Below are 115,343 nucleotides of genomic sequence, written 5' to 3' on the forward strand. Positions count from 1 at the left end.
ATCCAGCGTCTGCTGCGCCTCCTCGATCAGGGGAAGGTCGATCCGACGAAGATGACCACCCACGAGTTCGAGTTCGACGAGATCCAGACGGCCTTCGAGATGATGGAGACCAAAGACGACGGGATGATCAAGCCCCTGATCCACTTCTGAGGTGGGTCAGGACATGACGTGTCGCAGAGAGTAACACAGCCGTCTCTTATTCTCTGATCAGTCGAGACAGCATTCGGGGAACGTCGTCGCTGAAGGGGTGAATCGCCGTGTTTTTATGTCGGATCTCGAAGTGTCTGATGCATGCCCTCCACCAAACGGCCCGCCAGAACCGCCCTCGTCGTTGGATTGCTCGTCCTCGTCGCGCTGTCCGGCTGTGTGGGCTTGTCGGATACCGACTCACCGACACCGACACCAGCCGAACCCACCACTCCGTCGCCGTCAGTGACACAGACGCCAACGCCGACCGCCGCCTCGCCAACGGCGACAGCGACGCCAACGCCGACTACGACCGCCTCCGATCGATTCTCCCCAGGACTGACCGACACTGGCGTTCGTAACGTCACACAGCTACTCCGCACACACCAGGCACGGGCGATCGACACACCGGGTGTCCTGACCCATACGACGAACATGACACTCCGGAATATCTCCCTGGTCACACCGGTGCGAGTGACAGCCGACGCGAACCTCACGCGGGTGCTGTACGCCTCACAGAGCCGGCGGACGACCGAAAACACGACCCACAACAGCACGACGGTCCTTGCCGCCAACGGGACGGCTGTCAGGCAGTACACCGTCACCGATGGCAACGTTACGCTGGACAACAGACGGAACCGAACCCAGCTGTTCGACCGGTCGCTCCGTGGTCTCTCGACGGCGACGAGTCCGCTCCGAGGGGCGCTCCGGCGCGGGAACTTCAGTATCGCTACTGTCGACGATGGCGAGGATCCCAATACCGTGATACTTCGTGCCGACCGGTACGCAGGCGGGCAACTGTTCGACGCCCGGAACGTCGTGGCGTACAACGCAACGGTTCGAATCGGGGCCGACGGACTGATTCGCTCTGCCACCGAGCGTATCGTCGCCCAGCGGAACGGCACTGCAAACCGATACGAGTTCAGCTACGCGTTCGAACCACGGGCGGTCGATCTCCCAGCAGTGCCAGAGGTCCCTGCGGACATTCGTAGCGACTCAGAGCAGTCCGGGAGCGAGTGACGCCAGAGATTGGTGTCCTCGCTGGCAGTATCTCGACGGCGTGGCGCTTCGTGGCTCTGGATCTCTGGCCTGTAACTGCCGATATCGATGCCCTAAATCGCGAGTAAATCGAGCCGCTGCTCTCTGTCAGGCTTCTGTCTCGCCGGTCTTAGCCCGCAAGTGCGACGTTTACGATCAGCGCGACCGCAAGCAGCGCTGAGACCGCGACTGTCACCAGAACGACCTTGGTTGCCGTGCTCATGTCCAACAGGCCGACCGGCGGCCGCATAAACGTTCCCCGCGTGAAGGCGCTCGTCCCCTTTCGGAGTGCTGTCGGCCCGGCGGACGGTCGCCGCCACGATTCTGTCTCGGATCGGTCCGAACCCGCCCGAGCCGGCCCTTCTCGGGCTTTGTGGTCGCCCGCTCACTCGTCGGCCTATCCGGCGCCCATTGAAACCACCCGTGTGTCTGACACTCGAACGCCAGCATCGCTCCCCCTCGAACCCCTTCGTTTCGGATCGAACGGTGGGCGTTACCATGCCAAAATATATCATTGGACCTGGAAACGACCGCCATACCGGCGACTACGCCCCAATTCACGCTCGACCGGTGTCGAACTTGCCAGAGCCAGTCACTTCGACTTCCAGTGGAACTCCTGTTCCACTGGATCCACTCGAAACAGGGGTTGCGGATCGGCGCTGTCAATCGGATCTACAGGCGACATCCAGCCTCTCGTTCGAGATAGTAATCTATAGCGGGCGGGCGAGCCGAGATCCATCGGATGATCCACACTGACGACATGGACACGGACGCCGTACTCGACGAGGCACTCGACTACGCCCAGAGCGAGCCGATCGACGCGGTTTGTGTCGCCTCTACTTCTGGCCAGACGGGCACAAAGGCGGCCGAACGCTTCGGTGGGGATCTCGTCGTCGTCGGCCACTCGTATGGGTACGATGTGGCCAACGAGCAGGAACTGGCCGCCGACCACGTCGAGACGATCGAGGACGCTGGCGGCGAGGTCTTCACCGGGCCGATGGTGTTCAGCAACCTCGGGTCGGCCATCGCCCAAAAAGAGGGCTTCTCGTCACACGAACTCGTCGCCGACGTCCTGCGGCTGTTCGGTCAGGGAACGAAAGTCGCCGTCGAGTGCCCGCTGATGGCCTGTGACGCCGGCCTCGTCGATGCCGGCGATCGGGTACTCTCGATCGCGGGGACCGGCGAAGGTGCCGACACGATTCTGGTCGTCGAAGCGGTAAACAGCCGGGAGTTCTTCGACTCGCGCGTGCTCGAAGTGGTTGCCAAGCCCGCCGACGCCGAGAACCTCGTCTGGTGGTAACCACTCGCTCGCCGGCACTCGCCTCCGAGTCGATACCCTTTCGGCCGTTCCTGCCGAGGCCCACACATGGGCGAGATGGCGGAAGATCGGATCTACGCCGACCGACGCGGAAAAAGTGACGTCTACGTCGGGGCTGGACTCGGCGTGACGCTCGTTGCGATCTCGGACGATCGCGTCGGCCGCTTCCGGTTGCTCCGACGGGGCCACGTACACGGCGTTGCTGCTGGCGACTCACAGGTGACGATCGCCACTGACGAGGGGGTCTTTCGAGCCAGTCACGGCGAGGACACCTTCGAGGATCTCGGCTTCGGTCCGGCGGTCGCGGTGGGTCTCGACGATGGCCCGATCGCGGCCAGCCCCGATGGCGACTTGGCGCGTTACGACGGCCAGGACTGGGAGACGCTCGGCCAGATCGCCGACGTCCAGGCGATCGACGGTGCGTGGGTCGGGGCTCCCGACGGTGCGTATCGACTGACCGAATCGAGCGTCGAGCAGACAGGTCTCTCGGGCGTTCGGGACGTTGCGGCCGGTGACATCCCGCTGGCTGCGACCGACAACGGTCTCTACGCCTACGCAGACGGCAACTGGGCTCGCGAGCACGACGGTGCGTTCACCGCTGTCGCCACTGACGGCACTCGGGCACACGCTGTCGGCGAGACGGGCCTGGTCGAGCGTCGCGACGGCGCGTGGCACGGCCGATCGCTCCCGGTCGATGAGTCTCTCGTCGACGTGGAGTACGCCCAGGGACCAGTCGTCGTCACCGCTGCCGGAACGATGCTGGTCGATCCGCCGGCCGCCAAAGACGGCGCGACGGGGTGGCGATCGCGATCGTTGGGTCTGGCTGACGTCACTGGTCTGGCGGTCGCTGGATCGACGGCCTGAAAACCGAAAACGGGTTTACCAGCCGCCGCTACCGAACGTATATGATCCTCAGCGGGTCGGCTTCCCAGACGCTGGCGGCCAGAATCGCCGCGGCAACCGGCGAACCGCTCGGCGCTGCCGAGGTGAAGTATTTCCCCGATGGCGAACTGAACGTACAGGTTACCGAATCGATCGACGGTCGGGCGATCGTCGTCATTTCGACGGTCTCGAACGATGCCCATATCGAGGCGCTTCTCTTACAGGACGCCGCCCGTCAGGCCGGCGCTGAGGAAGTCATCACAGTTGTCCCCTACCCGGGCTATGCCCGTCAAAACCGGAAGTATCGGCCGGGCGATATCGTCTCGCTGTCGACCGTCGCGGGGGCGCTCTCGCCCGGGACGGACCGAGTTATCACTGTCAACCCCCACGAGAAAAACGCCACGTCGATGTTCGACGTGCCGGCGACGGCTATCGACGCCTCCGGCCGGCTGGCCGAACCGCTGCCTTCTGGGCTCGTCGACCCACTTTTCGTTGGGACCGACGAGCAAGCGTTCCCACTGGCCGAGGCCGTCAGGGACGGCCACGGCACCGGTGTGGCTGACTACCTGGACCCGGCCGCCGGGACTGGGACGCCTGCGACGATCGCACCTGCCGAAACGAGTGTCGACGGACGGGACGTCGTTCTCGTCGACGACTTCGTTGCGACTGGCGCAACGATGGCAACCGCCGCGGCGGCGGTCGACGACCGCGGTGCCCAACGCATCTTCGCGACCTGTGTCCACCCACTACTTGCCAGTGGAGCCTGGAGTAAACTCCTCCGGGCGGGCGTCGACGAGATGTACGCCACGGACACCTTAGAGCGGATCGTCAGTGACGTCAGCGTCGCGCCCGTTATCGCCGACGCGTTGTGATTACTGGACGGGATAGCCCACTCCACTGACCGCTTCATAGTGATCGTTGCCGGGTGGGTAGCCCGCTGATCGCGGGCGATCGTAGCGAACACGGTCGCTGTTGGGCTACTGATAACGAATGCCAATCGCTCGCTGCCAGTCTCCTTCGGAGTCGTCGTGCCCACTGTCACACTGTCATCTAGCCGGTGTTCAGAGAAGGGCCGAAACGTGAGGCGCGCCGTTTTCGACGTGTCTATGCCAACCGTTAATATCGGACGGCCGTGCCTTTGCTTATGCCCATCGTCAGTGTCTCGATGCCCGAAACCCTGGTCGAGCGTCTCGATCAGTTCGCCGAGGAACACGGCTACAGCGGTCGCAGCGAAGTCATCCGGGACGCCGGCCGGGACTTACTCGACGAATTCGACGACGAATCTCTGGAGGGTCGACGACTCCTGGCAACGGTGACTGTCCTGTTCGAGTATCAGGCCGGCAGCGTCGAGTCCGAAATGATGGAAATACGTCACGCATTCGACGATGTCGTCGAATCGAACTTTCACACCCACGTCGGTGATAACTTCTGTCTCGAACTGTTCGTTCTCGATGGCTCGCTCGACGCGATCTCGACGGTCGTCGGTTCGATCCGGGCGACACAAGACATCCAGACGGTCAGTTACTCCGTGCTGCCAATGGACGACGGCCAAGTCCGCGCCGAGTAACGGCGACGGGTCCCGGGGGACTCTTCTCTACGTCGTCACTCCACGATGGTGCCTCGCCCCGTCCTCACCGTCGCCTCGGTCTTCTCGACGGGGTGTGGGGCCAGCGACGACACTCTGTGACGCCATCGAACGGTGGCCACACTGTCGCTCTCTGGGACGTCGAGTGGACGGGTTTCCGGCAGTACGGTCGGTGTGACTGTCGCACTCGCGCTCGGTGACTGGCGGTCAGTGGTGCCGTCTCTGTTCTCGGGGCAGTGCTATGGCCCTCCTTTCGCGTAGCGTCTCTGTCAGCGACGTTGGTAGCCGGTTCCGACGTTCGAGACGTCAAAGAACTCGGAACGCGCGGATCGTGTCTCGGTTGGTCGGTTCACAGAACAACTGCACAGCGCCCAGGTCGGTAAAGACAGCCTTCCAGTCGCGGTGATAGAGCGGAAACTCGTCGTGGACAGCCGACACTTCCGCCCCGGATCGGCCCCGGTCGGGCGCGTTACCCTCGTTTTCGGCCGTGAGCAGCAAATCGTCGGTCACTCGCAGCACTTCCTCGAAGACGGCCGTCTCCTCGGGTGGACGTGCTGGAGTGTCTCGACGGAGTAGACCACTTCGAAGGCACCCGTCTCGAACTCGGGGAGGAGGTCTTCGATCGCGCCGATGTGGAAGGTCCCCGTCTCAGCGGTCCGGGGAAAGTACTCGGCCATCACGTCCAGTGCGTCGGCGTTGAGGTCGACCCCAGTCAGGTTCTCATAGCCGGCCTGCCGGAGGGCTTCGAGATGTCGGCCCGAGCTACACCCCAGTTCCAGAATCCGGGCGTCCGCTGTGGCGTAATACGACAGCGCGTCGACGAGTGTCTCGCTGACCTCGTTGGGGCCGATCTCGGCGTAGTACTCCGGGGAGAACGCCCCCTCCCGCTCGGCCCACTGACGGCGGTTTGCATCCGGGTTCCAGTCGCCGTCTCTTCCGGTCATAGACCGGCGTTGGCCGGGCGTGTCCAAAAGGCCAGCGACCCGCGACGATCGACGGAATCTCCACGCCCCGAAACGACGATTACCAGGGCTGTCTGGAGAACTCACAGGACGGCAACGCCAGGTAGATCCCTGCTGCGCCACCGGTCAGGCCGGCCAGCAGGAGGATCGCGCCGTCGAACAGGCCGATGTCAGCCAGCAAGCCGACGACCGTCGAGGCGACGGAACTCACCACGAACAAGGCGGTCCTGACTGCTCCCCAAGCCGTGCCTTCGACGTCGGCCGGAAGGTGGTCGATGATGAACGCGTTCGAAACCGGTGCAAAGCCCATCCGAACGCCGATCAGGAGTGTACTCGCTGCCACGAGGAGTCGGTGTTCGAAGACGACCAGTCCGACCAGCGGGAGGACACTCACCGCGGCGATGGCCGCGAGGACGCGGGCCGACCGCCGCCGCTGGGCGACTCTCCCGGCCAGCCACTGAGACAGTGCGCCGACGACGAACAGGCCCCCGAACAGTACGCCCGCACTGGACTGGGCGAATCCCTTCTCCGTGATGAGGTAGGTCGTCGCCAGGGCGGTGACGCCCTGATAGCCAAAGTACATGATGATCGCCGCGAGGACCGCGAGCCCAGTCCGATAGCGACAGACTGACTGTCCCGCGATTTTGATCGCACTCAGGACCGACGGGCCGTCTTCGGCGGCGCTCGAACCGCCGTCCGCTCGTTTCTCGTCGGGCTTGCTGTCGAGTCTGTGCGTGCTCCGATAGACGAGCAGTGCAGCGACGACGAATCCGGGTATGGTGAGTCCAAGCATCGTCCGCCAGCCTAGCCCTTCGACGAGTAACGCCGCCAGCGCCGGGAGGACAGCTGCACCCAGGCTCCCGGCGGCCAGCGTTGCACCGAGTGCCCGATCGGCCCGTTCGTCGAACACTCGCGTGAGTAAGGTTCCCCGCGGCGGGCCGTACAGACCGGTCGCGGCCCCGAACAGTCCCATCGCGAGCACGAACAGCGAATAGGTCGGTGTCACGGAGAACGCGAGCACGCTAACAGCCGAAAGCAGCAGGCTCGCTGTCAGGACCCGTCCTTCACCGATCCGATCGGCGGTGATCCCCGCTGGGAACTGCAAGACGCCGTAAGCGGCCCACAGGACCGTAACTGCGATCCCAGCTTGGGTCTCGGTCGTCGCCGGGAACGACGCCGTTATCGTCGGCAAGATGGCCTGGAGGACGAATCGCAACCCAAGTGCGAGAAACCAGCCCGCGGCGACACTCACCAGTAGCGTCCCGCTGTTCCCCGATACCACCCCCTCTCGATCGGCCTCCCGGTTGCTCGTCACCTGTATCGGTATTCCTCTCAGAGAGGCGGTAAAGTCTTCCGACACTCGCTTTAGCCTGTCTTTTGTCCCGCCGTCGTCGCACCCAATTACTTTGGGGGTGGTTGCGTAAGTCAGGCTATGCCAACCGGTGGTGCGTGGACCGTTTTCTCGGGCGACACTGACGAGTCTGCCTCTCGCGACGACAGTCCTCCCTCGCGACGGCCAGACGAGGCTGGGAGCGATCGGGGCATGACGCCCGTCGTGGCCAACGTCCTGTTGGTCGCGATTGCCATCGTCCTCGGGGTCACGGTCACTATTTTTGCCCTCGGTCTCGCCGAGCCGTTCGAAGCCGAGCCACCGACAGCGTCCTTCGAGACGGACTATACTGCCGCTAATGGACTCTTCGTCCGCCACCAGCACGGCGATGGTATCGACGCCGATCGACTGTCCGTCCGACTCGACGGCCGGTCGTACCCGGTCTCGGCGTTCGTCGACGACCAGCGCCTCACTGCCGGGACCCAGATCGGTCCGCTGTATCCGGCCGCGTCCCGGGAGGCCCACCTCGTCTGGGAGCAGGGTGATACGTCTTCGATCGTGTACACAGCCACGCCGCCCCGAGAGGGGACCGTCCCCGCCTATCTTCGATTCGACGAGCGGTCCCTCAGATCGTACGGCGGCGGGCAGGACGCCGATGCCGAGTTCACGTCCACGACGGGGGCCAGAGCGGTGACCCTCGAGAACAACACCTGGAAGCTGCTCGATTTCGAGTACAACGTCACTGCCCAAACGGTCCTGGAATTTGACTTTCGCGCGACGAACGCCGGGGAAATCCACGGGATCGGCTTCGAGACCGACGACAGCATCTCCAGTGACCGGATTTTCAAGCTGCTTGGCTCACAGCCTTGGGGCATCGAGTACGGCGAGTACGAGACCGGTGATGGCTGGGTCCACTACGAGATCCCTGTCGGGGAACTCTACGGGTCATCACTGCACGGCCAGACCTCCTCTCTCGCCCTCGTCAACGACGTCGACAACGACACCAAGCGGCCGAGTGACTCTCAGTTCCGGAACATCCGCGCGTATGAATCACCACCGGAGGATTCGTCGATACAGTTCGAATTCAGCGCCGACGGGGCCACTGTCACCGAACCCGTTCAAAGCTACGGCAGCCAGGACAAGGACTTTGGCGTGGCGGTCAGCGACGACAACGCGATGCTGACTCTCTCGGAGAACACCTGGGCGTACGTGCCGATCGACGAATCTGTCACCGACGACACCGTGCTTGTGGTCGAATTCAACGCATCGAGCCAGGGTGAGATCCACGGTGTCGGCCTGGAAACCGACAACTCGGAGACAGAATCACGGTTCGTCCGTTTTAACGGCACTCAGTCCTGGGCCACGAAAGTCACCCCCGTCTCTTCGGGCGACGACGGCTGGGAGCGCTACGAGATCGACGTCACCTCACTGCTTGCGTCCAGTGGTGAAACTGTCTCCCGTCTCGTGTTCGTCAACGACGACGACACCGGTGGAAACGGTGTCTCACAGTTCCGGAACGTGACGATATACGACGAATAGATAGCCTCGGGCTTCCCGACACAGTGGACGGCTATTAGACTTTCTTGACCGCGATCTCGGCCTCGATACCCTCGATCCCGCCACCACCTTTTTGTTCGTCGGGTGTGCTCGCGACGCTCACGGCTACACCGCTCGCGTTCGAGGTTCGTCACTGCGTTCGAACCTCGCGACGCTCGCACACCGCTCTCACGGCGTCGCCGTTCGAGCGCTCGGCGGCCTCGTCCCACTCGGCCGCCCACTCCTCGAAAAAGCTGGACCAAAAAGGCGGAGTCTCGCGTCTTCGCTGCTCGACTCCGTTGAAACGCGGCCGCCGGCCGCGTATGCTCTTCAGCCGTCGGAATCAGACTTCTTCGACCGCGATCTCGGCCTCGATACCCTCGATCTCCCAGGTCTTGCGGTAGCCCTCTTCAACCGACCCGAACGCGTCGGCCCGCACTTCCTCGGCGATGAGTTCCTCGTGGTCGGCGACGAGATCGGCCACGCGATCGTCGTCGATCTCGTACTCGACGCGAATGCGAGCGTCCATCTCTAGGTCGAGATCCTTGCGCATCTCCTGGACGCGGCGGACGACCTCGCGGGCGTAGCCCTCGCTCTCGATGTCCTCGGTCAACGTGGTGTCGACGTAGACGACGCCACCGCCATCTACGGCCTCGAACTCGGTGCTGGCGATCCCTTCGGGGGTGTTGCGGACGAACTCGACCATCTCTGCCTCAAGATCGACGGCGCGGTCGAGATCGCTCGTGACCGCCGACTCCAGGGCCGCGACCGACGGTTCGGCGACGCTGGCGTCGTTGAGCGCGTTCATGATCTGCCCAGCGTCGTCGCCAAAGGCGGGGCCGAGTTTGCTCATGTCGGCCTCGGCGCTGTAGGTGAGTTCGCCCCACGCCTCGTCGGGACCGACGACCTCGATCGCACGGGCGTTCAATCGGTCGGCAAGCAGATCCGCCTGGAGTTCGACCGAACCGCCGACCGCCTGATCGTCGACGTCGACGACGACGCGCTTGACTGGCCAGCGGAGCTTGCGTTCGGCCTGCTGGCGGGCGTTCGAGCCCGCTTCCTCGACAGCGCGGACGACGCTGATCTCGTCTTCGAGGCCGACGTCACGCAGGTCGTCGTCGGGTTCGGGCCAGTCGCACATGTGTACGGTGTCGTGACCAGCGTCGCCGGTGAGATACTGATAGATTTCTTCGGCGACGAAGGGGGTAAAGGGCGCCAGCAGCGCGACGGTCTCCTCCAGGACGCGGTACAGCGTCGCGTAGGCGGCGTCCTTCGAGGCGCTCTCGCCCTCCTCCCAGACGCGATCCCGGACGGCCTGGACGTAGAACCGGGAGACGTCCTCGACGATAAAGTCCATCAGCGTCTCGATGGCCCGGTCTTGACGGCGATCCTCGAAGGCCGCGCCCATCTCGGCTTCGACGGTCTGGAGCCGCGAGAGCACCCACTCGTCGACTTCTTCGAGGGAGACGTTCTCGACGGTCGTTTCCCCGGGGCTGAAACCATCCATCCGCATATACGGCAGCGGGAACCGGAAGACGTTCCAGAGGATGTTGAGGTTGCGGCCCATCGAGTCCATCCCGTCCCAGGAAAAGCGCATGTCCTCGCCCTGGGGGTTTTGAGAGAGCAGGAACGCCCGCATCGGGTCCGCGCCACCTTCCTCGATGGCTTCCTGGGGCTCGACGGTGATGCCTTTGGATTTGGACATCCCGCGGCCATCTGGCATCAGCGCGTAGCCGTGCATCAACACCTCGTCGTAGGGGATCTCCCCGACAGCGGCCGTCCCCATCCCGAGCTGAGACCAGAACCAGCCGCGGGTCTGGTCGTGGGCTTCCATGATGAGATCGGCGGGCCATAGGTCCTCGAAGTCCTCGGTCTGTTCGGGATAATCGAGCGTGCCCCAGGAGGCGACCGAGGAGTCGAGCCACACGTCGAAAACGTCCGGGACGCGCTTGTAGGTCCGGCCGTCCTCGGTGATCGTCAACTCGTCGACGGTCCCTTTGTGGAGGTCGACGGCCTCGGGATCGATGTCCTGATCGACGCGTGCGGCGAGTTCCTCGCGGTCGCCGACGACGATAGCCTCGTCCATCGAGCCGTTCCAGCCGTCGGCGGCGTTGCCGCCTCCGTTCGCCGACGAGTCCGCGCTACCTTCAGGAAGCCAAATCGGCAGGGGATTCCCCAGTAGCGTTGCCGGGAGACGTTCCAGTCTGGGGCCTCCTCGACGAAGTCCCGGAAACGATTGTCCCGTGCCCACTCGGGGTGCCACTGGCTGTCCTCGATGTTCTCGAGCATCTCCTCTTTGATGTCCGTGACCGTGATGAACCACTGATCGGTGACGATCTGGATGATCCCCGTGTCACAGCGCCAGCAGTGGCCGTAGCTGTGGTGGGTCGTCCCTCGCGAGAGGAGGTTGCCGTTGGCCGCCAGATCGTCCATGATCGCCTCGTCGGCGTCCTTGACGAACTCGCCGGCGTATTTGCCTGCGGTGTCCTCGTAGACACCGTCGCCACCGACCGGACAGAACACGTCAAGACCCAATTCCTGGCCGCGCTCGAAGTCTTCCTCACCGTGGCCCGGCGCGGAGTGGACCAGTCCCGTCCGATCGGCCTCGACGTACTCGGCGGTATAGACCTGGAGTGCGTCCTCGCCCTCGGGTGCGTCGGGGACCGCCTCGCGCAGTGGGTGCTCGTAGCTCCAGCCGACCATCTCCTCGCCCGTGGCTTCGTCGACGACTTCGTAGTCGCCGTACCGTCCCTTCGAGAGAACGTCCTCGACGCAGGATTCGGCGATCCACAGCACCTCTGTCTGGCCGTCCTTTTCGGCCTCGACGGCCTGGTAGGTCAGATCGTCGTCGACGGCGACGAAGGTGTTGGCGGGGATCGTCCAGGGCGTGGTCGTCCAGATGACGAGGCTGCCTTCCCGATCTGCAAGGGAGAACTTCACGTAGATCGATGGGTCGGAGACGTCCTCGTACTCGACTTCGTTGTTGGCGATAGCGGTCTCACACCGCGGGCACTGTGAGATCGATCGCTTGCCCTGCTCGACCAATCCCTTCTCGTGGGCCTGGGAAAAGCCCCACCAGGCGGCCTCCATGTACTCCGGGGAGACCGTCTTGTAGGGGTTGTCCCAGTCCATCCAGACGCCAAAGGACTCGAAGTCCTCCTGGAGGCCACGGAGTTGCTCCTCGGCGAAGTCCTTACACTCCTCGATGAACGCCTGCTCGCCGAACTCTTCGATGTCTTTCTTGTTCTGAAAGTCGAGTTTTTCCTCGACTTTGGTCTCGATGGGCAGGCCGTGCATGTCGTAGCCCGGCCGGTCGGTGACGTTGTACCCCTGCATGCGGAGCTGGCGGATGTAGGCGTCTTTCAGGGTCTTGTTCCAGGTCGTCCCCATGTGAGCCGCTCCGGAGGTGTAGGGCGGGCCGTCGACGAAGAAGAAGTCCTCGCCGTCGGCTCGGTGGGCTTTGGTCTGCTCGTAGGCATCGACGGCGTCCCAGTAGGTGAACACCCGCTGCCGGACGCTGTCGGGGTCGTACTGCTCGGCCACGTCGCCGAACCGGTCGTACGTCGGCGGATCGCGGTCCTCGGCGTCGGTCATACCCGTTTCCACTATCGCCGGCATTAAATGAGAATCGATCCCACGCGCCCCCGGCCGTCCCAGTGTGCTGTCCAAAACGACCCCGGCTTTTTCGCGTCGGCCCCCGACCGTCCACGCATGGAGTATCGCACACTCGGTTCGACCCACCGCGACGTCTCGGCGATCGGGCTGGGCACGTGGAACGTCGGCCCTTCCTGGGCATCGGTTAGTGACGAACAGGCCAGCGAGGCGATCCGGACCGCCCTCGATGCGGGTGTCAACCTGATCGACACGGCTGAAGTGTACGGCGACGGCCGCGCCGAACGCCTCATCGGCGAGGTACTGGACGAGCGCGGCCGGGAGGACGTTTTCGTCCCGACGAAGGCCGCCCCCGACCCGGACGGCGGTCACTCGGAAGACGGGCTTCGGGACTCGATCGCCGGCTCGAAAGAGCGCCTGGGCGTCGAGACACTCGATCTCGTCCAGTTGCACTGCCCGGAGACGCAGGCGTTCTACGACCCCAGTACGTTCGAGACGCTGGAGCAACTCCGCGAGGAGGATGAGATCGCCCACGCCGGGGTCAGTGTCGAAAAAGTCGAACAGGCGGACAAGGCCATCGAGTACCCCGTCGTCGAGACGGTCCAGCTCATCTTCAACCCGTTCCGCCATCGCCCCGCAGAACGGTTCTTCGAGCGGGCTGCCGCCCAAGACGTCGGTATCATCGTGCGCGTCCCGCTGGCCTCTGGACTGCTCGCAGACGCTTTCGAGGGCGTCCAAGACTTCGGCGAGGACGACCATCGTCGAACGGCTGCCGAGGACGGTGTCGATGCGGGGATCGGTCGCGCTGGCGGTGAGACCTTCGCCGGCGTCCCCTTCCAAGCGGGACTGGACGCCGTCGAAGCACTGCGCCCGTCCGTCCCCGAGGGAATGACGATGGCTCAGTTCACGCTCCGATGGATTCTCGACTTCGACGCCGTCTCGACGGTGATCCCCGGCTCGACGACGCCCGCACACGTCGAGCAAAACGCCGCGGCAGCGGACTTCGAGCCACTCTCACACGAAACCCACGGCACAGTCAGGGACGTCTACGAGGCCCACCTCTACGATCACGTCCACCATCGCTGGTAACCCAGGAGTCACGAAAACGACCCGTCCAGTGTTGCAGCCACACGCTCGATTCAGACGTCAGAAAACTCGACCAGCACCTTCTCACGGATCAGTTTCACGCCGGCGACGAGCAACAGGACCCCGACGACTGCTTCCCAGGCGCCCAGGGCACTTTGCCCGGCCATGAGCGTGTCGATACCCGCAGATTCGACCAGAAAGCCGCCGACGCTCAGGAGACCGGCGATGACTGCGTAGACGATCGTCGAAAGCTGTTCGAGTACCATGTCGATCATAGGTACGCTCTCGTAGGGACTGCTATGATCTTTTCTGTTCGCCGCTGTGACGAAACGCTTTTTACCAGCGTTATAAAAACTGAAACGATGTCACCGACACGGAATCTGAATTATCCTTCCCTGGCACGACGCGGCTTCATTCTGGGGGCAGCGCTGTTCCTGATCGGCGGTCTCGGCCACGTTGTCGGCCCGGCCATCGTCGGTTCTCTGCCCGGCTGGGAAGCGGCACTGTTGCTCGACTTGGAAATCGCGGGTATCTTGATCGGCTTGTTCGCGCCGCTAATTTTCGGGATCGTGCTCCCGTTGACGGAGTGAGTGGCGATCGAGGCGCGTTCTTGAACCTTAGAGGAATTCGGCGGCCGCTGGTGCGTACTGTTCGGGCGGGACGTCCACGACGCTCTCGTCGTGGAGTGTGACGAAGAACGGCGAGTCCGACCAGTAGTACTGCTCGAACACCGAGCGGGCAACCAGATCGACGACGGGTGGGTTGGCGGGGTCGTCGTCTTGTAGCGTTACTGCGAGGTTGAAGCTATTGTGGCCGGCCGAGGCGTAGTACTCGAGTATCGAGACGATCCCCGCTGCCAGATCCTCGACGACGGAATCGCCCGGATCGGGAACGGTCGCCTCCGGGGCGACGCCACGAACGTGGCGGTGGTGTTTTGGTGCGTAGGGCGCGATCCACTCGACCCCTCCTGTCGCTCCGATATGGCGATCGCCGTCCGCCGTCTCCGCGAGGAGGGTCTCCCAGTAAGACTCGCCGTGTTCGTCCCGGTAGGCACGGGCCGCCTCGGCGCGTTCGGCCTGGCGGTTCGTCCCGCACTCATCGACCAAGGTCTGCATGTGCGGGTGGATGATACTGCTGCCGGCCGGCCGGAGGAAGTTCATGTTGATCGATGCGTACTCGTCGGCGGCGTCTGATTCGAAGGCGACGTCGACGAACTCCAGGGCGGCCGCCAGCCCGTCGGCGAACTGCCCGACCGTGAACTCATCGATTGGCACGTAGTGGTCCTCGGTGAGGACGACGACGTTCGAGTGATCGCCATAGGGGTTGAGATTCGGGAACGACGTGGCTTCACCCCACGATCCACGCTCGAAGCCCACCCAGTCTGGATAGGTCGGGGTCGCGTCGGTCACCATCTCGGGGCAGAAGAAACAGCCCTCGTCGTCGTTGAGGACAGTCTCGATCTCCGGTTCGCCCTCCGGGCGGACGAAGTTCTCCGAGACGATTCGACTCTGTCGGCCGGTGAGTGGATCCCGGCGGACTTCCGTCTCGACAGATACCTCCTCGAAGTCCTCTAAGGGACTGTGAAACCACGTCGCCTGGACCTCGGGATCGAACTGGAACGACATGCTGGGTCAACCTTCACAGAGGCCGCTAAAAAACCTAGGCGGGACCCGGCGGTTTTTGGGCCACCACCTCTACCCCCCTACCATGACCGACTGCGTGTTCTGTGCAATCGTCGCCGAGGAGCTGCCCAGTCACACTGTCTTCGAAACCGAGGACGCCCTGGCGTTTCTGGATACGAATCCGCTCGCCGAGGGCCATACGCTCGTCGTCCCCAAGACACACTACGAACAACTCGACGACGTTCCCGCCGAAACGGCGACGGAATTCTACGCGGCCCTCCACGATGTCGTTCCGGCTGTCGAAGCGGCCGTGGATGCACCGGCCACGACCGTCGCTGTCAACAACGGCGAGGCCGCTGGCCAGGAAGTACCACACGTCCACGCCCACGTCGTCCCACGGTTCGAAGACGACGCTGCTGGGCCGGTCCACGCGCTGTTTCGTGGCCGCCCGACTGTCACCGAGGACGCGCAAACGGAACTGGCCGATGCGATCGCCGCCCGTCTCTAAACATTCGTTTGGGGAAATAATATCAATAGATTAATTACCTTCAGTTTACTCTTCTCGCCCACTGTGCGCCCTCCACGCTCGACCGGGCAGTGCCCGGAATGTGACGGTGGACTGTTGCGTCGCGACCGCGAAACGATCTGTACCGACTGCGGACTGGTCGTCGACGAGTCACGCATCGACCCCGGTCCCGAATGGCGAACCTTCGAGGCAGACGACGGCCAGCAGCGTCGCCGAACCGGTCCCCCGCTCACGCGTGCCAGACACGATCGGGGCTTCTCGACTCGCATTGGTCGGGATAGCGCCGGCCCACCGCGACGACGACGCCGCATGGCTCGCCTTCGCCGCCAGCACCGTCGCTCTCGGACAGCTTCGAAGGCCGATCGCAACCGCATGTACGGCATGATGGAGATTCGGCGGATCGTCGACCGGCTGTCTCTCACTGAGAGCTTTCGGGACGATGCCTGTGTCCTCTTCGAGGCCGGGCAGGACGCCGGACTGTTGCACGGTCGGACGATCGAAGGCATGGCGGCCGCGGCTGTTTATGCTGTCTGTCGGACTGCGGATGTCTCGCGGATGGTCGAGGAAGTGACGGCCGTCGCCCAGGCCAGCAGCGACGAGTTGACGGTCGCCTACGCCGCGCTCAATCAGGAACTCGGCCTCGAAACGGGGCCGATCGACCCGCGTGAGTACCTGCCCCGCTTTGCCGACCAGTTGGATCTCACTCCGGCGATCGAACGCCGCGCGACCGAGTTCGCGGCGATCGTCGTAGACCGAACCCTCGCTGGTGGCCGCGCACCGAGTGGCGTCGCTGCCGCCTGTCTGTACACTGCTGGCCGCGAACACGGGGCCGACGTGACCCAGCAACAAGCCGCCGCTGTCGCCGGTGTCGCACCAGCGACGCTCCGCTCGACGTATCAGGATATCCGCGACGCAGCCATCGGACAGGCCGACACCACTACCGCAAACGCGGGCGCCGATTGACCGTCACGGGCCGCTTCCGATCACGTCGTCCGCAGGTGGTCGGTCCGGGGTTCGTAGACTTCCCCTTGCTGTTTGAGTTTCTCGATCTCGTGTTCGGCCTTGCTGGCCTCCATGCCGACTTCCTCGGCGCGTTCGATCACGACGTCGACAGGTGCCCCTTCGTCGTACTCTTCTTCGATGTCCGAAATGATCCCACGGATGTTCTTGATCCGATCGCGCTGGGATTTGGAGGTCCCTGTCTCGACGACGTCGGCGTCGAGTTCACCCGTCTCGGGATCGATCCCGATATCTTCCAGTGAGGACCGGACGATCCCGATAACCCGCTCTGCGTCTTCCGCCTCGACGGTATCCGAGAGTCGCACGCGGGCGCTCGCCTCGGCGAGACGCACCAGCGCCTCCAGTTTTCGTGCCGTGACGGGAACTGGCGCGTCCTCGCCTGACCCCTTCGTCCGCAACTCGACGTAGAAGTCCCGGATGGCCGCCTTGGCCTCCTCGGTCATCGTCGGGAAGCAACTCCGCTTTGCGTAGGCGACGTATTTCCGGAGGAGTTCGGGGTCGATCTCCGGGGCGACCGTTTCGGTGACGTTGTCGACTTCCTCGGCACTGTAATCGGGCGTACTGTTCTGCTGGCGGTGGGTGTTGAGTTCGCCCGCGTAGTTGGTCCGCAGGATGTGTTCGGCCAGTTTGGCGTCTTCCTCCTCGTCTGGCTGATCGGTGACGGTGAAGATGAGGTCGAAGCGCGAGATCAGCGCGGGCTCGAGGTCGATCTGCTCGCCGATGGGCTCGTACTGATCGAAGCGGCCGTACTTGGGGTTTGCCGCGCCAAGGAGTGAGCAGCGGGACTTGAGGGTCGCATTTATTCCAGCCTTAGATATGCTGATCGAATTGTGCAGGATGACACCCTGACTCACGAAGGTGTTGGTCGGTTCGACCGTCACGTCGTAGACCCAGTCGGTGGCGTGCTCGCCTTCGTTGGGGAGCGTTTCGACGTCGGTTATCGTTTCCGTCCCGATCCCGGTCGCGGAACCGGGACTTTGCGCAACTGCACCGCCGTCGACGGCGACCGGAACCGGAACGGGAGTGCCGGCCGATGTTTCACTGGCAGGGACCGTATCCCACTCGTCATCGCTCTCGACAAACATCGGGTGTTCCGGCGTGACGACGACCTCTCGTCCGTTCGAGAACGAAACACGGACGAACTCCTCGGGAGCCTCGTGGCGACTGACCCGATCCACAGAGAGCTTCTGTACGTCGTTGTCGTCCAGATCAGCGGAATGAACCCGCACGTCCTCAACAGGCAGGATTTCACAATCGACGCCGTCGATCACATCATCGGAACGTTCAGCCATCCGCTCATCAACAAAGTCACCGATCTCGACGCGTCGGCCGTCTGCGAGGAGGAGTTCAGAATCGGGATGGTAGGACTGCTGCTCGAGCGCTTCGTGCATGGCCGAGCGATCTTCGGAGTTATGGACGACCATCCCGTTGGCAAGGAAATTGTGGGTGCCTTCGACAGTCAGATCGTACACCTTCGACTTTTGGGCCGTTTCGACCTCAGCCAGCAACCGCTCAGCTTCGTCGCGTATGGCTTCGATCCTCGTTCGTGCGACCGTGCAGACCTCGTCGAAGCTGTCAGTTTCAACCGTGCCGTTGAACCACCGGGAGACTGTCGACTGGTCGACGCCGAGGTCGCGAGCCAGTTCGGAATGGGAGACGCCGGATCGGTCCAGTTCCTCCTGCAGTTGGCTCCAGTTCTCGGTGGACAGTTTCGTGGCGAGCAGATCGTGGGCACGGTCGACAGCGTCCCTCGGCGGACAGTTCAAGAGATCGGCAAGCTCTCCACGATAGAGATTGACCGTATCGGACGGCACTCCAGGCACGTCGGACTCGACCGCGTCGACCCGCCGCCACCGAACGTCGCCGCGAACCAGTGTCCGGAATGGTTCTATCTGAGTATCTTCGACAGCGCGTACCATCTCGAAAAGACGGTTGGCGACTATCCTACGAAGCTCGTCGCTTTCGCCCCACTCGCGCGATATCCGCTGTTGTGTGTATCGTGTCCCGTCAGCGATTTCGGCCTGTGAGACGTGATAGCGTGCCTTGATCTCAGTCAAGCGTTCCCAAGTGGGGTCCGACGCCAAGGTTTCGCTGTCCGTAGCCGCACGTTCCGTTCGCTCCTCGAAGGCGGCCAGAATTTGCTTGCTCAGGCGAATGGAAACGTTCGCGTCGCCGTTCTCGAAGTTGCAGTAAGTCGCGTCGTCGATCCCACACTCCGATTGGTGGAGTCGAAGTGATTCTCGGATGTCGGCCAGCAGATCGCCACACTCCGGAATCACGTCGAGAATCGTTCTCTCTCCCGAAACCTCCTCACAGACCTCGTCCAGAGCGGCCCGTTTCCTGTCGAGCGTGAAGCCGACATGGCGGGCAAAGGCCGCAAGCGAGTCCGCCGCCGTGATAGCCAAAATGTAGAGATCACGCTTTCCCGCCCGCTCACGAGTCTGGATCTGACTCGACACACCGAACTCCTGGAGGAGCTGCTTTGTTCCGAGAAGGAGTTCATAGCTTGCAGAGAAGATCCTCACGTTTCCGGTCGACGTGTCGACGTTCCCCTCGCTATCGGCCAGGGCCCGGACGAATGCAGCTTTCGCATCAGCCGACCCCTCGGTCACGCCGTCGGGGAACGCCTTCTCGTCGTACGTTTCCAGATTCATCCCGGCATCAACGACGGCGTCGGCATACTCCTGCCCCGGCACCCGGACAGTCTCGACTCCGTCGTCCCGCTGTTCGCTCGGGGGCCGCGTCGGTTCGACGTCGAACGCTTCTCGACAGTTCCGTTCGAAATCAGCAAGGAGTTGTTCTTCCTTGTTCGTAAACCGGATCCCGTAGACGCCTGCCTGTCGGTCGTAGTAGACGTTCCCGTCGCCGGAGAGGTATCCGAGTACCGCGGCTAACGCCGGTGAAGGCGTTCCCGTATCGCGTTCCGTCGAAACTGGACTCGCAGCAACACCCCCGTCAGTCACCGATGTCGGAATCGACCGAGGGACGTACACCCAATCGCCGGGTTCGAGATCTGCTGCTGGCTTCTCGATCCGTTCACCGTTTTCGAACGCGAAGAACGGATGATCGCGTGTCGCGGTCAGTTCCTCGCCTGATTCGAGTGTCACGGTCGCGAGGTCGTCAGGAGCCTCGTATTCGTGGATGGCCGTCACTGGACGTTTCGCGAGCCGTCCATCGTCCGTCATCGTCCAGGCTTCGAAGTCCACGTCCCGAATCGTCCGGCCATTTGCGTGTGGTTCGATTTCGCCGTCGATCGCGGCTTCGCGCGCAAGTTCCCGAATGCGAGAAATCCGGCCATTGCCAAGGCGGACGAGGGTATTGCCCGTCACGCAACGCATCTTGTCGAGTTCGTCGACAGCGGCGATCCCGCGATCGGCAAGCACCAGCGCACCCGCTTCCAGCGTCCACTGCTGGCCGTCGCCGAAGTCATCCCTCACAGCCGCAGCGGTGTTGTGCGTGACCAGCCCGTTGCCGAGGAAGTTGTGCGTCCCCGGGACGGTCAGGTCGAAGACTTCCTTCTCGCCGGTATCGACGGCAGCGACGACCTCCTCCCACCGGAGATCGGCCTCGACGGCCTCCTCGACGAGCGGTTCGACCGGCCCGAGGTCGATGTCCGCGAGCATCGACCTGGCGCGAGCACGCCCCGGATCGTCGCCGCGATTGACGTTCTGATAGTAGTCGCCGGCGACGCCCTCGACGGCGGCGAGCGCCGACCCGACCGGGATCTTCTCGCGCTGGCGTCGCTCCTCACGAACGATCTCCTCGAGGGCGGTCGCCTTCTCGACGCTCTCGAAACCGATCGCCTCGGCGTAGCGGTCGATCTCGGCTCCGTACATCTCCACGTAGTACTGGACGTGGCTGGATTCGATCTCGTGGCCGTTGGCCAACTCGAATGTCCCGCGCCGATCGCGCTCCCGGAGTCGGGCTTTCACGCCGTAGGACTCCAACATGAGTTGGACCTGCTCGCCCAGCGTCTCGCTGATCGTCGACAGCAGGACGCTCGACCCGCCTTTCTCTCCACGGACCGAAACCGAGCCATCGGCGTCCATCAGTCCGCGGAGGAAGGCATCCCCGTGTTCGGCGACGGTGAGTTCGGGGGCGAGCGCGAGGCCCTCTTTCGGACTCTCCATGCCAGCGTTTTCGAACAGCCGGGCGATGGTGACGCTGTTGACCCGAATGCACGGCACGCGATCGTCCTGGCGTTCGATCTCCGGGCGCTTGTCGAACTTCGCTTCGAAGATGTCGGCGGCCCGTTCGAGCAACCGTTCGTTCCCGTTGGAGATCCGGACCATCCCACGATTGCCGTCGCGGCGGTCCAGCGAGATGTCGCCGTCGCCGAAGACGAGCCCAAGTAGGTACATGAGATCCGCGTCGAACGTCTCCGGGACCGTGATGCTGTCGCCGTGACGCACCATCAGGCGCTCGAAGTCGACATCCGAACGCGTCGCGTCGATGGCCTCGAGCATTCGATCGAGTTTCTCCAGCGGGACGTGTCGGTTCTTCAGGTGTGCGTAGATGAAGTCCTCCGAGAGGTCGAGTGTAGCGGCCGCGTCCCGGAGGGTGCCGAATTCCTCAGTGAGTTCCGTCCGGAGGAACTCGATGGACTCCTCCGTGAGTTTCACTTTCTCCGTCGAAAGCGTCAGAAACTCCCTGACGTCGACTTCAGACCGGTCGAGATCTCCAAAGCGCGGCGCTGCGATGTAATCGCCAGCCTCGATCTCCGAGATTTCGGTCCACTCGATGCCCTCGTCCCCGCAGGTCAACACCGGCGTGTTCACCGAGGCCTCGAGTTCTTTGCCGTACTCGGTCTCGATCCGGCGAGTCGGCTTCTCGGGCATCCGCCAGACGTGACTCGACGCCCGGGCATCTATCTCGCCGTCCTCCCGATCGAAGGTCTGGACGTCGATCGCTCGCTCGGCTGCCGTTTCGGTGGCGACTGGTTCCGGGAGTTCTTCCGTCACGAGATCCCGAATCTGTCTGAATCCGTCTTCGGTCTGAATCCGCGTGTCTCCAGTGACGCACAACCCCGCCGAACTGGATCCCTTCCCCGACGTGAACACTGATCGCGGTGCGATGTGGCGAATGTACTGGAGAATCTGGGAGTTATGGGAGACGACGCCGTTGGAAACGTAGCTGTGGGTTCCCTCGACTTCGAGGTCGTACACCCACTCGTCGTCAGGCTCGACCATTTCGATCGACGCAATGCGATCCCAGCGAACATCGTTCGTAGCCAGGTCGCCCAATCGGTCGACAGTCGATTCGACGGCGAGCGCTTCCTCGAGTCGGTCACGAACGACCGCGCTGGCGGCGACCGTCTCACCGCCGTCGGGTGCGACCTCGTTGCGCTCGTAGTAGCTGACCGCCGTCTGGGTAACGTCCATCCCGTCGGCGAGCGATTGCTGTGAAATGCCGAGTTCGTCCCGCAGTTCGACGATCGTCTCCCAGTCCTCGCCAGCCAGCCCTTCCCGCTGGTCTTTCAGCCACGCCAGTCGCTCCTCGAATGCATCGACGACGGCTCGAAGGGACTCGCGACTCGGGTTTCGGTCGCCGCGCTCGTAATGCTGGTAGGTGGTTCTGGGGACATTGCAGTCCGTTTGTGTGAGCGCGAGCGATTCCCGCACCTCACGCAACGTATCGCCGGAGATGGGGACGACATCACGGTTCGTATTCCCGGTCGTCCCTTCGTAGGACTCCGCGGCGAGTTGTTTCCGGTCGGTGACGAAGCCTACTTCTGAGATATAATCGCCGAAGTCGTCTCCACTGATGCGGAGACGGTAGCTCCCATTGACGCGTTCGTGGATGCTTGCGTCGATACCGAACGAGGTGAGAAGCCCACGCACGTCTTCGAGGAGCGCTTCGCTCATCGAGGCGACCGTGAGCTCGCGTTCGGACGCGGCAACGTGGCCTTCCCCTTCGACGTAGGCCCGAAGGAAGGCCCGACGGATGGGGTCGCTCGCTCGTTTGATCTCTTCCGGGACGCGTTGCTGTGCCGAGTTTTCGAGGATCGCTGGCTCGATAGATTCGAGGAAGCTGACGAACTCGCTCGAATGGCAACGAAGACGAGTGACACCGGATTCCTCTCGCACGTCCTCGGAGTGGGGTAAGTCGAGGGCCTCGAAGGCCGCTCGGGCGTCTTCCAGAACTGGGTCGTCCTCGTTCGTGATACGGAGGTCAGCGGTATTGTCCGCCCGGTACTGGACGTGTCCCTCCGCGACGACGTATCCGACGAGTCGAGCAAGTGACGGCGTCCACGTCTCGGGGGCCGAAAACCGCACCGCGTTGGGTGACTGTGACTCGCGATGGTCTACTTCGATTCGATCGTCCCCTGCCGTCGGAACTGATCGGGGGGTCGCGACGAACTGTTCTTCCTCAAGCTTTTCAGCTTCCATCGCCGTCGGCTGCCCGTTCTGCTGGACGAACAACGGATGGGATGGCGTCACATCGAGTTCCCTGCCGCTCTCGGTCCGGATCCGATACAGATGGTCGGGAGCCTCCCGCTTCCAGACTTTGGTCGCTTCGGCCGTCGAGAGCGTCCCGTCAGGCGCGAGCGTCGGGAGCGGGATCGATGCGTGATCCCAGACGCCGTCGTCGACGGGTTTCGGATCGTCGAGGTTCGCCTCCACAAGTTCGCCGATCGCTTTCGTAGTCCCATCGGCGAGTCGAACGTTAGTGTCAAATTTAACACACTTTCCCGTACCAGGGTCCCCGATCAGGAGCACGTGGAGGTCGCCCCGGATCCGGGATTCATCAGGCAAGTGCTTTGTCACACCGGAGAATAGTTGGAGTGCGATCGCGAGCTTCTCTTGGTCGTAGCCGTAGATCGAGGGGGCGATGGAGGCGGTCATCTGCTCGTAGATGTCTTGTTCCTCCGAGAGGGCGACGATCTCCTTTTTGTCGTCCTCGTCGATGTCCATCTCTTCGAACTCCTCGTCCTCGATCTCGACGTCGACGCCGTCCATGTAGACGTCGAACATCGGTGACTGCTCGCGGTCGTTGCCCCGCTGATCGAGCTTCAGGATCCCCGTCACCCGGACGTGATCGCCGGCGGTGACCTCCCCCGTGATGTCGTCCTCGATGTTGACGTCGATGTTCTGTGGCGTCTCGCCGCCGCGGAGTCCCTCAGGTGACTCCTGGACACGGAGCTTCTGGGCGTCGATGAACTCCGATTGATCGAAGTTGATCCGGAAGGGGCCCTGGCGTTCACACCCCTGGCACTCGTGGGGTTCCTGGAAGTCGCCAGTCGACTGTGGGATGCGGGTCAGAGTCCCACACCGCTGGCACTCGAAGGCGGCGTCGGTGATCTTCGGCCGGACCTCGGTTGCCTTCCGAATGATACCCTGGATGCTGACGAGTTGGCCGCGATGGTCGGCCCGGATCTCCCGGATGTCCGTCGATTCGGGCAGGTTGGTCATCCGGACGTGGGCCTGGCCAAGTTTCACGTCGATCGGCAGGTCAAACAGGCGCAGGGCTTCCTCAGCGTACTCCTGGAGCTGTTCGGGTTTGTTGCGGTAGTCCCCAGCCAGGTCGGGGTCGAATCGATAGAGATCCTGGTAGTCGACGAACAGGGACTTACGCTCGTTGGGGTACTTCTGGGCGAGGTCTCCGATCTCGTTGCGGTAGTAGTCCCGGTAAAACTCCTCGAAGAGATCGATGAACTCAGTGTTCTCCGCGCGAGCCATTCTGGTAGCTTCTATTGTGCACACTGCCTCAAGAAGGTTCCCAAACCGGGGTGAACGTGGGGCGAGACCGTGGGCCGCGCGTTCTGCCGATTCGTCGCCGCGACCGCCCGTTCACTCGATCGTTTCGAACCAATCCTCGACGCGTCCGAGGGGGGCTTGGGCGGCGTCGGCGACCGATTCGGCATCGGCCCCGGCCAGGTCGGCGACCGTCTCGATGCCGGCTGCCTGCAGTCGTTCTGCGTAGGTCGGGCCGATGCCATCGACCGTCTCGACGCCCGGCGAGGTCTCGGCCGTTTCAGCTTCGCTCTCGTCTGTCTCGGCCGATTCGTCGGCCTCGTCCGCCTCGACCTGTGACCGTTCACTGAACCACTCGGCGACTTCGGGCCAGACGTCTTCGTGGGTACTCGAAGACACCGAGAGGCCGATGTGGCCGGTCGAATACTCGATGAGGTGGGTGTCCTCGCTCGGGATCACGTCGTTGAACGGCTTGCTCGCCGCCGGGGGCACGAGGTGGTCGTACTCCCCCACAATCTGGATGACGGGCATGTCGATGTTCTCGATGTCGACGTGCTCGCCGTCGAGGTGCAACTCGTTCTCGTAGAGGTTGTTCCCCTGATAGATCTCTTCGAGGAACTGGGTGTAGGTCGTCCCGGCAACGTCGATACCCTCGTCGAGCCACTGCTCCATACGGGCGAAGTTCTTCACGAAGTCCTCGTCGTCGACGTTCTCGGCAAAGCGGACGTACTTCGTGACGTAGTTGTCGATCGGGTCCATCATCGCGAACCCGACATCGAGGAAGTCCGCAGGAACGTTTCCGAAGGCGTCGGTCACGGCCGACGGATCGTAGTACTCCTCTTCGCCCCACATCTCTAAGACGCCGCCCGACTCCTCGAAGTACAGGCCGGCCGCCAGCAGGCCGAGCGTATTGACCTTCTCGGGGTTGAGCGCGCTGTACATCGTACTCATCGTGCCGCCCATACAGTACCCCAGGAGGTTGATCGCGTCCTGGCCCGAGCGCTCACGAACCACGTCGACGCTGTTCTCGATGTACCGGTTGACGTAATCGTCCAGTGTGAGGTGCTGGTCGAGCCGTGAGGGCTCGTTCCAGTCGATCATGTAGACGTCGTGGCCCGCTTCGAGCAGCCGACGCACTACCGACCGGTCTGGCTGTAAGTCCAGAATGTAGGGCTTGTTGATCAGCGCGAACACCAGCAGGATCGGTACCTCTTCCTGTTCGTCTTCGGGCACGTCGATGCCGGCGGCCTCGGCGTCGTAGTGGAGGAGTTCGAGCTTGTTCTCCTCGTAGACGACGTCGGCCGGCGTCTGCCCCACCTCGACGTCGCCCATCGTTTCGAGGCGTTCGTCGAGGACTGCGCCCGTCTCGGTGGCGTCGGTCATCTCTTCGAGGGCCCGACGCTGGATGTCCAGCGCGGCACTCATTGGGTCGGACATACTGATCACTCCTCGACGGCCTCGAGGATCCGGTCGAGTTTTTCCTCGACGTCCTGTTGGCGCCGTTCGAGCTCGATCAGGCGCTCACCGACTTCTTCGACGTCACCTCGCGTCGGGAAGCCGAGTTCGGCAATCGTCTCCTGGGTGACGTCGTCGGCCTGCTGGCGCATCTCCATCATGGACTCGATAAGCTGGCCGTTCGTGGCCGCGAACGCGCTGGTGCCCATAATCTCCTTGAAGGCCTCGTTGGCCGATTGTAGCCAGATATCCCGGAACTCCGTGGGATCGACGTCCTCGCCCTGGGCGGCGTCCGCCGAGCGCTCGAACATCCGCTCGGCTGCGTCCATCCAAACCTCGTAGGCCTGGTTGTATCCTTCGACTCCCTCGGCAAGCTCGTCGTCTTCGGGCACTGAATCCGATAGCGCCTCCGTCCAGGATTCGACGAACGCAGCCTGGGCCTGCATGTTCTGCTCCATGGACTCGGCCACTGCGTCGTTCATCTGTTCGACCATCCCACTCCACTCCTCTTGTACGTCTGTGTTCTTGTCGCTCATGGGTAGAATCGCGCGTGCATGCGAGAAAAAACTACGGGACGATTCAGGCCTCGACCGCTTGGGCGGCCTGTTCCTGGACGTCTTGGACCTGCTCTTGGACTTCTTCGACCTGCTGTTGGAGGTCTTCGACCTGGTTTGCCATGTCTTCGACGACGTCGACCGACTGGGCTTCGACGTCCTCGTGGGCCTCGATCAACATCGAGAGCTGCTCGTCTAAGGCGTCGAGGGAGTCTGCCGACAGCTCGTCGTAGGACTCGACGCCCTCGCTGAGTTCCTCTTCGACTGCATCGAAGGCTTCGGCGTGGTTCTCAAGCAGGAACTCGAACTGCTCGTCGACGGTGCTGCGGAGCTCTTCGACGGCCGGCTCGACGCCGGGCATGCTCGATTCGAGCGTGTCGAGATACGTGTGGATGGCCGTCTGGCTCAGCTCGACACTCCGCCGTTGGACGGATTCCTGGCTCTCCAGGCTGCCCAGCATGGCCTGGCTCATGTGCTGCTGGAACTGGACGCCCTGTTCGAGGGCGGACTGTCCCTGTTCGATCGATGCGCGCTGTAGTTCGAAGGCGGTCGTGATTGGTGCGGTGTAGTCTGCCATAATTTACTCACTCCGGTTGCGTTTGACCGGGAGGACGACGGCCTGGACGATGTCTCCCTCTTCGATGTCCAGCGCCTCGCGCTCGGCATCGGGGATGCTAATCCGGCCGCCACTTTGCACACGGGTCTTGAAATTCGCCAGCTGGCTCATCGTCCCGAGCTGGTTCATATCCAGCCCGGACGCTCCCCCTCCCATCATCTGGCGAAGGAACTCCTGCTGTTGTTCGAGCGCCTGCTCGCTCGCTTCCGTGAACATCGCGGGCGGCCATTGGAAGCCATCGTCCTCGTCTGTCATCGGTCAACTGTACATACACCCTACAAGTACATAAGTTTTCCTCTGAGAACCATTCAGCCCCATCTGATACCATCTTTCACCTATTAGCTGGGTGTTTTGGTTCCCACGAAGGCACTGGGCCGCGTCGTCGGGTGGTTTTCGTTCAGTCCGTGGCCGGTGTGGCTGGACCATCCGGTCACCCTACAGTTTAGTAACCGGCCGCCGAACGATCGACTGCAATGAGCGACAATCCGAAGCCGACAGTCGAGGGCGGGAGCGACCTCCCGGGGTGGGAGTGGGATCGAACCGTCGAGGACAGCGACGCCGTGGCGGTCGGGGATCGCGTCACCTTCAGCAAAGACATCACTGACGAGGACGTCATGCACTTTGCCGAAGCCAGCGGCGACACCAATCCGCTCCACATCGAGGACGACTACGCCGCCGAGACCCGATTCGGTGGTCGCATCGCTCACGGAATGCTCGTCGGCGGGCTCATCAGCGCCGCACTGGCCCGCTTCCCTGGTACTGTCGTCTACCTCTCTCAGGACTTCGAGTTCAAAGGCCCCGTCCGCATCGGCGACCGGGCAACGGCCGCCGTCGAGGTAGCCGATACCCTCGAAGGCGGGCGCTACCAGCTCTCGACGCAGGTTCTCGTCGACGAGGAGGTCGTCATCGACGGCCAAGCGGTTGTCCTGATCGACGAGGAGCCTGCCTGACTGGCAGTCGGCATGTTGACAGCAGCGTCGCTACTTTTCGACGACCAACATCGCGACGCGTTCGAGCACTAGCTCCGAGAGCGTTGCATCGGTTGCGGCTCGCTCGGCGTCTGCAATGTCGAAAAACGCCGCGACCAGATCGGGATCGGCTGCCCCGAGGGTGTCGGCTCGGTCGAGACACTCCATCGCTTCGACGACCTCGCCGGCTGCCCGTTCGCGTTCACTCACGTTTTCGTCACCGTCTCCATTCTGTCGGTCGCCCACTGCGTGACAGACGATGACTGCCGGCTGTTGGCCCTGAGAGACGCCCATCGCCAAGGCGTCCTGGATCTGCCGGCGGCCCGCCGCGTACAGCAGGATCTCGACTTCGGGATCGTGTGCGATCATCTCCTCGCGTGCGTGTGCGCGATCAGCTAGCTTGCAGGCCCGTCGGAGGTGTTCCCGGCCGGTGACGTATCGGGCGTCGAACGCCTGGATTGCCACGTCGTGCTCGGCTCCGATCGCGCCCAGTCGCTCCAAGACGGCATCGAGATCGTCAACTTCGAGGTGGCCCTCAACGACCTCCATCAGAAATCACCCAGACTGGATTGGTCGGCCGACTCGTCGGCCTCCTCGCCAGTGTCTCTACTGGTCTCGTTTGTAGCCGTCTGCTCACTCTCCGTTGCTGCTGGCGCTTCGTCCGGTTCGATCACTGAGACACCATCCATCGATGGATCACGGTGGCCGGCGTTTTCCAGAATATTCTGGGCCGTTTTCTCCCGACCGCGTAAGGCCCCCAACACGACCCCCTTCTCGGCTTCTCGGAGGTCTTCGCGGGATTCGATCCCAGCCGCATAGAGGCGGCGAGCGCGTTTGCGACCCACACCGCCCACGCCCGCCAGATCGACCAGTTCCGAGCGCACCCCGTGTTCGACGCGCACGCGTGCCTCTCGGATGGCTGGCGTCACGTCGAGCCCGACCTCCCCAGCCAGGCGCTCGGCGGCGTTGAGGAGCCAACTCGCCGTTTCCACTTTTCCGCGGATGTCGCCCGGCCCGATATCGTATCGGTCCGTAATCACTCCCTCCTCACACTCGTCCGCCCAGTCTTCGAGTAGCCGGGCTGTCTTCAACGCCGACAGCCAGTCCTCGAAGCGATCGTCCTCGAACTCGCTTGGCATCGCTCCGAGAAACTCGCTTTCACGCTCGTAGGCCTCCATGGAGTACTCCTCTTCGTCACCCGAGCGGAGGTATAGCTCGTACATATCGGGCGTCCGGGAAACGAGGTGGTACAGCCCCATCGCGGTCGGGTCGGGGCTGTCGTCGGTCCCGTCGACTTCGGCCGAGGCCAGTTCGCTGGCAGTCTCGAAGCCCGGCGGCTCGCCATCCGTGGTTGTCTGTCCGTCGTGGGGCGATCGAGTTCTCTGTTGGCTGGCTGTCTGCTCGAACTCTCTCAGCCCGTCGAGCATCTCCGCGGCGCTCATCGGATCCAGATAGAGCCGCGAGACCGTCTGGCCGATCGAGGTGGCACGCAGGTGGTCGTCTCCGTCCGAACGCGTGAGGAAATCGTTCGCTTCTAGATAGGCGATCACTTCGTCGACGACTGTCTCCAGACGGCCACTCCCTGTCGTCTGGCTCGCATACAGTGTCGCTTCGAGAAACTCCAGCAGTCCTGCCCGGGAGTTGGCAAACCCCGAAGCGACCGTCGAGAGGATGTGGGTCCGCAGCGCCGGTTCGGCAGCGAGTTTCGAGCGCACTGGCTCGGGATCAGCCCAGACGTATCGCTCGAACAGTTCGTCGAGTTCGTCGTGGCTGCTGGCGAGCAGGAGTGCCTCGCCATAGGGGTCGAGTCCGGGCCGGCCCGCCCGCCCCATCATCTGGTGGACCTCAAGAACCGAGAGGGGTTGCATGCCGCCGGCGGTCCCGTCGTAGCGTCGCCAGTCCCTGACGACGACGCGCCGTGATGGGGTGTTGACCCCGGCTGCGAGCGTCGGCGTCGCCGAGATAACTTTCACGAGTCGCTCCTGGAAGGCCTCTTCGACGAGCGACCGATGCTCCCGCGAGAGACCCGCGTGATGGAAGGCTGCCCCGTCTTCGACGGCCGCTGCCAGATCGTCGCTGGTCTCCGTATCGCTAACTTCCCGGATCTCGGTCGCGATCTCTCTGAGCCGCTCTCGCTCTTCGTCTCCGAGGTGTGGCTCGGTCGTCGACGCGAGTCGGCGGGCCGCTGCTTCGGCGTTTCGCCGCGAATTCACGAACACGAGCGTCGAGCCGTCGTCTTCGAGCGTGTCCCGGACGATGGCCGCTGTCTGCTTTTCGCTGTCCCTGACTGGCAGTCGGGTCTGGCTCCCGTCTTCGAGATGGAGAGCCTGCCCGTAGTGGACGCCTTTTTTGAGGTCGATTGGCCGCCACGTCGAGTCGACCAGTTCCGCATCGAGCCACGTCGCCAGCGCCTCAGCGTTGCCGATCGTCGCCGACAGCGCCACTGTCTGGAGATCCGAGTTTCGCTTCCGGAGCTTTGCGAGGGTCACTTCCAGCGTCGGGCCACGCTCGCCATCGTCGACGAGGTGGACCTCGTCGGCCACGACACAATCGAGGTTGTCGATCCACGGCGCGTCGTTTCGCACGAGGGAATCGACCTTCTCGCTGGTCGCGACGACGACGTCCTTGTCGCCGAGCCACCCGCCGTCGCTCTCGTAGTTGCCCGTCGAGACGCCCACGTCCAGTCCATAGGCCTCGAACTGTTCGAACTCCGTGCGTTTTTCGCTGGCGAGCGCCCGCAACGGGACGATATACAGCGCCGTCCCGTCGGTTTCGTCACCGTCGTCCCCACTGTCTTTGCCGTCCGTGATCGCCGAGAACATCGCGAGTTCGGCGATCAGGGTCTTCCCGCTGGCTGTGGGCACGCTGGCCACCAGGTTCTCGCCGTCGGTGACCCCGCGCTCGACGGCCTCGGCTTGGGGTGGATAGAGCTCTTCGATGTCCTGCTCGCGGAGGTGTGCTGGTACCCACGACGGGACCCCCGGAATGTCCGCAACGTCCATTGGAGGTAGGTAGGGTCGTCCCCCGGTTTAAGGGTTCGCTCGCGGGCCGAGCCGGTGGGCGGCGTTTATACATCGCCGGGTCGAGAGGAGACGTATGCGAGTCGAATTCGACCGGGATACCTGTATCGGGATGTTCCAGTGTGTCGCCGAGTGGGACGGCTTCGAGCGCGACGAAGCACACGGCAAGGCGGTGCTCGTTGACGGCGACGCAATCGAGGACGGTCTCGTTTCATTGGCTGTCCCCGACGGCGAAGAACTCGACGCGAAGTTCGCTGCCCGCACGTGTCCGGTAGACGCGATTCGAGTGCTCGACGACGACGGCGAGCAACTGGTGCCTTGAGCGGTTCAGTTCGTCGTCACGTCTGGGTCGTGTTCAGCCATCGTCGATCTTTCCGGGCGTTCGGCCGGCGGGAACTGCACTGTGACGGCCATCCTAGCCGACTCAGAACGGAGACGGTGCGAGGGGGCGGATCTGTGGCCCCGCTCAGAAGATCGCAATCGGGTGGTGGGTTGCCGTCCCGGCGACGATGACCCAGGTGACCAACAGCGCGTTCGTGAACGCACCCGTCCAAATGCGGCCCGTCTTGCGGAAGAAGTACGTCGAGACCAGCGGCGCGATCGAGAGCAACACGAGGAACTGGAAGGCGAGGATCGTCAGCAGCTCCACGCCGGCCGTCAGGAAGTTGTCCATCAGGTAGCCAGTCGTCAACAGCGTCCCGTACTGGACGACAAGCAACAAGACGAACGGCCCGCCGACCAGTGCCCAGTTGGTTGCCATCTCCTTTCGGAACGACGTGTAGCCTCCCTGGGGTCGCAATTCACCGTGCAGCAGGACGCCCAGCGCGACGAAGAACACGGTGAAGGGAATCAGGTACCGGAGGAAGATCCAGAACTGGAACGTCTCGAGCGGGCGGATGCCGAACACCCAGAAGCGAAATCCTTGCCCGGTCAGGTACTCCGTGACCGACAACAGGAGGTACAAGCCACCGACGATCCCGATGCTCGTTAGTGCTGCCCGTCCGATCGTCCGGAAGCCGTCGTCGGTCCCGAGGCCGTAGGACGCCCGAAGGTCGGCGAACGACCCCTCGTTTCTGTAGTGGAACGCGGCAAAGCCAACCACGATCACGAGTGCGTTGAACGTCGCCCACACTGCGACGCCGGTCGTAATCTCCTGTGGCAGGAGCGCACTCGCCGCGACGGTGCTCTGGCCCCACTCCTGGAGGTGGTAGTAGGTCACGAGCGGCACGAAGAACGCGATCAGTGCCGTCCCGATCCGAGCCACGCCCGTGAGGCCGAGTGAGTCGGGCCGGTCTCGACGAAATCCGGTCGATCGATCGTATCGCTCGACCAGTAGCGATCCCAGCGGGAACATGAACAGGACTCCCCCGAGCATCGCGAGCAACGTCCCCAGTTCTTTGAAATACCAGGTCTGGTTGCCCGGCGGTAGTGGATCCTCACCGTCTAAAGTTCGCTGGAACCACTCGATCGAGTCGGCGGTCGCGGTCGGTGAGAGGTGCAGGCCCGCGTGGGTTCGACTCGGTGTGTACAGCTGCCGTGCCGTCCCCTCGTCGATCGACCCATAGGTCTCGCCCTCTTGGATCGTCGAGTCCGTCCCGAAGACGTTCTGTAGCTTCGCACTGTCCGGGACGTTCCGGGCTTGCTCGACGGCCCACATGTACCGGAACTCCTCGTACTCGCCGTAGATCACCGCGAGGTTCCGCGGGAACTCGGGTGACCCTGGCGGGGCACCGAACGACCCCGTCGAGGAGCCTGCAAGCACCATCGACTCGTAGCCGTCAGGATAGACAGCCGCCGCGACGACGCTTGCCCAGCCACCCATCGAGTGGCCTTCGAGGCCGACGTTGTCCGTATCGACCATCGATAACGACCGGAGGTACGAAAGCGCAGGCGGACCGCCGAACCCGTTGGCGAACGCCGGTGGGTCTGACCCCCCGTGACCCGCCTGATCGACTGCCAGCGTGACGAACCCTCGTCTGGCGTACTCGATGGCAAACGGCGATTGGGTCTCGTGATAGTTGATATAGCCGTGAGTCGCGAGAATCGCCGGTGCGGGATCGGCCGTCGAGGCACCTGGTGGGATGTACAACTCCCCGCTCATCATGGTCCCGTTGGTCGCTTCGAACTGCACGTCCCGGACTTCCACTGTCTGTCCGTTCGTTTCTACCCAATAGGCTGTTCCACTGCCGACTACCACCAGCACAAGTGCAACAACGAACAGTACCGTTCGCGTATTTATATCCGTAAGCGCCATCCTCACCCTCACTTCACACACCCATTATATAACTATTTTTGTGGTTGTTTTGGGTCCGTTGCCCTCTGAGTCTTTCACTCGGTTGGAATTCGTTGCTTCTGGCGATCGACGATTGTAGATCACTTCGAGATAGGAAGGCATTTTTCGGACGATAAGCTACGACCTACTACTTCGTGTCTGGTCTCCGTTCGGCAGTCAGTCGGGCCGCCCAGTCGCTCAAGCGTGCCGGTGCTCGCGCGAACCCGGTCCGTGGCGTCATTCTCCTGATCGGACTCGGACTCGCTCGCCTCGGAGTGGTCGACCGCGCTCGGGCACGCCGAGCGACGGATCTTTCCTGGCCGCGTGTCGTCACCGGCATCGCTCGCATGTCGAAAAACGCCGCTGACGTTGCCATGGTCGGGGCCGCGTCGGGGCTCGTTGCCAACGACGCCATCTCGGGTGTCGGTCTCGCCGGTCCGTTTTGGGGGCTGGCATTCGCCTTTGGCGGCGGTTTCGCCGCTGGGACGATCGCACTCGTCTCTCAGCGTTTCGGTGCCGAGGAGTTCACTCAACTCGGCCAGGCCGTCCGCGCGAGTTTCGTCGTCGTCGTCGCGGTCACTATCCCCGTCGGCGCGGCGTTCTGGTTCGTTCCCGAGTGGCTCATCGGCCTGCTGAACAGCAACGACCAAGTCGTCGCCTACGGTGCGACCTACCTCAAGATCCTGGGCCTCGGTGTGCCCTTCGCTGGGTTGAACCTCGTTGCGAGTCGCGTCCTCATCGGGGCCGACAACGCACAGATCCCGATGCTCCTTCGGGGCGGTGGTGCCGTCCTGAATATCGTGCTCAACGGCGTGTTCATCTTCGTCTTCGGGATGGGCGTGGCCGGTGCCGCCTGGGGAACGGTCGCGGCAAACGCCCTCGTTACCGGCTTGTTTATCGCTGGGTTGATCGCGGGCCGGCTTCCCGGGATCGGCCAGTTCCCGGTCTCAGTTTCGCCGCGCGGGACGTACTTTCACTGGGGTGATATTACTGACGTCGTCTCGATCGGGACGCCGGTCGTCGGTCGGAACATGACCTGGACGGTCGCGCGATTCCCAATGCTCGTGTTCGTTGGCATGTTCGGGACGGCGACACTTACGGCCTACACTATCACCCGACGGCTCTGGGGGCTGATGAACGTCCCCGGGTGGGGCTTTGGGCTCGCTGCTTCCAGTCTCGTCGGTCAGCACCTCGGCGAGGACGACGAGGAGACGGCCGCCGTTTACGGTCGTGAAATCACCCTCATGGCAGTTGCGACCTACACCGTCTCGGCGGCTATCGTCGCGGTCCTTGCCCACCCTGCTGTCGTTGCTTTCGGTGCCGAGGCCGATGCGGTCCCGATCGCCGTCGGGATGGTGCTGGCGGCGACCATTGCGATCATCCCACAGGGAATCAAAGGGACTGCTGCCGGGGCCCTCGATGCTACCGGCGACACGAACTGGCCGTTCATCTACCAGGTCCTCGGTATGTTTGCCGTTTCGCTCCCGGCTGCCTATCTGGGTGCGACGACGCTCATCGGCGTCTGGGGAATCTATATCGCGTTCCTCGGCGAGACGCTCGTCCCGGCCGTGGGTAACTACTACCGCTTTTCGACGGGTAAGTGGAAGGCGATCAGCCGGGAGTACCGCCCCGAGGCTGCGCTGGACGATTAACTCCCAACGCTTTTCTGTGATGGCTTGACAACCCACGGGTATGTCACTGAACGCCCATCGTCGGTGGATCGCCAGTCAGTCTCGTCTCAGCCGGGCGTTCGCCCTCTTTGATGCGTTCTGACGATCGGTGGACTTCCCGGCCCCAATGCGATCGGGCCGGTAACGAAACTGATCATCTAGGCTCGTTCACCTGCAAGGACGAGTGAGAACCGTTAACTGAGCAACCCCAGTGTATCCGACAACAACTGATGGAACTCCCGAGCAACCAACTCGCGGTCCTCGAAGCCGCGAGCGCCGACGACCGACGCACCGTTGCCCAACTGAGCGAGGACACAGGCCTGGCCACAGCGGCGGTGACCCGTGCCGCCTTCGAACTCGAAGACGAGGGGCTGGTCACTGTCACCGAGACAACCGAGGAATCCGTCTCGCTGACCGACGAGGGACTGTCCTATCTCGACGCTGACTTGCCCGAACACCGCCTCTACCGTGTCGCCGTCGAGCAAGGGGCCGACGAGGCCAGCGCCCCTATGGGCCAAGTCATCGGAGCTGCCGATCTGGACGGTGAGGCCGTCGACATCGCCCTCTCGAATTTCGCCCGGAAAGGGTACGGCACGATTGATGCCGGTGAGATCACCGCCGAACCCGACGTGGATCTCGACGCCGATCCGGAAGCGGCTGCCCTCGAGGCCATCGACGCCGGGGAACCAGTCGCTGACGACGATATTCTCGATCAACTGGACCGACGTGGGCTTCTCGAGCGCGACGAGCGAACTGTCCGCTCGATCGAACTCACCGACGCGGGCGTCACAGAACTGATGGCTGGGATTGAGGAAGCCCAGCGGGTCGACCGACTGACGCCCGACCTGCTCACCAGCGGCGAGTGGGAGCGTGTCGAGTTCGCCGACTACAACGTCGAAGCCGACGCCCCCGCCGTTGACGGCGGGAAAGCGCACCCACTTCGATCAATGGCCGAGCGCGTCACGGAGGTCCTCGTGGGCATGGGTTTCGAGGAGATGGACGGCCCCCACGCCGACGCGGAGTTCTGGATCAACGACGCGCTGTTCATGCCACAGGATCATCCCGCGCGCACGCACTGGGACCAGTTCGCCCTCGACGTGCCCCCGATGGACGATCTCCCTAGTGACGTCCGCGAGGCGGTCGAACGCGCTCATCGCGAGGGCGTTGGCCCGGACGGCGAGGGCTATCACTCACCGTGGGGCGAGGAGATGGCCCGCAAGGTCGATCTTCGGGGTCACACCACGTCGCTGTCGGCCCGCCACCTCGCTGGCGTCGCGAAAGGCGACCTCGAACCGCCCCAGCGCTTTTTCTCCGTCGAGAAGGCCTACCGCAACGACGAGATCGATGCGACTCACTTGCTCGAGTTCTTCCAGATCGAGGGCTGGGTGATGGCCGAAGACCTTTCGGTCCGGGATCTGATGGGGACGTTCACGGAGTTCTACGAACAGTTCGGTATCACCGACTTGGAATTCAAGCCGACGTACAACCCCTACACGGAGCCCAGCTTCGAGCTGTTCGGCGAACACCCGGTTACTGGCGAAGTCGTCGAGATCGGCAACTCCGGGATTTTCCGGCCAGAAATGCTCGACCCGCTCGGCGTCGACTGTGACGTGATGGCCTGGGGGCTGGCCCTGGAACGGCTGATGATGCTCGTTACTGGCGCCGAGGACATCCGTGACGTCCACGGAACGCTGGTCGATCTGGACTACCTGCGCAACGAGGAGGTGCGTTACTGATGCCCACCGTCGATATCGACACTGACGAACTCCGGACGCTAACCGGCCACGACGAAAAGAGCGACGACGACTTGCGGGCCGATCTGTTCGAACTCGGCCTAGAGTACGAGGGTGAAACTGAGGACGGCGAGTTACGTTTCGAGTTCGAACCCGACCGACTCGATCGCCTCTCCGTTGAGGGGGTCGCCCGCTCGCTGCGCTACCAGTACGGCGACGATCGGGGCGTCTACGTTCCCTCGACGAACGATCCTGACTGGACGATCCAGGTCGAAGGCGTGCCCGACGAGCGCCCGTACGTCACTGGCGCCGTCGTCCGTGGCCTCGATCTCGACGAGGCATCGCTGGATTCGCTGATCCAGCTACAGGAGAAACTCCACGCCACGATGGGCCGCAAGCGCGCGAAAGGCGCCATCGGGGTCCACGATCTGACGATGTTGAAAGGCGGGGAAGCCGCCGACGATGGCGAGGGCAAGTCCCTTCGCTACACCGGTATCGAACCCGACGGTGACACGTTCGTGCCCCTGGAGGGCGATGCCGAACTGGCGCCCGAAGAGGTTCTCGAGGAACACCATATCGGCGAGGAGTACGCCGATCTCGTCGCCGCCTACGACACCGTCCCGGCAATCTACGACTCGATTGGTCTGTTCTCGTTCCCGCCGGTGGTCAACGGTCGCCGGACCGAGGTTTCGACCGACTCTCGGGATCTGTTCATCGAGATGACCGGGACCGATCAGTGGACGATCGATCACATGCTCAACGTCGTCTGCTATGCGCTTGACGCCCGCGGTGGGACGATCGAAGAAGTTCGCGTCGAGTACGAGAATCCCCCTCGGAGTACGGTGCCGAGTTGATTCGGCCGGACTTTGCAACCAAGACCAAGACAGTGGCTCACGACCGCATCGAGCGCACGCTTGGGATCGATCTTGCCCAAGAGGACGTGATCGACCTACTCGAACGATCCGGGCTAGACGGTGACGTCACAGCGTTGGACGGCGGGCCGGCTTACGACGTGACGGTCCCGCCGTATCGCGTCGACGTGCTCCACCCGGTCGACGTGATTGACGACGTCGGGCGAGCCTACGGCTTCAACGAACTCGACCCGCGCTATCCCACGGTCGGAACGATCGGCGGGCGTCACGAGCGCGCCCGATTGGCGGCGGCCGTCCGGACGGCCCTGATTGGGCTTGGGTTTCAGGATCTGTTGAACTTCCACCTGACGAGCGCGGACGAACTCCTCGGACGGATGCGCCTCGATACCGAGGCAGATATCCTGGGGCCAGCGAACCCGTCAGCGTCACGAACCCGTACAGTGAGGACTACACAGTCGTCCGGACGTGGCTTCTCCCTTCGATCATGCAGGTTCTCGAGAACAATACCCACCGCCGTTACCCACAGGACCTTGCGGAGGTCGGGTTCGTTGCCCAGCGCGACGACGGAGATCCTACCGGGGTCAGCGAGAAGCGTCACCTCGCGGGCGCGCTCGCGCGCCACGACGTATCCTACGAAGACGCAAAGGCCCGACTTCAGGCTCTCGTCGCGGATTTCAACGTCGATCTTGCGACCCCACCGACTGAGCACCCCTCGTTCATCGAGGGCCGGGTCGCGACTGTGGAGATCGATGGCGATGCCGTCGGCGTGATCGGTGAACTCCATCCGGCAGTCCTCATCGAGCACGAGCTAGAATTACCGGTTGTGGCCTTCGAGTTTGATCTAGCAGCGCTGCAGTAGCGGCTCTCCCGGTTGCCGTGGTCATCTGTCTCTCGCCGAAGCGAGAGTTCCAGTGCGCATCTGAATTTTCTTCCCCGCATTTGGCATTCATACCCTCTATTTTCCTCGAGATTACCATCAATATACACGTATTTATAATAATTATCGGCGGGTTTGGTCAGTATTACCGCTTCGCGTCGGTATATGCCTCTCGCTCACATACAATATGCTAGGAGCGACATTCGATGTCTTCGACCGACGACACGAGTCCGGAATCGACGTTCGAGCTTCCCGCCGTTCAGACGGCCGAGGCAGACCCGTCGTCACGGCTCGATCGAGCGTTCGACGACCGCGAGGACCCCTCGACACTCACTGTCTTCCCGGCTGACGCTGAATGGCCAGAGATCGGTACGACCTGGATTAGCGTCGACGTTGCCCACGCTGTCACCGTAACGGACTGTCGATAATTCTCTTTTCGCCACCCTTGGCACGCTCAGAGATCAACGCCGACTGCGTCTTCGACGCTATCGAATCCGTCCCGTTCGAGCAACGTCACCAAGCCGCGATTGATATCGCGGGCAATGGTCGGCCCGCGATAGACAAAGCCCGTGTAAACCTGCACCATGCTCGCGCCGGCCCTGATCTTCCGGTAGGCGTCGGCAGCCGTAAATACGCCACCGACGCCGACTACTGGGACGTCGGTCCGCTCGGCGACGAATCTGACCAGCTCGGTCGCTTGTCCTTCGAGTGGCTTTCCCGACAGTCCGCCCTCTTCGACGCGATCCGGGCTAGATAGGGTGTCGGGGCGATCCGTCGTCGTATTCGTCGCAACGACCCCATCGAGGTCGTACTCCGCGACCAATTCGAGTGCGTCTTCGATCGCCCCTTCCGAGAGGTCGGGTGATAATTTGACCAAGAGTGGGCTCGCGCCGGCCTCGGTCAACGTCTCGAAGATATCTGCCATCGGCTCCCGGCTCTGTAACTCACGGAACCCTGGCGAGTTCGGACAGGAAACGTTGACGACGAAAAAGTCCCCGCCCGTTGCAACCTGCTCGTAGGTATACCGGTAGTCTTTGGCCGCCTCATCCAGTGGAACACCTTCGGACTTGCCGAGGTTCACACCCACGGGATAGGCGACGTCTGTCTCGGCTAGACGTGGGCCAACGTCGTCCGCACCAGGATTGTTCAGTCCCATCCGGTTGACGATCGCTCTGTCCTCAACAAGTCTGAACACGCGCGGGCGCGCGTTCCCCGCCTGTGCCTGGGCGGTGACGCCTCCCACTTCGACGTGTCCGAATCCCATCGATCGCAACGCGCCAGGAACCTCGGCTGTTTTGTCGAAGCCGGCAGCCACACCGACTGGGTTCGGAAAGTCACAGCCGAACGCCGAGACTGCCAGACGCTCGTCTTCGACGACAAATGATCGCTCAAGTAGTGTGGCAAGCGGTGTTCCCTCTACTACTCCCAGCCCCCTATGGGCGAGACTGTGTGCGGTTTCTGGTGACAGTTTGAACAACAGCGGCTTTGTGATATCGTATACGCTCATTTGTGCTGGTCTCTTCTGCCTATTCTCCGGGTGTCGCCCTGACGATAGTGCATCAGAATTCGTGCTCGACGTCGTCTGGGTTTGCTTGTTGTATAATGATCTTATTGTCTCGGACTCGGACAAAGACCTCGTCGCCGATTTCCATCCCGGCGACGGCCAACTCGTCTTCGTGGAGATTGATGTGGACGTTGTGATACTCGCCGTCCTCGTCTTTTGCGCCACTCGGGCTAAGCTTCTTCTTTCGCACCATCGCGGTATCTCACCCTGAGCATCGCCGGACCACACACTTAAGCTTACCGTGCCTGGATCTCGGCATGCTGGGATACAGGAACGCTGCGCTCTGTTTAGCGCGCGCGCCAGTATTTCAGCCTATATTGCCTCGATTTGTCCCGCATATCGCAAGGCCTCGGACCTCCACTTATATATTTTGTGCCGTCCCCCCTTCGATCCGGGGGTATTTTTATAATGGGTCATGTGCTGGGTTGGCATGGAGCGTCGAAACCATGGCACGTGATACGGACAAACGAAACTTCGCGCTACGCGAAGACGACGGTACCGAGTCAAGCGTCTTCTCGGGGGGCACCCCTCGACAAGCAGCTCTGAAAGCGGCACGTCGGCTCGAACCGGCACCGAGTGAAGACGAAGCTGACCCGGAGCCACTTCGGCTCCGCGAGAAAGGCACGAAGAAAGTCCACGTCTATGAAGGCTGGGCGTGGGAGGAATCTGCGCCAGACGACAAACCTGACTGGATGCCCGGTGATATCACCAAAGGCAACGTCTCGAAGCAGGGCGTCGAGCACCTCGACGAGATCTAACCTGGTCGGTTCACTTCTAGATTCCTTTCGGTAGTCCCACCACGAAGTCGATAGTCTCTCGGTCGCGCACGTACTAGCCTCCAGTGCGCGGCATCCACTCGGCAGTGACCGACGTGCAATAAGCGCGGCATGAACTGTCGGCCTCCAGCCGCGCAGCATTCCCCCTCGATATTCTGGCCTCCTCCAACACGGTTCTCTCTCTATACCCCATGTCAAGAGAAGACATGCCGAAACGCTTGTAATCGCATGACGTGGCGGGTCTCCTTCGACGGGCTTAAGTATTAACCTCCCATCTGAAGAAATACGCAGCGACGAAGGGCGATCGGCGCCCCTCCGGTCGCGTCGTGCCACTCGCGTGGTGCGATTCGATCCGATGCCCTTAAGTGTAACAGGGCACTTCGGATTGAATACGAACGCGGCTCGGACGGGGCTTGATTTGCCCCGGTCGCGACGGACCATCCGAACGTCGGTTCGGGGCCAACTCGAAGGGTTTATGACCCTTCCTGGCCTACGATCTGGTCCGGAAGACATGAGGATTCCACCCCTGCGGTCCGCCGTATAGATGGGATCTGATGTTAGCCTTGGTAGTTCGGTGACACCCGACTGGGTGTCAGCGAACGTGCTACGATAGCGATCACACCCTTTTGGGTGTGTTCCCGCCTAACCCTCCCCATTATGGGGAGACATTCCGGTTGATCCTGCCGGAGGCCATTGCTATCGGAGTCCGATTTAGCCATGCTAGTCGCACGGGTTTAGACCCGTGGCGGATAGCTCAGTAACACGTGGCCAAACTACCCTGTGGACGGGAATAACCTCGGGAAACTGAGGCTAATACCCGATACGACTCGCACGCTGGAGTGCGGCGAGTCGGAAACGTCCTGGCGCCACAGGATGTGGCTGCGGCCGATTAGGTAGACGGTGGGGTAACGGCCCACCGTGCCAATAATCGGTACGGGTCATGAGAGTGAGAGCCCGGAGACGGTATCTGAGACAAGATACCGGGCCCTACGGGGCGCAGCAGGCGCGAAACCTTTACACTGCACGACAGTGCGATAGGGGGACTCCGAGTGCGAGGGCATATAGTCCTCGCTTTTCTGTACCCTAAGGTGGTACAAGAATAAGGGCTGGGCAAGACCGGTGCCAGCCGCCGCGGTAATACCGGCAGCCCGAGTGATGGCCGCTGTTATTGGGCCTAAAGCGTCCGTAGCCGGCCAGACAAGTCTGTTGGGAAATCGACGCGCTCAACGCGTCGGCGTCCGGCGGAAACTGTTTGGCTTGGGGCCAGAAGACTCGAGGGGTACGTCCGGGGTAGGAGTGAAATCCCGTAATCCTGGACGGACCACCGGTGGCGAAAGCGCCTCGAGAAGATGGACCCGACGGTCAGGGACGAAAGCTAGGGTCTCGAACCGGATTAGATACCCGGGTAGTCCTAGCTGTAAACGATGCTCGCTAGGTGTGCCGCAGGCTACGAGCCTGCGCTGTGCCGTAGGGAAGCCGCGAAGCGAGCCGCCTGGGAAGTACGTCTGCAAGGATGAAACTTAAAGGAATTGGCGGGGGAGCACTACAACCGGAGGAGCCTGCGGTTTAATTGGACTCAACGCCGGACATCTCACCGGCACCGACAGCAGTAATGACGGTCAAGTTGATGACTTTACCCGACGCTGCTGAGAGGAGGTGCATGGCCGCCGTCAGCTCGTACCGTGAGGCGTCCTGTTAAGTCAGGCAACGAGCGAGACCCGCACTCCTAGTTGCCAGCAGCATCTTGCGATGGCTGGGTACACTAGGAGGACTGCCGCTGCCAAAGCGGAGGAAGGAACGGGCAACGGTAGGTCAGTATGCCCCGAATGTGCCGGGCGACACGCGGGCTACAATGGCCGAGACAGTGGGATGCCAGTCCGAGAGGACGCGCTAATCCCCTAAACTCGGTCGTAGTTCGGATTGAGGGCTGAAACTCGCCCTCATGAAGCTGGATTCGGTAGTAATCGCGTGTCAGAAGCGCGCGGTGAATCCGTCCCTGCTCCTTGCACACACCGCCCGTCAAATCACCCGAGTGGGGTCCGGATGAGGCCGTCATGCGACGGTCAAATCTGGGCTCCGCAAGGGGGATTAAGTCGTAACAAGGTAGCCGTAGGGGAATCTGCGGCTGGATCACCTCCTACTGACCGGGATCGGGGCGTTGCCCCGACCCACCTGCACGTTCGCCGACAGCCAGTCGGGCACCTATGAACTACCAAGGCTAACATTGTACGGCGGAAGGGCCCATAGCTCAGCGGTAGAGTGCCTCCTTTGCAAGGAGGATGCCCTGGGTTCAAATCCCAGTGGGTCCATAGCTCGTGTCCGATCGAATCCGTGTCCCTTAAGTGTGGGACGGCGCTTCGATTGGGTACGGACGACCGATGCACCATCCCGCGTCAACGCGGGGATGGGAAGGGTTGATGCACGCACCGCCACCGACGGGCGTGTATATGATACCGTGTGTACGTGCGATCCAGGCGTCCACTGGACGCGTTGCGTCGAGTTCACACTCGGCGCTTGAAGTGAAGTTGGCTGCTATGTCAGCTGGTGGATGGCTCGGCTCGGGCGCCGACGAAGGGCGTGCCAAGCTGCGATAAGCTCAGGGGAGCCGCACGGAGGTGTAGAACCTGAGATTCCCGAATGGGAACTCCTCACCGCAATTGCTTTGCGCAATGGGGAACGCCGAGAACTGAAACATCTCAGTATCGGCAGGAAGAGAAAACGAATGTGATGTCGTCAGTAACCGCGAGTGAACGCGACACAGTCCAAACCGAAGGCCTTACGGCCAATGTGGTGTGTGGACTGGCACTCATCGTCGGAACGTCCTCTTGAAGTCTCTTGGAACAGAGCGCGATACAGGGTGACAGCCCCGTAACGAGGTCAAGTACGACGTGCGCCAGTTCCCGAGTAGCGGGGGTTGGAAATCCCTCGTGAATTTGGCAGGCATCTACTGTCAAGACTAAATACGTCCCGAGACCGATAGTGAACAAGTAGCGTGAGCGAACGCTGAAAAGTACCCTCAGAAGGGAGGCGAAATAGGGCCTAAAATCAGTTGACGATGGAGCGACTGGGCACGAAAGGTCCCTCGACGAACGACCTATCCGCGAGGATACAGTAGGACTCGAGGGAAGCCGCTGTTCAGTCGTACGTTTTGAAAAACGAACCAGGGAGTGTGCTTGTATGGCGAGTCTAACCCGATTATCGGGGAAGGCATAGGGAAACCGACATGGCCGCAGTGCTTTGCACGAGGGTCGCCGTCTTCAAGGGCGGGGAGTCATACGGGCACGACCCGAATCCGGACGATCTACGCATGGACAAGGTGAAGCGTGGCGAAAGCTACGTGGAAGCCTGTTAGAGTTGGTGTCCTACAATACCCTCTCGTGATCTATGTGTAGGGGTGAAAGGCCCATCGAGTCCGGCAACAGCTGGTTCCAACCGAAACATGTCGAAGCATGACCTTCGCTGAGGTAGTCCGTGGGGTAGAGCGACCGATTGCCGTGTCCGCCTCCGAGAGGAGTCGGCGCGGCTGTCAAACTCCGAACCTACGGACGCCATTGATGCGAGGAGTCCGGTATGCGGGGTAAGCCTGTGTACCGTGAGGGAGACAACCCAGAGCTGGGTTAAGGTCCCCAAGTGTGGACTAAGTGCGATCGAAGGTGGTCTCAAGCCCTAGACAGCCGGGAGGTGAGCTTAGAAGCAGCTACCCTCCAAGAAAAGCGTAACAGCTTACCGGCCGAGGTTTGAGGCGCCCAAAATGATCGGGGCTCAAGTCCACCACCGATACCTGGCCACACCTGTTAGAGGGTGGTTGTGTAGGTTGGCGTTCTGCGCGGGTGGAAGCACGGGTGAGAACTCGTGTGGACCGCGTAGAAACGAAAATCCTGGTCTTAGTAGCAGCGAAAGTCGGGTTAGAATCCTGACGGCCTGAAGAGCAAGGGTTCCTCGGCACTGTTCGTCAGCCGAGGGTTAGCCGATCCTAAGATCCGTCGCAACTCGAGCGGATCAAAAGGGAAACTGGTTAATATTCCAGTGCCACCGTACATTCAATGTCGACGCCTCGGGGTAGACCATGCCGGGCATTCGCCCGGTCGAATCGTCAAAGCTCGTGGAAGCCGTAATGGCACGAAGCGGGCGAACGGCGAGATAGAGTAATTTGGTTCAACCTGGGGCCCTTGAAAAGACAGTACGGTGCTCGTACCCAGCACCGACACAGGTGCTCTGGCGGAGAAAGCCAAGGCCTGTCGGGATCAATCGACGTTAGGGAATTCGGCAATTTAGCCCCGTAAGTTCGCGATAAGGGGTACCTGCTCAGGAAATGAGCAGGTCGCAGTGACTTGGAGGCTCGGACTGTCTAGTAACAACATAGGTGACCGCAAATCCGCAAGGACTCGTACGGTCACTGAATCCTGCCCAGTGCGGGTATCTGAACACCTAGTACAATAGGACGAAGGACCCGTCAACGGCGGGGGTAACTATGACCCTCTTAAGGTAGCGTAGTACCTTGCCGCTTCAGTAGCGGCTTGCATGAATGGATTAACCAGAGCCTCGCTGTCCCAACGTTGAGCCCGGTGAACAGTACATTCCAGTGCGGAGTCTGGAGACCCCCAAGGGGAAGCGAAGACCCTATGGAGCTTTACTGCAGGCTGTCGCTGAGACATGGTCGCTAATGTGCAGCATAGGTAGGAGACGTTACACAGGTACGTGCGCCAGCACGCCACCGAGTCAGCATTGAAATACTACCCGTTAGTGACTGTGACTCTCACTCCGGGAGGAGGACACCGATAGCCGGGCAGTTTGACTGGGGCGGTACGCGCTCGAAAGAATATCGAGCGCGCCCTAAGGCCATCTCATCCGGGTCAGAGATCCGGAGAAGAGCGCAAGAGCAAAAGATGGCTTGACAGTGTTCTTCCCAACGAGGAACGCTGACGTGAAAGCGTGGTCTAGCGAACTCATTTGCCCGCTTGATGCGGGCAATGAATGACAGAAAAGCTACCCTAGGGATAACAGAGTCGTCACTCGCAAGAGCACATATCGACCGAGTGGCTTGCTACCTCGATGTCGGTTCCCTCCATCCTGCCCGTGCAGAAGCGGGCAAGGGTGAGGTTGTTCGCCTATTAAAGGAGGTCGTGAGCTGGGTTTAGACCGTCGTGAGACAGGTCGGCTGCTATCTATTGGGGGTGTTTGGTACCTGACGGGAACGTCCGTATAGTACGAGAGGAACTACGGATGGTGGCCACTGGTGTACCGGTTGTTCGAGAGAGCATTGCCGGGCAGCCACGCCACACGGGGTAACGGCTGAACGCATCTAAGCCGGAAACCCACCTGGAAAAGAGGTACCGCTGAGGTCACTCGTAGAAGACGAGTTCGATAGACTCGGGGTGTACGCACCGAGGTGACGAGGTGTTTAGCCCGCGAGAACTAACTGACCGAAGCCACCATTCATACCGCATGTGAACGCGACGCATCGCGTCCAGGCGCAAACTGGATCGCACGTACAACAGTATCGCATCAACCGATCGCTGGCCAAGCGCGGTTCGATTCCGCGGATCGGCGTTAAGGCGGCCATAGCGGCGGGGTCTACACCCGTACCCATTCCGAACACGGAAGTTAAGCCCGCCTGCGTTCCGGCGAGTACTGGAGTACGAGAGTCTCTGGGAAATCCGGTTCGCCGCCTCCACTTATACCATATTCAACCCATCCGAGAGAGACATCCTTCTCTCGGGTGGGTTTTTATCGTTATGTAGTGCGCTTCATTTACCGTGAGTGGCAACACTCTTGAAAAGCCGACAAAAATACTCTAAAGACCGGAGACAGGCTCTACAGGTAGTTATGCACCTTGTGGCGGCGACTCCGCGTTACCGATCGCGATGAAGAGGCTACCAGCAATCGTTAGCAATAGTGTGCCGAGGCCACCTGGGATGTCGCCGTTACTCAGCAGCCAGCTGGACAATCCTAGACTGGCCACGACTAAGACGGCGCCGATCGTGAGCAGATGCCATGTGCTGTCTTTCTGGGAGGCAGGTTGGTTAAGTGTCGACATCTGCGTACAAGTATCAGGAGGGCACGCAAGAACGTTTTTACATCTTGATAAATATGCGTAGATAGTATACAATTATTGGGTATTTGACTAGGCGGCGTATTGGGGTAATCTCCATTTCAGTCGTTGGATCGTGACTCCGTTCTCGGCGGCCACCACTCGTAAAACATAAATCGACGGACTGGCGAGTGTCTATTGTGCCAAGGTGGCAGAGTCCGGCCTAACGCAGCGGCCTGCAGAGCCGCCCATCGCCGGTTCAAATCCGGCCCTTGGCTCTCACACTATACCCTAAAGCCAAAGACGACTATCCGTTAGTATCCTCTTCGTCATTCTACAAACTATCAGAATATTGGGGTAGATTCCCCCTCTCATCTACATGTAGAGAATTAAATTGATAGAGTGTATGGCTTAGCACTCGCGCTCACGGCCCATCATATTCTCTGTTCAAATCTATCAAATAGCAATATGTGGGATTATCTTAGAATGACTTTGGCTCAGACAACACGGTAGGTAGCCGTGCCAGCCAGTAGTTAAGCCATTCCTCTACTAACTATGGCTATGGGATTGTTCAACCGGTTATTCGGTGGGGGGACGACTCAGGTTCAGATTCAAAAAATAACCCCGGATCAGAACCGGATGTTGTGATAGACGACCCATTAGACGCAGATTTTGTCCATGGACAATTTCAGGGTGAACGAATTACGTTCTCGTCAGTATCCTCGCCAAATGGCAACTGGAGATGCCTGTATGGTCGAACTGCAGCAAATCTAGGTACTCCAGTTGTCTTGATAAATGAGAATGAAGAGGTTCAACACGCCTTTGCTGTGACTCGGGCACAAGACGTTAGGATTGCAAACGATGGTCACGTTGCTGTTACTGATATTGGAGATCCCGATGACCAAGACCTCAGTGGAACATTTAATGTCGTCGCTCCTGCTGGCACTCCTGTAATTGAATACGAGTTTGATGCGAACATTTGGGAGTGTTCGATTACCGAAAACGGACGATACGCTGCTACAGCAACACACAATCCCGACAGGTCGGCATACATTTTTAATATCGAGTCCGGAGACCTCGTCACTAAATTTGAGACGCCAAATCTTAATGCTCCGACTCAGGAATTCGGGACAATTGACGGCGAGATAGTTCTGTATCTCCTAGACGGTGATGAGCGGTACCGAGCCATCGACCTTGATGGAAATACAGTCTGGAAGAGCAGAGACCTTCAGAAACAGGACCGTATTGACCAGTTATTGGATAGTAGCGAACGGGCTGATTTAGAGGAGGCTATTGATCTTCTTGAGGAGGTGTACGAACTGTCCGACGATCAAAACAGAAAGAAATCGATTGCGAATCGATTAGCAGACACTCATTGGCGGCTGTCGAAGAACATTCGCAAGGATGAGGGTGATACTGACGCATGGTGGTCTCACCTCAACCAGGCGAAACAGTACTACTACGAAATTGTGTCCTGGTACGATGGCAAGAAAGGGGTCGCCAAAGTCGAGCGGAAACAGGCGAAATACCACCTGAAAGAAGGAAATGAGGAGGCTGCGCTCCAACTTTTAGAGAGTATCTCTGAACTCGAAGACGAGTACGATGTTCAGCTACTCACCGATGCGGACAAGAAGAAAATAGAGAACCTTTCTTAGTTCCCTGATTCCACTCTACAGGTGTTCCAACAGAGCCACTGGCTTAGTTGCCAGACATGGATTGCATACCGCCTTCGCGAACAATCGACTGCAACTCCTCAAGTGAGAGCGGTTCAATCTGTTCCCGTATTCCATCAGTTGTATAGAACAGACTCGTCGTGACGTCTTTCTCGGCGAACCACTCAGAGAGGACGTGATAGTATACACTGAGTTGCTTTCGATACTCCGGCTGTGCGTGTCGCGTACTGTCCGTCTTGTAGTCGATGATGTCAACCCGATCAGCGGTGACGTGAACAAGATCGACGATTCCAGAGATAGTTATCCGCTGGTCTTCGACCTCAATCGGGAGCGTAACCGGTTCTTCAACGTGCAACTCGCCCGGCAGGTCGTCGACGAACTCAACGACCCGTTGCTCGTGGGGATTCGACGGCGTGACGTCATCCTCCAGTGCGTATGCCTCGGCGAAATCGTGGACTCGTGACCCGAAGTCCACTCCTCGAGTCTCTGGTTCAGTCTCGGGACTGGATTCCATCCGCTCACCGATCTCTTCGAAGACTGTCTCGTCCATTAGCGAATGCGGCGTATGACCGATCGGTCCATCCGGCGTGGTTACTGCGAACGGTAGCTCCGCATCAGCGCTCCCGTCGCGATCAAGTCCTTCGACAGTCACATCGATTTCTTCGACAGCGACTGGCAGCTCTTCGATGAACGTGTTTGGCTCCTCTCCAGCCGCGAATACGACGTGATTCTCCGCGCGCGTAACCGCGACATAGAGTAACCGGCGTTCCTCGTCATACTCTTGAGGCAGACACCGTCGAAGGACGTCATGCCGCCAGTTGTCGTAGATGTGAGGATAGACACGTTCCTCTGAGTAGAGTTTTCGCTGTCGGAGGCCAACCGGGTCTTGATACTGGATGACGCTTGAACCACCAGCGCGTGGCGGGAAACTTCCCTCGTTCATGTTCGCCAGAATGACGATCGGATATTCGAGCCCCTTGGCCGTGTGAATCGTCTGGACGGTCACCGCGTTATCGCCCGCGTTTGCGCGGACGTCAACCGTACTCCCGTTCTCGATGCCACGCTCGATGAACTGGATCAACTCACCGCGAGTGACCGTCGTCGAATCGTAGACTGACTGGGTCGTGTGGAGAAGGACATCTCCCGTATCGCCCGTGAATCCGTAGCGATCAAGGACTCGACGTGCAACTGCGCCGACTGACTCCAATCCACGAAGCTCATCACGGAACGCAACCGGATCCGGCGGATACGCCTCTGTCTCCAGCATATGCTCGATCTCGTCGAACGTATACCCAATCCGTTCGAGAACGACCCCCCAGCCGCGGTCGGCATCCGACTCGAGAATTCGGAGCCACGCGAGCAACAGTTTGGCCGGATCGGTCCGGAAAAGTTCGATTCCGCCATCGTAGGCCATCGGGAAATCGTACTCGTCAGCGACGTCAAGCAGTTCCCGACCGTAATCCCGTGTCCGAGTGAACACGGCGATATCACGGTATTCCGGTGGGCGCGGATTGCCGTCCTCGTCCTCAACGGCGTAGTCGTCATTGCCGACGATATCCTGAACCGTCGAGAGTACGGCCTCGTGTTCGTCCCCATGCTGGATGCCCTCGATGACCGTGTTGTCGAAAGCAGCGTTCGAGGACAGTTCGACGACATCGTCGAGAGTGGTATCGACATCCTCACCGCTTGAGGCCGGCGTTACGATGGCCTGCTCGGAGAGGTCGATGATCGACTCCGTCGACCGATAATTCTCCTGGAGTTCGATCCGAGTTAGATCACCCGTGTCGAAATCAATCCGGTCGGCATCGCTGTTGAGGTCTGCCGTGAATCGTTCCAGCCGGTCCTCGAAGTCGAGAATGTTCTGAACGTCCGCGTACTGGAAGGAGTAGATACTCTGTTTCCAGTCCCCGACTGCACAGAAGTTGTCCGTCCCGGACAGCAGCAGCGCGAGTTTGAACTGTATCTCGCTGGTGTCCTGGAACTCGTCAACCATGACGTACTCGAACTGTGCCGTCTGTCGGACGCGCTGATCCTCACAGAGCAGCACGAACGCGAACAACTGGAGGAATCCGAAGTTGAGAGAGTTGCGACCCAATGCGAATTGGAGATACTCGATGTAGACGTCGTGAACGAACGCTTTGAGATCCTCACGCTCTTCGTAGAAGACGTCACTCGCCACATCATCGTCTAGCTGTTTCGTACCGCGGCCGCCCCGTAATTCGGACTTCGATGGCGCGTCCGAAAGATAGGTCTTGTTCCGTCCGAAGCGGCTCAAGTCGTCGCGTAGCTCTGACTGCTTCCGACCGTCGTTCCGGGGCTGGTTGACTGCGTCGAACCGCTCCTTGAACGCCTCGAAGTCCCCGTCGAGATGCGACTCGCCGTCTCGATACCACCCGTCGACAGTCGGGAAGATACCTTTCGACGCGAGTTCCTTGATCAGTTCGAGTAGCTCGTCCTGCTCTGAGAGTACCCGGTAGAACTCCGTGTATTCCGGATAATCGTCGCGGAATCCGCTGAAGAACTCCCGGAATCGTTCAGCTTCGATCAGCTCATCGTCGATAATCTGCGTCGAGCCGGTTATCCGTTCGTCCAGACCGAGATGTGTCGGAGCAGCGTAGCCGTGTTCTCTAAGGATATCGTGGCAATGGGAATGGAACGTCTGGATCGGGGCGTCGGCCAGTTCTCGCAGCCCATACGAACTGTGGTCGACGATCCGTTCTTTCATCTCTGCTGCGGCGCTCCGCGTGAAGGTCATCAGTAGGATGTCTTCGGGTTCGACATCGGGCTGGTCAACGATCGTCCCGTATCGACGGGTAATGGCGAACGTCTTGCCCGTTCCAGGACCGGCATCGACTAGGTACAACCCCTCTGTACCCTCGATGAGATCCTTTTGTCTATCGTTCGGTGACGGCTCAGTCATCGCTCTCGCCCTCCAGCAGGAGATCCCGATTATCTATCCGCCGGTAGTTCGGCTCGCCCGCAAGCCCGTCGACCGGGAAGCGCTCCTTGCCCGCTCGCCTATCGTTGAGTTCTTCAAGACGCTCATCGACGAACGATTCGAACGCATCCAGATCCTCACGGAAGAAGGTTCGCCGGCGGACGCCGTTGAGCTCCCGTATTGCTTGGTCTGCGCCTTTTTCGGCGTCGACGTCCTCGGATGTCCCGACGTCGACAGCGGTTGTGAACTCCTCGGCGAACTCGGAGGCACGAAGTTCGTCCCGGTCGGTCGTTTCGGGGAACGTCAGTTGATCCATAATGTCGCTGTAGGCCGGATAACCGAGATCACCAAACGTCTCTTGGCAGTCGTTGTATCCGTCCAGGAGCACCTCGTAGGTATCCCGTGAGCTGACGTACTCATCGAACGTGAACGGATAGTACGAGACGGTCGTCAGTGCGTCATCGAGATTAGCGTCGCCTGCGATTACGTCATCCATCGATTCAAGGAAGTGGAAGAACGTGAACTCCAACGGCTCTTCCGGCTGAATTGTCCGGTAGTAGGTGAGATACAAAGCCGCCTGAAAGTTCGGTGTATCCGCCGGCGGGTCGATTGCCGCACGCTTGACGATTTGAGAGGTGCGCTTCTTGCTTCCGCTTTTGTAATCGAGAAGGTGATCCGGCGCTTTCACGAGGTCAATCTTCCCATTAACGCCGAGCGAATGGTCTTCGAACCAACGTTCAGTAAGCGGCGAGTCGACTGGCCTGTCGAAATACTCCACGAAGAAATTGTCTCCCCACCCCGACGTCGCTGTGAGAAAGTCATCTGACTCCGGTCCATAGTCGTCCAGATAGTCCATAATCAACTCTAGCCCGATGCGGTACTTCCGGCGACGAAGCGCCTCGTCTGCACTCGAAAAGAAGGCCTCCGCCTCCCCGAGCATAGCGTCGACGAGTTCTGTTATATCGACATCTGCGATAACATCAGGATGGTTCACATAGAACTCCGCGAAGTCGTGGAAGAGGGTCCCTTCGACGAACCGTTCCTGTTCGGGGGAATCGAGAAGCTTTCCGAAAAGGTAGTCCCGAGGACTGTTTACGTAGCTGTTGAGACTGGACTGGCTGACTGTCTCGATTGTCTCGGACTCAATGTCAAGCGGATGGCGATCGAAGCCGACGCCGTTCGATTGCGGTCGTCGTCGGTGTTCAACTGACTCGAGATCACTGAACCGTTCGAAGTCGTCATCAAGAAGATCTCCGAAGTAAAGACAAGGCGTGATCGGCTCCCCACCAGCCGTGTCCTGAACGAGATAGTACTGCTGGTCGCCGCTCTGAAGCAGGCGCTGGAAGTTACCGATGTAGCGTTCGAACTGCGTCTCAGTATCGACCCACGGTCGCTGTGGAGCCGAATGCGTCCAGTCCTGTCCCATTCCGAGATGGAAAACGACGGGACGATCAACGTAGGCAGAGGACTTCGCATCAGCGAGGAGAACACCCTCGTTGTCCCTGTCGACAGGGACCTCGTAGGTCTGGAGGTAGTAGGCTAACCGGTCAACGCCCTCGGTGGTCAGAAGTTCATCACTGAGACTGAGGGTTTGCAATTCCTCCTCGAAGAGCGTTAGCTCGATGCCGGTTTTACTCGTATATGTATCCAGAGCATCCGCAAACGTTTGTTCTCCGATGGAGGAGCAGAATTCCTGCAACCACTCAATATCCGGGCTGTCGACTGTCTCTAGACGCTTTTGGTGATATTTGACTGAAATATCGAAATCCATCTGCGTGAGCAGCGGTTGGACGTCACCAACGGTTGTTTCGGAACCGCGGAATCCGACACGGAGGAGTCGAACGAACGCTCGGTGGTGCGGATCATCGATGAATCCTGGGCCACCATAAAATGGGATGTCTGCCGCTTCGAGCGCGGACTCGACGAGCGACGAGTACTGACTCCCACTATCGAGGACGACCGCGACATGTTCAGCGTTGTGTGCCGAAATCGTATCGAGAAGCGCACTGACGATATCAGTCGCCGACTCGAAGACGTGGAACTCCGGATAGTCGAACACCTCGTCAGTGAACAGATCGACACGATCGAACGCTTCCGGCAGGATGCTACGCTCCAAGTTGGTCAGCTGCTCATAACCAACGACAGCAACTGACTGATCGTCGTCGATTGTATGTTCGGTGAGCCGTTTCGAGGTTGTCCGGAGATTTTGCATTATCTCGACGACTTCTCGGGTCGTCTCGTCGACGTAGGCGTCGTAGTCGAGAATGGCGTCAAGGCGACCCTGATGTTCCCAGCACTGGAGGACATTCCCGATAGCGTATGCGACTGCTTTCCAATCGTGGTCAGTCTGCTCGATAACCTCGAGAAAGGCGACGCGGTCTTCTGCTTGTTCGCGTCGGCCAGCTGCGAGACGACGCGGGGTAGTCGCAAACGTTCCGAAGTGAGGGCGGTCGAGACGGCGGTTGATCGCACTCGCAAACGGGGCGTCAGGAGTGACAACCAGGTCGTAATCTTGGACTTCCGCGTAAAGTGATTCTGCAGTTTTCGCTCTGCGAATAGGCACGAATATGAGAAACACATACCAATCACAAAAACATAATGACGCCTGTACTTTCTACAAGCATGTGCATATCCTACCAAGGTGTCTGTTCTTCCGAATCAGACCATTCGCTTAACGAATAGCACTCGAACTGACAAGGCGGAATAATCGTGGTCTAACTGTTCTATTCGTAATTGAACCGTATCACTCGGTAAACTACTACCTTTAATGGCGCTTATTGTATCGTTGTTTGAGAAAACAGAGACGGACTATTGTTGTCTTTATCTGTTTGTTCAGGAGCGACAGCCATCCAGCAGATTAGTTTGACCTCTTCTTCCCGGATTGGCGGAAGCGGCTCGGGTGCGTCGTACGGTTGTAGGCCAAGATCATCCGCCTTCTCAGCGATTCGGCGGGCTTTCTCTTCCCCATCCAAGTTCTCATCGCGAACGATCTCTCGCATCTCACGCTCGTACTGCTGTGGCCACGGTGCACCCAGCGCGTCAATTAGCTCCTCCTGCCGGTTCTGCGTCAGGTCTGACGGCCAGTAATCCCGCACGTGCTCAATCGCTTCGCGGAATGCCTTCGGGACGTCTGGTTGGACAGCCCGTGGGTCCGTCTGTTCCTGCCACTGGTGCCAGATGTCCTCTTTCGCGTCCTCCCACGCACCGTAAACCCCCTCTTTGAAATCGGTCGGGAGTTCGCGGTCGGTATCGCGGTCACAGTCGATCCGCTGGAGGCAAGTGAGCGTGTCGTCGATTATCTCGCTCTCATCGTCGTTGGGGACGAATCGCATGAATGCTTCTTCCCCACCCGAGCACAGAAGAAGTAGCCAGGGTTCTCACCGCGGAATCCAGACCCTGCTGCCCACGGGAGCGAGGTGATTTGTTCCTCTCTGTCTTCCAGACCCTCCCGAAGTTCCTGGCGGTACTCCTCACCTGAGTACGCCGCTGCTTGGCCACCGCCCTTCTCGTAGACCTCTTCGTCTTCATCGCGAATCGATTCGATGTCCTCGACCCGGTCAGAGAAGTTCTGCTGCATCGTGTCCATGTCCGGGATGACTTGGCTGTCTAAGCCAACAGACCGGGCCGCCTGGGTCACCTTTTGACGAACTCGAAGTTCGAGTTCGAGCAGGTCGTCGAGGCGGTCTTCGGGGAAGAACGTCATCGGGAATATCTCGGGATGTGGCGAGTTGATGCGGTCGATTCGACCGTTTCGCTGAACGACACGCATTGGGTTCCACGGCAGGTCGTAGTTGATGACGTTCCGGGCTTGCTGGAGGTTGACACCCTGGCCGAGCACGTCGGTCGTGACGAGAATGTCGTACTGGTCCTCGACGCCCGCAGGCGCATCTGCTGAATCAGGAGCGAAGCCGTGGACTGCGTCTTCTCTCGTGATTCCACGTACTGAGCCGTCGCCAGTGACACCAGCGATCCGGCCCTCGTAGCAGGAGAGCGTCTCGTCGTTCTGGACGCGCTCTTCCAAGTAGTCCAGGATCCACTCGACTGTGTCGGCGTAGTAGGAGAAAATGACGACCTTCCGGTTCTCTCGGAATGCTTCTTCCTTCTCGAGTTCAGGGTCTGTCTCGGCATCCTCTTCGGCGTCCTCGGCGATGTCGACGAGCGTCTCGCCCAGGGTATCGAGTTTTTCGTCGTCGTCCTGCGTAACGACGCTGACGCGCTCGTACCAGCCCTGTAGGATCTCCAAGTCAGTTTCGAGATCCTGACGGAATTCTTCGACTTCCGCTTCCGTCGCACCAAGGTTGTATACGGTATTGTCGTCGGCTTGATTGAAGGCGTCGTCAAGTGCCTCGTCGCTATCGGCTTCGACCCACTCATCTATAGCGTCCGGCTTGGGGAACATCCCGTTGTCGAGCAGATCCAGTGCAGCGCGGTTCTGGTTGATCATCCGCTCTAACGTGTTTGCGAACGCTTTGCTCGAGGACTCGAAGCGCTTCAGTAGGCCAGTCCTGAGCAGACCGACAAGCGACAGTTCCGAGGCGTCTTCTTCCCCTTCGAGGTAGTACGACGGTCGGTACCGAGCGAGTGTGAGGTCTGACTCGTCGCGATCTCCAGCTGCCAACCCTTCTGCGACGTCGTCGAAGAACGTATCCCCGAACGTGTCGCTGAAGTCGTAGTCGATACGGCGCGGCTTGGACTCGGGGAACGTGATTCTGACTTCGCCACCCTCGCCGTCTGGAAGGGTCGCGTTCTCGTAGTGTTCCCGGATGAACCGCCGAGTCCGTCGAACAGTTGTCTCGTCGAGGACGTCGAACAGGAGGTCGGGACTCAGGTCGGATGGGTCCTCGGACTGCGCATGCTTGAACCGATCGCGTAGCGATCGAATCCCTTCCGAGGCGAACGCTCCGTCGTTCTTGATGAAGTAGTACAGGAGGTAGTAGAGGTCCCACAGCGAGTTGTTCACTGGCGTCGCCGTGAGCATCACGACGTCTTTTGGCGGGTCATCACGCAGGAGCTGTCGAAGTGCGTCGGCCTGCTGTGTCCCAGGGTTGCGGAACGCGTGCGCCTCGTCGATGATGACGAGCTGGTACTCCTCCTTGTCCAGATCCAAGTACGACCGGTCACCGCCAAGCTGGCGTTCGTTCCGCAACTCAGAGTACGAGAGGGTCTCGAACTGGACGCCCCACTCTGGGGCCTTCGACTCCCACATACCGTCCCGGAGGTAGGCTGGCGCCACCACCAGCGCGCGTTGGCGGTTCTCGTTGACCGTCTTCTCGAGGAGCTTCCCGGCGATGTAGGTCTTCCCGAGGCCGACCTCGTCGGCGACGATTACGCCGTTATGTTCGTCGAGGAATCGTTCGGCGCGGCGGACCCCGTCCTGCTGGAAGTTGGTGAGGTTGACCGCGCCGTCGTCCTCGGCTTCCTCCTCAAGTTCGTCGCCGTAGCGTTCGTAGAGAACGCGTAGGTAGATGAGGTACGGGTCGTAGGGGTCGAACCTCTCCTCGTAGATCGACGCCAGGTCATAGGGTTCGGCGTCGGCCCAGATGTCCTCGAACCACTCGTTGACTTGCCCCGTCACAGAGGGGCTGTACTGGCCGACGTTCAACTCCATGTTCGACGTCAGGCCTGCACCCGTGAAGTTGGAGGAACCGACCAGAGTGCCCTGGTCGTGAGAAAAGAGATACGCCTTCCCGTGGAGGAATTGCTCCTCGTAGCGCCTGACTTTGACGTCGTCACTTCTGAGGAAGTCGACGAGTTGCTGGAGGCGACTGTCGATTCGCCGAGAAAACCCCAACAGATCTCGGTCTTGGTCGAGATTCTGATCCAGCGTCTTGAGTGACTCCTCGAGGCGCTTCTGGTTGTAGTCCTCACCACGCGGCTCGCCCGGCTGGCGCCAGCGCTCAGTGTCCTTCTGATCTGGCTGCGCGCCGAGTAGGAGGCGAACCTCGCCGACTTGGTCGAGAGCGTCGGCGACCGCGAAGTAGCCGCGGGGGTTGAAATAGCCCGTCGCGATGTCCAGATTGGGCTCGGGCCCCATCTTCTCCCGCAGGTCGTCGATGTACTCGTTGATGGCCACGGCAAGGGTGTTCCCCTCCCGATTGTCGATAAACTCTGGCCTGGTCATTCTTCACTCTCCACTCGATCGGCCCACTCGTCGTAGTGCTCCAGCACTGCGTTCATCCGGGGCTCGTGATCCCAGTTTTCGTGGAACGTCTCAAAGACGACCTGGAGGTTCTCACGGCTGAGGCCGTAGAGATGCGCTGAGAGCGCGTCGATCTCTTGCATCATCTCCTCACGCTCATCTTTGCTGTGAGCAGTACAGGAGACCCCGACTGCGTCAGCCCACTCCTGAAACCGCTCATCGGTTGACGCAAGGGTTCCGGACAGTTCCACCATCCGAGACCACAAACGGCTGTCACGTTCTGGCCGCGGGACCGGTAACCCGTTGAGAAGGTAGAAGCTCACGTGGTTTTCAACAAACCGTCTCGCGCACCAGTCGAAGGGGATAGACCCCATAATCCCCATCAGGAACGCCTGATCTTTCTCATCGCCTCGTGGCCAAATCAGATATGGGGCCGTATCAAGCAAAATCACATTAGGTGGGGCAAGCGCCGGCAACACAGTTCTTGTATTGGTTTTGTTAGTAGAATCGCGGAAAACGACACGAGCACTGTAGCAAGGGAGTGTCGATTTGTCGTGAACCCAGTCCTCGGGCATCTCTGAGAAGGGAGAGCGACTGCCAATACGGTACGAGTTTTCCCGTTTCTCCTGAAGATAGTCAAATATCATATCAGGGTCAGTCCAGACAGTTGCCTTAGACACATCAACTGACCAGAAATCAAACGCCTTTCCACCCAATACTGGTAGGAAATCCTCTTCCGGCGGATGGTCTGAACGGTGAAGAAGCGTAGTACCGTCGTCCAATTCCTCGTCCTCGTATGGAGCGAGCTTAAGGGGGGTAACAGGAACTGGCTTCCAGTCACCGCCGTCGTAGCTAAACTTGGGGTGTGAAACTAGCTGTTCAAACGCTTCACTTGCCTCGTCGCTCGGCGGGAGTGGGACAACTGAAGAAGTGGTCCAGCTTCGAATGTCCTCTATACTGAAGTAGTGGGGGTCCCCCTGCATTCCTTCCTCGTACTCTTCTTCGTTGTAATATGGTCCCCGAAGGGGCAGTTTCTCACCCGGCTCCTCAGAGTTGTGATAAGATGCCAGGGAAATAGTCATCTGACCATGAATCCCCTCGAAAACCCACTCGTTGGTATTGACTAGGAAGGTCAGGTCGTCTATCGTGGTGGTGTCGAAAAGCTCCTCCCTGAAGTCAGAAGTGTTGTCCCCGGAAAACGCTCCTCGAGGGACGATAATACCAACATGCCCTCGATCCCCAGCAAGATGCTTGAATCTCCACGAGAAAGCGATGTACATCTCTGGGGCAGAACCGCCCGAACTATTACCGTCATACGGACCGTTCTTCAGAATGGTACTTCTCTGTCTTTTCTCATTCTTCTCCCGCTTGAGTTCTGCTTCCAGTCCTGGCCGTCGTTCCAACAGTCTTTGTTTTGCCTCTTCCTGTTTCTGTTCGGACTTGCCCTGAAAACCGGGGATATACCTGGCCCAGAACTCCTTGTCTTCCAAGGTAGATTCATCCCACGGTGGATTCCCGAGGAGGGCGTCGAACCCGGGGTTCTCACCGTTAAATACTTCGGGAAACGCCGTCGGGAAGTGTAGCGGGTTAGTCGCTGCCAATACATCCTGTGCAATCTCGTACTCTTCCGACTCCAGCAGATCCACCCCGTCGTCGTTGACCACTTCGGGATCGATTTCATCGTCAATTCGTGAGGCTGCCAGAATGTCGAATGCTGCTCGGGTCTCCTCAAGCTGGTCCTGAATCCTTTCGCGCGTTTCCCGGGCCTCGGCGACCTGCTGGGCGTCAGCGTCCGCGAAGCTCCCCAGATCGTCGATGGCGTCCTCGATGTCGTTCATCACGCTGGAGCCGCCCATGAACATCCCGAGGTTCGTCTGATCGACGTCAAGGATGTCGCTCACCTCGTCCAACGTGCCGATGCCTGCCAGCGAGTCACCCGTGGTGAGGTTGTAGTCGAGGAACGCCAGCGGGAGCCCCGGAACGAACGTGTGCACCCACAGCGAGAGGCGCGCCAGTTCTGTCGAGAGGTCGTTCACGTCGACACCGTAGATACACCGGCGGGCGACTTGCCGCCGAAGGAGTTGGCTGCGCTCGACTTCGGGCATCTCTTCGCTGCTCTCGAAGGCGTCCTCGGCGGCCTCGCGCAGGCGGTCGAGCTCTTCTTCGACCTGTGGGAGGTGGACATCGTCCCGAGTGAGGTACTTCATTAGGCGGTTCTCGATGCGGTCGACAGCGCCGACGAGGAAGTGTCCCGATCCCATCGCAATGTCGGAGACACGGAAATCGAAGAACGCGTTCGCCGCCGCTGTACGGCCTTCCTCTTCACGCAGGCGGTCAAGCCGTTCGAGGTGGTCGTCCAGCGCAGGTTCGAGTGAGTGGTCAAGAAGATGTTCGACAAACCGAGTCTTCGTGTAGTACGTCCCTGTGGCTTTCCGCTCACCGGACTGGCCGTGGAGGTATACTTCGCCCTCCTCGACGACGACGTCTGAATCGTTCTCACCTAACTCTTGCTGGCCTGTCGGGTCGACCGGCGTGTAGTGTCCTTCGTCGTCGACGGTCAGGTCCTGCTCAGCGACCGAGAGTTCAGACTCGAGCAGTCCCTCGTAGATAACGCCGAACTCCCGGACGCCGATGTTCCGGAAGTCAACCGGACCCTCGATGTCGTCGGCCTCGGACTCGTCGATGAGCAGATTCGCCAAGACTGGGCCGAATTGCTCGTCAGTCAGTTCGATTTCTGCCAGCTTAGCCCCCGCTTCCGAGATGTCCTCGTCAGAGGAGAGCAGCCGCCCGTTGTACTCGGGCAGACTCCACTCGGAATGCCCGTCGTGAATCGCTCGGGAGAGTTCCATCACGTCGTCCCAGTGGGTCGCCTGGTCATCGAACTCAACCCCCTCTTCTCGAAGGTCGTGAAGTTCGTGGGCTTTCGCCTTCAGTGAACGGCGCTCGTACCGAGGATTGTGTCGCGGGAGGAAGCCTTCGTCTTCAGCGTACGCGATGAATAGAAGCCGGTAGAGCTTGATCAGCGCCATCCGGTAGGTCTCGTCCAGCTCGTCCTTCGTGGGATCCTCGAGATCGCGGGCGTCAGCGATGGCTTCTGCAAGGTCGGGAATGACGTCGTCGTAGATTCGCTCACGAAGACGTCGACCCAACTCGGCAGCGTAATCCTTCGAGTCGGCCATGATCTCGTGGAGCGACCCCTCGTCTTGGAGAGCGCCCGACGAGAACAGCAGTGATAGGTACCCGGCGTTGTCGTCAGTGAGAAGGTCAGTGTTAACCTCAACAAAGGTGTCTGTTCGACCACGAGAACCGAACCCTGCATCGGGGTTCGTCGTATACAGTCGCAGACGGCTCTCTGAACTGGCGATGACGTAGTCAAGATTCTCCTTGTCCGCTTCACTGAGTGCGTAGGATACGGGGGTCTGACCAGTGAATCGGTCCTGAGCGTGGTCGAATGACTCGTCCTCGTTCAGGAAGACCGCAACCGCTTGTTGCCGACCCTCAGTTGTGTCCTTGAGGATGTAGCTGTGGTCCTGAAGACGATCGACCTCGTAACCCAGCCCCTCAACCAAGTCGCGTCCTTCCTCGTCCAGCAACCCTTCAGCTTGACCGACTGCGTCCTCCCAATCATCCCGGTCAGGAACGCCGCTTTTCAACTCGTGTGTCGAGAGAAGCCCCTGATTGCGAAGACCGACTAGTTCTTCATCGATCTGGGCTAAGACGGCGCTGAGGAAGCGCTGTGCAGCGTGGTGGTCAGGTCGATCGAGTGCAGATTCACAGATCCTCTCGACCTGCGAGGGCTCGAGATCACGCTTGACGTCAGGATCCTCGCCCGCAGGGCCGATGATGTCGACTGTTTGGCCGCCATCTCGAAGCACGACGACCAGGATCGGGTTGATGCGCTGGTTCCGACGGTCGGTGTAGAGTCGCTGAAGCCAGCTCTTCTGGGGCCGATCGTCACGTTCCGTGACGACGATTTCGAGGCCGTTGGATCCTTCTCCAAGATAAAGGTCACAGTCGGTACTCACACGTTCCGATGTCCATGAGCGTGGAGTTTCGGATGTAAGGAAGGAACGAGGCATTGACAAGACCACAATCTCGGGAGAGTATTATTCTTTTGTAGTTCCACAAAGCGGAACCCGGTCCTCATCAATAGCGGTATTTGGTGTGCAACTAGACACCAAATCATTCATAGTGCTGTCACTATCTGGTTTGGATACGAATGAGTGTCCGGTTCCTCCATACTGCGGACCTCCACCTCGGAAGTCAGCTCAAAACACAGCATCGACAGGCCACCGAAACGGTGGACACGCTCAGTTCGGCTATCTATACGGCTGTCGAACGACTCTTCGATACGGCGATTGAGGAAGACGTCGATTTCGTGGTTATCGCGGGTGATCTCTACGACGAAGACTCACGGAGCGTCAAGGCGAACACCTTCCTGAAAGAGCAGTTCGACCGACTCGCTGATCAGGGTATTCCCGCATACGTTTCCTACGGTAATCACGACCCTGTCGGAAGCGCGACCGACTACGTCGACCTACCGGAGAATGTCTACGAGTTCGACCATGAAGGCCCTCAGGAGTTCCACTATCCCGATGAAGAATCACCAGCGGCCAGGATCTGGGGGCAATCCTATCGCGACCGTCACGAAAGTCGTTCGATGTACCGCCGATTCACACCAGCTGACGAACGAGTTCCAAACATCGGCGTGCTTCACACGGGATTGAACCCCGATGGACGGCAGTACGTCCCGGTTGCCCGTAGTGACCTCGAAAGCAAAGACGAGATCCATTACTGGGCACTCGGCCATATTCACGATCCGCGCATCCACGAGAACGAACAGCCGGTTGCTTATTCAGGTGTCCCGCAGGGCCGGCAAATCACGGAACCCGGACTTGGGGGTGGCTATCTCGTCGAACTAGATGCCGACGGCGACTACGAAATTGAGTTCGTCCCAACGAGTCCGGTTGTCTGGCAGACGGTCGAGGTCGATGTCGGAGACGAAGATATCGCTTCGATTCCCGACATTGAGCGCCGTATCGAGCAGACGCTTGAGGATTTCTCCGTACCTACAGACCTCTTCGACGGGACGAGCGTAACACTTCGCGATCCTGACTGGGGGATCGACGGCTATGTCTGCCGATGGGAACTGACCGGAAACGGACCAGTTCACGAGACGTTGTCGAATGATGAGGACGCGCTTCACGAACTCACTCGCCGGCTTCGAGACGGCCTCACCTCACGGAAGCCATTCGTCTGGACAGAGGCAGTCCGGAACTCGACAGGACCGCCGATCCCATCTATCGACGAGCTCCGCGGCGATGATCGGGTGATCGACGAGTATCTGGCTCTCGTCGACGAGCTCAATGGGGAGGAGGCGCGCGAGCACTTCCGCGATCAAGTTGGTATGGCCTGGGAATCTGTTGATGACCACGAGGATGGTCGCCCGGACGAACTCCCGCTTACCGATGACCGGCTTGACGAACTCATCGAACGCGCACAGGAGCGCGTCCTCGAAGAACTGGCACTGCGGAGGGCAACGTAAATGCATCTGAACGACTTCCGAATCGACGATTTCGGCTGCTTCAGAAATGCCCGGCTTGAAACACTCGATGACAACCTTATCGTTATCGGCGGTCCGCAGCGAGCCGGGAAAACGACATTCATGCAGGCGTTGCGGCAGTTCCCCGACGGGGTTGACCGGAGCGACGGCATCCCGCCGGCGACCGACGAATATCGTATCGACGCTGAACTCACGCACAATGGGAATCGCTATCGTTACGTGCTGAACGGGCACGCGAGTCCATCCGTGTCGCCCATCGGTGATGGGCCCGAGATTGAGGCTAAAGATATCTTCGGGCCAATCACCGAGCGGCAGTACCGGAATCTCTACACGATTAGTCTCGATGAACTACGACGACTTCCACCGGGGATTGATGATTCCGAGGACCTCGCACGAATCTTACTTGGCGGAGCATACGGTGATATCGCGGATATCCCTGAAATTGAAGAAGAATTTAGCGACCAAGCGCACAAGATCGGGCTTTCGAAGGGGAATCCGAACACCAAGACGTCGCAGCTCCATGACCCGTATCAGACCGTCAAGGACGGTATTGAGGCACGTAAAGAGGCAAGTCAGCAGGTCGACGAATACCGATCTGTCACACAAGAGCTCACCAACAAGCGGTCGGAACTAGCTGACCTCAAGAATAAGATAGAGCACCGGCAACGAACACGGGACCGGCTGAATATTCTCCAAGAGCTGTTCGACCCCCTGCAACAGATTGAGACTTTGAACGCACGGCTTGAAGACGCCGACCAGGATTTCGTAGAGAAGTTCCCGACGCATCTAACGGATCAGCTTGAGCACTTCGAAGAACAATTTAACGCGGCGACGACGGGGCTTACCGAGGCACAACAAGAATTCACCCAGGAGGCGTCGATCAAGACGACCGATGAGTATTACGAGTGGCTTCTCAAGCATGAGGAGGAGATTGAGTCACTCGCAGAGAATCAAAAGCTATGGGCAAAAACTGCTGAGCAACTTACCGAGCGCCGGGATCAACTCGAAACCAGAAAGAGAGATCTTGAGCGGGAGATTTCCTCCTTGTATTCGGAGTGGGACGAGTCGTTCACGCATCTCGACGAGATAGAAACAAGTGCCGTCGACACGGCTCAAGTCGACGATATTGTGTCTACGATAGAAGACCTTCAGGCTGAACACGATAGCTTGGAGGAATCTATCGATTCAGACCGGACGCGAAAGAGGGAACTCGAATCGGAATTGGCCGAGATGGAGGAAGAACACGAGGAAACGAAAGAAATCACAGTTTCAAAGCGTAAGCCGGCGCTTATTGCGGGGATCGCTATCGTGGCCGGTACAGGTGTCGGGTTTGTCGCCACTCCCCTCGTTGGTGGGCTTGTTGGACTCGGAATTCTCGGTGCTGGACTGTATGCAATCGACTCGACGGTTTCCGTCGAGACGACTGTCGACGCCGATCCTTACCGAGAAGTCAAAAGTCAAGTAACGACACTCAAGGGAGACATCGAAGCCGACTCGCAGCGGCGCGCTGAACTCGAGGAAGAAATCGCCGAAAAAGAAGCAGAGCTGACCGATCTCATAACGGAATTAGGTCTTCCCGAGGAACTCCCGACAGACGACGTCCCTGAGTTTTACGAGCAAGTTGTCGAACTCGACGAGCAGATTGGTGAGTTTCGGGACGACCGGACGGAATGGGAAGAAGAAAATACAGAGTTCGCGACAGAACTCGAAGAGGTCGCATCACTACTTGCCGACGTAACGGAGGTTTCATGGACAGCTGAAGATCCGCTGACGGATACCAACGCCCTTCTCTTTACGCTCGAAGGAGTCGCGGCCGATCTCGAGTTGGCACAGGAGGTTCGACGAGCTGAAACCGAACGCGATGACTGTATTGCGGATATCGATTCTGTACTTAGCAAATGGGACGAGGAGAAGTCAGCTGGGGCCGCTACTAACGATGACCAGATTCTCCAGCATATCCAAGCATTCAAAGACGAAGCCGAACGGGTCGGACATCTCGAAGACGCATTCGAGGAATATGAGCAACTCCAGACACAAGTCACGACACGTTTAGATACGCCCTCTGCTCGGGAAGTCTTCGAACCGCTCCGAGATGGCGACGAACCGTGGATCGACGTCGTCCAAGAGGCTGCTGCCGAGTACGCTGACACGGATGCAATTGCCGACGATATTCGGGAACAAAACAGCCAGATCGACGAAATGGAGACTCAGCGTGAGGAATTGCGAGAAGCCTGCATCGAACTCGAACAGCGGCAGGAAGAACTTGCCTCGGAAGATGATCTGCAAGAGGCACAAGCGAAGATCGATGAAGGCCGGGTTGAGTTCGAACGCCTCGGCGAAACCTACGCTGTCAACCGGATTGCTGAAGAGATTGTCAAGCAGCTGCACGAGCGATTGATGGCAGATGTGGTTCACTCGCTCGTCGATGATGCGAGTAGCATCTTCAGCGAGATCACGCAAGAGTACGATGGAATCGAACTGAACGGCGATATTCAGGACCTTGAATTCCGTGCGCTCCGGGAAGACAAGCCTGCCCACGGCGTTGGTGAGTTGAGTCGCGCGACTGGAGAACAACTCTTCCTGGCTGTTCGGTTAGCCCGAATCCGACAGACGGATGTCTCGCTCCCAGTCGTACTCGATGACGCTGCTACGAACTTTGATCCTAATCATATGAGCCGCGTATTCGAAGTCATCGACCAGCTAACGGAATCGAATCAGGTGTTCTTCCTTACTTGCCATCCTGAGTGCGTCCGTATAACAGCGTCAAATGACCTCTCTGCACAGTACTGGTCACTCAATAGTGGACAGTTCACTCGGCGTGAAACTGCCGATACTTTAGAACAAACTCTATCGGCTGATTGATAATTTAATCCAATATCCAGGCCCGCTTGCTTTCGTCTACAATCTAACGCCCTCCAAATTACCGAACACCAAATTGATTGAAAAACATTTACCATTTTCAAAGCTGTGTCTAGCTATCAGATGGCGTACTCTCTCAACGCGTTTGAGTTAGAAATTCCGGATATCGATGCAGACCTGTACAAACTAGACCCCCAACCATCGGATGATCCTTACCGAGTTCTCGGTCGGTTAGAGAGAAGCTTTGAGCAGCAACTTGACGGGAAAGCGCAAAAGTGGAAACAAGCGGAGGACGGAGATTGGTATATTGCCGTCATAGATGCGAGCGAGCGGAAAACCATCGAATCTCCCAGTAGTGGTACGAGTGCTACTCCTACATCGACTCACACGTTGGATCCATCGTCTTTCTGGGACCGAATGGTCCTCCAACGAGCAATCTCGGATTCTGTCCAATGGTACATGACGAATTACCAGGACTTCTGGTATCACGAGGACGCAGACGCACTATTCTATCCCTCCCCTCGCGGTAAAGTCGATGAGTATGATGTGTACACGGGATTTTCGCACAGAGTCGAATTCCAGGACAGTCCACAGTTAGTGGTGAGATCGGTTACCAAGTTCATTAGTAGTGAGTCGCTCGCAGACCGAATCAACCGCCAAGGGATTGAGGAAGCCACAAAGAAGTATGGTGGCGAGAACTTCAGGCTTGATCGTCCTGAACCCACTAAATGTACGCTTCACGGCATCTCGACGGAGAAGAAGGTCTCGGACAAAACCATCGACTTTGGAGATGAGATGCTCTCCGTACTTGAATTTGCACAGCGGGAATACGGGAGCGAATGGGCAGACAAGATAGACCCTGACGAACCATTAGTCCAAATCCGATTCGGGAACAGTGATCCGTACGATACCTCCCCTTCGCTGTTGAACGCATCTCCTGAAGAACTGAACCACCGCTTAACCAGTGAGGCCGCACTGTCCGCAAAAGAACGGCAAAAAGCCATTCAGAATTTCATCGGTCGAATTCACTACATTCAGGTCGAAGACGAGAAAGTGTCCGTCAGCGATGACGGAGTGAGACCAACCGAGCAGGGTGACTTCGATTACCCGGACTTAGCGTTCGGGAACGATGAGGTCCTCTCGACTGGCGCGCCAAACGCTGTGGATCCGAGCCAAGAGGTCCACCCTGGAAACTGGCGCTGGATTACCCGTGACTACCTTGAGGAGTACGGGTTCTGGGAGTCACAGAGGAAGCTATCCGAAATCGTACTCGTATATCCTGGGGGAGAAGAGACGCGGGCTGAAAACCTCTATCAAGATGTCCGGGAGAAACTCTCAGAGATCGGTGGAGTCCAAATCCGGTCCGACCCTCACCGTGTTTGCTATACTGATCAAGTGGAGTTCGACGAATGGGTGGCTGAGTTCGGCGACTCTATCGACGGCGTTCTCGGTCTTATTGAGGGCGACGGCGACGAATATTACGAAATCATCGATGCATTCGGAGGTGCACCAACCCAGTACGTGAACACATCGACCTACTCTGAACATCGGGGGGCATCTGACGACGTCATCTTCAACACGGCTTGTGGACTCGCCGTTAAGTTGGGTGCGTACCCGTTTGGTCTCGCAAACGACCTCAATTCAGATGTGTATCTCGGGCTCAGCGTCGCTGGAGATCGATCCACAACGGCAACCGCCGTTGCTATCGACGGACGGGACGGCAGGATTCTCTACCAGACCGAAGAGCCACTCGGTCAGGGTAGCAGCACTGTGTCAGAGGGATACCCTGCCAAGCGAATTATCCAACGGAGTCTGAAGACAGCCAGCTCAGCATTTGACCGCCCAATTGAGTCATTCGACATTCATCGGAACGGTGATTTTGGGGACGCGGAGCTAGAAACGCTATCATCAGAACTTCCTGCGCTTCAGGACCAGAAATACGTGCACACCGATGTTTCGTGGTCAGCGGTTGAAGTCATCGAAAACCACCCATATCGGTTGTTCTCAGAACGAGGGGACCGTGCTCCGGACACGGGTGCATACGCTAAATTAGACGACGAACACGTGTTGGTCACCACGTTCGGTGAGCCGCAGATTCACCAAGGAACACCCAAACCAGTTCTGTGTAAGAGACGAGCTGCATCTCAGGACCAGGACATCACAGCCATCGGTGAAGATGTCTTCAAGTTGTCTCTCCTGAACTGGGGCTCGCCGATGATGAAAATGAAGCCGCCGGTGACGACCAAGATTCCGAAGGAGCTCAACGAAATTTTCGACAAGTGTAGTCGCGTTCGCTATCCGCCGTTCTGAGCCCACTTCCGGTTGACTTTCACTCGATATTTGATTTCTGAGTCGATTTCGTCGAGAGATTCATCGGAGTTGACTTTCCCCGTTATCCTCGGGAGTTCGTTGTCTACCTCCCGCTGAGCAGCGTCGCTGACCAAAGTCAACAGATCCTCCGCGACGTAACTATCATAGTCCTCCGGTTTGTTCTGCGTTTGGTTATTCAGGTGGCCATCTATCGAGGCCAACACCGGTTGAACCATTTCCAAGGCTGATTCTGGGAAGACATCCCTCGTCAATTGGCTTATGAATCTGAGGCGGAGGGCGTTCGGAGGGTGTTCGGTGAATAGGTTATACGGACGCTGGTTATGCAGGTAATCCGAGATTGCGTACACGTAGGCAGGGCCGAACGTGAGGACACCACAGGCGTCACAGAGGAACTCTGTGTACCATTCGTCCCAGTACTCGGCGAAATCTCCTCTCTCCCCTCCCCAGTCAGCGTCGATCTCCCACATCCGGTCGTGATACGCGCGATCCTTCCCGACTTGGTCGAAGAGGGCGTGACCCAACTCGTGTGCTAGCAGAGGTTGGTACTGTCTCGGGTTCGCGTGGCGAGGTGCTAAGAGACTGTATATTTCGCCACTCCTTTCTTGCAGAGGGAATATTGCGTATGACTCCCAGATCGTCGGAAGTACGGTGATAGAGATGTTCAGCGGACTGCTGACCTCCGAACACACTTCGCTAATATCGTCGATCATCTCTGTGTCCTCTGCGCGCTGACGAGCGTGGAGTTCGATGTACCCCGTTATTTCGTGGAGGTTATCCAGACGAACATCAAGGTCATCGAGCGCGGAGACGTATCGATCATAGAAGTCTGGCACTGAATCTTCTGATGCCTGTGCCAGCGCCTCTTGACGTGTCTTCGCTCTTTCGAGCGTATTCTCGACCGGTTCAAGGAACGTCTCGTTCTCTTCGTCAGAAAGGCCAGAATCCAGTTCAAGGAGGTCACTACGCAGTTGGGTTAACTGGCTCTCAAGCCTCGTCAAGCGTCGATTAGCGAGCTCCTCCAGCAAGATTCCCTCTCATATGATCCACATTCCGTTTAGAAGTTTCCGACGTGAACTCCTCGACTCGCTGAAGAAGTTGCTTGGCCTTGTTCAGCCCTGACTCGCATCGTAGACTCTCGGAAGACTTCGCCAACGCAGTAGTGGCGGTTTCTAGGTCCCGGCTGAACTGTTTGGCCGTCTGCTTGCGCCCCGTGGTTCGAAGATGGTCCGCTAACGCGAGGTAATAACTCGAAACCTCATTCGGGTTCTGTAGAGCGTCACGGACCCCCTGCAAGATCTTGCAGCCATCTTCCAGGTTTTCCCTCACCTCCTGTGACGTGTACACTCCGAAGTCGTCGCTCTCGTTTTTGAGTATAGCGATGGCTAGCAAAGCGTCGTCGGCAGTTTCGTTGAGGCTTTGATTGGCCTCGTATTTACGCTTTGCTCGCCAGAGCGACATCCTGAGGTAGAACGTAGTAGGTCTGATACAATAAATTTTCGCCATATCGACCTCCTTACGAGCCGCGTAAGGGGCGTACGGAGCTAGCAATTCCAACGTTCAATTTGGAGTCGATAGCTCTGCTGAATCGTAACCCCGATTATGAAATCCTCCTGACGGCGTCGATTTTCCTGCGAACTTTGATAAGAATTCGCTATGTTGCCTTTTCTATTAATGTCGGTATTGTCCGAGCAGGAATTGCGGACCAGATGGCAAGATCGATGGGACAGTTTTCTATCCCACGTTCGAGAAGCAGATACAGCAGAAGCTGCTCAGAATGCACTCCGGGACAAGGTAATCATCGGTAATGCTGAACGGAAAATTGCTGGCGGGCACGAAGGGCGAGAAATCCTTGAGCTACTTCAGAATGCTCGGGATGCAATCTGGCAAGGGGATGCAGAGCAGGGCCGTGTCTACGTTGGCGTCTACGACGAAGGGGTGTTAGTGGCTAATACGGGCAGCCGATTCGATCTCTTTGACCCACAAGTCGAAGACGCCGTCACGATGATCGGCGAGACCGGGAAGGGAGACGACGATCAATCCATCGGTCACAAAGGTGTCGGCCTGAAATCCATCCTCGCAACGGGTGACGCTTTTGAGATCTTCACTCGGCCGGACCAGTCTTCCGACGACATCCTTGCTGTTCAATTGAGTCGAGCATATCTCGTCGCTGCTATCCGTAATCGGCTAGGCCAGGATAGCAACATCTCGGATCTTACCGGCGATCTCGATGATGCGACTCTACAAGAGGTGCTGACAAACAGCAGTCCAGACGAGACGATTCCGCTCACAGACGGGGTTCAGGATTCAATCTCCAAACTCCCGCTGTTCAATTTCCCGGTTCCGTTAGCTATGAACGGATCGGAGGCAGATTCCGACCCAGTTCGCTCTCGTGTTCGTGAGCTACTAACTGGCTCCTCCAGCACTTCGATTGAGAATCAGTTCCGTACTGCAGTGTTCATCCGGTACGAAGATTCTGAGTGGCGCTCACAACTATCCGATATCGGCACTTCGACTCCCGAAGAGGAGGATACTGGATCGATTGAGGATCGGCCGCAGCGGATTTGGGAGTATCTCTCTGCGACAGCAAGCGAAGATGGGCTCCAACCCGAAACGCTCGTTCAACTCGGCGGTATTGAGGAACTCACGCTTGAGCGTGCCACTGATGGCGGCAGCGATACCGTGCGCAAAGAACGGTGGGAGATCCAACGCGATTCAAGCCCGAATGTCGAGACCCCGGATCTCGCACACAGCGAAGTTGATGTCCATATACAGTCACCGGACGATACCGAAACCACCCATCGCTTCGATCAATTCCAATTCACGAACGCCCGTCAACACCATACTACATTACTCGTGAACAAGGCTGCGGACGGTGGCTCAGTCCCAACTGCTTCGTACCCTCTCTATCTATTCTATCCGATCGAAGGAACGAGCGCAGTCGAGCTTCCGTTTTGTCTTCACGGTCGCTTCCGAGTCGAAACGAACCGTAAGGACCTCAGTTCGAACAACTTGGCGGCGAACTGGAGCGTCCTTCAGGAGGGACTAGATCTCATCGAGTTAGTTGGTGAGGAAGTTGCTATTGCTGCAACCGACCAGGATGCGCCCAGTTATAGCTCGCATCTTCCGTGGTGTCTTTTACCGTCTATTCCAGATGTCGACGAAATATCGGAACCAACGTCGAACGACGAACTGTTCGACTGGTTCCGCCTCGAACTGTTCGAGCGACTTGGGGCGACTGAATGCATCCCAACCGTGGATGGGCCACGCCAACCAGAAAATACGCTGCTCCACTGGGATAGTTCTGTCCTCGAAGGCCAGCTCGCATACCGAACGCTCGTCGACCACCTAGAGCGCTCTATAGCGACCGCTCCAGAGTCGTCACCGCTACTCACTCAGAAAGCACTGAATGCTGTCCTCGAAATCCCGTCAATGTGGCGCGAGCGTATTCAAATGCTTCTCGCGATCGAGGACGGGCAGACTGCCTCGAAGGCACTACTCGAGGCGTGGGTTGAACAACTCGCAACCGGGCTTGCGATGCAAGATGACGATCCGCCGGCCCAGATCGTTCCCGCGGCTGCTGCCAGAACCCTCCTTCGAGGCACAGTAACTCTGCTGGCAGCTGCAACGGAAGGCGATGAATCTCTTGATGAGACCCTCACCGACCTTGGCGACAGATTCGACAGCATCTATCTCTTACCGTGTCGAATTCGCGAGGTCGACCCTGATGAAGAACTTGCGCTCGTCACAATCGAACGACGTCAAACTCCGACAGGTGGGCAGCGTACACAGCGTCGCGTTCGATCGGTGATCTGGGATATCGAATCGACCACTCGTGATATCGAGCGCCCGCCGACGCCACCGCGAACCTCTAATATGACCGTCTATTTCCTCGATGACGTTATTCAGGAGGACGCCACCGTTCATCACGTTCTGAGTACGGCGGGCAGGGTCTGGGGGCTCCGCGCGTACGAAGGCATTCCGAGCTTTGTCCGCTCGCTCCTCGACACGTTCGCTGATGGGCGACACGAAACAGTCGAACCAATCGACTTCGCGTTTCTAACTGCGCTTGTTGATCGCATCGGAGCCGAATCGGACGACCTGCAGATGGGAGAAGGCGATTTCTTCCCGCTCTCATACCTCGAAACCGCGATCACACAACAGGAAGGCGATCAGCGAGCGAATCTCCGTCGACGGGTACAGCTTCGTACCTGTGATCTCCAACTACATCGAACGCAGCCGGAACCGATTGCAGAAACCGTTCTCTCGGATGAGTGGCAGTCAGTTCGCGAGCGAGCACTCAGATCCGATGAAGAAGAGCAGGCAGATAATGACGGCGAGGTGACCGCGGATTGGACTGACGTCCCTGCAGATCAGTATCCCGCCCCGACGTGGCCGATCCCGGACACAGAGACATGGGCGACCTTTCGTGAACAGATCAAACGGGACGTTTCGGACGCTGATTTCGTCCGCGCTTTGTCTCTCCTTGGTACGGGTTCGTTGCCGGGCGTCAGCGTTCTCTGGATGTACGGTGACGACCACCCTTCGATGCGTCGGGACCACCATTGGAACCCGACGGAGTGGGGTGGTGACGATTTCACCGATTCTGTGCCTGATATCGTCCAAAGATTACAGACGACTCTTTCGGGGAACACAGACTATGCATCACTTCTCACCGGTGTAGAGCATCATCCGCAGGTTAGTGCCGATCATTCCCCGAAATGTAACGTCAAGACAGATGGTGAACTCTCTCAAGTAAACCTGGCCTCGTGGGTCTGGATAGATGACCCTGAACGTCTTTCTCAGCGCGCCCATGCGGTTCGAGAGGTTCTCCGCCGACACGGTGATGCACTCGTCTCGACGCTCTTGCAGACCGGCTGGTCGTGTAACAACGGCCACAAGCGACGGTCGTGGGCCTCGTCAGTCCCGAGTCTGTTGAACTGGCAGCTTCGCAGCCTCGAGATCTGGGGTCCTGTTGTTGATGTCGAAGATGAGCTCGCCGAACAGTGGGCTGAGTATACCTCGCAGCTTCGCTTTGCCGTACGGAAGGAAAGTAGCCGTGGCGCACAGGCTGCTCGGATGTTTCCGCACGTTGACGAGGATAGCGGGTTCTCCGAGGAGCTACTCGATACGCTTGACGTTCAACCTGTGAACGACCTCGGGCCAACCGGTGCGACGAGACGGCTACAGCAGTTGCAATCTGTTCTGGTCGATGGACCACTACCAGATGATGATCCAGCGCGTCTCTGGATTCCAGGTGAACGCATCAACGACTGGAATCAAGCGTATACTCAACTCTTACAACCGTTGGTTCGAGAGTTCCCAGACGATTCAGCGGATCAACGCGACGAACTGGACTGGGGTGCCTTGACGCACCTTCCGCTGCGTGACGGCGACCAGTGGCTGACGGCACCTATCGAGTGGATTCAGGACAATACAGATCAGATCCGCTACTATCAGGATCAGTCTCCCAAACCGTGGGAGCTGCAGACCGCCGAAGAAAACGACTACTATATTCTTCCTCGACCGAGAAGCGGGCCGTTCGTTCGGCTGGCGACAGCACTCGGAGTTGACCAACTACAGGCATCGAAGCTCGTACTCGATCTGGAGAATGATGACTTAGCCGTCGTAACTGATCAGCACACCGGCCGCGTCGCCGAGTTCCAACAGGCCTTGACGGAACGGCAGGATCTTCTCGTTGCTTCGACGGAACGATCCGATGAGGAAGAAATCGTAGATACTGCAGAAAATCTCGCAACTGCTGCAACAAATATCGCTGTCGTAGAAGCGTTCCCCGACGATGTGCTTCGACAACTGTCAGATCCCGCATCTGCACTCTATAGGACTGACGACGGCAATGAGGCCCTCCTCCTGAATGCCGCCGAAGCCGGTGATTCACTCTCGTTGCAAGGGCTTTCAATGGGGATCGCCCTGCTCGTCGAACGACCGACGAAAGTTGCTACCTTCCGGGAGGCACTGCGCAGCGACGTCGAGGTCGATGAACTCGAATCACGCTGGAAGAAGCGGACGTTCCCAATCGAGGCGGTCAAACAGGTGCTCGGATCGAACGCGCTTCAGTCGTTTGAACGCGATGTCGGAGCAGTCAACGATCTGCTTGACCGGCTCGATTGCTCGTCAGTTGATGCTGATCCGCTTCTCGATGCGCTTGAGGATGCAGACTCCGATACGATCGGCTTCATCCGGGAGTGGTACGCAACGGGCGAACAACCGAATCTTGACGCCGATGTTGACCACGATCTCACAGACCTTGCTCCGACGATCCGAGAATGGATCGATGGTGTCCACGCAACACTTCCGGACAAGCTGCAGTTCATCGCTGCGGGCCTCTTCTCCGAGACGGCTACCTATTGGGTTCGCGAACTGGAAGCACAGGACGTTGATGAAGCAACCGTAGCTGTTGTCATCAATTGGCTCGATGCTCACCGCGGGGCACTCGACCGACCACCGTTCGATAGCGATGCCAGACAAGCGTACGTGCGCCTTCGAACCGTCGCCGAACTCTGGGAACAGACCGATCCCGCAGAACTCACTGAACTCAACACTTGGAGCGAACGACTCCGCGAACTCCACTCATCTGCGTCTCCCGAATGGTCGGATTCAATCCCCGAATCGTATGCGACAACGCTCGGTTGCCCGCCGTTCGTTGCGCACGTCAGCATCAACGACCGAATTCAGACTCTCCTTGAAACCTTCTGTGAGGACATCGACAGTAAACTGCCGGAGGTCGACTTCGACTGGGAAAGTCTCGTTATCACCTACGTTGAGGAGGAGACGATTCCGGAACCGGAAACTGATCGAGGGGCTAAGGACCATCAAGAGCGAGCGTTTGCAGATCTCGCGACAGCGATCGATACTGATGGCGAAATCGCGGGCGGGAGTTCTGATGGCTCCATAGTTCCTGAAGGCGTCGAGGTAGCTGGTACTGATAGTTCTCTCTCTGTCTCGACTGGTGGCGGCAGCGGCGGTGGGAGTACACAGTATCGCGGGCGTGGCCAGCAAGCAGAAGCGTACGTTATGGCTGGTGTCCTCGATCGAATCGCCACGTGGCTTGACGAGCATCCTGCTGGAGACATTCGCCAGTTCCGCTCCCGGTTCAAACGGTTACATTCTAATCAGCAGGAGCGGTCATACAAATGGCACGTCGAGAACGTGTGGTCGTCCGATCTCCTCCCACTCTTGGGAGACTTAGAAGCGTTGAATCACAGTACGATAAGCAACTGGCGAGCAGAAGTAGATGAAGATTCGTTCGCCGGGTTCCCGCTCGTTCGTCTCGTCAATGTCACAATGGAACGGGGACCAGGATTCGACGTCATCGATCCCCTTGGACCGCTTTCTGATGACGAAGGGACCGATGATTTTGGCCTCCAGTTCGTTCCCGTGGAGGTCAAAGCCGTGAACGGAACCACCCCGCCATTTAATTTCCGGCTCACAACAAACGAGTACCGTCAAGCCAAGGCATTCGTTCGGGACGGGGATATTCCGTACGTTATTCGTCTTGTCTCGGTTCCTGATGCTGGAACCCCAGATTGGCCGTCACAAACAGAAATCGCGGCAGAAAAAGTTCTGAGCACCGAAGCAGAGCTTGAAGCAGTCGTGGAGTCCCAACGGTTCGAGGAAGTAGTCAAAGGCGGATACATGAATATGCGGATAGAGTAGTCCGTTAGCGTTCTGCTCGTTAAATTACGATAATATTATGTGCCATCTATATACTACTAGATATTCTACTAAATTTATAGATGGGTACTATTCTGGCATATCTCTCCGTGAGATAACAGCCCTCTGAGTTTATCTCCTATCTCCTCCATCCAATCTGGGTTATTCACGAGGATCTTCAATAAATTCGTACAGACCGCCTTGGTTCACTTGTCTTAGCCATCCCGCATTTCTGAGATTGCGTAGAGCGTACTCAACTTGGCCTTTATCAAGAGACGTGTTTTGACGTACATACAGCGGGTTCGCACGTCCCCAGGGATTATTTGAATCGCGGCCCCTTTTAAATAACTCAAGGACTATCTCTTCTCGTTCGTTTGGGTCGTATTGCTCGTTGACCATCTCTTGTTTGTGTCTCGTTGGTCCTGAGATATAATACTCAATCATATTTTTGCGACCAGATCAAGGAGGTTGCTTAGCATTTTGCTTAGCAAAAGTTAAATACCCTCGTCACTATAGATGAGCCTGAGGAGTGCGGGACATGGTCAAGATATGGCCGGGCGTGTTGGAGCACGCCAGACCGCGCTTCGCCGCCTAGACGAAGCATGACTAACTCACAGACTAAATCCAAAGAAGCTGTCGGACAGCCCCCTGACAAGCAGAGTGGTTCGTTGCTCATTCCTCTGCAAGTGTGCAGTATTGACAATACATTCAATCTGTCCATAGATTGCCTTCTAGACCCTTCTCAGCTAGCTGACTTGGCTGGGGGATCCATCTAATGACGCGGTTTCATAATCCGGTTCTTGCTCGTTGCACCAGCATTCTTGAGCCAATTGACTGCGTTGAGTCTGCAGTCGTTCAAACGAACCGGCGGGATCTCGACGGCCAGTGTGCTGAAATACGTATTAACCCGGAGTCGGGCCGCGCAACTATTCCACCGGAGGTGACTGCTATCATCGCCCGTCTTGGGTTGGCAGTGAGAGAAGTCGCTCCACGACCGCAGAATTACCTCCGGTGTACAGTTGTCCCCTGTGATGCTCCTCGAAAGTCAACGCCGACGCCAGAGGAAGCAGCGAGTAACCACCCAGATGGTACGCCAGAACACATTACGCATCCAGAGCTCTTGTGTACGCCGGCGACGACCGTCACCCCGACATCCGGTGAAACAACTGGATCACTCGAGGTAGCCCGTGATTCAACGGGCCGACCGACGATCAACTGCCACATCAAAACCAGCGAAGTTACTACAACCGCCGACTTGCGACCCGCAGAATCGTGGAAGGTAGCTAACGCTCTCACAACGGCAGCACTCCGCGTCACGACATCCAACACTCGCCCTATCGGCAACCACCTCGACTGTTCTACAGACACCAACGCAGAACCGTCAGAGACCCCGAACTCCGACCAGAACCCTACGAACCGGAATTCCACTGGAGATGATCACAATGCGTGACGACGAACTGGACCCTGACCGAGACACAACGCCTGGGCGTGGTCAAGGCCACGGTGAATGGCTCGAAATACGTCTCCAGCAAGCACTTGAAGAATGGGGGTACGGCACCGCCCGTCGAAAATCAATCATCGTGATGACGGCCGATGTCATCGCCCGCCGTAAGGGATCCAACGATGATCCGGCCGATTTCATCATCGCTGAGTGTAAAGACTGGCAGGACCGGCCAATTGACGACTCAGTCATCATTCGACTGTGTCTCCTCGCGTTCATGGGTCGTGCGATGCCTGTGCTTTGTCACACGTCACGGCTGACTGACCGCGCATGGGAACTCGCACAGGCCTACGATGTCCGCTTGCTCACACTCGAAGACCTTGAGAAGGACCAGCTCCCCGCCTTGACCAAGCGACGCCCCCCACGTAATGCGGACGTCCACCGGTCGTCGACTAGCCCGAGAGCGCTTCGGACGACCCCGCCCACGATTCTTCAGCGACTCCAAGATGACCCTCCGGACGTCGACATTGAAGCCCCGGTTTACGACAGGACTGTAACTGCACCATGTTATGTGCCTGATCGGACAGACCATGGCCGATACGAAGATACAAACCTCGACCGGTACCGTCGACGAGAGCGCTTGAAACGGGATACCCAGCCTGACGACGAATAGGTCCATCCCCCAATACAGTTTCTCGACAGGGCCCGTGTTCGATCTACTTTCACTCTGGTTTACCGAGATATATGTGGATTCGTGCATTTAGTAAATTCAAAGGGTAGCGTGCCCTCCGTCACACAGACATTCCAATCCCCGTTCCCCATCAAAATGAGTTCGCAGAATCCATGTCTTGGCAACTGCCCACATTGTGGGTTTGAGCTTCGGTCCCAGCATACGCTCATCGAGTATGAAAACGGTATTTGGGCTGAATGCCCCGAGTGCCGAGATGTCGCCGATCCCCAGTAATTCCCTATGTTACAGGCACTAACTCGTCTCTCTCCATTTTCAGCGAATTCCGAGGAGTTGCTTGAGTGTCGGCACTGCGGAGCCAGTTTAGATGAAAATTATGAGTCATGTCCCGACTGTAACTGTCGTGATATTGCCCGTTACGAGCTATAGATATATTTCCTGCTAAGGTCAGAAGGCGGATTCTCGACTGGTTCTATTGAGCTAACTATTATTGTTAAAATTCTATTAGCTCCCCCACTCCAGAAGCTGGAGCACCCGGTAAGTAGGTTTGCATATTTGCCACTATCATCTAATTAGAGCATGTACTCAAACTGGAGAGTGCTACCAGTACTTACGTCGCGGATACGTCCGTCTCGCATCTAATCCTTGATTATCACAGAGATTGAACTGGGTGGTAATGTATCACACAGTGATAATTGCTATCTTATGAATCGTGCCTCTCTTGTTTTCGCTCTGTAAGGAACTCAATAGCCTGCTCTATTTTCCATTCAGGGACGTCATGCTGTTCACCGATATTCTTTATATTTCGCATTCCTTTATCGTAGAACTCTGCTTCAGAATTGGATTTGATTTTCGCTGTTGCGTGTGTGAGGCTTGCTTCCGCCTCAACGAAATCGAAGGGATTGAATTCGTACCCCTGATTCGTGCTTCCTCTAGCGATTTCCTTTGCTCGTTCAAACGCCGCTTTCTCTCGCCCATTAGCCCCGTCGCGCCGCCAATTGTGGCCGACAGCGATTTCTCGTTTGAATTCCAGTCCCTGATGAAGATGCGATGGAAGATGGTCCGGTGCCAGTTTCTTTGCACCAGCGTATAGAAGCGGTCTGAATTTTGCTTTGCCGTGATATCCGTCCGCTGTGTGTTTCAGATAATTGAACCCATCAAAGCGGAAATCGTCGGATTCTGCTTCCTGCGTTATCGCGACCACAGTACCCCAAGCTGGCCCGCGATCGTTGTCTGCCGTACGAGCCTTCTGTTTCAACTCGTCATATGCCTCTGTGCGTGGGACGGGACGGCTGTGGACGAACGGTCGCGCTGCCTCAATATCTTCTGAGAGGACGAGATGAGCTATCCAACAAGCTGGTACCACTGTCTCCCACTCTGGGTCAAACGTCACCGGGTCAAATCCGATTACAACAAGTTCGTTCCGCTCGTCTCCGAACTCTTCCCTATACCAAGTCCGACCGAGTTTCTCGCCAATGACTTCGGGTAGTGAAACATCCTTCAGTTGCTCTTTCTCATTCCAGTAGCTAATTCGCTCTTTGAGCGTTTCGAAGGACGAGATACTTTGGGGGCCGTCGTCGCAGATTCGTTTTGCAAAGTAGCCGATCCCGGAGCGAAACTGCGCATACGTGAGATCGCCCGATCTTTCGGCAAATGCATTGAGGATATCGGCATAGGCCTTGAAGCAGAGTGTATCCCTGCAATTGTTCCGAAAATCCCACGCCCACCTTGAGCCGTAGTGCTGTTGTACCGTCTTCAAAGCTTCCTCAGTGTTGCCGTTCAAACCTCGCTCGACAGCGAAGTATGCCGGGCCAGAAAGGATCGGGAGGAAAGCCTCAGCATCGTCATTGACAAGACGAATGCTATCTTGTGTTTTTTCGCCGGTTGTGAGCGTTACCTGTAGTGTTCCCGTCTCCCAGTTCTGTGCTTGGACTTCAAGAAACGATGGAACGTCATACTCATCTGGCTCGATTGGCTGTGAGAACCGGATACTCCCGTGAATCTTGCAAGGCCCGTCAATGAATCTCGGGATAAATTCGTATCTCCCTGCTAGGTCTAATTCCCCCGTAATCGGTTCCATATTAGATTTGTTTGACAAGGATGCCGCATATCTCTTGCGTGGAGACTTCGTTTTGCCCGACCGCATTCTGTTCTGTACCGATCAGAATGATGGATATATCATCTGCAATTAGCAATAGAGAGCTAGGGTCTGTTGGCGATTGAGGAGTTCAACAGAGCCAGCTAACCTTACCAAGTAATCCCAACGAGAATATTAGATACTTGGTAAGGTATATAAAAACACTCCAAACGAATATCACCTCAATCGGCTATAAACCCTATACTCGCACAAAATGTTTGTATAGTGGGTGTGAATCATCATTATGGCCGATCTCAAAATTCCCGATAATGCACTAACTGCGTCAGATGTGAACTCTGAGGCTCTTACGAACGCACATCTCGCAATCCTCTGGGCAATCACACTCTGGTATAATGGCGTCGGGATTCAACATGAATCCCAAGTTCTTCACCTTAGTCACACCAAACCGCCATCACTGCAGACGTTGCTTGGCTGTTCTGACGCCGAGTGGAAGAACGTGTACAAACCCGCATTTGAGGACCTCAAGATGGAGGACGGCGTTGCCGAAAAGACAATCCTTCGGCGAAAAGTCCCGTGGGCACCTACAGGGGAACTATTAGATCTCACTGCTGATCTCTTCTCTGACCCTCTCGAATCGATTGTTGTCCCACATTCGGCGTTCAACCCCAGTAAGGGGCATATCGGTGATCCGCTCGAATCGTTACCTCACCGAACTGGAGTTGAACAAGCACTATCGTGGCTTGATGATGCGGGGTATCAATGGAAGCTTTATCCAGGAAAAGCTGGCCACAAACGGCCTGATGTCGGGGTTTGGCCGTTACATAGCGATGCTACAGACGGAATGTTGGGCTCGCATATTGAGATGATTTCAGCCCATCATAACAAACAGATGTATATCAAGAAGTACGCGATGTTCACGAAGTTCGCCCGCGATTCGCTTTGGATCTTCGAAAATAGAAAAGCAGCTGCCGACACTATCAACCATCTCTCAGAAACCAACTTGTCTGGATATATGCAAGACGAGTGTCCCTCATGCCGAATAGACAACACACCGCTTCGAAATACTGAGAACTACTCGATACAGACGCTAAACAGGTATCTCGAGCAGAGTAGAGAAAAGCCTGAACTTACGTGCACCGGCCTAGATTATCTCCAGACGATTACTGGAATTCACCAGAAACGCGATATCGATTATATCCGGCGACCAGTTACCATTTGGAATTCGAGCACCGACGAAATCGAACTTGTTGGACCGCTAGGCCAGACAGCTAGCATAACGATAGACGAACTAAACGCCGGGGCTCAACTGCGTATGGGGATGTTGCAAAGTCACGTGTAGTAAGAGCAAACTGTCCTAAGTTAGAGTGCTGAATCGATTTCTTCGTTGTAATTGTAGAGGATTCGGTCCAGAGCCCACGAGTTAACACCAAGGTCTTGAGCGACTTCCTGTAAAAATGCTTCATGCTCGTCGTACGTGCGACTCTCAAGCGGATACTCTGCTTTCTCTAAGAGGCCTTCAATCCGGGTGTCGATAGCAATGAAGTCCCGAAATTCTTCAAGATATAGATCCATTGGAATATTACGAGCATACTTCTGACCAATCCAGGAAAACTGCTTGAGGAACTCCAACTTCTCTTCTATCCCGTCTGCTTCAATGAACGCCTCTTTCGCACGCTTTGGATCTCCATATTCGTTTTCGATCAGCTCAAAGTTCGATTCTAAGGCCTCTGCTTTCGTTGGGTGCATTGCCACGTTCCCGTACAGCCGAGCCTCCAAGTACTGGTTGCGGTGGTCCTCGTCAATCTGCGCTAACGTGTCGAACGCAACGCTCCCATACAGATGCTCATCAATCTCTCCGTCATCATCAACGACAATTTGAGATCCATACGACCCTCGAAGTGTAGAGAGACTCAACACGATCTCAAACCAGATAACATCGTCTCGCTCCCACCATCGCTGACCCTGATCTCGTAATTCTTGCAGTGTCTCCTCGACTGGGTGTTCGGCTCTGACTGCAGCAACGGCGTCAGTGAGCGTTTTTCTCGCCACTTCGACGCGCTCCTGATCCGATGGATCTGGCATATCCAGCTTATCTCTAATCAATACATTTCAACACAGGGGTCAGTACCTACTCCCGGAGTTGATTCCACGTCTCAAAATCAACCTCTGGGTGCCGAACAGCGACTCGATGTAGCGATTCACCGAGTAACGCACTCTCCCGGACCGCAGTCCGTGCTTCTTCTTTGAGCGTTTCAACCTCCGTGACGCTCGTCTTTCCGTCGCCAGCCGGTTCTGATGCTGACTCCACGTGAACAACGTAATCTAGGAGAGCCCCCGTCTCACTCTCCAACTCACCAAGTTGCTCAGCGGCGTCAAGAAGCTCCCTTGGTCGCTCCATAATGACTTCCTCAATGTTCTCGGCGGCGAACTCCTGCGTCACCTGTTCAGGGACAGCATAGCCGCCACCAACCCTCGTCGAGAGAAGAAGATCCCCGAGCTCTCCATAAGTGTTCGATAGAACACGAGTCGCCCCAGCAATCGGGTCGACACGCTCTATCCCAACAGTCTCGATCTCCATCTCGGTAATCGGATGCCGTATTGCCGTGAACGCCCGATAGGACCGAATGAACGCACGTGCCGCTTCGCGCGCATCGCCCAGAATACGGTCCTGGTCCCACGCAGGCAGTTCGTCAAACGAGCCAACAAACGGGTACTGGGGTACCTGAACAACATCAGGGCCACGCGGAGAATCGTCTGTGTCAAGCGAAAGGTGGGGACTATACGCTGAGGCGCGGCCGCTGTAGACAGCGTACGCGCGTCGTTCCCAGTCTAGCATAGCCGCCGACTGCGGCGTTACATCCCGATACCGCGTGTTGAGTGTTCGATGTGGTGCCGGGTGCGGACGATGCCCAATCGTCGCCTCCTGAAACTCACTGGCAGAAATGTAGGTTGGCCCCTCAACAGTCCGCTCTTTGAGTATGAGGCTTCCATCATCCAAGGTCACGCCGTCCTTTTGCGGGATATTCTGTCGGATCGCAAGGAGACGTTCAGCACGCTGTTTGAGGGAATCTGCCTCATTGAGTTCATTACGCCATCTGTCAGGGATGTTGGTGTGGCCGAATCTGGCTCCGGCGACTGCCCCGGCGATGGCACCAATCGTATCCGTGTCACCACCTCGATTCACGGCTCGTGTCACTGCTGCCTCGACGGAATCCGCTGTCAACCCATAATAGAGAGCAGTTTGGAGTGAGTCGACGACATACCCGGACGTCGATAGCTGCTGTTCGAACTCGGTCGGGTCGGTTGCTCGCTGGGCTTCAACGACACGTTCTAATTCAGTCCGCAACTCATCGGGTGCTGCATATCCACCATTGAGCGCTGACTGGAGCGGGTTTTCAACATCCTGAATGAGGTTTGCGAGCGTTCGATTGAGGAACACACAGCCCCACTGGCAGCGTGGGTCGGCGTGCGTGATCGCTGAGGAGAGCCGGCTAACGTACGTTAGTTCGTCGTGGAACTGTCTAAAGGAGATAGCGTGGGGTGCACACCGCATGACACTCCCGTTGCCCGCGTTGGACCCTTCCGGGCGGTCCTCCCACACCTCAACGCCGGCGGTGTGCCAGGGAGTATTATTTCGCAATCGTGCGAGAGAATCACGAGTCATCAGGCCAATATCGAACGGCTCGGTGTCAAGCCAGGCAACGAATTTGTCGCCGATGTCTGCCGGATCGAAGCCCTGCTGTTCGATGAGGCTGTCCGCAATTCGGAGTGCCATCTCGGTATCATCGGTCACGGTCCCCGGTGGTTGCCCATGAGTCCCGTGACCGAGCATTTCTGTGACCTCGCCATGCTCTGCCTCAATTGCGGCTTCCGTGTTGAACTCAACCGGGCGACCCAGTGCATCGCCACACGCTAATCCGAGTAGGCAGCCCTGGGCCCGACTCAACTCTGTCATATCCGAACGACACGCTCGCGGAATCTTAAAGCATGGTAACAAGTCAGTTCTCGACAGGCAGACCCAGTTTCAGTCTGGGCTGAGTCGGCAGGTAATCAGTCAGAACTGGAGAGTAGCTGTATGCCTGCCTGATGTTTCTCGTTGAATTCGATGAGGCTCTCGCAGTCAAACTCGTCGACCTGGGTTACATGCCCGCCGAGGCGGTATCGCCGCCAGCATTTCTTTCCATCAATGAATACGGGGTTCTCGCCAGAATCAGATGGCACACTCACCTCTTCTGGATTGTCGCTTTTCGTTTTCTGTTTCTCACGATACGCTGCTCCCACAGCTGGCTCCTCCCCCCACGTATTGACTGCTCGCAGGTCACACTCCCAACACACCAGATTCGGATACGACTTCGTCAGTTCCCCCGCGATACTCTCAAGCATTTCCCCGCAAATCGCACACTCCTCCTGCCGCTCCCCCACAGGATACTCGATATCCGTGATCATAGACCCTCTATTCTAGTGGGCTACAAATAGTCGTTTCCCGCACCTAAGAACTCCTCCGGTCACTCATTGCCCCTCAAACAGTCGTTCGCCCGTTTCAGTCGGCAATCCCGTGACGACAACCTCGTGATGTACACGATCCACATCATAATGGGTTCGCCGAAGGTCAACCTCGCCAGTCTCTATGTTCAAGACTGCGTACGCCGCCGTAGGACTGCCGTCCCGGGGCTGGCCCACACTCCCCGGATTCACCACGAGTCTCCCATCAACTCGTGAGACATCCTGAACGTGAGTGTGGCCGAGAAAGACCCCAGCATACCCGTCAATCGTCCCTGAGAGGGACTCTACATCCTCTGGGAACACGTATCCATCCTGTTTCGTTGGGTGGTCATGGACTACGAGGTACGACCCATCCACGTGTGCTGTACGAGGGAGAGTCTGGAGCCACTGACGCTGCTCGGCAGACAGTTGTGATTGTGCGTACTCAAGACCTGCCCGCGCCATCTTGTTCCCAGTCATCCGCAGCGGCCTCTCAATCAAGCGGTCATGATTCCCCTGCACAACGACATCCGCGCGATCACGAACCAACTCTACACAGGCTGCCGGCATTGGATTGTAGCCCACGATATCCCCGAGACAAACGAGCTGATCTATGTCGGGAAGGTCAGCGAGTACCGCCTCCAAGGCAGGCTGGTTGGCATGGATATCCGCAAGTAGACCAATTCGCATTACTGAATAGTATCACTCATCACCGCTTGAATTTGTAGGTCGTAAGGAGTCCACCTTTCGCCTGACAAGGACGCTGTGTGGGACTTGCGCGATGGATCTCGCATGGCAGCATTTGGTTCTGGCCGAATTCTGCCAGTAACCCTGTATCCGATGTGGAATGTTTATCGGTTGGTTCGCTTAGCGAGGGCAAATGGATAGACCGTGTCGCTACCCGCATCGCGGAGCGTTATCCCCGCCTCAGTGAGCGTCCAGCGCGAGTTCACCGTATCATCGACAAGCAGCACGGGTCCCTCACGTAGCGAGTCGGTTGCCTCGAAGACGCCCTCGACGTTCCATCGTTTCTGGAATGAATTCGCAAACTCATGCTGGGGCTTGGTGGATTCAACTTTCTCGAGAGCGGGCTCATACGGAAGCCCCAAACCATCCGCTATTCGTCGAGCAACGTCAGTGACCGCGTCACTCCCCGATTCTGGTGGGATGGCCGTAACCCAGGCTAACTCGGGCGATAGCCCCCATACGTCCTCGATATGATTGACCGCTGCAGTGACGAGTTCGTCACTATACCGGCTCCCAGATTGGTCCTGTTCACGCATCAGTTTGCCGAGCCCTGGGTCACCGTACTGGCAGAGTGCACGCCCGTCAGCTGGTTTCCGAGACTCCTCAATCTTGGTCTTACCGCCGTCCCGCTGGGGCATGAAGTACCGCGGCGAGATCTCCTCCCAGGATTCCTTCCGATAATGCTTGACGGCCGCCTGAACGAGTTCATCATCCTCGGCGGCAGTCGGGAAGAAGTCTCCCGTACAGTTGGCACAGCGACCGCACGCGGACTCTAAGGAGCCGTCAAGTACATCGTCGATGAACTTCGTCAAGCAGGCATCCGTCTCCACGAAATCTTGGATCTCTGCCAGCTCCCGATAGCGCTGCTCGGTAATCGACTCAATACGCTCATGGTCATACCGCCAGTCCTTGGTCGTCCGCTCGAACCCATCATCCACCCGGATCACCGCATTCTCTACGCGAAGAATATTCAAGCACTTTGTCGTCGCTTTCCACGACACATCCGCCCGCTGCAGAATCTCGTATTTATACAGCGGCCGCTCACTCTCCTCGAGGACCTCTAAGACAGTCTCAAACTCACCTGGCGTGGGAAACGCCTGCTCGATAAAGTATTCCGCAACCTCATCGTCCTCCTCACCAGAGAGCATAACCGCGAACGCCTCGTCAAGACCCCGCCCGGCACGTCCGATCTCCTGGTAGTAGCGAATGAGATTCGGTGGTCGCTGGAAGTGGATAACCCAGCCGAGATCAGGTTTGTTGTACCCCATTCCCAACGCGTTCGTCGCGACAAGTGCATCGACGTCGTTAGTCATGAGGCGATCCTCGAGTTCACGCCGTCGTTCCCCATCCATTCCACCGTGATACGGTTCGACGTCTATCCCCTGCCGATTCAACCACTCCGCAACGATTTCAACCTCATCGGTCGTCAAACAGTAGATAATTCCAGAAGAGGGGACTTCCTGGATGTTCTCCGCGAGCCAGGCAAGCCGTTCAGCCCGCGATTCGATCTCGATGGTCTGAATCCGTAACGACTCGCGAACCAAATCACCACGGATCACATCCAGGTCAGGAACCTGTTTGGTGACATCCTCGACCACACGGTCGTTGGCTGTCGCAGTTGTTGCCGCCACTGGAATGTGGTCGGGGAGCTCTTGGAGGATGCGTTTGATGCGTCGATAGTCGGGCCGGAAGTCGTGGCCCCAGTCGGAGATGCAGTGTGCTTCGTCGACGACCAGGAGGCCGAACTCCTCTTCCATCTCGACTAACACCTCTTCCTGGAATTCCTGATTCGCAAGCCGCTCCGGCGAAATCAATAGGATATCACAGCTCCCATCGATGACGCTCTGTTTTGCTTCCTCCCACTCTTCCGTATTGTTGGAGTTGATTGTCCAGGCTTCGAGGCCAAGCTGTTGTTCAGCGTCTTGAATCTGATTATGCATCAACGCCAGCAACGGACTGATAATCAGCGTCGGCCCTTCTCCCTGCTCTCGCAGTAGTTTCGTCGCGATGAAATAGACTGTACTCTTCCCCCAGCCCGTCCGCTGGACAAGCAATAACCGGTCCTTCTCGTTCACCAAGCCGTCAATCGCTTCCCACTGTTGTCGACGGAACTCCGCATCAGACCCGATGCTCTGCTCAAGAAGTCGCTGCGCCTGCTCTTTCGACACGAGATTGGACGCCGACGTCACACCCGCGTCCACTCCACCAGGCGTTATGATACTTTGCTTGGGACAATCCTACCACGACCTCGCTTTCAGGCACCTCCTTAGACTGACCTCCTATCCTGATTCCAACCTCCTAACACCACCCTCATCTGGCCAGTGAGTTCATCGACTATCGATAGCTTGCAAATGATGGATGACTACCCCGAAACAGAGCCACCCCATCCGCTCCCTTGACTAACGCCTATCACTGCAACCCCAATATACTATCAAAGTTATATCATACGCTCCGCTGGTACTATCCCGACTACGTTCAGACGCCTCAACTAATTCTATTATATTACTTACTCTGGATTTTACGCAGTAGCCTATCCTGCCGAAATCCGATTTCTCAACTCCTCCACGTGGGAGATTACCCGAATATATGTCCGTACCTATTTTACTCACAATCGGCCGATTTTTCGCAGTTACTGAGGTGGTTTACACAGGTCTATAAACCAGATTACGGACTTTTCGAGCTCAGAATACGCAGTTTCAATCAGATTTCTGGTATAAGTGGGGCATAGTAGCCAGGCTCAGGACATGTAGCTTTCATATAATAACGCGAAAAACTGTTTTAGAGGTCTAAGATTTCTTCGAGGTCTTTATCGTTTAGTCCGGCTTGAATAATTGCTGGATAGTAGTCTCGATTCTTCTCTAGTGCTTCGCCATGCTGGCGCTTGTGTTTTGCATTTAGCTCGTCGAAGCGGACATCTAGCTCACGCCAGACCTCATCTGGTAAGTACATCAAGACGCTCTGCCGATCCTTGATTGATTCCTCAGATTCGGTTGCCTTTACGTCCTCATCACTATCTTCATCTTCAGCAGGCTCCTCTACTTCCTCCCCATTACTCTTAGACGTATTAGCGGTCTGTTCGCTCTTATCTTTACCAGTTGACTCAACCGAAACCCCTGACGAGAACCGCTCTTTGAACCGGTCGGAGCGTTCATCTCGATCTGTCATGCAACCCCCTCCAGATGCACTGCAATATCCTCAAACACCGTTTCCATGTCTGAGGACTCGTCGTGGTCAAATATTGAAACCCCACTACTCCAAGCTCGTTTCAACGCGACTCGCTTGCGAACTTCCCAGATCGGCAATTGTCCGCCGAACGTCCCCTCGAACCATTCCATCATATCTTCTGCTTCTCCATCGTTCTCAACCCGGTTTGCCACCAGTCCAAGTTCGGTGATCTCTGTGTCGTATCCCTGCTCAAGGGACTCGACTTGATCGTATAGAATCTCCAGTGCACGGATAGACGTACCCTCTGCTAATGCTGGAATTAGTACGTTGCGGCACGCCAAGAGGGCGTTGTCCGTTAGATGGCCTAAAGAAGGCGGGCAATCTACAAGAATGAACTCATAGTCCTCTTCGATCTCTTCGAGAACTAATCGAAGCCGTTGGCGCGCACGCATTGCGCCTGTGAGTTCTGACTCCAACATGAACATATCGACGTTCGAGGAGATGAGATCGAACTCATTGTGGGAATAGATAAGCTCGTCTGCAGAGTGTGGTGCATTCAGATCCTGGAGTCTACTTGCAAGGTGAGGCTCGGTTTCATCGTAAATTTCCGTGAGACCGAGACCTTCAGTCGCGTGTCCCTGTGGATCCAAGTCGACGAGCAATACCTTTCGACCTTGAGCGGCGAGTGCGCCAGCGACGTTGATCGTGACGGTTGTCTTCCCGACCCCGCCCTTTTGATTTGTCACTGCAATCTTTACTGCCATTACTATCTTAGAGGGCATAGGCATCTAAGATAGTTTAACTTTTTGGCTGGGCGATGGTTTATTTCCGTGGAATCTGGCCAGAGGAAAGTTCTGTACTCTGCCCCGCTGGACAAGTCTCACTGTGGACTAATCACTTCTAGAAATGCGCATCAATTAGCAAAAGTTTCACACTTTCTCAAATAATATCTCTGGCTATGGCCGACATAAAGGACTTAACCAACTTTTGCGAAGAGTTGGACGAGTTACAAGGCAAAGAGGCGGTTATGGCCGATCTCAGTCGGTGGATCTCTGGCGAGAAGGTCGATATTCTCTGGAGACAGAATACAGATCGATATCCCTCATTCACTCCAGTTGCCCGTCCTGCGCCAGATATGCTTATTGACGGTATAAATGAAGTCTATGCAGTCTGTGTGGTTCACGGTGACGGTAGTAGTGAGGAAATACGTGAAGCCATCCGTAAGGCTGTCAACATCTGGGAGCGAATGACTGCGGATCCTCCAGACTATGATATCGCCCTCTCTGCAGAGACGCCCTCCGCTGTCCTTGTTGCAACTGAACAGAGCCCGAACGGACACCTGTTTAGCGGAACAAAAATCGAGAAAATCTTGTGGAGTTCTCAGAGGATAGGCAACAGGCGGTCGATCTCGGAATTCTCCCTCAGCGCGAGTTCGCTGCAACTCAAGAAGCTATTCGTTCTGCGTGGGGATTCGCTAAAGACCGCAGAGAGTCAGACGATATTGGCGTTGGGGCTTTGCTCTCCTCTCGGCTTGACAACATGGAGGATAAGCAGGGTGAAGACCCTGATCCTGCCGCCTTCTATTACTTACCAGGACAATCACAGCCCCATCGATGGGAGTCCGTTCCGTGGGTTCTCTGGAGCTAATCGCTTTCTAAGCGTGAGGGTAGTTGTCAGCGACAACGATGGGCACCTATCTGGAGTTCATGCTACAGAACCTATCGTTTACGGGGTAGTCGTAGATAATGTATGCGACTTATTCTATGCCCCCAATTGAGAAGCATATCTCTCAAACAGTGTTGTTTGAACTGTTGAGCTTCGCTATGTTGGCTTACTCCTGCCAATTTGTAAAATGGAGGCCGGCCCCAACGCTGTTCGTGTTAGAGATTATAATCTACAATCATCCTCGCGAGATTTAATCTCTGACGTTCTATCCGATTCCCTCAGTAGAAGTAAGATGAAACGCGTTCTTCGGGGTATCTGCTAACACTCTCTCTGAGTTCTTCTCCAACAACGCTGTAAGAGAACTTTTGAGCATCAGCGATTGACCTCCACGAGAACTTTGTAGGTCTCTTCATTATCCGGGGTCACACGCTCGTGGTATTCGAAATCACCACCTGTGAGATGGATACGATTACCCTCGTCAATCGACTGTTCACTCCCGGAAAGTTCCGCAACAGCCTTCATCGCCCGGTAGATCTGGGCCCAGGCAAGCTCGTCATCAAGAATCTTGTTGAGTTCCGTTCTAATCTTACTGGGTGCGTTCTTTTTTACTGATGACCGGCGGGTTGAGAGGGCCCAGCCCTTCGTAGCCCTCTCCGCGATATCATCCCAGTTCTCGTAAATCACCACCGCGCGTCGATCAGTTGCACCCAATAGGTCCTTCCGTTGGTCTTCAGGAATGCTTGCGTATCGCTCGAGAGTTGAATCGCTGTCCCCTACTGAAGACCCATCTACGTTCTTCAGAACTCCCGATAATTTATCCATCCGTTGTTCAGCATGAGTGCTTGCTATTAGCCAGGATTTAGATGTAGATCCAACCTCTCTATCAGACACAGCTTCCAAACAGCGGCGTAACGCTGCTGCTTCAGGGCTATCTCTTCGGAGAGCTTTCTCTTCGAGATCTGTAATCCGTTCTTCGTATTCCTCGATTCGCTCAGTTAGAACTTCGATTGAATCTACTAACTCATCTCGGTCTAAGGACTCTGGTTCTATCTCCGAGAGGTTCATTCAATCCACTCACCTAATTTCCTAACTTTCGAGCAATGGGCGTACCATGCTTGACCCACCTGGCTAATTAGCATCTCACTTGTTTCGGTCTCTTGACAGAATATCCTATAACTACAGAACATCCGTTTCTTGCAGCTGATCGAGTTCCTTCTTTATTTGATCAATCCCTGTTTCGCCCTGTCCATATTTAACTAGAGCAGCTAAACACAACCCTCGAATAAACTGGTCATTACTGTGTTTTATAATAAATGCAAGCTGGTCTGAATTCTCGCTGACGTACTCCTCTGGATCAATACCTTCGTTGCTCACCGCAGTCCTGCTCATTGTTCTTATAGCCATATGAACACCAAAACAACTTATAGTTTATCCAGCCGCCTATGAGTGGGAGGAGAAACTCTATAATAGGAATTGCCCACTAGTACGTGTATGAGAAAGCAGGGCGATTGGATGGCTAACTGGGACGATCGATTTTTAGAGTACATCTATGACCATGGTGGAGGGACACCAACGGAAATCGCAGATAGTGAACATATTCGAGTTTCAAATCAATATATCTCAAAACGACTTCGAGAATTGTCTGATCGAGGTCTACTAAACCGGATCGGTAGAGGGTCATACACTACTACGAAAGCGGGGCGATATTATTTGGCAGGTGCATACGATGCAGAGAGCGAAGAGTTTCTGGAGCAAGAACTAAGAAATTATCAGTGGTTGATTATTGAGTCCGAGAATAAGCTTTCAGACTTTAAATCCTGGCTCAATAAAAAGGGCTGATCAACCCCGTAATTTCAGTATACTGTGATGCCATCCCGATTAATAGAGACCGAGAAATGCGTAATCATCCCAGTCAGTAATCTACTTGCATTTTGATCATCGAGACGTACTGCATCCCGAAGTTGGACAATGCGATATGTGGGCGCGAACACCTGCTTTGCGCCCTTACCACCCAATTATTGGGTTTTATGTGAGCACCGAATGTTCTCAGGGGTAACATCGCATCTCCGGCACACATGGCATCGTGTACATATTCATTTGACTCGCAAGACTGGCAGGAGAAGCACGGGGTAGATATTATTGATCACTGGACGTGGGACTGTCCCCACGAGCAATATGGAGAAGATACTGAGCGATGTATATTCCATATGTCGAGCGACGCTCGAGATGCTGCAGGGATTGGTGAGGAGGAGTTTCGGGAACGGTTTATCGAGGATATCCTCCGGGGCGAAGAGAATGAATTGCATGGGGCGATCCTTGATGATTTGCCGCTGGATTTTCTCTCACTCCGGAACACAGCAGACCAGCCGATTAACTTGCGGGCGAACGCATTTCAACAGCTGTCATTCGCGAATTCTCAGGTACGAAGCGCCATACTGCTAGACTACAGTACGTTTACTGATATTGATGTCTCCCATGCCGTGTTTGACCACGCATTAGGCCTGCAACGCGTCGCTGTTGACGGCACGTTTTTGGCAGTGATGTCGGATTTGGATAGAATATACGGAGAAGGACTGACAGTTGCCGAAATCGACTTTACAGAAGCCGAGATCAACCGTGCTGGGTTCCACGAAGCACATATCGATGTCTTCCGCTGCCCCAACGCCCATCTTTCCGTGATTCTGGCTGAGGCGACATTTTACGAGGAATTTACCGTTGATAATGCGACGTTTGAAACAGTAGTTGATGGGCAAGAGGCTACGTTCGAGTGCTCTTGTACCATCAGTGAGGCTGAGTTCGCGGACAAGCTCCGTCTGGAAGATTCAACGTTTGACGACGGTCTAAAAATCGAAGACTCGGTACTCCAAGGCGTAGGGCTAGCGCATGCAGATGTGGCTGGCGACCTGCAGATTTCAGACTGTACAATAGACACACTGGTCCTAGATGCCGCAACCATCGACGAGGAGCTGTGGGTTCAAGGAACGTTTGAGGAAACGCTCCGGGCTTCTAAGACAACCTGTGGGAAAGCATGGTTCAGCGATGTCACAACGGACAAAGTGGATATATTTGATATCGATGTCGATCAACTTCTCATCTCAGCAGATCACGTGGACGAACTCCATATCAAGTCCTCCGATCTCCCATCACTCCACATTAGCGATGGCGAATATGGATCAATCGGGTTAACCGATTCCGTCATTAGAGATTTCGCCGCTATCGGCTGTGAGATTCATTCACTGAACCTCGTTGAGGCTACAATTAATGGCGATCATCAACAGAACGAAATCGGCGACACGAGGTTTAGAGGCACCGAAATTCACGATATTAGCTGGCGAGGAAGTCCCGTAGACAAGGACGCCGAAATCAGGTTTGTTGGGGGATCTCTTGAGGAGGGTGCTCTTCACCAACCAGACAACGGCAAGTTCCGATTTGTCTTCTATCAAACTACTGTTGGAACCATCCACTTCCACAATACCAACGGCGACGATCTGCAGCAGGCATATTTTGTTGCTCCCGCCTTCGACAATTTCCCATTCGACGACTACACAACCGAACTCGCCCCCACCTGGCGATTGAATGTTAACCCAGAGTTTGAAGACACAGACTTTGAACCCGGCCAACTGGAAGCATACCAGACGTACCAATCAGCACGAGCCAGTGCCGGAGCTTCCAACCAAGAAGATGCCCGTGCCGGGTTTTACAAACGTGAAATGCAGTATCGAGGCGATATTCTTAGAGACAGATGGGGTGAGGACCGGCACTGGGACTCCTTGTTCAAATGGCTCGAACTGCGGTTACTGGACTGGATTTGCGGCTATGGTGAGGACCCTGGCCGGCCGGTTCTGATTGCGACTGGAACCATTAGCGTATTCGCCGTGATTTACACTTGGATGCTCTGTGGCACTGGGACAACAGCTGGCAACTTCCTCACTGGAATTACGCTAAGCTTGCAAGCATTTGCGACACTGGTATTCGGTCCGAGTCAAACGTTTTCTGGATTGCTCGGTCGGTTCCTGACAAGTCTTGAGGGCGTGATTGCCACGCTTCTGATCCCCTTCCTTGTGTTCTCTCTCACGAAGTCAATCGACTAGGTTTAGAAAAAAGGTCGTCAGCTGTGGAGAAGTTTGATACTGCTCCATCAATCCTCCTAGGTGTATTACCGCAAGTTACTACGCCTATTCGTAGGAATGTCGAATATGCTGATTGATGCACTCGTACGGATATTCGGGCCGAATCTCCCAGCGTTCGGGTTACTGGTCGTCGGGATCGCTGTCGAGAAATACTACGTTAGTCGAGTTACCGTATTCACGAACGTTTTAGCGCTCAATGTGTCGTTTCTGAGCTTGGATCAAGCGCCGAGACTCCTCGTATGGTACGGTGACATTGGGCTGCTGCTCGGTGTGTACGGTATGGCTGCGTATCTTCTTGATATGAAGACGTGGCGGTTGTACAACCTGCCTGCGTTCACGATGTACGCGTCACTACCGGTCGCGGCCGTGGTTCTGGCGGCCCCAAGTGACTGGTGGATTGCGCTGCTCCTCGCTGGAGTTGTGAACTTTGTTGGAGGCATAGTGTTAGAGTCAGAGGGGGTTGCAGTGGCGCACTGGGGGCCACGCCATGGGGAGGTGAGTCGGTTCATCCGGACGAAAACGATGGAATTCGTCGATCCGTATGGCGTGCACCAGAAAGTGGATGTTGAAATCGGATTCGAACCGTGATACGCGAGGTTGGCCATAACAGGCCTACAAAACCATCCATAGTGGACTGTGTTCAGAGAATCCCTTACTGCGCGCATCTGTGCTGGCAAACAAGTTCATCTTCTTCGGATGCCTCGAAAGTAGCTAACCATCCACCCTGGAAGAGACAGAATAGCGAGGAGCGTAAGCACTGCTCGTAGGCCGAACAAGCCAAATACGTCTCCGATGAGAGGATCGAAAAAGTAGGAGAACGTGAGTAGTGTCCCGGTATCCATCCCCGCGAACAGTAGTGTGATTCCACTCAGCCGAATCAAATCAAGGTTGTTCGCGTACCCCAGTTCCAGTCCTAACAGCCCAGCCACGACAAGTATCCAGAGAAGAGACGCCCCTCCGCCGCTGCTTATGAGATCTGTCTTTCGACTACTAAACATCGATGTCCCCCAGTTCAACGTCTGTAAAAGATCGCGGCCCAGCCCCATGTTATCCCTTGTAGGGGTTTAGAGAGCATTATTAAAAACAGTACGCCAAATAACGTGTACTCTCCAGATAACCTCTCAAAGCGAGATTCAGCCCTAATTCCCGTCTATTCAGTAGGCAGTCGCCTGTTCACCCGAAGACGCCTATTGCAAGGAGAATTTGGATTAGAGCGAACACAATCAGGATAACCGACGTCCCGACCATGGCGAGCTGCATATGTTTCGGTCGCCGTATCGACGCGTTGTAATCTGATTCATCCCACACGGAGAAACTGTACGCTGGGTCAGCCGAATTCCGTCTGCCCGAATTCAATTCCCAGCGATGTGACTCGTTTTTACTGGCCGCCCCAGACGTTGCGATCCCGAGAACACCGTGCCCTTCGTACGCAAGGACTTTCCCGCCGACAGTAACCGTCGTTTCCTCACCGTGGTCTAATGGACCAAATTCAACCTCACCGGCGTGTACGACTTGCATCGGGTTCGTTTCAATAGTCCATAGAATCTCGCTTCCCTCTGAGAATTCGTATTTCGCGTCGTTGTTCCGTAAGTGGATATTGAACTCCGGTTCGTCACTCGTGAAATACACTGGGTCAGGTTCCTCAACGGGTTCGACGTTGATTTCTAATCCGTCGAAAATGTTGATCGTCTGTGTTGCCGGCATCCTATCACAGCCTTACTGTCTGCTTCCAAGTGGTCAGTCAAAAGTCCTCTCAACCCTACTGTTTCATAGACCGGGGTTTCTGGAACGCCTCCACACCCAATCTGTTCTTTGAACCGATACAGCACGCAATATAGCACACTATGTATAGAATCGAAAGCCGAGAAACCACTCTTCCGGAGGTGGAGATTGGTGAAGTTCAACACGAAGTTGTGACAGCGCTCACAGAACAGTTACGCAGCCACCATTCCACGAGAAACCCTGACAACCAAAGATGTCCGTGTAGACTCGGACTTCCAAGTCGAGTGGTCAATCAACCCGGAAACTGGACAGATCAAAACCGAACTCAAGAAGAGTTCAACTCCTCTTCCCAATCAGTTACTGCGTATATATCGTCGTCGGGAGCAGTCTCATGTAGGCGTTTGGCGGCGTCAACCGACTTAAGTCGAGATTTGATATCTTCTGCACGATCTGAGTCGACGTAGTAATCATCCTGATCGTGTTCGACGAGATTCTTTTCGAGGAGATCATGTAGCGTTTCAGGCGCACTTGCTTCGTTGACGTCTGCGTGTACAGCGATTTCAGAGAGAGTGAACCGCTCTCCTCGATTGCGTACCAGGAAGCTGAGTACCTCGTACTCGTCGGTCTTCGGGAGCACTGGGAACGTCTCGTGATCTCGGGAGTCGTCCATGATTGTATTATTGACGAATCACACTGAAGCCTGTGAACTATTCTACGATAGACTTATTTCGGTCAACTGGAACCGAAAGCCGATCTCAATTTTCCCATCTCATTCGACTGCTTCGGTGAAGCTTGCTGCCGCATCGATCAGTTCCGCATCGCCACCAAGTGCTTCGACGAGCGGTTCCATCTCCTCGAGCGTTTCGAGGAGTTCTGGGTTTTCCTGAGCGATTCGGAGTAGCTTTCGCCGTTGCTCGTCTTCCCGTTCTTCGAGTTCCTGTACCGCATCGGGCTCCATTGCTTGGTGACACCAGACGCAGAAGGGTTCGTCACGTGGAGTCTGCTTGTCGCACCGAGGACACGTGAGGGGAGTCCGATCTTCCGTTTTCTCTGTCTGTACCTCGAGCCCTTGGAGCTCTGCGTACTGGTTATTCTCGTTTTCAGGCCCGAACTCTGCGATGTACCGCCGTGCATGGTCAGAGGTCGGTTTCCTGCCTTGTCGTTCGTTGATGAACGACTCATTCGCTCCCTGTTTGGCGAGCCAGTAGGTGTTTGATTTCCGGAAGTTCGTAGGTGTCACAGGCTTATCGATGTCCGCTCGCCGTCCTGCCTCCTTGAATCGGCCAAGGAACGTTTGGTAGCTCGCATTATCATGAGGGTCGTCGAGATTACACCAGAGGAATGCCTGGTCGTCGTCTGGTGCGGGATGCTTACTGAGCCACTGCTGTAAGTAGGGAACGCTGTTGATCAGGGTGACTGAATGCTCCCCTTGTTTCCCGTCGAGACTGATCTGGATTCCGTGGTCTGCGTCGTTCACTTGCCCCATCCTAACCTCGTGCATCTCCTCTCCTCGCGGTCCGAGTTCGTGCGCGACTGTGATTAGGGCCTTGTCCCGGGAATTGGTCGTTCCCTCGACGGCCATTCGTTTGGCCTCCTCCCAATCCAGCATATCTGACCGGCTGGGCGAGGGGTCGTAGGAATTGCTCGTGCCTGTTGGAATCCACGCCAGCGAGTCCGGCACTTCATCATCTGCCATCTTGAGAGTCCGTTTACCAAAGATACGAAGCGCGACCCGGTAGTCTTGATTCGTCTCTTCACTGTATTCTGGAACGCCTCGTTTCCGGTTGATCCACACGACAATCTCTTCGGCAGCATCTCGACTTTCGAGCGCGTCGGCGAGCCCACCAATCTGCTCTGCCATAATGACGCAGTGGCGGAGGAGTTTGAGGTGTCTATAGTCGGTGTATTTCGAACTTAGCAGGTCGAGTTGCCGACTGAACTCGAGGAGGGCTTCCGCGTCATCCTCGGAGATCGACGGTGCGCTCTCGTCATCAGGCTTCTCGTCCGCCAGACCTGACCGTTTCTTGATTCTTTCTTGGAGGTGTTCGATTTGGTCTCTCGTCCCCATCTCTGCTTATATGTTTTATTTGCTGGGCTTTAACCCTTCGCCCTAAAGCCGGCCCTTGGCTTTTTGCCTTTTGAGTGGTAGTTGCGATCGTGACACAATCGGGGTACAACTGCACTTCACCAAACTGGGGTGGATTGATAGCTGAGTGGAAGTCACATTCATCGGCGACAGTTGGGTCCTCAGTCTCGGTTCGAACTAGTGGTGTGGATCAGCTCTTAGCACTACCCTTATTGGAGCAATTTTCGACGACGGTGGGCTCTTCTATCAGGCTCCCGACTACCCACGCATGAGTCCACATCACGACCACGGTGTCGATGAGGTGTCGATCGCCCTCGTGACGATTTCAACGTCCCGGACCAAAGCGACGGATGCTTCGGGTGATGCCATCGTCGCGGCGGTTACAGACACTCCTGGTGTGACGCTTTCTGACCGGCGACTCGTCGACGATGATGCCGACGCAATCGAGACGACGCTTGGTAACCTCGTGGCCGATCCGGATGTCGACGCGATTGTCACGACGGGTGGCACGGGGATTACGCCGGACGACGTGACAATTGATGTCGCCGAGGACGCCTTCGAGGTCGAACTACCGGGGTTCGGTGAACACTTCAGGCGACGCTCGATAGAGGATATTGGCACGCACGCGATTGCGACCCGGGCGACTGCTGGCGTCATCGATCAGACCGTTGTCTTTTGCCTGCCCGGCAGCGAAGCCGCAGTCACGCTCGGGACTGAAGAGATCATCTTGCCGGAAATTGCCCACCTCGTTGCGATGGCGACTCGGTAGCGTTGATCAGGCGTGCCCGAACCTACAACATCGGGCGCGGTCAAGGCTCGTGCATGACCGAGGAGTTTACCCACGTCAAGGATGGGGCGGCCGACATGGTCGACGTCGGCGAGAAACCATCAGCGAAGCGACGCGCAGTTGCGGCTGGGTCGATCGTGCTCACGCCTTCCACTCTCGAGGCGATTCGCAAGAACGCCGTCGCGAAAGGTGACGTTCTCGCGACAGCCCGCATCGGCGCGATACAGGCGGTCAAACACACTTGGGAGACGATTCCGCTCTGTCACCAGATTCCAATCACGAATGTCGAGACAGATTTCGCTCTCGACGACGAGGCGATCACTCTCCGCGTCGCCGTCGAGACGACCGGCCAGACTGGCTGTGAAATGGAAGCCTTGGAAGGCGTGACGACGGGGCTAAATGTCGTCTGGGATATGGTCAAGGCTGCCGAGAAAGACGCCACTGGTGAGTATTCCGGGACGGCGATTCAGGACGTCCGGGTCGTCGAGAAGACCGTCGACGAACTCGACGCGGGTGACGCGATGGGCTGACAGGCTCGGCTTCGGTGGCACGCTGGTTTCATACCCCGGTCAGTCGTCGGTACTCGGAGTCGGCACGTCGCGGTCGGCGTACTCAGGATTTCGCACCCATTCGCCGTCCTCGCGGGTCATGTACTCACCGTAGTAGGGGACACGCTCGGCGACGGCGGTTTCGAACGCCTCGCGGATTGCCTTCCGGGAGCACTCGCCAAGCGAGACACGCTCGTCGGGGCGATTGAGACAGCCCATCAGGTGCCCTTCCGGCGTCACCCGCACGCGGTGGCAGTTCGCACAGAAGTCTTCGTTGCCAACTGGATCGACGATCTCGACGATGCCGATACCCTCGCCCGCTTGTGCTGTCGACCCATCGCCTGTGGCGTCGGCCGCGCCCGCTGGGATGTGGTAGCGGGTCCGGTCGTGCATCTCGCGCGATTCGATCTCGACGGCCAGACCGGACAACCAGTCGTGGACGCGCTCGATTTCGACCGCCCATTCTGGACTTCCAACCAGTTCCGGCATGAATTCGATGAGTTGCAACACTAATTCGTCCCGGCTGGCGACATACTCGACCAGGTCGGGGATGTGATGGGCTGTCTGTTCGAAAACGACCGCGTTGAGCTTGACGGGATCGAGCCCGGCCTCGCGCGCGGCATCGATCCCTGCAAAGACCTGCCCGGACGCGCCGGCGTTCGTCAGATCGGCAAACGCCGCCGGGTCGATCGCGTCTCGCGAGACGTTGACGCGCTCGAGGCCGGCCGCGGCAAGTGCTTCGGCTCGATCCGGGAGGAAGACGCCGTTGGTCGTCATCGAGACCTCGAGGGCGTCGGGCGCGCGCCGGACGATCGCTTCGAGGTCCTCGCGCAACATCGGCTCCCCGCCGGTGAGCTTGACGGCATCGACGCCCACGTCGGCCGCCACGTCCAGGACGCGGACCACTTCGTCAGTCCCCAGTTCGTCCTCGCGGGGGGCCATCGGGCCGCGGGTATCACCCAAGCCCTCGTTGTGGCAATAAACGCAATCGAAGTTACACCGGTCGGTCAGTGACACCCGGATCCCGGTGAGCGCTCGATCGAAGCGGTCCGCAAGCATGTTCGATATCCAGTGACCCAGGTACCTAAAAGGCGCGCCCGTTCCACACACTCGGTAGGTGGACCGAACATGGTCCCGACTCGCTTTTTGCTCGGGGGCTCTCAACCCCGGACATGGCTGATCGTCACCGAGCTGGGTTCCAGTCGGTAACAAGACTGGCTGACGCTCGCCGGCAATGGCTGGACCTGATCGCGCCACACGACCGGATCGATTCTGTCCCTCCGGACGAGGCCGCCGGTCGGGTACTCGCCGCGTCGGTCGACGCACACCGACCGGTCCCACACTTCGAGCGAGCAGCAATGGACGGGTACGCTGTCCGGGCAACCGACACCACTGGCGCAGGCGCTCGGTCTCCCCGACGGTTGCAGCCCGCCAGTGGGTCGATCTCGGCCGGCGACGCCGTTCGCGTCCATACCGGGCAGCCGATCCCCGAGGGAGGTGACGCCGTGGTCATGATCGAGCACGTCACCCAACGAGCGGACGAACTCGCCGTCGAGTCAGCCGCCGCGCCTGGCGAGAACGTCTCCCCGGTTGGTGAGGATATCCCAGCAGGCAAGACGTTGTTCGATGCGGGACATCGACTCGGGCCGGCCGACATCGCGCTCTTGAAGGCGACCGGTGTGACAGAGATACCGGTCAGGGACCCGCCGACCGTCGGGGTCGTTCCGACTGGCGAAGAACTCGTGGCGGCCGACCCCGACCCGGGTGAAGTTGTCGAGACCAACGGGACAATGGTCGCCGGACTGGTCGAGCAGTGGGGTGGGCAGGCGACGAAAGCTGAGATCGTGACCGACGACGTTGATAGACTATCTGATGCCATCGTGAGACGAACCGACCGGGATTTGCTCGTGACGACTGGGGGCTCATCCGTGGGCGATCGTGACCTGCTGCCCGAGGTTATCGAGTCGGTCGGCGAACTGGTCGTCCACGGCGTCGCGATCAAGCCCGGCCACCCTCTCGGATTCGGGACCGTCGACGAGACACCGGTGCTGATTCTCCCGGGCTATCCAGTCTCGTGCTATGTCGGTGCGCTTCAGTTACTCCGGCCGTCACTGGCCCACGCTGTCGGACGTACTCCGCCGTCGATTCACACTTTCGCGGCGGAACTGGACGGCAAGATAGCCAGCGAGCCGGGTGTTCGCACCTTTGGGAGAGTGCGCCAGAGCGAGGACAACCCCGATCGTGTCGAACCGATTCGGGTCGCGGGCGCGAGCGTGTTGTCGAGCGTCACTGCTGCTGATGGCTGGGTGGTCGTCCCCGAGTCCGTCGAGGGATACGAGGCTGGCGAACGCGTTCGAGTCGAGGACTGGCGGGCTACCCGCTGACGTCTTCAACGCCCCACGCAATCCGATCCCAGAGGCGCTCGTACCCGTAATAGGTCCCTGTTTTGACGACGTTCGTGACCAGCCCGATACTGAACGCTTGGTCGAGTTCCCCGGTCACCGCCAGCGCGACCACGATGGTAATGAGGATCATCACCGTCCGGTACAGCAGCGTCTTCACGATGGCCCGCGAACGAGCCTGTCGGGCCTGGTTTCGAAAGAGCGAACGGATCGACATGTATCCCATCACTCCCGCCGGCTACTCGAAAGCCCTGGTGAACTCACTCTCGGGTGCGGAACGCGGATTGCCTGACTTCACCCGCTCACGCTATCGTTCGTGGGCCCAGAAATCGTCTTCGACGGTCACTTCCTTTTTGAACAGCGGGACTTCGGCTTTCACACGATCGATGGCGTCTTCGACTGCGCTGAAGGCCTCGGCCCGATGCCCGGCGAGGACGACCACGTAGACGACGTCTTCGCCGGCTTCGACGACGCCCGTCCGGTGATGGACCAGCACTTCGAAGACACCCTCCCGGTCGGTCAACTCTTCCCGGATTGTCCTGATGCGTTCGGCAGCGACCTCGTCGTAGCGCTCGAATTCGAGGGATTCGGTCCGGGCGTCCTCGGGGGCGTCTTTCACCCGGACGCGACCGGTAAACGTCGCGATCGCACCTGCGTACTCGGCCTGTTCGGACCCGACTGCCCGCGCGATCAGCGAGTCCAGCGTCACGTACGGCTCGACACTTTCGATCGCCTCGACGGCGGCGTCCAGATTCACACCGTCGGCCGAACTCGCGGCTAAGAGTGTCTCGCCGGTGTGGTCTCGCCCGCCCAGCGCGATCGTCGGGAGAGTCGCGTCGCTGTATCCCTCGACGAGCACGTACTCGTAGTCGGGCGCGAGGTCGTCCAGAACAGCCCCGAGTGTCCGGTCAGTCCCCGTCCCGAACCACGTTCCGTCGGCCTCGATCCCGTAGGTTTCGGCGGCACCTGCCTCCCGGTGGCGGGCAGTGTCAGTCCCGGTGGTGTCGATGTCGGGAGTACACCGGAGGTGTTTGACGGTTGCGACCGGTCCGCGATCGGCGAGTCGCTCGGTCAGACGTTCGATTAGCGTGGTCTTTCCTGCATCGGAGGGGCCGACTATCGAGACCGGCTTCATCGTTAGGGTAGGGGGGATCGGTGCCCTTGAACCTGCTGGCGAAAGTGTCCAGCCGAACGCGTTCACCGGCGTGCTTTTCGGCGCCCGGGGCCTACGAGATCCTATGACAGAGCGCCGGGAAATGCGCGAACTGGTAACTCCCGAAGACGCTCGCGAGGCGATCGCGGCCGTCGAGCGGCCCGCCCGGACTGAGGCGGTTCCAGTCGAGTCCGCGTCGGGCCGCGTACTCGCCCAACCAGTCACGGCATCGATCGACGTGCCCGGCTTCGACCGGGCGGCGATGGACGGCTACGCCGTCCGGGCGACAGATACGACGGGGGCCGGCGAGACGAACCCTGTCGAACTCGGTGTCGAGGGCTCTTTGGCGGCCGGGGAGGAGCCAGATTATCGGGTCCGGCCGGAAACGGCCATCGAGATCGCGACCGGCGCCGTCTTGCCGCCCGGCGCCGACGCCGTCGTGAAAGTCGAGCGTACCGAGCGTCGGGGCGAGACTGTCGCCGTCGAGCAGGCCGTCCCATCCGGAACGAACGTCGCACCCGCGGGCAGTGACGTCGCGGCCGGCGATCGCACGTTGAGTGCCGGGACGCGACTCGCGCCGCGAACGCTGGGGCTGTTGTCGGCGATCGGCCAGGAGACTGTCACTGTCCGTGCGCGCCCGGACGTCGGCGTCGTTTCGACCGGCGCTGAACTCGTCGCTCCCGGTAGTGCCCTAGATCACACTGCCGGCCAGATCTACGACGTCAACGAAACCACTCTCACCAGCGCGGTCCGGGCGGCAGGCGCGAATCCGGTCCCATATGGTACGGTCGAAGACGACGAGGACGCGATTCGCGAGACGTTACAGCGAGCGGCCAAAGAGTGCGATCTCGTCCTTACCTCCGGGTCGACGAGTGCTGGGAGCGGCGATATGCTGTACCGGATCGTCGAGGAAGACGGCGAGTTGTCCGTCCACGGCGTCGCGATCAAGCCCGGCAAGCCGACAGTCGTTGGCCGGTACGGCGGGACGCCGCTGGTCGGGCTGCCAGGCTATCCCGTCTCGGCGCTGTCGATCTTCCGGTTGCTGGTCGCGCCCACGCTCCGCCGGTGGACGGGCACCGAGCGGGACGCCGAAACCGTCACTGCTGAGCTGGCCGTCGAGGAACGGTACGCCGAGGGACGCCACCGCGCACTGCCGGTCGGGTTGATTCGGGACGGTGCGGACGAACTCTTGGCCTATCCCGTCGACCGAGGGAGCGGCGCGACGACGAGCCTGGCCTACGCCGACGGGGTCGTCGAGATGCCGGCCGACACGCGCGTCTTGCCGGCCGGCGAACGCCTCGCAGTCGAACGGTTTTCGACGGCCGATCGCCCCCCTGCCCTGCTGGCAGTTGGGGAATCAGACCCCGGATTTGCGGCTGCGATCGCCGGGATCGACGCGACCCGTTATCGCACGATTGGAACCCGCGGCGGTGCCCGCTGGCTCCGGGACGGTATCGCCGATGTCGCCGTCCTCACCGGCGATTCCCACCCCGGGGACAGCGAGACTCTCGCGACCTGGACGCGCGAGTGGGGCGTGGTCCTTTCTGCGGACGCGACCGACGTCGAATCGCTCGATGAGCTGGCCGTCGGTGACTATCGACTGGTCAACCGCGACCGTGAGTCGGGGCTGCGAGCGGTCTTCGACGCGGTGATCGACCAGCGAGCCGAGCCCGAGGCACTGCGGAAGTCGATCGACGGGTACGATGTGGCGGTTCCGGGCCTCGAGAGTCCTGCCCGCCGGGTCGCCCGCGGTGACGCGGATGCCGGGCTTGGCCTGCGATCGACCGCGAGTGATCTGGGACTGGCGTTCCTGTCGCTTGGCACCCAGCGCGTGCGTGCCGTCGCAGCGACCGGTCGAACCGGGAAATCCGCGGTCACATCGCTGGCACGAACCCTCGATGAGGCTCGCTTCCTCGCCGGTCTAGATGGCTATGCAGCCGACTGACGAAGCGACGGCAGTCGTCCTGGCCGGTGGGGGGAGCCGCCGCTTCGCCGATGGTTCGAAAGCCCTCGCTACCGTCGACGGGGAGCCGATGCTCGAACGCGTCGTCCGAACGGCCGCGTCAGTGACTGATGGGACGCCGATCGTCGCCGTGGGATCGGCCGACCAGCGTGAGGGCTATGCCGACGCCCTGGATACAGCCGTCCGGTTCGTCGTCGACGCTGGCGATCGTGCGGGGCCGCTCGCAGGGTTGGAACGCGCTGTCACTGTCGCTGACTCGGGGTGGCTGCTCGTCCTCGCCTGTGACCTTCCGCTTGTCGACCCGAGAGTGCTCTCCTGGCTTGCAGACCACCAGTCCCCGGAAATCGACGCGATCATCCCGGAGACCGGCGGCGAGACCCACCCCCTGCACGCGTGGTATCGCCGCGAGTCCCTCCGCAACGAACTGGTTACCAATCCAGAGACTCAAAGTGTCCGTGAGTTGCTCGACGGACTGGCAGTCCGGCCGATTCCGGCGGCGGAACGCCCGGACGAATTCGATCTGGCGCGGTCGGTTCGGAACGTCAACACGGTCGCCGAGTTGCGACGCGTCCGGCAGGCCATCGACGACGAGCGGGCGGATGGTGAGGCGGCCGATCGATAGTTTCCTGGCGCCTACCGACGCCGAAGATGTTCGATGAAGACTATTAGCCGGTCCTGGTCTTCCGTGGGTCTGTGCAGTGTTCCGCGAGCCGAGCCGAACAGGATGATCCCAATGTACAGGCGGCTGCCCGCCGACTCCGCGAGCGGGCAAAGCGAGAGAAGCGGCGCCAACTTGCAGTGGCCCGCCGGGATGTCGATGACTGCCACCACGAGGCCCTCGAACAACTGGCCGACCAACTCGTCGCGAGACTGCTTGCCCGGCCCCAGGCGGCGCTTTCGCTGGCCGAAGAGTGTCACGACGAGGAACTTGCGGAGACACTTCTCTCTCTGTACGATCTGGACTCTTGATCAGTCCCCATCGGGCTTCTTTCGTGGGGACGTCCGGCGCTCGCCGTCTGTTTCGAGACACTCCGCGAGTAGCTTCCGCTGGGCGGCCGCCAGGTGTTCGGTGAACGTCGGCGTCGCAATCCCGAGGGTGTCGGCGATCTCCTCGGCGCTCGCTCGCCGTGGGTACTCGAAGTAGCCCCGCTCGTAGGCCGTCCGGAGCACTTCCCGCTGGCGAGCAGTCAGTTCGTCCGGATCAGTGACCCACAGCGGGCCGGCGTCGTTCTCCGGCGCCGCACGGACCAGTTTCCCGACCTGAACGCCGTCGTGGGTCTCTCGCAGTGCCGAGACGATGGCGCGGATTCCGTCGAGGTCCCGGGCGAGGACCGTCACGAACAGGGTACCGTCGGCGGCCTGGACGTCCCGGACGGTACAGCCTTCGCGCTCGATACACTCACAGACACAGCCCCGGCCGGGCGTGCGCGCTAGCCGGTAGATGGTCCGGCGGTCGTCACTGAAGATGGCTGTCGCGTCGCCGAGGGAATCCGGCCGCTTGCCGTCCCGGACCGTGAACTCGTCGTGGACGCGTCCCTCGCCGTCCGGGACGCCACTTCGCGAAACCGACGCGACCGGCCCACACTCCCGGGACGCGGCCGCCACGTCGCACTGCTTGGGGTCCTCGACGACGAGTTCTGCCCGAATTCCCTCCATCGTCTATATCTACTACCGGACGATCCATATTTCATTTGGGCCGAACGGGTTCGGGCTGGGCCACCATTCGCTTATAAATGCCGTCCCGAACATATTTTACAATATTCTAACATAAAGGCCCTCAGCGTTGAGGTTCTGTAGCTTTGGGGGTTGGGGAACAATCACGAACTGACCGACGTCTCCGCTCATCTACCGCTGTCCCGAGCGCGAGACATCAGTTCACAGTGATCAACATGAGACGGTCCACACTCGTCATCGCGGTCGTGGTGCTCGCCGTACTCTTGCCGATGTGGTTCGTAGCGCTGCACGGCGAGCCCCCCGCAGCAGAGATCGCGATCGACCAGAGCGTCTCCGAAATGCAGCCCTTGGGGAGCCTGGTCGATACGCCGAACAAACTCTCGCCCAGCCAGGTCGGGGTGATCATCTGGGTCGTCCTGTTTGCCCTCGTGGGCGTCCTGGCCGCCGCCCACCGGTTCATGAACCGGGCAGTGCGGCGATCGAGTCCAGGGGATTCCCCTTCGCTCCCGGATCGACTCCTCCCCTGGCTTGAGACCGAAGACCGGTGGCTGGTCGCCTACGAGGACGCGCCGGACTCGATCGAGGGCCTGGTCGCGATGGCCGGCCTGACGGTGCTTTCGATCGTCTTTGCCGCGCTGTTCACCGGCGAATACCTCACGCTTGCACGCACCCAGTACTTCGGGCTGTACGCGACCGGGCTGTTCCTCTCGCTGGCTCTGCTCACAGTCGCGTATTACGCCTGGTTCATGCCCCACGTTGCGGTGGCCGAACGGAGGGGTCACGGTGAGTGACGATTGCCCCTGTGAGTCCGACGGAGACCAACCTCCCGTCCGGCCGAGCCTCTTCGACGACGACCGGGCGACACTCCAGCGCCGTGACATCGCCAAACTCCTGGCGACGGGGGGCGGACTCACTGCTTTGGCCAGCCTCGCCGCACCGCTTGCGGGCCTCCAGCAGGTCTTCCAGCGCACCTACACCGGCCCGATCTACGGTGAGAGTATCCCGCTGGTTGATGGGGACGGCAACCGGATCACGCCCGATCGCCTCGAAGCAGGCGAGCAGTTGACGGTGTTCCCCGAGCCCCGGCCCGGGATCGGCGACGCACCCACGCTGCTCGTGCGCTTCCCCGAGACCGACTACGGCGACGGGACCGAACTCGCCTACACCGTCGAGGGCTATGCGGCCTACTCGAAGATCTGCACGCATGCGGGCTGTACCGTCTCCGATCGGGAGGACGACACACTCGTCTGTCCGTGTCACTACGGAAAGTTCGATCCGACAAACGGTGCGGCAGTGACAGGGGGGCCGCCACCCCGAGCGCTGCCCCAGCTCCCGATCACGCTCGCCAGCGACGGCCATTTGATCGCGACGGGCGACTTCGACGGCCACGTCGGCGCGGGGGTGAGTGATGTCCCGAACTCGCCGCCTCTATGACTGGTTCGACGACCGCCTCGATCTGGGTGACGCCGAGGATTTCCTCGGGAAAGCCTTCCCTGCCGAAGACTCGTTCCTGCTCGGGGAGGTCGCGCTGTTCTCCTTTGTGATGCTCGGGCTGACTGGCATCTTCTTGGCCTTTTTCTACGAGCCGTCGACAGCAGAGATGACCTACGAGGGCAGTGTCGCCAAATTCCAGGGCGAAGACCTGCCGGCAGCCTTTGGCAGTGTCCTCCAGTTGACCTACGACGTGCCTTTCGGCATGTTCATCCGTCGGTTCCACCACTGGGCGGCCCACCTCTTTGTCGCCGCGATCGGCCTGCACATGCTGCGGGTGTTCTTCCACGGGGCCTACCGCAACCCACGGGAGATCAACTGGGTCGTCGGGACCGTGCTGGCGATCCTGGCGATGGGGGCGGCTTACACTGGCTACGCGCTGCCCTTCGACGAGTTCGCCTCGACGGCGACCGGGATCGGCTACAACATCGCCGGCTCGATCCCGATTCTGGGAGATGCTATCGCCGCGATCGTCTTCGGTGGGGATTTCCCCTCCAGTGCGACGATCCCGCGATTGTACTTCTTACACGTCTTCTTCATTCCGGCGCTGATCGCCGTTGGCCTGGCGGCCCACATGGGGCTGCTCGTCCGGCAGAAACACACCGAGGCACAGCGTGAGGAGGACGTCGAGCCGGTCGATTCGTCGGCGGCCGCCGACGGTGGGGTCAACCACGATACCGTCGATCGCGAGGACGATAGTGTCGTCGTCGGGCTCCCGGCCGTCCCCAATCAGGCGGCAGTCAGTGCTGTCGTGTTCTTCCTGACGCTGGCGACGCTCTCGGCACTTGCCGGGTTTCTGCCCGTCCACAACATCGCCGAGTACGGGCCGAACAACCCGGCGGGCACGCCTGCGCTGATCATGCCCGACTGGTTTTTCATGTGGCTGTATGGCTTCCTGAAAGTCCTGCCCTCCTCGCTGGGCTTTCACATTGGCCCGATCGAGATCAGCGCGGAGTTCCTCGGCGGGGTCGCCCTGCCGGCGCTGGTCTTCCTGGCCGTGTTCGCCTGGCCCTTTATCGACCGGCGGCGGGAGAGCGTCCACTTCACGGCCGATCCCTTCGAGCGACCGGTCCAGACGGGCGTCGGGGTCGCCGGCGTCGTCTTCGTCATGATCGCCTCGATCGCGGGCATGAACAACCTGCTCGCGGAGGCGCTGGGGACGACGACTGGTGCCGTCAACCTACCGCTCCTGGCCGCGATGATCGTCGGTCCGATCGCTGCCTTCGGCATCGTCCACTGGGCGATCACCCGCGAACGCGAGCCCGACGAGTCGCCGGCAGGATCGGACGACGACACAGCCCAACCAGTGGAGGTGCCCGACGATGAGTGAGTACCTGCCGGCGCTGTCCGGCCGGACGTATCGACGCGTAGATACGGCGAGTAAACTCGCGGGCCTGGCGGTAGCGACTGCGGCCCTGGAGGTTGGGCCGACGACCGCTGCCGGGATCGTCCTCGTCGTGATCGGAGCGATACTCGCGACTGCAACCGTCTTCATCGAGAACCAATGAGCGACGCAAATCCATCCGACGACAGTACAGACGGCCTCTCGCGCCGTGACTTCCTGCTGGGTGCCGGTGCGGCCGGCGTGGTCGGCGCGACCGGCCTGTCGGTCGCCGACCGGGCACTTGACGGCCTCGAAACCGTCGAGGACCCGATCGGCAATTACCCCTACCGCGACTGGGAGGACTTCTACCGCGAGGAGTGGGACTGGGATTCGGTCGCCCGTTCGACCCACTCGGTCAACTGCACCGGCTCCTGTTCGTGGGACGTCTACGTCAAGAACGGCCAGGTCTGGCGCGAACAGCAGGCCAACGACTACCCCCGCTTCGACGAGAGTCTGCCCGACCCCAACCCGCGGGGCTGCCAGAAAGGGGCCTGCTATAACGACTACGTTGACGCCGAACAGCGCGTCCAGTACCCCATGCGCCGAACGGGCGAGCGTGGGGCTGGCGAGTGGGAACGCATCTCTTGGGACGAGGCCCTGACGGAGATCGCCGAGCACGTCATCGAGGAGGTCCAGGCTGGCCGCTACGACGCGATCTCCGGGTTCACGCCGATCCCGGCGATGAGTCCGATCTCCTTTGCGTCGGGAACCCGGCTGGTCAACCTCCTGGGCGGCGTCTCCCACTCTTTTTATGACTGGTACTCCGACCTGCCGCCGGGCCAGCCGATCACGTGGGGCCACCAGACCGACAACGCCGAGAGTGCCGACTGGCACAACGCCGAGTACATCATCGCCTGGGGGAGTAACATCAACGTCACGCGTATCCCCGACGCGAAGTACTTCCTCGACGCCGGCTACGAGGGCGCAAAGCGCGTTGGGATCTTTTCGGACTATTCCCAGACTGCTATCCACACCGACGAGTGGATCGCCCCGGACCCCGGGACCGACACCGCCCTGGCGCTGGGGATGGCCCGCACCATCGTCGAGGAAGGTCTCCACGACGAACAACATCTCAAAGAGCAGTCGGACATGCCACTGCTCGTCCGGGAAGACACGGGCAAGTTCCTTCGGGCCGACGAAGTGCCGGATCTCGATGTCGACGCCGACGAGCCCGAGAAGGTCATGGTCATGCAGGACGGCGACGGGAACCTCCGCTCTGCGCCTGGCTCGCTGGGCGAGCGGTCGGGGAAGTACGACGATTCGCTGTCGATCGAACTCGACTTCGACCCCCAGCTCGCCGTCGAGGATACCGTTGCGACGACCGACGGGCAAGTCTCGGTCACCTCGGTCTGGAACAACCTCCGGGAGGAACTGGCCAACTACACGCCCGAGTACATCGCCGAGGAGACCGGCGTCGGGGCCGAAACCCACCAGCAGATCGCCCGGGAGTTCGCCGACGTCGACCGCGGGAAGATCATCCACGGCAAAGGTGTCAACGACTGGTATCACAACGACCTTGGCAACCGCGCGATCCAGTTGCTCGTGACGCTGACCGGCCACATCGGCCGGAACGGGACTGGCGTCGATCACTACGTCGGCCAGGAGAAGATCTGGACGTTCAAAGGCTGGAAATCCCTCTCGTTCCCGACCGGCTCCGTCCGTGGTGTCCCGACGACGCTGTGGACCTACTATCACGCCGGAATCCTCGAAAACACCGATCCGGATACGCGCGCGAAGATCGAAGAGGCCGTCGAGAGGGACTGGATGCCGGTCTATCCCGAGGAACGTGAGGACGGCTCCCGACCCGACCCCTCGACGATGTTCGTCTGGCGTGGCAACTTCTTCAACCAGGCGAAAGGCAACATCGCTGTCGAGGAAGTTCTCTGGGACAAGCTGGATCTCGTCGTAGACATCAACTTCCGGCTGGACTCGACGGCGCTGTACGCTGACATCGTGCTGCCGGCCGCGAGCCACTACGAGAAACACGACCTCAACATGACGGACATGCACACCTACGTGCATCCGTTCACGCCCGCCGTCGAACCCATCGGCGAGTCCAAGTCCGACTGGCAGATCTTCAAGGAACTCGCGGCGAAGATCCAGGAGCTCGCCATCGAGCGGGACATCGACCCGATCGACGACCGCAAGTTCGATCGGCAGATCGACTTGCAGTCGGTCTACGACGATTACGTCCGAGACTGGAAGACCGACGAGGCGGGTGGTCTGGAAGAAGACAAGGCCGCCTGTGAGTTCGTCCTCGAACACTCGACGGAGACCAATCCCGACGACTGCGGCGAGATAACTTTCGCCGATACCGTCGAACAGCCCCAGCGCTTCGAGGCTGCGGGCGGCCACTGGACTTCCGATCTGGAGGAAGGGAAAGCCTACGCGCCCTGGAAAGACTTCGTTCAGGACAAGGAACCGTGGCCTACCCTCACGGGCCGCCAGCAGTATTACATCGATCACGACTGGTTCTTAGACGTCGACGAGCAGTTGCCCACCCACAAGCGCCCGGTCGAGACGAACGACCAGAGTGAGTATCCGCTGCGGTACAACACGCCCCACGGCCGGTGGTCGATCCACTCGACGTGGCGCGACAGCGAGAAGATGCTCCAGCTCAATCGGGGCGAACCCGTCGTCTTCATCCATCCCGAGGACGCCCAGCATCGCGGGATCGAGGACGGCGACACCGTCGAGATCTACAACGATCTGGCGACCATCGAGGCCAACGCCAAAATCTACCCGGCCAGCGAACCCGGAACGGTCCGGCACTACTTCGCCTGGGAGAAGTACCAGTACCCCAGTCGCGACAACTTCAACTCGCTGATCCCGATGTACATGAAACCCACCCAGCTCGTCCAGTACCCCGAAGATTCGGGCGAACACCTCCACTTCTTCCCGAACTTCTGGGGACCGACCGGCGTCAACAACGACGTTCGCTGTGATATCAGGCCCAAAGAAGGGGGTGAGGACTGATGGCCCACGATGACGTCGAGATCGCCGACGGCGTCGACCACCAGGTTGCGATGGTGATGGATCTCAACAAGTGTATCGGGTGTCAGACCTGCACGGTCGCCTGCGAGACCCTTTGGACCGAACGGGAGGGCACCGAGTACATGTACTGGAACAACGTCGAGACCCGCCCCGGATCCGGCTACCCACGTGACTGGGAATCGAAAGGTGGCGGCTGGGAATCCGCGGAGCACAACGAGCGCTCCGTCGGGGAGATCCCCTCCCAGCAGGATTACGGCGAGAACTGGGAGTTCGATCACGAGGGCATCCTCAAGGAGGGCGAGGACAAGGCCCTCAAACCCGAGAACGGCGATCCCGAGTGGGGGCCCAACTGGGACGAAGACCAGGGTGCCGGCGAGCATCCCAACAACTACTACTTCTACATGCCGCGGATCTGCAACCACTGCACCCATCCCTCCTGTGTGGAGGCCTGCCCCCGGAAGGCGATCTACAAGCGCGAGGAAGATGGCGTCGTCCTGGTCGATCAGGAGCGCTGTCGGGGCTACCGATACTGTGTCGAGGGCTGTCCCTACAAGAAAGTCTACTACAATGCCGTGACGAAAAACAGCGAGAAGTGCGTGTTCTGTTACCCTCGCATCGAGGGCGAGGGACCGGACGACGAGGTGCATCCGCCGGCCTGTGCGGATCAGTGTACGACCCAACTGCGGCTGGTGGGCTACCTCGACGATCAGGACGGGCCGATCTACAAACTCGTCGAGCAATACGAAGTTGCCCTCCCGCTCCATCCGGAGTACCAGACGACGCCGAACGTCTACTACATTCCGCCGGTCGCCCCGCCACAGCACTCAGAGGACGGCGAGAGCGTCGACGTCGAGCGCATTCCCCGATCCTACCTCGAAGAGCTGTTCGGCGAGCAGGTAAACGACGCCCTGGACACGATCGAGCGCGAACGCGCCAAGGTCGAACGCGGCGGCCACAGCGAACTCATGGAGATCCTCCAGGACAAGAATCCTGCCCAGCAGTACCGTTTGGAGGTGTTCGACGATGACTGACGACAGGAACGAATCGTCGAGCTCGGGACGCTTCGCCTCCCGGTGTTCGACGATGACTGACGACAGGAACGAATCGTCGAGCTCACCAGACGAGCGAAGCGAGTCTGGGGGTGTTCCAATGAGCGAACGAAGTGAGCGAATTGGAGCTCGCCGGAACGGCGTTCCGGGGGTGTTCGACGATGACTGACGCTGCCCAGGGACGACGCCCACTGCTCGTCGCCGGCCTGCTCGCGGGCCTGCTGGTCGCCAGCGCCGCCCTCGTCCCGTTGATCGCCGATGCCCGCCCGGCCCGTGAGATTCCCGTCGAGAACGTCGATGGATCGCTGGCCGATCCGGGAGCGGACGGCTGGAGTGACGTGCCGGCGGCAACGATTCCGCTGGCGAGTGCCCCCAGTGGCGTGCCCAACGCCGACGATACCAGCGTTCGCGCCGTCGAGGTCGAGGCTGCCACGACGGACGACACGCTGTTCGTCCGCCTGCGCTGGGCTGATTCGAGCACTGATCGACAGACGAGTTCGCCACGGGCGTTCGCCGACATGGCGGCGATCCAGTTTCCCGTCAACGCCACGACGCAGCCTGCAATCGCGATGGGGAGCCAGAGCAATCTGGTGAACGTCTGGCAGTGGACGGGCACCGGGACGACCCAGGAACTACTCGCCGGCGGCCCGGGCTCGACGACGGCGTTCGAACAGCCCCAGGTGAGTGTCGAGGCGACGCGGACCACGATTGGCGAGGATGGCGGCTGGAGCGTCGTCTTCACGCGAGCGTTGAACGCTTCGGTCGACAATCGGACGCAGTTGGCTGCCGACGCGGATCTGAACGTCGCCTTTGGCGTCTGGAACGGCGAGAACAGCGAACGCGCCGGCCAGAAGGCCGTCAGCGAGTGGTACTACTTCCCCTTTGGACCTGCGGAGGACGGTGCCCCCTTCCAGACGATCCTCTGGGCAGTCGCCGGCATCGCGATCGCACTCGTGATCGCGGTCACGGCCATCAGCGTTCGTCGGGCCGGCCAGGAGGCTGAGTCGGGATGAGTGACACCGACGCCGCCGGGCCAGACCAGCCCGACACTCGTCTCGACCGTGAAGCTGTCGCACCCGATCCGGCCGCCCGAGGCGTCCTCTACCAGACGCTCGCCCGGGTTTTCGAGCACCCGACCGAGCAACTCCATGCCGATCTCGCTGGCGGAGACATCGAAACCGGACTGCGCGATGCGCTCGCAGCGACCACTCTCGAAGTGACGGTGCCCGCCCTCTCTGTCGAGGACGACTACCGGCAACTCAGTGCGCGGTACAACGGCTTGTTCGCCCTCGGATCGGCCGTCACCACGGACCGAACCGACGGCTCTGTCGAGACCGAGGGGCCGGCCGTCTCGCTGTACGAGTCGAGTCATCGGGACGACGCGACCTGGGAGACGGTCAACGTCGACCTCGCGCGAGCCTACGAGTACTACGGACTCTCGGTCGACACTGACGAACGTGACCACCACGACAACCTCGGCCTGCAACTGGAATTCGCCGGCTATCTCGCCCGCCGGGAAGCCCTCGGCGAGGACGACGCCGCGGCTGCCCGCCGGGACCTTCTTGACCGCCACCTGACTGTCTTTACGGATTCACTTCGAGAATCCCTTGCCGAACCCGCCACAGCGGGAATCTACACTGTTCTGGCTACCGTCTTGGATCGAGTCGTCGCGGCCGATCACGCGGACTTGACAGA

At 58.7% G+C, this 115,343-nt stretch carries 79 protein-coding genes, 2 tRNA genes, 3 rRNA genes and 4 pseudogenes (2 of these 88 cut by a window edge); 48 read left to right on the plus strand and 40 right to left on the minus strand.

The window, feature by feature from the left end:
* From Hrd1104_RS11580 to Hrd1104_RS11605, 6 genes are all read left to right on the plus strand, one after another.
* Positions 1-150, plus strand: the 3' end of a protein-coding gene (locus Hrd1104_RS11580; protein ID WP_154552908.1) for a zinc-binding dehydrogenase. Its footprint begins 900 nt before the window's first position; 150 of the gene's 1,050 nt are visible here — the last part of the coding sequence; its start codon lies off the left edge, out of view; it ends in the stop codon at positions 148-150.
* 141 nt (positions 151-291) lie between these two features.
* Positions 292-1,206: a hypothetical protein gene (locus tag Hrd1104_RS11585; RefSeq protein WP_154552909.1), complete on the plus strand. Its 915-nt coding sequence runs from the start codon at positions 292-294 to the stop codon at positions 1,204-1,206.
* 760 nt (positions 1,207-1,966) lie between these two features.
* Positions 1,967-2,524 carry a pyruvate kinase alpha/beta domain-containing protein gene (locus Hrd1104_RS11590; protein ID WP_229770480.1) on the plus strand — a complete coding sequence of 186 codons (558 nt, stop codon included), beginning with the start codon at positions 1,967-1,969 and terminating at the stop codon, positions 2,522-2,524.
* A 66-nt stretch (positions 2,525-2,590) separates the two neighbouring features.
* On the plus strand, positions 2,591-3,406 hold the full coding sequence (locus Hrd1104_RS11595; RefSeq protein ID WP_154552910.1) for a hypothetical protein: 816 nt from the start codon (positions 2,591-2,593) through the stop codon (positions 3,404-3,406).
* A 41-nt stretch (positions 3,407-3,447) separates the two neighbouring features.
* Positions 3,448-4,296 (plus strand): ribose-phosphate diphosphokinase, encoded by an 849-nt coding sequence (gene prs / locus Hrd1104_RS11600; protein WP_154552911.1) that lies wholly within the window; start codon positions 3,448-3,450, stop codon positions 4,294-4,296.
* A 272-nt stretch (positions 4,297-4,568) separates the two neighbouring features.
* Positions 4,569-4,991, plus strand: a complete 423-nt coding sequence (locus tag Hrd1104_RS11605; protein WP_154552912.1) for a CopG family ribbon-helix-helix protein — start codon at positions 4,569-4,571, stop codon at positions 4,989-4,991.
* A 324-nt stretch (positions 4,992-5,315) separates the two neighbouring features.
* Here Hrd1104_RS11605 and Hrd1104_RS11610 read toward each other — a convergent pair.
* Positions 5,316-5,953: pseudogene (locus tag Hrd1104_RS11610) on the minus strand (class I SAM-dependent methyltransferase).
* A 79-nt stretch (positions 5,954-6,032) separates the two neighbouring features.
* Positions 6,033-7,286 (minus strand): MFS transporter, encoded by a 1,254-nt coding sequence (locus Hrd1104_RS11615; RefSeq protein ID WP_195837586.1) that lies wholly within the window; start codon positions 7,284-7,286, stop codon positions 6,033-6,035.
* Between the two features lie 228 nt (positions 7,287-7,514).
* Between Hrd1104_RS11615 and Hrd1104_RS11620 the strand changes: the two genes are divergently transcribed.
* Positions 7,515-8,840, plus strand: coding sequence for a type IV pilin (locus Hrd1104_RS11620; protein WP_195837587.1), 1,326 nt, complete (start codon positions 7,515-7,517; stop codon positions 8,838-8,840).
* 340 nt (positions 8,841-9,180) lie between these two features.
* Here Hrd1104_RS11620 and ileS read toward each other — a convergent pair.
* A pseudogene (gene ileS / locus Hrd1104_RS13495) lies at positions 9,181-12,431 on the minus strand (isoleucine--tRNA ligase).
* Between the two features lie 117 nt (positions 12,432-12,548).
* Between ileS and Hrd1104_RS11630 the strand changes: the two are divergent.
* Complete coding sequence (locus tag Hrd1104_RS11630; RefSeq protein ID WP_154552915.1) at positions 12,549-13,538, plus strand: aldo/keto reductase; 990 nt, start codon at positions 12,549-12,551, stop codon at positions 13,536-13,538.
* 50 nt (positions 13,539-13,588) lie between these two features.
* Here Hrd1104_RS11630 and Hrd1104_RS11635 read toward each other — a convergent pair whose 3' ends face one another.
* Positions 13,589-13,810: a hypothetical protein gene (locus Hrd1104_RS11635; protein WP_154552916.1), complete on the minus strand. Its 222-nt coding sequence runs from the start codon at positions 13,808-13,810 to the stop codon at positions 13,589-13,591.
* A gap of 87 nt (positions 13,811-13,897) precedes the next feature.
* Here Hrd1104_RS11635 and Hrd1104_RS11640 point away from each other — a divergent pair, with 87 nt between their 5' ends.
* Positions 13,898-14,125, plus strand: a complete 228-nt coding sequence (locus tag Hrd1104_RS11640; protein WP_154552917.1) for a hypothetical protein — start codon at positions 13,898-13,900, stop codon at positions 14,123-14,125.
* Positions 14,126-14,152: 27 nt separating this feature from the next.
* Here Hrd1104_RS11640 and Hrd1104_RS11645 read toward each other — a convergent pair whose 3' ends face one another.
* Complete coding sequence (locus Hrd1104_RS11645) at positions 14,153-15,160, minus strand: hypothetical protein (protein WP_154552918.1); 1,008 nt, start codon at positions 15,158-15,160, stop codon at positions 14,153-14,155.
* Between the two features lie 82 nt (positions 15,161-15,242).
* Between Hrd1104_RS11645 and Hrd1104_RS11650 the strand changes: the two genes are divergently transcribed.
* Complete coding sequence (locus tag Hrd1104_RS11650; protein ID WP_154552919.1) at positions 15,243-15,665, plus strand: HIT family protein; 423 nt, start codon at positions 15,243-15,245, stop codon at positions 15,663-15,665.
* 63 nt (positions 15,666-15,728) lie between these two features.
* Positions 15,729-16,646: a transcription initiation factor IIB family protein gene (locus Hrd1104_RS11655; RefSeq protein WP_154552920.1), complete on the plus strand. Its 918-nt coding sequence runs from the start codon at positions 15,729-15,731 to the stop codon at positions 16,644-16,646.
* 20 nt (positions 16,647-16,666) lie between these two features.
* Here Hrd1104_RS11655 and Hrd1104_RS11660 read toward each other — a convergent pair whose 3' ends face one another.
* The 5 genes from Hrd1104_RS11660 to Hrd1104_RS11680 form a co-directional block, all read right to left on the minus strand.
* Positions 16,667-24,382 (minus strand): LAGLIDADG family homing endonuclease, encoded by a 7,716-nt coding sequence (locus Hrd1104_RS11660; RefSeq protein ID WP_154552921.1) that lies wholly within the window; start codon positions 24,380-24,382, stop codon positions 16,667-16,669.
* 111 nt (positions 24,383-24,493) lie between these two features.
* Positions 24,494-25,834, minus strand: a complete 1,341-nt coding sequence (gene phaC, locus Hrd1104_RS11665) for a class III poly(R)-hydroxyalkanoic acid synthase subunit PhaC (protein WP_154552922.1) — start codon at positions 25,832-25,834, stop codon at positions 24,494-24,496.
* A 5-nt stretch (positions 25,835-25,839) separates the two neighbouring features.
* On the minus strand, positions 25,840-26,388 hold the full coding sequence (locus Hrd1104_RS11670) for a poly(R)-hydroxyalkanoic acid synthase subunit PhaE (RefSeq protein WP_154552923.1): 549 nt from the start codon (positions 26,386-26,388) through the stop codon (positions 25,840-25,842).
* A 43-nt stretch (positions 26,389-26,431) separates the two neighbouring features.
* Positions 26,432-26,983, minus strand: a complete 552-nt coding sequence (locus tag Hrd1104_RS11675; protein ID WP_154552924.1) for a hypothetical protein — start codon at positions 26,981-26,983, stop codon at positions 26,432-26,434.
* 3 nt (positions 26,984-26,986) lie between these two features.
* Positions 26,987-27,277: an AbrB/MazE/SpoVT family DNA-binding domain-containing protein gene (locus tag Hrd1104_RS11680; RefSeq protein WP_154552925.1), complete on the minus strand. Its 291-nt coding sequence runs from the start codon at positions 27,275-27,277 to the stop codon at positions 26,987-26,989.
* Between the two features lie 218 nt (positions 27,278-27,495).
* On the opposite strand from Hrd1104_RS11680, the gene Hrd1104_RS11685 reads away from it, so the two are divergent.
* A complete protein-coding gene (locus Hrd1104_RS11685) occupies positions 27,496-27,972 on the plus strand; it encodes a MaoC family dehydratase (RefSeq protein WP_154552926.1) in 477 nt (158 codons plus the stop codon).
* A 30-nt stretch (positions 27,973-28,002) separates the two neighbouring features.
* Here the strand turns inward: Hrd1104_RS11685 and cgi121 are convergent, their stop codons facing one another.
* Both cgi121 and Hrd1104_RS11695 read right to left on the minus strand, forming a co-directional pair.
* Complete coding sequence (gene cgi121 / locus Hrd1104_RS11690; RefSeq protein ID WP_154552927.1) at positions 28,003-28,539, minus strand: KEOPS complex subunit Cgi121; 537 nt, start codon at positions 28,537-28,539, stop codon at positions 28,003-28,005.
* On the minus strand, positions 28,539-30,992 hold the full coding sequence (locus Hrd1104_RS11695) for an ATP-dependent DNA helicase (RefSeq protein WP_154552928.1): 2,454 nt from the start codon (positions 30,990-30,992) through the stop codon (positions 28,539-28,541). Before Hrd1104_RS11695 ends, cgi121 begins: the two co-directional genes overlap by 1 nt.
* A gap of 94 nt (positions 30,993-31,086) precedes the next feature.
* Here Hrd1104_RS11695 and Hrd1104_RS11700 point away from each other — a divergent pair, with 94 nt between their 5' ends.
* Positions 31,087-31,332, plus strand: coding sequence for a ferredoxin (locus Hrd1104_RS11700; protein ID WP_154552929.1), 246 nt, complete (start codon positions 31,087-31,089; stop codon positions 31,330-31,332).
* A gap of 144 nt (positions 31,333-31,476) precedes the next feature.
* On the opposite strand, the gene Hrd1104_RS11705 is transcribed toward Hrd1104_RS11700, so the two are convergent.
* The gene (locus tag Hrd1104_RS11705; protein WP_154552930.1) at positions 31,477-33,264 is read right to left on the minus strand and encodes a S9 family peptidase; all 1,788 of its coding nucleotides are present in this window, start codon (positions 33,262-33,264) and stop codon (positions 31,477-31,479) included.
* Positions 33,265-33,437: 173 nt separating this feature from the next.
* Between Hrd1104_RS11705 and Hrd1104_RS11710 the strand changes: the two genes are divergently transcribed.
* From Hrd1104_RS11710 to Hrd1104_RS11725, 4 genes and pseudogenes are all read left to right on the plus strand, one after another.
* Complete coding sequence (locus tag Hrd1104_RS11710) at positions 33,438-34,934, plus strand: MATE family efflux transporter (RefSeq protein WP_154552931.1); 1,497 nt, start codon at positions 33,438-33,440, stop codon at positions 34,932-34,934.
* Between the two features lie 248 nt (positions 34,935-35,182).
* The gene (locus Hrd1104_RS11715) at positions 35,183-36,688 is read left to right on the plus strand and encodes a phenylalanine--tRNA ligase subunit alpha (protein WP_154552932.1); all 1,506 of its coding nucleotides are present in this window, start codon (positions 35,183-35,185) and stop codon (positions 36,686-36,688) included.
* A pseudogene (gene pheT / locus Hrd1104_RS11720) lies at positions 36,688-38,416 on the plus strand (phenylalanine--tRNA ligase subunit beta). The gene Hrd1104_RS11715 and the pseudogene pheT overlap by 1 nt, the downstream one beginning before the upstream one ends.
* Before the next feature lie 224 nt (positions 38,417-38,640).
* Entirely contained in the window at positions 38,641-38,862 is a 222-nt protein-coding gene (locus Hrd1104_RS11725) for a hypothetical protein (protein WP_154552933.1), read from the plus strand.
* Positions 38,863-38,888: 26 nt separating this feature from the next.
* Here the strand turns inward: Hrd1104_RS11725 and Hrd1104_RS11730 are convergent, their stop codons facing one another.
* Together Hrd1104_RS11730 and Hrd1104_RS11735 are read right to left on the minus strand one after the other, a co-directional pair.
* Positions 38,889-39,941 (minus strand): quinone-dependent dihydroorotate dehydrogenase, encoded by a 1,053-nt coding sequence (locus Hrd1104_RS11730; protein ID WP_154552934.1) that lies wholly within the window; start codon positions 39,939-39,941, stop codon positions 38,889-38,891.
* Between the two features lie 52 nt (positions 39,942-39,993).
* A complete protein-coding gene (locus Hrd1104_RS11735) occupies positions 39,994-40,191 on the minus strand; it encodes a hypothetical protein (RefSeq protein WP_154552935.1) in 198 nt (65 codons plus the stop codon).
* A 253-nt stretch (positions 40,192-40,444) separates the two neighbouring features.
* Here Hrd1104_RS11735 and Hrd1104_RS11740 point away from each other — a divergent pair, with 253 nt between their 5' ends.
* From Hrd1104_RS11740 to Hrd1104_RS11770, 7 genes are all read left to right on the plus strand, one after another.
* A complete protein-coding gene (locus tag Hrd1104_RS11740) occupies positions 40,445-40,756 on the plus strand; it encodes a non-histone chromosomal MC1 family protein (RefSeq protein WP_154552936.1) in 312 nt (103 codons plus the stop codon).
* A 685-nt stretch (positions 40,757-41,441) separates the two neighbouring features.
* Positions 41,442-42,913 (plus strand): 16S ribosomal RNA (locus Hrd1104_RS11745).
* A gap of 98 nt (positions 42,914-43,011) precedes the next feature.
* Positions 43,012-43,083, plus strand: a tRNA-Ala gene (locus tag Hrd1104_RS11750).
* A gap of 210 nt (positions 43,084-43,293) precedes the next feature.
* Positions 43,294-46,213, plus strand: a 23S ribosomal RNA gene (locus Hrd1104_RS11755).
* Between the two features lie 112 nt (positions 46,214-46,325).
* Positions 46,326-46,448, plus strand: a 5S ribosomal RNA gene (gene rrf, locus Hrd1104_RS11760).
* Together the 16S, 23S and 5S rRNA genes with 1 tRNA gene alongside form the textbook arrangement of a ribosomal RNA operon.
* 559 nt (positions 46,449-47,007) lie before the next feature.
* Positions 47,008-47,083 (plus strand) — tRNA-Cys (locus Hrd1104_RS11765).
* A 366-nt stretch (positions 47,084-47,449) separates the two neighbouring features.
* On the plus strand, positions 47,450-48,460 hold the full coding sequence (locus tag Hrd1104_RS11770; protein ID WP_154552937.1) for a hypothetical protein: 1,011 nt from the start codon (positions 47,450-47,452) through the stop codon (positions 48,458-48,460).
* Positions 48,461-48,503: 43 nt separating this feature from the next.
* Here Hrd1104_RS11770 and Hrd1104_RS11775 read toward each other — a convergent pair whose 3' ends face one another.
* The 5 genes from Hrd1104_RS11775 to Hrd1104_RS11790 form a co-directional block, all read right to left on the minus strand.
* On the minus strand, positions 48,504-51,398 hold the full coding sequence (locus Hrd1104_RS11775; RefSeq protein WP_154552938.1) for an exodeoxyribonuclease V subunit beta: 2,895 nt from the start codon (positions 51,396-51,398) through the stop codon (positions 48,504-48,506).
* Positions 51,391-53,979, minus strand: coding sequence for a PD-(D/E)XK nuclease family protein (locus Hrd1104_RS11780; protein ID WP_154552939.1), 2,589 nt, complete (start codon positions 53,977-53,979; stop codon positions 51,391-51,393). Before Hrd1104_RS11780 ends, Hrd1104_RS11775 begins: the two co-directional genes overlap by 8 nt.
* Positions 53,980-54,190: 211 nt before the next feature.
* Positions 54,191-54,748, minus strand: coding sequence for a hypothetical protein (locus Hrd1104_RS13390; RefSeq protein WP_229770481.1), 558 nt, complete (start codon positions 54,746-54,748; stop codon positions 54,191-54,193).
* Positions 54,712-57,537, minus strand: a complete 2,826-nt coding sequence (locus Hrd1104_RS11785) for a helicase-related protein (RefSeq protein WP_229770482.1) — start codon at positions 57,535-57,537, stop codon at positions 54,712-54,714. Before Hrd1104_RS11785 ends, Hrd1104_RS13390 begins: the two co-directional genes overlap by 37 nt.
* The gene (locus tag Hrd1104_RS11790) at positions 57,534-61,580 is read right to left on the minus strand and encodes an Eco57I restriction-modification methylase domain-containing protein (protein WP_229770483.1); all 4,047 of its coding nucleotides are present in this window, start codon (positions 61,578-61,580) and stop codon (positions 57,534-57,536) included. The genes Hrd1104_RS11785 and Hrd1104_RS11790 overlap by 4 nt, the downstream gene beginning before the upstream one ends.
* 194 nt (positions 61,581-61,774) lie before the next feature.
* Between Hrd1104_RS11790 and Hrd1104_RS11795 the strand changes: the two genes are divergently transcribed.
* From Hrd1104_RS11795 to Hrd1104_RS11805, 3 genes are all read left to right on the plus strand, one after another.
* The gene (locus Hrd1104_RS11795) at positions 61,775-63,100 is read left to right on the plus strand and encodes a DNA repair exonuclease (protein WP_154552941.1); all 1,326 of its coding nucleotides are present in this window, start codon (positions 61,775-61,777) and stop codon (positions 63,098-63,100) included.
* Positions 63,101-65,980 (plus strand): AAA family ATPase, encoded by a 2,880-nt coding sequence (locus Hrd1104_RS11800; RefSeq protein ID WP_154552942.1) that lies wholly within the window; start codon positions 63,101-63,103, stop codon positions 65,978-65,980. It abuts the gene before it with no gap.
* Positions 65,981-66,100: 120 nt separating this feature from the next.
* Entirely contained in the window at positions 66,101-68,287 is a 2,187-nt protein-coding gene (locus Hrd1104_RS11805) for a hypothetical protein (protein WP_154552943.1), read from the plus strand.
* On the opposite strand, the gene Hrd1104_RS11810 is transcribed toward Hrd1104_RS11805, so the two are convergent.
* Positions 68,272-69,333: a hypothetical protein gene (locus Hrd1104_RS11810; protein ID WP_154552944.1), complete on the minus strand. Its 1,062-nt coding sequence runs from the start codon at positions 69,331-69,333 to the stop codon at positions 68,272-68,274. The two genes, Hrd1104_RS11805 and Hrd1104_RS11810, sit on opposite strands and share 16 nt — an antisense overlap.
* Positions 69,314-69,811: a hypothetical protein gene (locus Hrd1104_RS11815; RefSeq protein ID WP_154552945.1), complete on the minus strand. Its 498-nt coding sequence runs from the start codon at positions 69,809-69,811 to the stop codon at positions 69,314-69,316. Before Hrd1104_RS11815 ends, Hrd1104_RS11810 begins: the two co-directional genes overlap by 20 nt.
* A gap of 168 nt (positions 69,812-69,979) precedes the next feature.
* On the opposite strand from Hrd1104_RS11815, the pseudogene Hrd1104_RS13590 reads away from it, so the two are divergent.
* Positions 69,980-70,348, plus strand: a pseudogene (locus tag Hrd1104_RS13590) (hypothetical protein); the annotation flags it as partial.
* Here Hrd1104_RS13590 and Hrd1104_RS13165 read toward each other — a convergent pair.
* Positions 70,247-70,453 carry a hypothetical protein gene (locus tag Hrd1104_RS13165; RefSeq protein WP_195837588.1) on the minus strand — a complete coding sequence of 69 codons (207 nt, stop codon included), beginning with the start codon at positions 70,451-70,453 and terminating at the stop codon, positions 70,247-70,249. The pseudogene Hrd1104_RS13590 and the gene Hrd1104_RS13165 sit on opposite strands and share 102 nt — an antisense overlap.
* A gap of 1,305 nt (positions 70,454-71,758) precedes the next feature.
* Between Hrd1104_RS13165 and Hrd1104_RS11820 the strand changes: the two genes are divergently transcribed.
* Positions 71,759-75,982, plus strand: a complete 4,224-nt coding sequence (locus Hrd1104_RS11820) for a hypothetical protein (RefSeq protein ID WP_195837589.1) — start codon at positions 71,759-71,761, stop codon at positions 75,980-75,982.
* 2,829 nt (positions 75,983-78,811) lie between these two features.
* Here the strand turns inward: Hrd1104_RS11820 and Hrd1104_RS11825 are convergent.
* Complete coding sequence (locus Hrd1104_RS11825) at positions 78,812-80,188, minus strand: hypothetical protein (RefSeq protein WP_154552947.1); 1,377 nt, start codon at positions 80,186-80,188, stop codon at positions 78,812-78,814.
* A gap of 301 nt (positions 80,189-80,489) precedes the next feature.
* Between Hrd1104_RS11825 and Hrd1104_RS11830 the strand changes: the two genes are divergently transcribed.
* Positions 80,490-81,545: a hypothetical protein gene (locus tag Hrd1104_RS11830; protein WP_154552948.1), complete on the plus strand. Its 1,056-nt coding sequence runs from the start codon at positions 80,490-80,492 to the stop codon at positions 81,543-81,545.
* A gap of 20 nt (positions 81,546-81,565) precedes the next feature.
* On the opposite strand, the gene Hrd1104_RS11835 is transcribed toward Hrd1104_RS11830, so the two are convergent.
* The 7 genes from Hrd1104_RS11835 to Hrd1104_RS11865 all read right to left on the minus strand — a co-directional run bounded on the left by Hrd1104_RS11835 (position 81,566) and on the right by Hrd1104_RS11865 (position 89,364).
* Positions 81,566-82,288: a hypothetical protein gene (locus Hrd1104_RS11835; protein WP_154552949.1), complete on the minus strand. Its 723-nt coding sequence runs from the start codon at positions 82,286-82,288 to the stop codon at positions 81,566-81,568.
* A 46-nt stretch (positions 82,289-82,334) separates the two neighbouring features.
* Positions 82,335-84,161 (minus strand): ADP-ribosylglycohydrolase family protein, encoded by a 1,827-nt coding sequence (locus Hrd1104_RS11840; RefSeq protein WP_154552950.1) that lies wholly within the window; start codon positions 84,159-84,161, stop codon positions 82,335-82,337.
* 95 nt (positions 84,162-84,256) lie between these two features.
* Positions 84,257-84,652, minus strand: coding sequence for a hypothetical protein (locus Hrd1104_RS11845; RefSeq protein ID WP_154552951.1), 396 nt, complete (start codon positions 84,650-84,652; stop codon positions 84,257-84,259).
* A gap of 63 nt (positions 84,653-84,715) precedes the next feature.
* Positions 84,716-85,378: a metallophosphoesterase gene (locus Hrd1104_RS11850; RefSeq protein WP_154552952.1), complete on the minus strand. Its 663-nt coding sequence runs from the start codon at positions 85,376-85,378 to the stop codon at positions 84,716-84,718.
* Between the two features lie 161 nt (positions 85,379-85,539).
* Complete coding sequence (locus tag Hrd1104_RS11855; RefSeq protein WP_154552953.1) at positions 85,540-87,603, minus strand: RecQ family ATP-dependent DNA helicase; 2,064 nt, start codon at positions 87,601-87,603, stop codon at positions 85,540-85,542.
* 610 nt (positions 87,604-88,213) lie between these two features.
* Positions 88,214-88,600 carry a hypothetical protein gene (locus Hrd1104_RS13395; protein WP_229770484.1) on the minus strand — a complete coding sequence of 129 codons (387 nt, stop codon included), beginning with the start codon at positions 88,598-88,600 and terminating at the stop codon, positions 88,214-88,216.
* On the minus strand, positions 88,597-89,364 hold the full coding sequence (locus Hrd1104_RS11865; RefSeq protein ID WP_154552954.1) for a ParA family protein: 768 nt from the start codon (positions 89,362-89,364) through the stop codon (positions 88,597-88,599). The genes Hrd1104_RS13395 and Hrd1104_RS11865 overlap by 4 nt, the downstream gene beginning before the upstream one ends.
* Before the next feature lie 194 nt (positions 89,365-89,558).
* Between Hrd1104_RS11865 and Hrd1104_RS11870 the strand changes: the two genes are divergently transcribed.
* Positions 89,559-90,377 carry a hypothetical protein gene (locus tag Hrd1104_RS11870; RefSeq protein WP_154552955.1) on the plus strand — a complete coding sequence of 273 codons (819 nt, stop codon included), beginning with the start codon at positions 89,559-89,561 and terminating at the stop codon, positions 90,375-90,377.
* 260 nt (positions 90,378-90,637) lie between these two features.
* Here the strand turns inward: Hrd1104_RS11870 and Hrd1104_RS11875 are convergent, their stop codons facing one another.
* Both Hrd1104_RS11875 and Hrd1104_RS11880 read right to left on the minus strand, forming a co-directional pair.
* Positions 90,638-91,330: a hypothetical protein gene (locus Hrd1104_RS11875; RefSeq protein WP_154552956.1), complete on the minus strand. Its 693-nt coding sequence runs from the start codon at positions 91,328-91,330 to the stop codon at positions 90,638-90,640.
* Between the two features lie 111 nt (positions 91,331-91,441).
* Complete coding sequence (locus Hrd1104_RS11880) at positions 91,442-91,654, minus strand: hypothetical protein (RefSeq protein WP_154552957.1); 213 nt, start codon at positions 91,652-91,654, stop codon at positions 91,442-91,444.
* A 102-nt stretch (positions 91,655-91,756) separates the two neighbouring features.
* Here Hrd1104_RS11880 and Hrd1104_RS11885 point away from each other — a divergent pair, with 102 nt between their 5' ends.
* The 3 genes from Hrd1104_RS11885 to Hrd1104_RS11895 all read left to right on the plus strand — a co-directional run bounded on the left by Hrd1104_RS11885 (position 91,757) and on the right by Hrd1104_RS11895 (position 94,983).
* Entirely contained in the window at positions 91,757-92,104 is a 348-nt protein-coding gene (locus Hrd1104_RS11885) for an ArsR family transcriptional regulator (protein WP_154552958.1), read from the plus strand.
* A 368-nt stretch (positions 92,105-92,472) separates the two neighbouring features.
* Positions 92,473-94,356, plus strand: a complete 1,884-nt coding sequence (locus Hrd1104_RS11890; RefSeq protein ID WP_154552959.1) for a hypothetical protein — start codon at positions 92,473-92,475, stop codon at positions 94,354-94,356.
* Between the two features lie 105 nt (positions 94,357-94,461).
* Positions 94,462-94,983, plus strand: a complete 522-nt coding sequence (locus tag Hrd1104_RS11895; RefSeq protein ID WP_154552960.1) for a hypothetical protein — start codon at positions 94,462-94,464, stop codon at positions 94,981-94,983.
* 585 nt (positions 94,984-95,568) lie between these two features.
* Here Hrd1104_RS11895 and Hrd1104_RS11900 read toward each other — a convergent pair.
* From Hrd1104_RS11900 to Hrd1104_RS11910, 3 genes are all read right to left on the minus strand, one after another.
* The gene (locus Hrd1104_RS11900) at positions 95,569-96,099 is read right to left on the minus strand and encodes a hypothetical protein (RefSeq protein ID WP_154552961.1); all 531 of its coding nucleotides are present in this window, start codon (positions 96,097-96,099) and stop codon (positions 95,569-95,571) included.
* A gap of 343 nt (positions 96,100-96,442) precedes the next feature.
* Positions 96,443-96,787 (minus strand): MarR family transcriptional regulator, encoded by a 345-nt coding sequence (locus tag Hrd1104_RS11905; RefSeq protein WP_154552962.1) that lies wholly within the window; start codon positions 96,785-96,787, stop codon positions 96,443-96,445.
* A 99-nt stretch (positions 96,788-96,886) separates the two neighbouring features.
* Positions 96,887-98,185, minus strand: coding sequence for a tyrosine-type recombinase/integrase (locus Hrd1104_RS11910; RefSeq protein WP_154552963.1), 1,299 nt, complete (start codon positions 98,183-98,185; stop codon positions 96,887-96,889).
* Positions 98,186-98,471: 286 nt separating this feature from the next.
* Here Hrd1104_RS11910 and Hrd1104_RS11915 point away from each other — a divergent pair, with 286 nt between their 5' ends.
* Both Hrd1104_RS11915 and moaC read left to right on the plus strand, forming a co-directional pair.
* Positions 98,472-98,972, plus strand: coding sequence for a molybdenum cofactor biosynthesis protein B (locus Hrd1104_RS11915; RefSeq protein WP_154552964.1), 501 nt, complete (start codon positions 98,472-98,474; stop codon positions 98,970-98,972).
* 53 nt (positions 98,973-99,025) lie between these two features.
* A complete protein-coding gene (moaC, locus tag Hrd1104_RS11920; protein ID WP_154552965.1) occupies positions 99,026-99,520 on the plus strand; it encodes a cyclic pyranopterin monophosphate synthase MoaC in 495 nt (164 codons plus the stop codon).
* 39 nt (positions 99,521-99,559) lie between these two features.
* Here moaC and moaA read toward each other — a convergent pair whose 3' ends face one another.
* Positions 99,560-100,597 (minus strand): GTP 3',8-cyclase MoaA, encoded by a 1,038-nt coding sequence (gene moaA / locus Hrd1104_RS11925; RefSeq protein ID WP_154552966.1) that lies wholly within the window; start codon positions 100,595-100,597, stop codon positions 99,560-99,562.
* A gap of 113 nt (positions 100,598-100,710) precedes the next feature.
* Between moaA and glp the strand changes: the two genes are divergently transcribed.
* Entirely contained in the window at positions 100,711-101,922 is a 1,212-nt protein-coding gene (gene glp, locus Hrd1104_RS11930; protein ID WP_154552967.1) for a gephyrin-like molybdotransferase Glp, read from the plus strand.
* Here the strand turns inward: glp and Hrd1104_RS11935 are convergent.
* Positions 101,912-102,157, minus strand: a complete 246-nt coding sequence (locus Hrd1104_RS11935) for a DUF2061 domain-containing protein (RefSeq protein ID WP_154552968.1) — start codon at positions 102,155-102,157, stop codon at positions 101,912-101,914. The genes glp and Hrd1104_RS11935 overlap by 11 nt on opposite strands.
* A gap of 90 nt (positions 102,158-102,247) precedes the next feature.
* Positions 102,248-103,075 carry a molybdopterin synthase gene (locus tag Hrd1104_RS11940; protein ID WP_154552969.1) on the minus strand — a complete coding sequence of 276 codons (828 nt, stop codon included), beginning with the start codon at positions 103,073-103,075 and terminating at the stop codon, positions 102,248-102,250.
* Positions 103,076-103,178: 103 nt separating this feature from the next.
* Between Hrd1104_RS11940 and Hrd1104_RS11945 the strand changes: the two genes are divergently transcribed.
* The 3 genes from Hrd1104_RS11945 (at position 103,179) to Hrd1104_RS11955 (ending at position 106,025) form a co-directional block, all read left to right on the plus strand.
* Entirely contained in the window at positions 103,179-105,038 is a 1,860-nt protein-coding gene (locus Hrd1104_RS11945; RefSeq protein ID WP_154552970.1) for a molybdopterin biosynthesis protein, read from the plus strand.
* Entirely contained in the window at positions 105,019-105,678 is a 660-nt protein-coding gene (locus Hrd1104_RS11950) for a molybdenum cofactor guanylyltransferase (protein WP_154552971.1), read from the plus strand. The genes Hrd1104_RS11945 and Hrd1104_RS11950 overlap by 20 nt, the downstream gene beginning before the upstream one ends.
* A 71-nt stretch (positions 105,679-105,749) precedes the next feature.
* On the plus strand, positions 105,750-106,025 hold the full coding sequence (locus Hrd1104_RS11955; protein WP_195837590.1) for a hypothetical protein: 276 nt from the start codon (positions 105,750-105,752) through the stop codon (positions 106,023-106,025).
* On the opposite strand, the gene Hrd1104_RS11960 is transcribed toward Hrd1104_RS11955, so the two are convergent.
* Complete coding sequence (locus Hrd1104_RS11960; RefSeq protein ID WP_154552973.1) at positions 106,026-106,712, minus strand: helix-turn-helix domain-containing protein; 687 nt, start codon at positions 106,710-106,712, stop codon at positions 106,026-106,028.
* Positions 106,713-106,945: 233 nt separating this feature from the next.
* Between Hrd1104_RS11960 and Hrd1104_RS11965 the strand changes: the two genes are divergently transcribed.
* From Hrd1104_RS11965 to Hrd1104_RS12000, 8 genes are all read left to right on the plus strand, one after another.
* Positions 106,946-107,521 carry a hypothetical protein gene (locus Hrd1104_RS11965; protein WP_154552974.1) on the plus strand — a complete coding sequence of 192 codons (576 nt, stop codon included), beginning with the start codon at positions 106,946-106,948 and terminating at the stop codon, positions 107,519-107,521.
* Complete coding sequence (locus Hrd1104_RS11970) at positions 107,514-108,164, plus strand: ubiquinol-cytochrome c reductase iron-sulfur subunit (protein ID WP_154552975.1); 651 nt, start codon at positions 107,514-107,516, stop codon at positions 108,162-108,164. The genes Hrd1104_RS11965 and Hrd1104_RS11970 overlap by 8 nt, the downstream gene beginning before the upstream one ends.
* A complete protein-coding gene (locus Hrd1104_RS11975) occupies positions 108,139-109,551 on the plus strand; it encodes a cytochrome bc complex cytochrome b subunit (RefSeq protein WP_154552976.1) in 1,413 nt (470 codons plus the stop codon). Before Hrd1104_RS11970 ends, Hrd1104_RS11975 begins: the two co-directional genes overlap by 26 nt.
* Positions 109,544-109,729: a hypothetical protein gene (locus Hrd1104_RS11980; protein ID WP_154552977.1), complete on the plus strand. Its 186-nt coding sequence runs from the start codon at positions 109,544-109,546 to the stop codon at positions 109,727-109,729. Before Hrd1104_RS11975 ends, Hrd1104_RS11980 begins: the two co-directional genes overlap by 8 nt.
* A complete protein-coding gene (locus Hrd1104_RS11985) occupies positions 109,726-112,581 on the plus strand; it encodes a molybdopterin-dependent oxidoreductase (RefSeq protein ID WP_154552978.1) in 2,856 nt (951 codons plus the stop codon). Before Hrd1104_RS11980 ends, Hrd1104_RS11985 begins: the two co-directional genes overlap by 4 nt.
* A complete protein-coding gene (locus Hrd1104_RS11990; protein ID WP_154552979.1) occupies positions 112,581-113,630 on the plus strand; it encodes a 4Fe-4S dicluster domain-containing protein in 1,050 nt (349 codons plus the stop codon). Before Hrd1104_RS11985 ends, Hrd1104_RS11990 begins: the two co-directional genes overlap by 1 nt.
* A gap of 179 nt (positions 113,631-113,809) precedes the next feature.
* Entirely contained in the window at positions 113,810-114,661 is an 852-nt protein-coding gene (locus tag Hrd1104_RS11995) for an ethylbenzene dehydrogenase-related protein (RefSeq protein WP_154552980.1), read from the plus strand.
* Positions 114,658-115,343: the 5' portion of a molecular chaperone TorD family protein gene (locus Hrd1104_RS12000; protein ID WP_154552981.1), read on the plus strand. It continues 49 nt past the right edge of the window; only the first 686 of its 735 coding nucleotides appear in the window; the start codon lies at positions 114,658-114,660; its stop codon lies beyond the right edge, outside the window. Before Hrd1104_RS11995 ends, Hrd1104_RS12000 begins: the two co-directional genes overlap by 4 nt.

It is taken from the genome of Halorhabdus sp. CBA1104, assembly GCF_009690625.1.
GTDB lineage: Archaea > Halobacteriota > Halobacteria > Halobacteriales > Haloarculaceae > Halorhabdus.

Bases quoted from the DNA above. Each gene is read 5' to 3' on its own strand.
- Hrd1104_RS11605 (WP_154552912.1), top strand. From the start codon at position 4,569: ATGCCCATCGTCAGTGTCTCGATGCCCGAAACCCTGGTCGAGCGTCTC.
- Hrd1104_RS11635 (WP_154552916.1), bottom strand. From the start codon at position 13,810: ATGATCGACATGGTACTCGAACAGCTTTCGACGATCGTCTACGCAGTC.
- Hrd1104_RS11695 (WP_154552928.1), bottom strand. From the start codon at position 30,992: ATGGACGTTGCGGACATTCCGGGGGTCCCGTCGTGGGTACCAGCACAC.
- Hrd1104_RS11865 (WP_154552954.1), bottom strand. From the start codon at position 89,364: ATGGCAGTAAAGATTGCAGTGACAAATCAAAAGGGCGGGGTCGGGAAG.
- Hrd1104_RS13395 (WP_229770484.1), bottom strand. From the start codon at position 88,600: ATGACAGATCGAGATGAACGCTCCGACCGGTTCAAAGAGCGGTTCTCG.
- Hrd1104_RS11805 (WP_154552943.1), top strand. From the start codon at position 66,101: ATGGCGTACTCTCTCAACGCGTTTGAGTTAGAAATTCCGGATATCGAT.
- Hrd1104_RS11830 (WP_154552948.1), top strand. From the start codon at position 80,490: ATGGCCGATCTCAAAATTCCCGATAATGCACTAACTGCGTCAGATGTG.
- Hrd1104_RS11800 (WP_154552942.1), top strand. From the start codon at position 63,101: ATGCATCTGAACGACTTCCGAATCGACGATTTCGGCTGCTTCAGAAAT.
- Hrd1104_RS11590 (WP_229770480.1), top strand. From the start codon at position 1,967: ATGATCCACACTGACGACATGGACACGGACGCCGTACTCGACGAGGCA.
- Hrd1104_RS11960 (WP_154552973.1), bottom strand. From the start codon at position 106,712: ATGGAGGGAATTCGGGCAGAACTCGTCGTCGAGGACCCCAAGCAGTGC.
- Hrd1104_RS11725 (WP_154552933.1), top strand. From the start codon at position 38,641: ATGTCTTCGACCGACGACACGAGTCCGGAATCGACGTTCGAGCTTCCC.
- Hrd1104_RS11890 (WP_154552959.1), top strand. From the start codon at position 92,473: ATGTCGAGCGACGCTCGAGATGCTGCAGGGATTGGTGAGGAGGAGTTT.
- Hrd1104_RS11875 (WP_154552956.1), bottom strand. From the start codon at position 91,330: ATGAACCTCTCGGAGATAGAACCAGAGTCCTTAGACCGAGATGAGTTA.
- Hrd1104_RS11680 (WP_154552925.1), bottom strand. From the start codon at position 27,277: ATGACAGACGAGGACGATGGCTTCCAATGGCCGCCCGCGATGTTCACG.
- Hrd1104_RS11965 (WP_154552974.1), top strand. From the start codon at position 106,946: ATGAGACGGTCCACACTCGTCATCGCGGTCGTGGTGCTCGCCGTACTC.
- Hrd1104_RS11685 (WP_154552926.1), top strand. From the start codon at position 27,496: ATGAGCGACAATCCGAAGCCGACAGTCGAGGGCGGGAGCGACCTCCCG.
- Hrd1104_RS11945 (WP_154552970.1), top strand. From the start codon at position 103,179: ATGACAGAGCGCCGGGAAATGCGCGAACTGGTAACTCCCGAAGACGCT.
- Hrd1104_RS11845 (WP_154552951.1), bottom strand. From the start codon at position 84,652: ATGATCACGGATATCGAGTATCCTGTGGGGGAGCGGCAGGAGGAGTGT.
- glp (WP_154552967.1), top strand. From the start codon at position 100,711: ATGGCTGATCGTCACCGAGCTGGGTTCCAGTCGGTAACAAGACTGGCT.
- Hrd1104_RS11885 (WP_154552958.1), top strand. From the start codon at position 91,757: ATGAGAAAGCAGGGCGATTGGATGGCTAACTGGGACGATCGATTTTTA.
- Hrd1104_RS11880 (WP_154552957.1), bottom strand. From the start codon at position 91,654: ATGAGCAGGACTGCGGTGAGCAACGAAGGTATTGATCCAGAGGAGTAC.
- Hrd1104_RS11705 (WP_154552930.1), bottom strand. From the start codon at position 33,264: ATGGCGCTTACGGATATAAATACGCGAACGGTACTGTTCGTTGTTGCA.
- Hrd1104_RS11795 (WP_154552941.1), top strand. From the start codon at position 61,775: ATGAGTGTCCGGTTCCTCCATACTGCGGACCTCCACCTCGGAAGTCAG.
- Hrd1104_RS11735 (WP_154552935.1), bottom strand. From the start codon at position 40,191: ATGGTGCGAAAGAAGAAGCTTAGCCCGAGTGGCGCAAAAGACGAGGAC.
- Hrd1104_RS11850 (WP_154552952.1), bottom strand. From the start codon at position 85,378: ATGCGAATTGGTCTACTTGCGGATATCCATGCCAACCAGCCTGCCTTG.
- Hrd1104_RS11775 (WP_154552938.1), bottom strand. From the start codon at position 51,398: ATGACTGAGCCGTCACCGAACGATAGACAAAAGGATCTCATCGAGGGT.
- Hrd1104_RS11650 (WP_154552919.1), top strand. From the start codon at position 15,243: ATGACCGACTGCGTGTTCTGTGCAATCGTCGCCGAGGAGCTGCCCAGT.
- Hrd1104_RS11660 (WP_154552921.1), bottom strand. From the start codon at position 24,382: ATGGCTCGCGCGGAGAACACTGAGTTCATCGATCTCTTCGAGGAGTTT.
- Hrd1104_RS11870 (WP_154552955.1), top strand. From the start codon at position 89,559: ATGGCCGACATAAAGGACTTAACCAACTTTTGCGAAGAGTTGGACGAG.
- Hrd1104_RS11840 (WP_154552950.1), bottom strand. From the start codon at position 84,161: ATGACAGAGTTGAGTCGGGCCCAGGGCTGCCTACTCGGATTAGCGTGT.
- Hrd1104_RS11700 (WP_154552929.1), top strand. From the start codon at position 31,087: ATGCGAGTCGAATTCGACCGGGATACCTGTATCGGGATGTTCCAGTGT.
- cgi121 (WP_154552927.1), bottom strand. From the start codon at position 28,539: ATGGAGGTCGTTGAGGGCCACCTCGAAGTTGACGATCTCGATGCCGTC.
- Hrd1104_RS11585 (WP_154552909.1), top strand. From the start codon at position 292: ATGCCCTCCACCAAACGGCCCGCCAGAACCGCCCTCGTCGTTGGATTG.
- Hrd1104_RS11950 (WP_154552971.1), top strand. From the start codon at position 105,019: ATGGCTATGCAGCCGACTGACGAAGCGACGGCAGTCGTCCTGGCCGGT.
- Hrd1104_RS11835 (WP_154552949.1), bottom strand. From the start codon at position 82,288: ATGCCAGATCCATCGGATCAGGAGCGCGTCGAAGTGGCGAGAAAAACG.
- Hrd1104_RS11645 (WP_154552918.1), bottom strand. From the start codon at position 15,160: ATGTCGTTCCAGTTCGATCCCGAGGTCCAGGCGACGTGGTTTCACAGT.
- Hrd1104_RS11670 (WP_154552923.1), bottom strand. From the start codon at position 26,388: ATGAGCGACAAGAACACAGACGTACAAGAGGAGTGGAGTGGGATGGTC.
- Hrd1104_RS11675 (WP_154552924.1), bottom strand. From the start codon at position 26,983: ATGGCAGACTACACCGCACCAATCACGACCGCCTTCGAACTACAGCGC.
- Hrd1104_RS11595 (WP_154552910.1), top strand. From the start codon at position 2,591: ATGGGCGAGATGGCGGAAGATCGGATCTACGCCGACCGACGCGGAAAA.
- Hrd1104_RS11915 (WP_154552964.1), top strand. From the start codon at position 98,472: ATGAGTCCACATCACGACCACGGTGTCGATGAGGTGTCGATCGCCCTC.
- Hrd1104_RS11895 (WP_154552960.1), top strand. From the start codon at position 94,462: ATGCTGATTGATGCACTCGTACGGATATTCGGGCCGAATCTCCCAGCG.
- prs (WP_154552911.1), top strand. From the start codon at position 3,448: ATGATCCTCAGCGGGTCGGCTTCCCAGACGCTGGCGGCCAGAATCGCC.
- Hrd1104_RS11940 (WP_154552969.1), bottom strand. From the start codon at position 103,075: ATGAAGCCGGTCTCGATAGTCGGCCCCTCCGATGCAGGAAAGACCACG.
- Hrd1104_RS11785 (WP_229770482.1), bottom strand. From the start codon at position 57,537: ATGACCAGGCCAGAGTTTATCGACAATCGGGAGGGGAACACCCTTGCC.
- Hrd1104_RS11815 (WP_154552945.1), bottom strand. From the start codon at position 69,811: ATGGCGAAAATTTATTGTATCAGACCTACTACGTTCTACCTCAGGATG.
- Hrd1104_RS11985 (WP_154552978.1), top strand. From the start codon at position 109,726: ATGAGCGACGCAAATCCATCCGACGACAGTACAGACGGCCTCTCGCGC.
- Hrd1104_RS11905 (WP_154552962.1), bottom strand. From the start codon at position 96,787: ATGGACGACTCCCGAGATCACGAGACGTTCCCAGTGCTCCCGAAGACC.
- phaC (WP_154552922.1), bottom strand. From the start codon at position 25,834: ATGTCCGACCCAATGAGTGCCGCGCTGGACATCCAGCGTCGGGCCCTC.
- Hrd1104_RS11730 (WP_154552934.1), bottom strand. From the start codon at position 39,941: ATGAGCGTATACGATATCACAAAGCCGCTGTTGTTCAAACTGTCACCA.
- moaA (WP_154552966.1), bottom strand. From the start codon at position 100,597: ATGCTTGCGGACCGCTTCGATCGAGCGCTCACCGGGATCCGGGTGTCA.
- Hrd1104_RS11935 (WP_154552968.1), bottom strand. From the start codon at position 102,157: ATGTCGATCCGTTCGCTCTTTCGAAACCAGGCCCGACAGGCTCGTTCG.
- Hrd1104_RS11910 (WP_154552963.1), bottom strand. From the start codon at position 98,185: ATGGGGACGAGAGACCAAATCGAACACCTCCAAGAAAGAATCAAGAAA.
- Hrd1104_RS11975 (WP_154552976.1), top strand. From the start codon at position 108,139: ATGTCCCGAACTCGCCGCCTCTATGACTGGTTCGACGACCGCCTCGAT.
- Hrd1104_RS11980 (WP_154552977.1), top strand. From the start codon at position 109,544: ATGAGTGAGTACCTGCCGGCGCTGTCCGGCCGGACGTATCGACGCGTA.
- Hrd1104_RS11640 (WP_154552917.1), top strand. From the start codon at position 13,898: ATGTCACCGACACGGAATCTGAATTATCCTTCCCTGGCACGACGCGGC.
- Hrd1104_RS13390 (WP_229770481.1), bottom strand. From the start codon at position 54,748: ATGCGATTCGTCCCCAACGACGATGAGAGCGAGATAATCGACGACACG.
- Hrd1104_RS11825 (WP_154552947.1), bottom strand. From the start codon at position 80,188: ATGGAACCGATTACGGGGGAATTAGACCTAGCAGGGAGATACGAATTT.
- Hrd1104_RS11740 (WP_154552936.1), top strand. From the start codon at position 40,445: ATGGCACGTGATACGGACAAACGAAACTTCGCGCTACGCGAAGACGAC.
- Hrd1104_RS11620 (WP_195837587.1), top strand. From the start codon at position 7,515: ATGACGCCCGTCGTGGCCAACGTCCTGTTGGTCGCGATTGCCATCGTC.
- Hrd1104_RS11630 (WP_154552915.1), top strand. From the start codon at position 12,549: ATGGAGTATCGCACACTCGGTTCGACCCACCGCGACGTCTCGGCGATC.
- Hrd1104_RS11820 (WP_195837589.1), top strand. From the start codon at position 71,759: ATGCTTCTCGCGATCGAGGACGGGCAGACTGCCTCGAAGGCACTACTC.
- Hrd1104_RS11900 (WP_154552961.1), bottom strand. From the start codon at position 96,099: ATGCCGGCAACACAGACGATCAACATTTTCGACGGATTAGAAATCAAC.
- Hrd1104_RS11715 (WP_154552932.1), top strand. From the start codon at position 35,183: ATGGAACTCCCGAGCAACCAACTCGCGGTCCTCGAAGCCGCGAGCGCC.
- Hrd1104_RS11995 (WP_154552980.1), top strand. From the start codon at position 113,810: ATGACTGACGCTGCCCAGGGACGACGCCCACTGCTCGTCGCCGGCCTG.
- moaC (WP_154552965.1), top strand. From the start codon at position 99,026: ATGACCGAGGAGTTTACCCACGTCAAGGATGGGGCGGCCGACATGGTC.
- Hrd1104_RS11990 (WP_154552979.1), top strand. From the start codon at position 112,581: ATGGCCCACGATGACGTCGAGATCGCCGACGGCGTCGACCACCAGGTT.